We start from the raw sequence: 115343 nt of genomic DNA, 5'->3' as shown, positions 1-115343 counted from the left end.
GACGCAGAAATCAGTGTTTCGGCAGTTTGCTCTGCTAAATTTTCATTTTCCTTTTCTTCCTCCTCTTCAGAATGACTTTCCACTGGTGTATCTTCCAGCACTGTTTCATCATTCAGCACTACTGTCTCAAAGTGCGAGAAAGGCTTATTTATTAAATCTTTCAGAGTCGGTTCCGGAGTAAATGAGACTTTAGTATGCCCCTGTATTTCAAACCGTTCCCCTGTATTTATATTCACACTTTCACGATTCTCTACATTTATCAGTTTAAATGTGCCCAAACCTTTAATCTTCACATACTTGTCAGTTTCCAGCGACTCTTCAACCAACTGGAAAAACTCTTTCACGAAACTCTCGGCATCTTTCTTGTCCATGCCATGCTTTTCGGCAAGCAGTTCTATCAAATTCTGTATGTTCAGTTTTTCATTCATAACTATGGAGATTACTTGGAGTGAGACAGGGTTACTTAAATTTATCCTTCAGAGCACTACTGGGCCTATAATTCAACACCAACTTGGGTGGAATCAACATACGCAATTTCGTTGTAGGATTAATAGTGATACGTTCAGCCTTCTTCTTTACCTCAAAAGTACCGAAACCTTGCACAGAAATAACGTTCCCTTCTTGCAACTGTTGCGTCATGTCCGACAGCAAAGATGCAATCAGCTCGGATGTATCCTTTATGGTATATCCTAATCTTCGTGACAGTTCTGAAGTAAACTCTTTATTATTCAAAATCCAAATATTTTTATAAAGTTCGGTGCTATATTAGCAAAACTTCCGCATATACACAAATTCTTCGGGAAAAATATTTAAATTACCCGCCCAAAAAGGTCGAAATCATCGGAATTTATTATCTCTACCTGGTAAAAGTTACCTATAAGCAACGTTTGCCCATTTTGCTCTATCAAAACTTCCGGGTCTACCTCAGGAGAATCAAATTCTGTACGACCCACGTAATAATCGCCTTCCAAGCGATCTATTATCACTTTCATGCGTTGCCCTACCTTTGCTGCACTCAATTCGGCAGAAATCCCCTGTTGGATGGACATCAATTCATCCAAACGCGCTTGTTTCACTTCCTGGGAAATTTCATCTTCATAATGTGCCGCCGCATAAGTGCCCTCCTCTTCCGAATAGGCAAAAGCTCCCATTCTATCGAAACGAACCTTCCGAACAAACTCTTTCAAGTCCTCAAAATCAGCTTCCGTTTCTCCGGGATGCCCCACCATCAAAGTCGTACGCAGATGAATCCCCGGTACTTCTTTGCGGAATTGCTCCAACAAATGATAGGTCTCTTCCTTAGTCACATGACGACGCATCTTCTCCAGCATCGAATCACTGATATGCTGAAGAGCAATATCCATATACTTACATACATTAGGACGTTCACGCATCACTCTGAACAAATCTGTAGGAAAATGTGCCGGATAAGCATAATGCAACCGTATCCACTCCACGCCGGGAATTTCAGAAATACGCTCTATAAGCTCGGGCAGCATTTGTTTCTTATACAAGTCCACGCCATAATACGTAAGCTCTTGGGCAATAACCTGGAATTCTTTCACCCCTTTAGCCACCAGATAACGCACCTCATCCAGTATCTCTTCTATCGGACGCGACACATGCTTCCCCGTAATAATAGGAATAGCACAATATGAGCATTTTCTATCGCAACCTTCTGAGATTTTCAGGTATGCATAATGATTAGGGGTAGTAAGCGTACGCTCAATATGAAGTTCTTCGTGATAAGCCTTACCAAGATCCTGCAACAACTCCGCCCAGTTGAATTTACCGTAGAATTTATCTACCTGCGGAATTTCAATAGCCAGTTCTTTCAAATAACGTTCAGAAAGACAACCCATTACATAAAGTTTTTCCAGCTCTCCTTCTTCTCTCGCCTGTGCAAATTCCAGAATCACATTAATGGATTCCTCCTTCGCATCACCAATGAAACCGCAAGTATTAATAACAGCAATCTCCCCCTCTGGCTTTTCCGTATCATGAGTCACATGATATCCAGCTTCTTCCAACTGGCGCATCAAATGTTCCGAGTCCACTAAGTTTTTAGAGCACCCTAAGGTGATAATATCAATAGTTTTCCGTTTCATGCATTCTCTCCAAACAATGAGTCAACAAATTCATTCTTACGGAATACCTGTAAGTCTTCCATTCCTTCGCCAAGTCCGATATATTTCACAGGGATTTTAAACTGATCGGAGATGCCGATAACGACACCCCCCTTGGCGGTACCATCTAATTTCGTAATAGCCATCGCGGTTACTTCCGTTGCCAAAGTGAACTGTTTAGCTTGTTCAAACGCATTTTGTCCGGTGGAACCGTCCAGAACCAACAATACCTCATCAGGAGCATCGGGAACCACTTTCTTCATTACATTCTTAATCTTAGTCAGCTCATTCATCAAGCCAACCTTATTATGAAGACGTCCGGCAGTATCAATAATGACTACATCGGCATTATTGGCAACAGCAGAGTTCAAGGTATCATAAGCCACAGAAGCCGGGTCAGCACCCATCTTTTGCTTAATAACAGGCACTCCTACCCGTCCACCCCAAATATCCAACTGTTCAACGGCCGCTGCGCGGAAAGTATCCGCCGCCCCCAAATAAACGCTTTTACCCGCCTTCTTGAATTGATAAGCCAACTTGCCGATAGTCGTTGTTTTACCAACACCGTTCACTCCCACCACCATTATGACGTAAGGTTTCTTTTCAACCGGCGCTTCAAAATCGGCCACATCATCCGAATTGTTCTCTGTCAATAAAGCAGCGATTTCATCGCGCAAAATGGTATTCAGCTCTTGCGCATTCATATATTTTTCAGCCGCAGCACGCTTCTCTATACGTTCAATTATGTTTAACGTAGTTTCCACGCCCACATCCGAGGTTATCAATACTTCTTCCAGATTATCAAGCACTTCGTCATCCACTTTCGACTTTCCTGCCACAGCGCGGGCAATCTTTCCGAATACACTTTCCTTCGTCTTAGACAATCCTTTATCTAATGTTTCTTTCTTTTCCTTCGAGAAAAAACTAAAAAATCCCATATCCTATTTGTTTATACAGTACATTATTCCACAAAGATATAACAAAGTAACGAAAGTATGGGAATAAAGTATAAAAAAAATCCCCTTATCGAAATGCGATAAGGGGATTTTATAATCAAACGTCTTTCGACGGACTATCTTATTTCTTGAAAAAGTCTTGTACTTTTTCGTTCAATACCATTTGTTCATCAAAAGTATAAGCACCAGTCTTTGGTGACTTAACCATTTTGATAACCTTTGTATAAGCACGACCTTCTTTAGAACCTTCGTGCAAACTTGCTACAGTTTTCTTTGCCATGGGTTATACTTATTATTTAATTTCTTTATGTACTGTTACTCTCTTCAAAATCGGATTATATTTCTTCAATTCCAATCTTTCAGTTGTATTCTTTCTATTCTTTGTAGTGATATAACGAGAAGTTCCCGGCATACCGCTATCTTTGTGTTCTGTGCATTCCAGAATCACCTGTACTCTGTTACCTTTTGCTTTCTTTGCCATAATCAGTATTCTCCTCTACTTTTTAGCCAATTACTTTAATGCTTTTCCAATCACAATAACCTTTAGCTACTGCGTCGTTCAAAGCAGCGTCCAGTCCTTTCTTATTAATAATACGCAGACCGTTAGCGCAAATGCTAAGGCTGATCCAGCAGTCCTGCTCTACATAGTAGAACTTTTTGTTAAACAAGTTCAAATCAAAGGTTCTCTTTGTTCTTCTCTTTGAGTGTGAAACATTGTTGCCAATCATGGCTTTCTTTCCGGTAATTTGACAAATCTTCGACATTTCTATCTTATTTTTATAGTTTTTATCTATACTTATTTCAAACAGAGCGCAAAGTAAGTACTTTTATCGATACCAAACAAGTTTTTCATAAAATAATTCACTGTATGATAGCAATTTTTCTTCATTTTAAGCACTCACAAAGCATCATTAGAGCATTTTGAACAGCTTTTTGCACATTTCCGTCTCTTCCATCATCTCCATCCTGCCTGAAAGTTACAATTTCATTTTTATAGGCAGCGGCAATCCATACAGTACCTACAGGCTTTTCCGGCGTACCTCCTCCCGGTCCGGCAATTCCCGATGTGGCAACAGCACAATCTGTTTTCAGCGCTTTCATCGCACCTCTTGCCATTTCAGTCACCGTTTCACGACTGACGGCTCCATACTTTTCCAGTGTTTCGGCCGAAACATGGAGCAGAGACATCTTCACTTCATTAGAATATGCCACAACTCCTCCGTTAAAGTATTCTGAACTTCCCGGAACAGAGGTTACCAAAGCTGCAATACTTCCTCCGGTGCAACTTTCTGCGGTGGAAAGGGACAAATTCTTCTCTTTCAGCAATTCACCTATTTTTTCTTCCAGTTTCATATACCTTATTAAATATAGTCCAGTATTTTGTTCTATTTTTCCTATTCATATTACCCGAACCGTATCAAGTCCGTGTTTGCTCCGTATCTATACGCTTAGACTTGATACGGCCTTGATACGGCTTTGACACGGACCGGGTACGGTGCAAACAAAATACTGTTCTAAAATTCCTTTTATTGTAACGTGACGCGCGAGTAAGCCGGTGCATCTATCGAACAAAAATCCTGATCCTGATATTTGAAGTATCCGGTAATGGCAATCATCGCGGCATTATCCGTAGTATAACTGAATTTAGGGATAAATATCTTCCATCCATACTTCTCAGCATGCTCACGGAAAGCATTACGAAGGCCGTTATTAGCAGAAACCCCACCGGCTACGGCTACTTCTTTTATCTTATATTCTTTAGCCGCTTTACGCAGTTTATCCATCAAGATATCAACAACAGTAGCTTCGAGCGAAGCCGCCAAATCCACCTTATGATGTTCGATGAAATCGGGGTCGTCCTTCATCCAGTCACGCAGGGAATAAAGGAAAGAAGTCTTCAATCCACTGAAGCTGTAATCCAGCCCGGGGATATGAGGTTTACTGAAAGTAAAGGCTTTTGAATTGCCTTGGCGAGCCAGTTTATCAATAATCGGACCACCAGGATACCCCAGCCCCATAACTTTGGAACATTTGTCAATGGCTTCACCTGCGGCATCATCAATAGTCTGCCCTAAAATTTCCATATCATTGTATGCCTTCACCAAAATTATCTGCGAATTTCCTCCTGAAACGAGCAAACAAAGGAAGGGGAATTCCGGCTGAATATTCTCTTCACCTTCTGCTTTAATAAAATGAGCTAACACATGTCCTGTCAAGTGGTTAACATCTATCATAGGAATACCCAAAGAACGAGCGAAACCTTTAGCAAACGATACGCCTACCAGTAAAGAACCCATCAACCCCGGACCTCTTGTAAAAGCAACTGCACTCAGTTCCTCTTTTGCCACTCCGGCACGTTTCAGCGCCTCGTGAACTACCGGAACAATGTTTTGCTGATGCGCACGTGAAGCTAATTCAGGAACCACACCACCATAGGCTTCATGTACTGCCTGACTGGAAACCACATTCGATAGTAAATACCCATCTTTGATAACGGCGGCTGAAGTGTCGTCGCAAGAACTTTCTATTCCTAAAATTATTGTACTCATATCGTTATTTACGTTTAAACGCTGCAAAAGTAATGATAAAAGTACGATTGATAACGTATTATTTCATATTTTTGTTGGCTAATTCAAACAAACCGCCTATCAGAAAGTTAAAAAAGACAGTTCGCTGGGTGCTCGGTATTATACTAAGTTTGTATATCGGGACTATATTGTTGTTGAACATTCCTTACGTTCAACGGCAGATGTCTGTGCTCGTTGCGAACGAATTATCGGATGTACTGGGTACACAATTGACTATTGGGCGGATAAATATGGGATTACTGAACCGCATCATTGTTGACGATTTACTGTTGAACGACCAATCCGGCAAAGAGATGTTGAAAGTATCTCGTCTCTCTGCCAAATTTGATATATTGCCCCTATTCAAGGGAAAAATATCAATCAGTAATGTACAGTTGTTTGGTTTCAATATCAATCTGGAGAAAAAAACACCGGAAGACATCCCTAATTTCCAGTTCGTGCTTGACGCATTCGCCTCAAAAGATACCATTAAGAAAGAAAGTAATCTGGACTTACGCATCAATTCATTATTGATACGACGCGGCAGAATGTCTTATAATGTACTGTCTGCCGAGGAGACACCGGGAAAGTTCAATGCACAACATATTCAGTTGCGCAATATCATTGCTAATATCTCGTTGAAAGCGCTACAAAGCGACTCCATCAATGCAGCTATCAAGCGTTTGAGCATTGAAGAGGGAAATTCCGGCTTCGAACTTAGGAAGTTGAGTCTTAAGATTGTAGCGAACAATCAAAAAATGAATATTGAGAACTTTGCTATTGATTTGCCGAATACTTCGCTTGCGATGGACACCATACGTATGGAATATGACAGTCTGGGAGCTTTCAATAATTTTGCCAATGATGTACACTTCTCATTCCGCATGCTACCTTCGGATGTTGCTCTTTGCGACCTGGCAGCATTTGTGCCTGCATTTTCCCCTTTCAGGGAGAAATTGCGGATAGCAGTAGAGACTAACGGCACCATCAACCAGTTAAACTGTCCGCACCTGTCCATTACAGGAAATCAACATTTCCATTTGAGAGGAGATGTTTCTTTGCAGGATTTATCCCGTCCTCAGGATGCTTTCGTGTTTGGTAACCTTTCCAACCTCTATGCCGACCCGGAAGGGGTTGCTTTTTTTGTCCGCAATCTGAGCAGGAACTACGAAGGTGTTCCACCGATATTGCAACGATTGGGGACTATTTCGTTCCGCGGAGAAGTATCGGGGTATTTCACAGACATCGTTACTTATGGTTTGGTGCATACCGATATTGGCTCCATCAAGACCGACTTAAAGTTAAGTTCCAACAAGGAAAAAGGCTACTTTGCTTATTCGGGAGCTGTGAAAACCGAAGAATTTGAATTAGGCAACATGTTGGCTAACGAAAAGCTTGGGAAAGTGACCTTCAACCTGAATGTAGAAGGCAGTCATTACGAAAAACAATATCCTTCCATTGTGATGAAAGGATTGATCGCATCCATCGACTACAGCGATTATACCTATGAAAACATTACCCTTGATGGAGAATACAAACAAGGTGGCTTCAACGGGAAAGTGGCATTGGATGATGAAAATGGTTCTGTACTGCTGAATGGCAACATCAATACTGCCAGCCACGTACCGACTTTTAATTTCCACGCGAATATCCGTAAAGTGCGCCCTCACGAGCTGCACCTGACGCCCAACTATGAAGATACAGAACTCTCCGTTCAACTGACAGCCGATTTCACCGGTGGCTCCATTGATGAAATGAATGGAGAAATCAATATCGACAGCCTGCAATTCACAGCACCAGACAAGAACTATTTTCTGGATAACCTGAAAATAGCCGCCACACGGAGAGATGAGTCACACAAGCAACTGAAAATAACATCTAATTTCCTGAATGCAAGCATTGAAGGGGATTATTCTTATCGTACACTTCCTGCCAGTGTGCTGAATATTATGCGAAGATATATCCCTGCTCTGATATTGCCGGATAAGCAACAGATAGAAAGCGAGAATAACTTCCATTTTGATGTGAATATCTCTAATACGGATCTATTCTCTACCCTATTCAACATTCCAGTTAAGGTCTACACACTTTCCACCCTTAAAGGATACTTCAATGATAAAGCACAGCGCCTGCGAGTGGAAGGATACTTCCCACGCCTGCGCTACGGAGATAAATTCATTGAATCCGGCATGATATTGTGTGAGAATCCCGGTGATAAATTCCATGCACGTGTACGGTTCAGCAACCGCAAGCCGACAGGTGCGATAAACGTAGCGTTAGAAGCCCAAGCCAAAGATGATATTATCCAAACCTCTTTGAACTGGGGCAACAGTAGCATCGTCACATATAGCGGTAAATTGGCTGCTGCCGCACACTTCATCCGGACACAAGCCGGAGAGCAGGATAATAAGCATATCCGTTCAGGCAAAGGAGTTCCGCCATTAAGAACCGTTGTCGATGTTCAAAAGACGGATATCATCCTGAACGATACGTTGTGGGAAATACATCCGTCGCAAGTGGTTATCGACTCCGGCAAGGTCCATATCAATGACTTCTATTTCAGCCATAAAGACCGGCATCTCCGCATTAACGGTGTCATCTCGGAACAGCCTGGAGATACGGTTCGCCTGGATTTGAAAGACATCAATATAGGTTATGTGTTCGACATTGCCGACCTCGGGGTCAACTTCCAAGGCGAAGCCACTGGCCCTGCATACGCCAGCGGAGTCTTAAAGAAGCCTGTCATGTACACTGACCTCTTCATCCGAAGACTCGGACTGAATGATGGTTTGCTGGGCGATGCCAATATCCATGGAGAATGGCATCATGAAGTGGAAGGTATCTACCTTGATGCCCATATCCGAGAGAAAGACATTGCCAAAACTCATGTATCCGGCTACATATACCCCATAAAACCCAAAAGTGCGCTCGATTTGCAGATTGAAGCCGACAGCACCAATCTGAAATTCATAGAATACTTTATGAGTAGCATCACTCCGGAATTTAATGGACGTGCCAGCGGTAATGTACATTTCTATGGCAAATTCAAAGGTCTCACCATGCAAGGTAGCGTATTTGGCGATGCCTCCATGAAGGTGGATGTTCTGAATACGACTTTCTTCATAAAAGATAGTATCCGCATAGAGCCCAACGGACTGACTTTCCACGATAATCGCATTTTTGACCCACATGGCAATCAGGGACGCGTGAACGGCTATTTGCATTACGAACATTTCAAAAACCTGGAATACCGTTTCCAGTTTGAGATGAATGACATGCTGGTGATGAATACGAAGGAATCGCTGGATTTTCCTTTCTACGGAACTGTCTACGGTACAGGCAGCACTCTGATAGCAGGCAATGCCCGGGATGGCGTCAACATTGACGTAGCCATGACCACCAATCGTAACACTAACTTCGTCTATATAAAAGATAATGTATCCTCAGCTGCCAGTAATCAGTTCATCAAGTTTGTGGATAAAACGCCACGCCGTGCCGTACTGGATTCTATAAGCTTGACTTCCGACTATGAGCAGGCACAACAAGAAATACGTAAAGAAGAAGAGAACCAAACGGATATTCGTCTCAATCTGCTTGTTGAAGCCACTCCTAATGCAACAATGCGTATTGTCATGGATCCTATCGGCGGTGATTACATCAGCGGACGAGGTTCGGGAAATATCCGCACGGAATTCTATAATAAAGGTGACGATGTAAAGATGTTCGGCAATTATCGCATTAGCCAGGGAGTCTATAAATTCAGTTTGCAGGAAGTTATACGCAAAGACTTTACCATCAAAGATGGAAGTACCATCAACTTCAATGGTCGCCCACTGGATGCCACTATGGACATTCAGGCAAGCTACACAGTGAACTCCGCTTCACTAAACGATCTGGTACCGAATGCAGACACCTACGGGGTTCAGACAAATATCAAAGTAAACTGTATAATGAACCTGACAGGGCAACTGACTTCTCCGGACATCAAACTGAGTCTGGAGGTGCCCAATGAACGGGACGAAGTGCAGGCACTTATCCGTAACTATATCCCTACGGACGAGCAGATGAATATGCAGATACTCTACTTACTGGGCATCGGCAAGTTCTATCCGCCGGAAAATGTGGGTGGTACTCAGAACTCGAATATGATGACTTCTGTGCTTTCGTCTACCCTTTCGGGACAATTGAACAATGCACTTTCGAGCATCATTAACAGCAACAACTGGAATATCGGTACGAGCCTCAGTACCGGAGAAAAAGGTTGGACCGATATGGAGTTTGAAGGCATGCTGTCCGGTCAGTTGCTGAACAACCGCTTACTCATCAACGGTAACTTCGGCTACCGCGACAATCCACTGGCAAATACCAACTTCGTGGGTGATTTCGAAGCTGAATGGCTCGTAAACCGTAGCGGAGACATACGGCTGAAAGCATATAATGAAACCAATGACCGCTACTACACTCGAACCAACCTGACAACGCAAGGTATAGGTATCGTCTTCAAGAAAGACTTCAATCGTTGGAAAGAACTGATGTTTTGGAATAAGTGGAAACTGAAACGGTTGCAACAGGAACAAGACAAGCGAAATTCAGAAACAGAACAGCCCGGCATTGAGACAGAAAACAAACGTGATTCGCTGAACATGCAAGAGACCATCAAACCCTCAGAAGAAGCACAAGCCAAGCAAAAAAGAGGCGAAATGAAAAGATAACTGATTTTCACTCTCAGTTTCCGACACTTCACCTTCCAATAAGGACACTTCACCCCGTTACGGGTACAACCTACGTTCACCTCTCCTACCTTTGCCTTTGTGGAAACAATATATTCCACAGTGAACGCAAAACATTAACCCGTAACAACAAACGACATGTTTAAAGCCATTGTAAGATTTTCCATCCGCAAGAAGCTATTTGTAGGACTCACCACATTGTTTTTACTTATCGGTGGCATTTATGCCATGATGACGCTGCCCATAGATGCCGTACCGGATATCACAAACAATCAGGTGCAAATCGTCACAGTTTCACCGACTCTAGCTCCCCAGGAAGTAGAACAGCTCATAACTATGCCCATTGAAATAGCTATGAGCAATATCATGAATGTAGAAGAAATCCGTTCCGTATCACGGTTTGGGCTCTCCGTCGTCACAGTAGTCTTTAAAGAGAGTGTCCCGACGCTGGATGCCCGTCAACTGATTAATGAACAAATCAGTGCCGTCTCCGGTGAAATTCCTCCCGAACTCGGCACTCCCGAAATGATGCCTATCACCACCGGACTCGGCGAAATTTACCAGTATATATTAAAGGTGGATTCCGCCCACAGAGACCGGTATGATGCCATGGAACTGCGCACCATTCAGGATTGGATGGTGAAACGCCAGCTTTCGGGCATTCCCGGTATTGTAGAAATCAACAGTTTTGGTGGTTATCTAAAACAATATGAAGTGGCCGTCGACCCTGATGCTCTGTTTTCACTCAACATAACTATCGGCGAAGTATTTGAAGCATTAAGTAAAAATAATCAAAACACCGGTGGCAGTTATATTGAAAAAGTGAGAAATGCCTACTATATCCGTTCGGAAGGCATGATTACCCGTACAAAAGACATTGAGCAAATTGTGGTAGCCAACCGGGGTGGCATCCCTGTATATATATCCGATGTCGGTCAGGTTCGTTTTGGTTCACCAAAACGTTTTGGTGCCATGACAATGGATGGTACAGGCGAGTGTGTAGGCGGCATTGCCATGATGCTGAAAGGTGCCAACGCCAATGTCGTCACTCAAGAACTGGAACGCCGAGTAGAGAAAATACAAAAGTTACTACCCGAGGGTGTCAGCATAGAGCCCTATCTGAACCGTTCTGAATTAGTGAACCGTAACATCTCTACCGTAGTCCGTAACCTGATAGAAGGAGCCATTATCGTCTTTATCATCCTCATCATCTTCTTAGGCAATGTACGCGCCGGGCTTATCGTAGCTTCAGTCATTCCCCTCGCCATGCTATTCGGATTTATCATGATGCGTATCTTCGGAGTTACAGCCAATCTGATGAGCCTCGGTGCCATCGACTTTGGTATTGTGGTGGATGGTTCCATCGTGATATTGGAAGGTATCCTTGCACACCTTTACAGCGGAAAACTACGGAATAATACTGCAAACGGTCAAGGAAACATTACCCTGACCCGCCAAGATATGGACGAAGAAGTAGAAGCCGGAGCCTCAAATGTAGTACGTTCTGCCACTTTTGCCGTTTTTATCATCCTTATCGTATTTTTTCCGATACTAACCCTGACAGGCATTGAGGGCAAATACTTTACACCTATGGCAAAAACACTGGTCTTCTGTATCATCGGAGCCTTGATTTTGTCACTGACGTATGTGCCCATGATGGCTTCCCTTTTCCTGAAACATACCATTGTAGTGAAACCTACATTAGCCGATCACTTTTTCAGCCGCCTCAATGCACTCTATCAGCGTGTATTGAGCTTCTGTCTCCGTTTTCGTTGGCAAACGGTTGGTAGTGCATTTGCAGCTCTCATAGTTTCTATCTTTCTTTTCACCCGCTTGGGTGCCGAATTTATTCCGACACTGGATGAAGGTGATTTCGCTATGCAAATGACACTGCCTGCCGGTTCATCCCTATCCGAGAGTATTGAAGTATCCAAACTGGCACAGAAAGCGTTGATGGACCAATTTCCCGAAATCAAGCATGTTGTAGCGAAAATTGGTACTGCAGAAGTACCCACCGACCCGATGGCGGTAGAAGATGCTGATGTAATGATCGTGATGAAGCCTTTCAAGGAATGGACCTCCGCCACCAGCCGTGCCGAAATGGTAGACAAGATGAAAGTAGCTCTCGAACCACTGAGTAATCGTGCCGAATTCAACTTCTCCCAGCCTATCCAACTCCGTTTTAACGAACTTATGACGGGCGCTAAAGCAGACATAGCCGTTAAACTTTACGGAGAAGATACCCATGAATTGTACGCCCGTGCCAAAGAAGCCGCTCGATATGTGGAACAAGTACCCGGAGCATCCGACGTCATTGTAGAGCAAACTATGGGACTTCCCCAGTTGGTAGTGAAATACAATCGTGGTAAGATAGCCCGTTACGGTGCCAATATCGGCGAACTGAATACCATCATCCGCACCGCCTATGCCGGCGAAGTCAGCGGCGTAATCTTTGAAAACGAACGGCGCTTCGACCTCGTAGTCCGACTGGATCAAGAGAAGGTGGCCGACCTCAATCTCGACAAACTATTTGTCCGCACTTCCGAAGGAATACAAATACCAGTCAGCGAATTTGCCACTATTGACTTGGTAGAAGGTCCTCTGCAAATCAATCGTGATGCCACCAAACGGCGAATCGTCATTGGTGTCAATGTACGCGACGCCGACATCCAGCAAGTAGTAGCCAATATCCAGAAAACACTGGATAAGAACATCCAACTAAAACCGGGCTATTACTTTGAATACGGCGGACAGTTCGAGAATCTGCAAAATGCAATTAATACCCTTATGATTGTCATACCTATAGCACTGATGCTGATACTACTCATTCTGTTTTTCGCCTTCAAGAATATCACCTACACATTGATGGTATTCACCACTGTTCCTCTTTCGCTTATAGGTGGCATCCTGGCCCTGTGGCTGCGCGGATTACCATTCAGCATCTCGGCAGGTGTAGGTTTCATCGCTCTGTTCGGTGTGGCAGTACTCAATGGTATCCTGATGATAAACCATTTCAATGACTTAAAAAAGAAAAAGAAATATGCTATGACTACCAATCGCATTATTCGTCTTGGAACACCACATTTGCTGCGTCCGGTATTCCTTACAGGACTGGTTGCATCCATGGGATTTGTTCCGATGGCTATTGCCACATCAGCAGGTGCCGAAGTACAACGCCCACTGGCAACAGTTGTTATTGGCGGATTAATACTCTCAACGATTCTGACATTAATCATCTTACCAGTATTTTATAAAATTATAAATATCAGTACCGTAGTTTGGAAACGCCCTAAGAAAGGTTTTCTCCATTTATTTCTGCTGACCGGTATATTTCTGCTGACCACTACCGGAATACAGGCACAACAAGTCAGTCTGGACGAAGCAATCGCCATTGCACAGCAAAACCACCCGCGCCTGAAAACAGCCACCGCTGCTATCCGGCAGGCACAAGCTTCGAGAAGTGAAATAGTAGAAGCTCCGCCAACTACTTTCAGTTATTCATGGGGGCAACTGAACGGCGAAGATAAGAAAGATAAGGAAATAGTCGTAGAACAAAACCTCGGCTCCCTACTTACTCCTTTTTACAAGAATGCCCTCATCAACCGCCGCGTACAAACCGGAACATATTACCGGCAAATGGTAGAGAAAGAAATCACAGCCGAGGTAAAACGTGCATGGGCATACTATCAATACACCTATCAGATATGTAATCTCTACCGCGACCAAGAAGATTTGGCTACAGAATTGGAACGTATCACTGCTTTGCGTTACCAGCAAGGAGAAATCACCTTACTCGAAAAAAACATGATGAGTACACTTGCATCCGATCTTCATAACAAACTGTATCAGGCGCAAGAAGAGCAAAAGTTAGCCCTCTCACGATTCCAATGGACCTGCTATAGCGATGTTGCTATCATCCCGGCAGATACAACCCAGAACTTATTTCCAACCGATATAATACAAGAAATACCTTCTGAAGCACATATCAAGTATTTCAATAGTCAGGCAGCCGAAGCCAAAGCGGCACTGAATGTAGAACGCAGCCGCTTCTTTCCCGAACTAAGCATAGGCTATACTCGACAGGACATTCTGCCCATAAAGAACCTGAATGCCTGGATGGTAGGTATATCTTTCCCTATCTACTTTCTGCCACAAAGCGGCAAAGTCAAGCAAGCCCGCATCTCCGCTTCCACCGCCCGCATACAGGCGGAGGCAAATATACGCGAACTGAACAATAAAATAGTAGAATTGTCAGCATCGCTGCGCCGATACGGAGAAAGTCTGCGCTTCTATACCACTTCAGCCCTGAAAGAAGCCAGCGAACTGACCAAAAGCGCTACCCTACAGTTGCAGCACAGCGAAACGGGCATCACCGAGTTTATCCAGTCTGTCAACACTGCACGGGATATACGTCGGGGATATATCGAAACTATCTATCAATACAATGTAGCCGCTTTAGAATACGAATTATATAAATAATGAAAGGAATATAACATGAAAAGAATACTCTTACCCCTCACTCTGTTGGTCTTTGTAGCCTGCAATAGTAACCAAGACTCCGCAACAGCGGAAGCAACCGTCATCACCACTGCAGTTTCCGAATCTACTCCCAGCGACAGCGTACAAGTGGATGGCATCACCTCGGCAACTTCAAAACCAAACCAAGTCTCTTTCAACGGAACGATAGTACTCCCTCCCCAACGGCAGGCAACTGTGGCTATCACAATGGGCGGCATCGTCCGCAACACCTCCCTGCTGCCAGGACAATATGTACAGAAAGGTACACTGCTTGCCACACTGGATAATCCGGATTTCATAAACCTGCAACAGAGTTATCTGGACAGTCATGCTCAGACAGAATACCTGAAAACCGAATATGAACGCCAGAAAGCACTTTCATCCGAGCAAGCGGCTTCGCAAAAGAAGTTCCAGCAAAGCAAAGCTGACTATCTTTCCATGCAAAGCCGACTTGAAGCCGCAGCCGCACAACTGTCATTACTGGGCGTATCGCCAGCCAACCTGCTAAAAGACGGCATACAACCCCTGTTACAGGTAAAAGCTCCCATCAGTGGCTATGTAGGAAGCGTCAACATGAACATCGGCAAATATATCCAGCCCGGTGATGCACTCTGCGACATCATTGACAAAACTTCCCCCATGCTTTGCCTGACTACTTACGAGAAAGACGTAGCAGACATGGCAGCAGGCAATGAAGTGCAATTCCGCGTCAACGGTATGGGTAAGACTGTCTTCCATGCTGTCATTGTATCCATTGGCCAGCAAGTAGACCCAGTGAACCGTTCGCTCGAAGTTTATGCCCGTATTAAGGACGCAAACCAACAATTCCGACCCGGCATGTATGTGACGGCAAGAATACAGAAATAGTCCTAAAGAATCAGCATGATACATTATTTAATTAACTTTGCAGCATGGTTTGGAAAAGTAAACAGATTATCGACAAGTATGTATTGTCTACCGTTATCATTTCGTTAGCGGTAGCCGTACTCATACATTTCCCGGAATCCGTATCCCTCTTCGACCGGTTCGAGAGTCATACGCTGTTTCCTGGAATGCGGTTTGCTGATGTTGCCAACGAAATTGTTTTCACCTTTCTCTCCCTCCTGCTTTTATTCATGGTTAACACCTGGCTGTTCCATTTCAACCGAACTTCCATCCGGATATCCTGGCAGAAAATCGTATCGTCTTTCATACTGACATGGATATTGAGCAGCCTTCTTGGAAAAGGCTTCGTCTTTCTGCATAAAACGTTTGACATACCGGCCATTGATGCCATGGTGCACCACTACCTACATCCTTTGCGTGATTTCATTGTGGCCTGCCTTGTCACGACCTGTTGCTATATCATTTATTTGGTCCGCCGCCAGCAGCAAGTCATCGTAGAAAATGAGCAGCTCCATGCCGAAAGTATCCGCAACCAGTACGAAGCATTGAAGAACCAGCTTAATCCACACATGTTGTTCAACTCCCTCAACACCCTGCGTTCACTGGTTCGCGAAGACCAGGAACGGGCCCAGGAATATATACAGGAGCTATCCCGCGTGTTGCGCTATACCCTGCAAGGCAATGAATCGCAGTGTGTCACTTTACGGGAAGAAATGGACTTTGTATCCGCCTATATATTCCTGCTAAAAATGCGTTATGAAGACAATTTAATGTTCGACATTGACATAGACCATAGTTATGAAAACTACTATCTTCCGCCAATGGCTATTCAGGTGCTTATAGAGAATGCCGTGAAGCATAATGAAATAAGTAGCCGCCATCCTCTTACCATCCTTATTTCCTGTGGAAATAAGGATGAAATAATAATTTCCAATCCCATACAACCTAAAATGACAGCAAGTTCCGGCACCGGTATCGGGTTGGCCAATCTGGCTAAACGCTATCAGCTACTTTTCAGACAGGAAATATCTATATCTGATAATAAAAAATTTACAGTCCGTATCCCATTGACTAATGAACGTCCTTAAAAGATAGAAACATGAAGACTATTATTATTGAAGATGAAAAAGCGGCTGTCCGCAACCTGACTTCCCTACTTGAAGAAGTTTGTCCCGAAGCGGAAATTATAACGGTGATAGACAGCATCAGCGGCACAATAGAATGGTTCGACAGTCAACCTATGCCCGAACTTATTTTTATGGATATTCACCTGGCAGACGGTTCGGCTTTCGAGATATTCGAACACATCCGCATCAGTTGCCCCATCATCTTTACCACTGCCTATGATGAATATGCTTTGCGGGCTTTCAAGGTGAACAGCATTGATTATCTGTTGAAACCTATTGGGCGCAACGACATAGAAAGGGCATTAGAAAAAATGAAAAGCCTACACCATTCCGGTACGGAACATCCGGAACAGATTTCGACTTCCATGACATCACATGACGCCCTGTTACAACTGATGCGTAGCCTCAAACGTCAGGAAAATTACAAAACACATTTTCTAATCCCGGTCAAAGGAGACAAGCTACTGCCTATCCCCATCGAAATGATACAGTTGTTCTATATCAAAGACTGTCAGGTAAAAGCTGTGCTTACCGATGGAACGGAACATTTCTTTCCACAAACACTGGACGAATTATCTGAAAACCTCAATCCATCACTGTTTTTCCGTGCCAACCGCCAGTTTCTGCTTTCGCGGGAAGCAATCCGGGATATAGATTTATGGTTCAACAACCGTCTGTCTATCAATCTGCGCCATCCGATTACCAAAGAAAAGATATTAGTAAGCAAAGCAAGAGTTGCCGATTTTAAGGAATGGTTTGGAAAGAAATTGTAGTCATTCATAAATCTTGTTCCTTCCAAAGTTTCCAATCTGTTCAGCATTCGCCACTCACAACTACGCACCCAACTGCGAAAATCGTCTTCAGGTTGATATTCATTCTTGGCAAAATCCAGCAGACGATCCACCTCAAAACCATCGGATATGATGCCTGCTCCGCCACGTGCCGCATCGTATGCATTACAATCCTGTTCGATATGCGCAGGCACCATCAACAAGGGTTTTCCCAGATACATAGCCTCACACACTGACTCAAAGCCTGCTGTTGTGGCATACGCCCGGCAACCCGACATATAGCGAAGGAATTTTTCATCGTCCAACTGGTGGAATGATAATGTCTCATCCATCTGGCACACTTCCGGTTCGTCCGGCTTATCCCAGAAAAAGTGTAATGACACTTCGGGATGCTGTTCGTGCCATTGGGAGATGCTTTCACCGAATCCGGCATTCACCATATAGCCATGTACATAATCTCCGTCAGTGGCTTCGCAACAAAGCACATCACGCCGCAACAAGGGCGGTACCACGCGGATGTGAGCTTCTTCATCCTCGTTCATAGGACGGAATGAAAGCGCCAGTTTCTCTTTAGCTCCAATACACGTGAGTCGTGTGAAGAAACGAAGCATCAATAGACTGGCAGGGTTCTTTCGGGGAAATTCAAAATCACGGTGAAGAAAAAGATATTGATGACCGATACTGACTTGTGGCACTGAGGGGCGGAAGAAGAGATAAGTCAGCCCCGTCAGCAACTCATAGAAGTTGACGACCAAATCGGCTTCAGTTTCATGGATACGCCGGTGAATATAGCATATACTATGCAGGTAAGCGGGAATTTGCAGTAGGTTGTATGCCACACTGCGGGTTATGTTTACCCGTTTATTCGCAGGTGTAGGCAGAAAGTTCGGACTGAGGAAACGCTTCACGGGTGCTTGTATGCTACGGTTAAAGAAGCCCGGCAGGCGGCGGGTATTACTTTTGCCCACCAACACCTCCACTACCTCGTGCCCATTACGCCGCAGAATTTCTTCCAGCGTGATAGCCTGTGTCAAATGACCACGACCTTCTCCTTGAACAATAAATAGAACTTTCATCTGTATCTTCTTTTAATTTAATAAGAAACAATAATCTTCAATTTTAGTTGCAGACAAAGGTCGATTATACATATTACGCCAATATGTAGGAAATACGACAAATATCTTTCAATTTGTTCCGAGGTTTAAATGATAATTTAGCGAAGCGGAGCTTCGTTTAGTGATTAGTGTTTAGTGATAAGTGATAAGCGCCATGCGGAATAATAGCGCAGCCCACTAATCACTTATCACCAAACGCTAATCACTAATAAATTATCATTTGTAGTATAAAACTAATTATGATGAAGGACTTAATCAGTATTTTGCATTATCCTTGAAGAAGATAAGCTGCATCTCAACATAACTTTTCAGGTAAGCATGAAAGCTATGTATTCGATTTACATTATCTTTGCTTCTAAAACAGAAACTACCGTATGAAAAAAACCGGAAATATCCTCATTGTAGATGATAATCGCGGCGTGCTCACCGCCGTGCAACTATTATTGAAGCCTCATTTCGAGAAAATTATCACGCTCACCTCTCCCGTTACACTCACTTCCGCACTGCGTGAAGAAACCCCGTCAGTGGTATTGCTTGATATGAACTTCACATCCGGAATCAACAGCGGAAACGAAGGCTTATTCTGGTTGCAGGAAATCAAACGGCTCCATCCATCTCTGCCTGTGGTTCTCTTCACCGCATACGGTGACATCGACCTCGCCGTACGTGGCATCAAAGAAGGTGCCACAGATTTTATCGTGAAGCCATGGGATAACCAGAAGTTAGTGGAAACCTTACTGAACGCTGCCCAAACCACCAATAACAGGAAAAACAAACAAAGCACTCCACTCACGTCATCCTCCATGTATTGGGGTGAAAGCCCCGTCATGCAGCAACTTCGTTCGCTGGTAGAAAAGGTATCCGTCACCGATGCGAATATCCTTATCACCGGAGAGAACGGCACGGGTAAAGAGATGCTGGCACGTGAAATCCACACTCTTTCCTCCCGTCGTAGCAAAGAAATGATTGCCGTAGATATGGGCGCCATCACCGAAAGCCTTTTCGAGAGTGAACTCTTCGGCCACATGAAAGGTTCTTTCACCGATGCTTATGCCGACCGTCCCGGTAAATTCGAAACCGCCGACCACAGCACGCTGTTCCTTGATGAAATCGGTAATTTGCCTTATCATCTGCAAGCCAAACTCCTGACAGTATTGCAACGCCGCAGCATCATTCGCGTGGGCAGTAACCAATCCATTCCCGTTAATATCCGCCTGATTTGCGCCACCAACCGGAATTTGAATGAAATGGTACAAGCCAATGAATTCCGTGAAGACTTGCTTTACCGCATCAATACCATTCATCTTGAAATCCCCCCCCTGCGGAAACGCCCGGAAGACATTCTTCCGCTTGCCGAACGGTTCATCGCACGTTTCTGCAAGCAATATGACAAAGTCCTGTTACGCCTGTCCGATGCTGCCTACACAAGGTTGAAAGCCCATCCCTGGTATGGAAATATCCGTGAACTGGAACATGCTATCGAAAAAGCCGTTATCATCTGTGATGGTAGCGAACTGCCCGCAGAGTTATTTCAACTGCCCAAGCGCACTGATACGCCCCGTTCTGAAAGTAGTATCAGTGCAGAAGCCGCCACTCTTGAAGAAATGGAACGAAAAATGATACAGAAAGCCCTGGACACCTGCAACGGCAATCTTTCTGCTGTAGCTGCACAACTGGGCATTACGCGACAGACCCTTTATAATAAAATGAAAAAGTTCGGACTATGAAGTATCTCTACCGCTATATCACTGACCGTTACCTTTTCCGGCTCCTCGTTTCCCTCTTGCTGGCGGGGATTGTAACCTTGTCCTCCATTCATGGAGATTTTCTGTGGATTGCTCTCTCTTCTCTCATGCTGTTAGTGAGCATACGGTGGCAATGGAACCTTTATCGCCGGCATACACAGAAGGTACTATTTCTGCTCGATGCCATCGAAAACGATGACGCCTCCATCCACTTCTCCGAACACGAAGATATTTCGGATAATCGCATCGTGAATCAGGCATTGAACCGCGTCGCTTCTATATTATATAATGTGAAAAGTGAAACGGCACAACAAGAAAAATACTACGAGCTTATTCTGGACTGCATCAATACAGGAGTTCTGGTACTGAACAATGCCGGAGCTGTTTATCAAAAGAATAATGAGGCGCTCCGCCTGCTGGGTCTGGAGGTTTTCACCCATGTCAGCCAGCTTGTCCGTGTCGATGCCCACCTTATGGAACTTCTTACCCACTGTCGCCCCGGAGACAAAATGCAAACCCGCCTGTCCAACGAACGCGGAACGGTGAATCTGTCCATCCGCGTGTCCGACATAACCATCCGCCAGGAACATCTGCGCATCCTTGCCCTGAATGACATCAATAACGAACTCGACGAGAAAGAAATCGACTCCTGGATACGCCTTATCCGGGTATTGACACATGAAATCATGAATTCCGTCACTCCTATCACTTCATTGAGCGACACCCTGTTGACGCTGATACAAGGAAGTGAAGAATTGAGAATGAAAAGCGAACATATCTCTTCTGGTAAAGAAACTTCCGAAGAAATTCGCAATGGTCTGCACACCATTAGCACCACGGGCAAAGGGCTTATCTCTTTTGTGGAGAATTACCGCCGTTTCACCCGCATACCGAAACCGGAACCTTCTCTGTTCTATGTGAAAGCTTTTATCAACCGCATGGTGGAGCTGTCACGACATCAATATCCCGACTCACACATTAATTTCCAAATCAATATTACTCCGGACGACCTGATTCTTTATGCAGATGAAAACCTTATATCCCAAGTACTCATCAATTTATTGAAAAATGCCATCCAAGCCATTGAAACAGCAGGAGTTTCCGAAGGTATCATCACCCTGCGTGCCTATTGCAACAAAAGTGAAGCTATACTTATCGAAGTATCCAACAATGGTCCCGCCATCCCACCCGAAATAGCAGAACATATATTTATTCCCTTCTTCACCACGAAAGAAGGCGGCAGCGGCATTGGGCTAAGTATTTCCCGGCAAATCATGCGCTTGTCCGGCGGAAGTCTTTCTTTGTATCCGGGAAAGGGAACCATGTTTGTACTGAAGTTCAACTAAAAAAGTCACTAAAGCTAAAGAGTGAGATAACGGAAGCTTATTCGCAAATAGAAATACTATTTTCTTCATATGAGTGACATACCTCTTTCAAAGGTCGGACTAATGATTCTTCACTCCTATAAGTAAACATAACATTGAAAATGTAAAATCAAGTCTGAACATTTCTACCCTTAAAATTGTTTTAAAAAACACATAATCTTCGCTTCTGAAGAACTAAATCCTTGGATAAACAATCTTAAATAACACATAACTTATGATTTTTACAGCAGAAAATATTCTTTTAGTCGGTTCTATTTTACTTTTCATTAGTATCATTGTCGGTAAGACCGGTTATCGTTTTGGGGTCCCTGCCTTACTACTATTCCTTGTTGTCGGCATGATTTTCGGCAGTGACGGATTCGGACTACAATTTCATAACGCTAAGGAAGCACAATTTATTGGTATGGTTGCTCTTAGCGTTATTTTGTTTTCCGGCGGTATGGATACCAAATTCAGTGAAATAAAACCAATCCTCGTTCCCGGTATCGTTCTTTCCACATTCGGAGTACTACTCACGGCTGTCTTTACAGGATTATTTATCTGGTGGATTGCGGGCATGAGTTGGTCAAACATTTACCTGCCAATCACTACTTCACTGCTGCTTGCTTCCACTATGTCATCTACCGACTCCGCCTCAGTTTTCGCAATCCTACGTTCGCAAAAAATGAACCTGAAGCATAATCTTCGTCCCATGCTGGAGCTCGAAAGTGGAAGTAATGATCCCATGGCATACATGCTTACCATTGTACTGATACAGTTCATACAATCCAGCGGAATGGGAGTTGCAGGTATCTTCGGCTCATTTGTCATACAGTTCATCGTAGGCGCGGCTGCAGGTTATCTTCTTGGTAAACTTGCCATCCTCATGCTGAATAAGCTCAATATTGATAATCAGGCGCTCTATCCTATCCTTTTGCTTTCATTCGTATTCTTCACTTTCGCTATTACCGATCTTCTGAAAGGAAATGGTTATCTCGCAGTTTACATTGCCGGTATCATGGTTGGTAACAATAAAATCATGCATCGCAAAGAGATATACACTTTCATGGACGGGTTAACCTGGCTGTTCCAAATCATCATGTTCCTCTGCCTTGGTTTGTTGGTAAATCCTCACGAATTGCTTGACATTGCTTTGGTAGCAACTCTCATCGGCGTGTTTATGATTGTCATAGGCCGTCCGCTCAGTGTTTTCCTTTGTCTGCTGCCCTTTGGCAAAAGGATAACAAACCGCTCCCGCTTGTTTGTCTCCTGGGTAGGTTTGCGTGGTGCAGTGCCTATTATTTTTGCCACTTATCCGGTGGTAGCGCAGGTGCCGGGCGCTGACGTTATTTTCAATATTGTGTTCTTTATTACGATTGTATCTCTTGTAGTACAAGGTACCACTGTTTCTTTGGCCGCCCGCTTGTTGAAGCTCTCCACTCCGTTGGAGAAAACCGGAAATGATTTCGGTGTGGAACTGCCCGAAGAGATTGATTCCGATTTGAGTGATATGACCGTAACCACAGAAATGCTGGAAGAGGGTGATACACTGAAAGATATAACATTGCCTAACGGAGCATTGGTAATGATTGTGAAACGAGGCACGGAATTCCTGATACCAAACGGATCGTTGAAACTACATCTCGGAGATAAGCTATTGTTGATTTCGGATAAAAAGAACAATGAAATTTAGCGCAATGTGCTAAATTGAGTGACAAGCTACTAGCTATGAGTTACAAATGTAGCACAGCAACTTACAGCTAGTAGCTTGTAGTTCGTCACTTCCCCCAATTGGTTTGTTTTTCTTTTTCTTTCGTCTCCCACTAAAGAATAAATATAGAAACTTGCACGACATTACATTTAGCTCTATATTTGCGCAATTTTAATTAAAGTGTGCAATATTAACAGATGGAACAGGAACAACACTTCATTGATTACATTGAACAAAGCATCATTCAAAACTGGAATTTAAACGCCTTGACAGACTATAAAGGCGCTACCCTCCAATACAAAGATGTAGCCCGCAAAATAGCAAAATTCCATATTGTACTGGAAAGCGCTGGTATTCAACCGGGAGATAAAATTGCTGTCTGCGGCCGTAACAGTGCCCATTGGGCGGTTACTTTTCTGGCAACCATCACTTACGGAGCTGTCATTGTCCCTATCCTGCACGAGTTCAAGGCAGACAATATACATAATATCGTCAACCATTCCGAAGCCAAACTCTTGTTCGTTGGCGACCAAGTTTGGGAAAACCTCAATGAAGAAGCCATGCCACAACTGCTGGGTGTTATTCTAATGACCGAATTTACCGCTGTAGTTTGTCGTGACAAAAGGCTGATGGAAGCTTTCGAGCACCGCAACACCCTATACGGCCAGCGCTATCCTAAAAACTTCCGCCCCGAACATATCTGTTACCGGAAAGACGAACCAGAAGAACTTGCCATCATCAACTATACATCCGGCACTACCGGATACTCCAAAGGTGTCATGCTGCCCTACCGAAGTCTTTGGTCCAATGTCAACTATTGTCATGAGATGCTTCCGGTGAAACCCGGCGACAATATGGTGGCCATGCTTCCTATGGGACATGTCTTCGGCATGACATATGATTTCCTTTACGGTTTTTCTGCCGGTGCGCATCTCTATTTCCTGACACGCATGCCGAGTCCTAAGATTATTGCACAATCTTTTGCAGAAATCAAACCGCGCGTTATTTCATGCGTGCCTTTGATTGTAGAAAAGATAATCAAAAAGAATATCTTGCCACGGGTAGATAATAAGATAGGTAAATTGCTGTTGCACGTTCCTATCATCAACGACAAAATCAAAGCGCTTGCCCGCAAAGAAGCGATGGAAATATTCGGGGGCAACTTTGACGAAATTATTATTGGTGGTGCCCCGTTCAATGCTGAAGTAGAAAGTTTCCTCAAACAAATCGGTTTCCCTTACACCATTGCCTACGGCATGACGGAATGCGGCCCTATCATTTGCTCCTCTCGCTGGGAAACACTAAAACTGGCATCGTGCGGTAAAGCGACTACACGCATGGAAGTGAATATCGACTCATCCGACCCGCAGAGAGTTGCCGGAGAAATTATTTGTCGTGGCACTAATCTGATGTTAGGCTACTATAAAAACCAGGAAGCAACCTCACAAATCATTGATGTAAATGGCTGGCTGCATACAGGAGATCTTGGTACGATGGATGCAGACGGTTATGTAACCGTGCGTGGCCGTAGCAAAAATATGTTGCTCACTTCCAGTGGACAAAATATCTATCCGGAAGAGATTGAAAGCAAGCTGAATAATATGCCTTACGTTTCTGAATCACTCATAGTGTTGCAGAAAGAGAAGCTTGTGGCTCTTATCTATCCAGATTTTGATGACGCTTTCGCCAATGGACTGCAACAAACAGACGTGGAACGTGTGATGGAAGCGAACCGTAATGAGCTGAACCAGCAATTACCCGCCTTCTGCCAAATATCAAAAGTAAAAATTCACTTCGAAGAGTTTGAGAAAACTGCCAAGAAGTCGATTAAGCGTTTCATGTATCAGGAAGCAAAAGGTTGATCCGTTAACAAAGATATAAGATCATATTGAAATTTCTAATTAATGTTATAAAACATGCTTTTTTATTTGGATAATTTGCAGATATCTGGAATGTCCGTATCTTTGCACTGTGTTTTTCATAGTATTAGATTTAAGGTTAACAAAGGTTGGAGTACAGCGGTACTCCTTTTTTTATGCCCATAAGTCATCTATTCTCCCTCACATAGGCTTTTTTCTCCGGTCCTATTCCTTTAACAATCACTTTTTTCCAGTGCTCAGGAAGCGATGAAGGCAACTGTACAATACCACTGTCTGTTATCTGTAATCCACAAAAGCCATTGATTACAGCTTGCAGTAATCCGCCGGCTCCCGTCATGAAATAAGGATTATCGCTGGTAGCAGTCTCTGCCAATACCCCGAAAGGCGCACGCAAATTCGGCTGGTAACAACGGCAAAACATCTCATAAGCCCGTTTTACATCACCCATCCGGGCGTATTGTACACAAAATATAGAATAAGACATTGCTGGACCATTCTGAGGATCTATCCTGTCGGCATAATATTCCATATCTTTTTTCTGTGCCTTGGCATCCGTGATAAAGTAAAGTGGATAACCCAACAGGTTTACATCGGCTTGCTTAATCATCTCACCATCATAAGTGGCATGTTCGCGGGTCACACCGTCTTTGAAACGCAGGATACAAATATTCCGGCTGATTTCTTTCCAGATTTCCGGTACAGGTTCGTTGCAAATCGTAGCGGCTTCACAGGCATATTCCAAAGCACGGATAACGGCAGCATTAGTAAAAGCATTATCATCTATACCATTGGCATATTCATCAGCCCCTACTACATTGCGAATGGAATAGGAACCGTCATCATTACGTTCTACACGACTTGCCCAAAAATCGGCAACCTCTTTCATCAAAGGGAATGCCTTTGTACGAAGCCATTGTTCATCACGAGTAAGGCAATAATAATTCCAGCAAGCGATACTGATATCTGCCGTCACATGATGTTCTAAAGGTCCGGTCAATGCAAAGGTGGGAGTTGATTCTTCGCCATAATCATCACTTTCCCACGGAAACATGGCTCCTTTATATCCATAAGCCATTGCTTTCTTACGGGCGGGCACCAAGCGGTCAATGCGATAGTCGATCATTGATTTAGCTATTCCTTTATTCAGCATCAGCATCGGCGGAAACATCCAGAGTTCCGAATCCCAGAATATATGCCCGTTATATCCCTGAGAAGAAAGCCCCATAGGGGAAATGCTTAATCTACTACCTTCACGGCAAGATGAATAAAGATTGAAAAGTGCGAAACGAACCACCCGTTGCGCTTCATCATCTCCCTCAATCAAGATATCACTCTCCCAAAGCTCATTCCATAGCCTACAGTGAGCCACCATCAGAGCATCTGTACCTTCATGGATAGCGTAGATGACCTGCCGTTCGGCCTCATTATACGGGTCGCTGAAATCGCGGGTAGAACATACGGAACCAATCAAAGCAAAAGAAAGGCTATCCCCTTTACGCAACTTCATCGTAAAGAATATTTCTTTATCCATCTCATCATAAAGTACTTCCGTAGCTTTATCTTCATCAAAGATAAAAGCGGAAGAAGCGGAAACTTCCTGCTGACGATGGGTGGAAGTTGCATAAGACTGAAGCATATACATTTGAGTAGCGTCAGCTCTCATCTTACGGAAACGCTGTGTGGATTGAGAATATTCCTGGGGAACATCCATTCGGGCAGCTACCTTCAGAGACATATCGGATAAAACTTTCACATTCACACGGATAAGACCGGCATAAGGCATATTCCTCAGGGCACAGATACTATAATTTATATCTGCTTTCCCAATTATCTGGAAACTACTGTTATGGGTCGCCTCTTTCATATCAACATATTGAGACCAGTTTGCAACACATTCCGAATCCACCTTCTTCCCGTCAACATCCATTGACAACAGAAAAGGATTGATTCCTTTCAACACACGGCTCACTCCCTGCGGGCCATCTGTATCGAACACATGATTCAAGATTACTTGCCGGACAGAAAAAGGTTCTTTCCAGGGAAGAATACCGATACCTCCATTCGCCATAGGGGCACCTACATAGGGGGCACTTATATCAGAGGCGTGAAGTTGCCACAAATCAGCATCTTCACCTTTCACCATCTGCACAAAGAAAAAAACGAGAAGAAAGAAACAGGAGACACGTGTTTTCATAATCAATACGGATTTATAGATTTCTATGCAAAAATAGTCAAAATCCTATATAAATTGGCAATCAATCATTATCTTTACTACCTAACTAATTTCATTTACCATGGATATACATACATTCATCGCCAATTATCGGGAAGCTTTCGGTAAACGTGCCGAACTTCCTATCGCTTTCTGGTACTCGGACAAGTTGGAGAACGAGACGGAAAAAATCAATGGTTGCTTCTTCAAGGGAATGCAACAGGCAAGAGAAGGTAAAACCATCAGTCTGAATGCTGAAATCATAGGATGCGGTGGCGGAAAGTTCTACACCGGCTTTACGGAAATGCCCGTACATGTTCCGAACTTCGTATCCCTGAAAGAGAAATACAAGAAAACGCCCGAAATGGTAGTGGATTTTATCAGGCAAATCCAGGTACCGCGTGCGGAAAAGACTTATCTGCATTTTGCGCGTCTTGATACACTTGCTTCTTTCGATAATGTAGAAGGACTACTGTTTCTTGCTACACCCGATATTCTATCGGGACTCACCACATGGGCTTTTTTCGATACGAATGCATTTGATACGGTAGCCACACCTTTTGGTTCCGGTTGCAGTTCCGTGGTTACTTTTACCATTCTTGAAAACCGGAAAGGAGGCAAACGCACTTTCCTCGGTTTCTTCGATCCTTCCGTACGACCGTATTTTGAACCGGACATATTGAGTTTTACTATTCCTATGTCCCGTTTTAAGGAGATGTATCACACCATGCGCGAAAGTTGCCTGTTTGATACACATGCCTGGGGGAAGATTAAGGAGAGAATAAACGGGTGAAACCTTGAAAAAAAGTAAAGAAGGAAAGCACTTCTTTTAATAAGTGTTATAAAAACACTTATATAGGTCTAATAATTTGGAGATATGCAGAATGTCCGTATCTTTGCACTGTGTTTTTCATAGTATTAGATTTAAGGTTAACAAAGGTTGGAGTACAGCGGTACTCCTTTTTTTATGCCCATATGTTTGGAATGTCCCTACAAAATCCTTTCCTTTGTAAAAGCGACGGTCTTTCAAAATCAACTCCATAAACATAATACCATGAAAAAAGCATTATTACCAATCCTTCTCTTCCTGTTCCCGATATGTCTATTCTCACAAGAAAACATAGACGTGGATTACTCTAACATAAAAGAGTACATACAAAAGCAACCGGGCGGATATGCACAGCTAACCGAACGTTTCGAAATCAATGATAGTCTATTAACTTTAAATGATTATGCACTTATCTACTATGGATACTCTTTCACTTCTAAATATAAAGGAAGTATGGATATTTGGCAAGATGTAGATTCTCTTATGGAAGAAAAAAGAATGGAAGAAGCATATGAACAGGTGAAAGAATATCGGAAAGCCAATCCTGTATCACTAAAATTACTTATATATGCGGTTAATCTTGCATCCGAACTGCAAAAAGAAGAGGAAGTCCAGTCATATGTAAACAAGTACGTCAAGCTTTCTTCCGCTATACTTTCCAGTGGAGATGGCACCAGCGAGGAAACAGCATTCAAAGTTATCTGCGTTAATGATGAATATCAGATTCTGTATAATGTCTTTGATGTACAAAACCTGAAGCAACAATCATTAGTGAATAATTGCGACCTGATGGAGTTTGAGAGTAGTCCATATTATCAAGGGACTCAGATATATTTCGATATCAGCCGCTCATTGGATTTCATGGAGGAATTATTCAATAGAAAAAAATAGTAATTACACTTGAAAGTATATCTTGAAATAACAAAAAAAGGGAAAGTCACAACTTTCCCTTTTTAAATACATATTCTTAGCTGACCAAATCCTTTTATTGAGAAACTCTTAGTGTTTTCAATCCCTTTACTGCTGCCTTATCCTTGACTTCCATAATACTGATAGCATAACCACCACCGGGAGCTGCTTTCAGTTTCAGCACCGTTTTAGGAGAAACAATTCCTTTGCTGATTACATAGGCCTGCGGATTTGTCTTGTAATCGGCATCCTTTGCGTCTGCATAAACGGTAGCTATGTACTGTTTATCAGCATCCAGAAAGTCCAGTTTCAAGACGGAAGTATGCCCCTGTTCATTGCTAGTACAACCGATGAACCAGTCATTGGTTCCTTTGGCTTTACGAGCTGCGGTGATATAACGTCCCGGCTCTGCTTCCAGATAGCGGCTGTCGTCCCAATCCAAAGCTACATCTTTGATAAACTGGAAAGCATCCATGAATCGTTCATAGTTCTCGGGAAGGTCGGCTGCCATTTGCAAGGGGCTGTACATCGTTACATAGAGTGCCAACTGGCGTGCCAGTGTAGAATTGACATGCGAATGGCTATTGGGATTCAGTTTATTGATATCCATCTCAAAAATACCCGGCGTATAATCCATCGGGCCACCTTGCAGACGGGTGAAAGGAAGTACTGTGGTGTGGAAAGGCTTGCTTCCGACAAATGCTTCATATTCTGTACCACGGGCTGACTCATTGCCTATCAGATTCGGATAAGTACGACACAGACCTGTAGGACGTACGGCTTCATGAGCATTGACCATAATTTTATGTTTGGCGGCTTCGGTCACAGCATAAAGATAATGGTTGTTCATCCATTGTCCGTAATGATATTCACCGCGCGGAATGATATTGCCTACATAACCACTCTTCACTGAATTATAACCATATTGATTCATCAATTCATAGGCTGCCTTCATGTGACGCTCATAATTGCGCACAGAAGCCGATGTCTCATGATGCATCATCAGACGGACACCTTTGGAATGGGCATATTCATTCAGATACTTGATATCGAAATCAGGATAAGGCGTCATGAAATCAAAGACGTAATCTTTTGAATGCCCGAACCAGTCTTCCCAGCCGGTATTCCAACCTTCTACCAATACCTGGTCGAAACCATGTTCAGCAGCAAAATCGATATACTTCTTCACGTTTTCTGTATTGGCGGGATGAATACCATTCGGTTTTACTTTCGTATAATCCGTCTCATCCAACTTTACAGAAGGGAGATCAAAAGTATAAGCCCACGGTTTGCTGCCTGCAATCATTTCCCACCATACACCGACGTATTTCACCGGTTTAATCCAGAAGGTATCCTCGTATTTACAAGGATCGTTCAGATTCAGAATCAGATTGGAAGCTAATAACTCACGAGCGTCATCGCTTACCATCACTGTACGCCATGGCGTGTGACATGGAGATTGCATATAGCCTTTATCACCTTGTGCATCCGGAGTCAACCATGACTCAAAGGTCAGGTTCTTATCGTCCAGATTCAGGTGCATACAAGAATAGTCCACTAAGGCGGCTTCATGCAGGTTGATATATACTCCATCGGCTGTCTTCATTTGCAGGGAAGTCTGTATGCCGGTTGGTGAAAATTGTGTCTGCGAAGCATTATCAGAAATAGCTCCTTGCATCAGGCCGCGAATTTCCGAAAGCTTCGACTCTGTATAGTCATATTCCTGTGTATCATAATCTCCAGGAATCCACCAGGCTGTATGATCGCCTGTCATGGCAAACTTGGTACGCTCTTCCTTTATCACGAAATAAACCAGGTTTTTCTGTTGTGGAAATTCGTAGCGAAATCCGACGCCATCGTCATATACGCGGAAACGAAGATTCATGTACCGCTCCGTGGAAGGTTGTTTCAACTCTACCAGCAGTTCGTTGTAATGGTTACGGATATCTTTTGTTTCACCCCATACAGGCTGCCAGATTTCATCGAATGCAGAGGTTGAAGTTTTCACTACTTCAAAACCGTCCAACAGGTTATTGGCATTCTTTAGTTCCAATCCTAAGGTACTGGGGTTGATAATAGGTTGCCCTTTGTATGCTATCTGATAGGTGGGCGTTCCATTCTTCGATAGTTCAAAATCCAGTTTCACCTTGCCCGATGGAGACGAAACTCCTTCTGCTTTCCCCGCTAAAACGAAAAGAAGGCAAACTGCACTAAGCATTAACTTTTTCATAATCTTATTTTTATTATTAGCATTAATAAATCATTTTGTAATCGGGAGTTTTAATAAAGAAACTCAATGATGTGTTCCCGCCCATCATCCGGCAGCCTCAACAAATAAAAATTCTGCTTCTTATCCGGGCTCCAGGCTATCGTTTTGAATTCTTCTTCCAACGTTTCATCCAGTTTCTCCGCTTTCATTTTCCTGACTTTTGTTCCGTCAATCAGTACTTCCTTCGGCATTTTCCCTGCATAAATGCGGAACATGAAATTACGTTCTCCACGCAAAGCGTACTTCTCTCCCGCCCTCTTTCCGATTGCGAGCGTATACCCCTTTTCCGTTGTCTGGCAAGTTATAGGCGTACGCAAAAATTCTCCACGTAAATAACCCAAGTCTGTTCCTGCATCCTCATAGAGGCAGAAAGAAGTTTCACCACCCGATACGGCAGGGAAAATCTCGAATGTAACTGGGTAAATAGCTTTCTCATCCGTATAATTCATGACCGGCATCTGAGGAATAATACTGCCCTTCCGCACAAACATGGGAATCGTGTTCAACGGAGCAGCAGCCGTGATCCATTGCTCACCACTATATTCCGTATACTTATCGTTATAATCTATCCAGACACCTTCGGGCAAATACACATTTTTATTAGTCGCCCCCTTTTTGACCACCGGAGCTACCAGCAACTCGCTGCCGAACATAAATTGTGCATCCGTGGAAAAAGTCTCCATATCCGCCGGATATTCCAAGAACATAGGGCGCATAATCGGTAGACCGGTTTCGTGTGCCTCACGGGCATACGTATAGATATAGGGTAATAAACGATATTTCAGTTCGATAGCCGCCTTTACATTCTTCTCTGCTTCCTCTCCGAAAAGCCACGGCTCCACGGCAACATCTCCTTCATGGTGAATACGACTCAAGGGATTGAATGCGCCCAACTGTACCCAACGGGTATAAAGTTCCGCCATAGCGGGATAGTCTTCAATATCCCCGCAATAACCGGAAATGTCGCACGCCACAAACGGAATAACCCCTAATCCGGCAGACAGAAGCACAGGTATCTGATTCGCCATCTGTCCCCAGCCTTGCAACACATCATCTCCGTTGCCGCAATCCCCGGTCCAGCCAAAGGTATAGCGTTGCAATCCGGCAAAGGCGGCACGCGTCATCTGGAAGACACGCAGGTCGGGATTCCGTTTCTCGAATTGCTCCTTGACTACTTTATCCCAGGTCAGACCGTACACATTATGAATCTCATCGTGCATACCAAGATGGTGTTTCATCACGAGACGCTCCGTCTGTTCCTCGTTGCTCCAGGCAGGTTCGCCCATATCAGTCCAGAAGCCGGCAATGCCGTCATCTATGGGTTTCTGTTGATAAGCACCCCACCAGTCGGCCACTTCGGGAATGGTAAAGTCCACTACACCACAGTTACCGCCCCAAGGCCAGGGCATATCATAGCTTCCTCCTGTGGTGGAGTCTTTCACAAGATAACCGAAGCGGTCGGCTTCTTCCCATTGCTTCCTGTTGGCCTGGGAGATGACAGGGTCTTGCGAAACGATGACTTTAAAGCCCATCTCTTTGAGGTCGGCAAGCATTTTCTTCGGGTTCTGATAGTTCTCTTTCCGCCAGTTGAAGTCTTGCAGGTGTTGGGTCCAGCCAATGTCCTGATAGATAATGTCGCAAGGAATGCCCCGTTTGCGGTATCCTTCGGCTATTTCATAAGAAAGTTTCTCGGTAGTCAGCAAACCACGGCACTGTGCAAAACCTAACGCCCATTTGGGAGGCATAATAGGCTGTCCGGTCAGTGCGACATATTGCTTCATGATTTCTTTATAATCCTTACCGAAAATAAAATAGTAAATCATTTCTCCGCCGGGGGCTTCGAAGCTGTAATAATCGCGGCTCTCGGTGCCGAATTTGAATTCTGTCTTATACGTATTATCCAGAAAGATGCCATAGCGATAGCTGCTCATAAAAAAAGGAATACTCTTGTACAAAGGGTCTTCCACAATGCTGTAGCAGGGTTTGTCGCTGTTCCACATCTTATAAGATTCTCCGCGTCGGTCCAGTTTGCCAGTCTTCTCGCCCAGGCCGAAGAAGTGTTCGTCCCGGCGGAGGGTCTTGTATTCCACTTTGCGGGTTCCTTCGCAGACGTGGCCCTTATCGGCATAGTCACTGAACAGGAGTTTCTGATACTTGTCGAATATCTGGAGGCTGAACGGGGCTTTGTTGACCCGGATACGGAGTTTAGGCGTGAATATCTCATAACAGGCATTCTGTTCGTCCACCTGAACCGTGCCCACATCTTCCAGTTCTTCATTGATGACGGCAAAGGAAGGGTTTCCCCGTTGCAGTTTTCCGTCCGGCGAAAACCAGACACGCACCACCGAAGGGCTGCACAGTTGTAGCTGCACTGCTGAGGTGTCATTCAGGTGGAAGGTAACGTTTCTCCCTTCCTTGGAATAAGAGATGCAGTTTCCGGTTATATTTCCGCTATATGAATACGGAGACAGGAAACACAATACTACTAATAAATATATATATATTTTCATGGTTTATATCCTTTATAATCTGTTCTTTTCTGAGCGGTTATGAACTAATTCCACCAACGGGCGATTTATCTTCCTTTACCTTAATAAGTAGATGGTTGTTTCCTCCCGTGGTGATTCTATTTACCCCAAATGGTAACTTCATTTACATGCCGAGGTAAAGGCCGTTACATACCGAGGTAAAGAGCGTTACAATAGGTGGTAAAGGTCGTTACATACGGCGGTAAATGCTTTTACATCGTGAGGTAAATAGAATGTAAATGCTATCTATTGATAATCAACAAACTAAGTAGGCGTATTGGTGAAGCTGATTCATTCTTGGGCAATCTTAAATCAACTCCAATAACAGCTTTATTCTATCACAATCATTGTCCAGTATTTCAGTGAAGGAAGCGTAAAGGTTATCGCTCCGTCTTTCTGCTCAAAAGCCAGTTCCTGCGAAGCTCCGGCATGAGCGTCGGGAGTAGCGACCCACACTTTGCTTACTTTCCCGACGACTTCCAGCTTCAAAGGCACTTTAGTCACCAGGCGCGGTTCGGGCATGCTGCCGTCGAGGTCTCTCCAACTCAGACTGTTTGCGCTGAGGAAATTGAGCAGATGGACTACCTGCCGGCCATTTACTCTTTTGGCAAAAGCCGTTATGGACGATTTCTTGGGTGGCCAGACATTCAAACTTAGATTCTTGCTGGCATCAGTACAGTTCAGAGTGACCTTTTCTTCCTCTCCACCATCACGAAGGAGGTTCTGATAGGCAGTCATAAAGTCATAATAACGCACGATGGCAGTCTGCAACGCATCACTCATCCGTAGGCGGGTGTTCGGGAAGTATTCGCTGCATAGCATGTGGTCGCCTCCCAGTTCCAGATGAGAACCGCCAAGGGCAAACATCACCGCATCCGTCAGCAAGACTCCCGGCATATTGAAGTCTCCAGAACTCTTTTCATAGTTCATGTAGGCGGCAAATACTGTTTTCAACGTTTGGTTGCCGTATTGATGATTGGCTTTCAGAATGGTGTATAAATCCGTAAAGTCCGCCTCATCTCCCCAAACTTCATTATAAAGGAAATCGACTTTGCCCGTCCCGGCAATCTGGGAGGCGCCGTAGCTGCTGACGGCATTCATCACCAGGCGCTTTTCGGGATGCCGTTGCTTCATGGCGTCGATGAACGAGGTGTAGGACTTGGGAAGATTCACCTTGTTTCCTTTGTAGTCGTAGCGGTCGCCCCGGTTTCCTAACTGGTCTATCTGATAGCCGTCGAAATCAAGATTGGCATAGACATCATCATTGCGCTGGGCTATGTAAGCTTGCCATTCTGTGTTGGAAGGATCAAGAAGATAGATATTACTTTTCCAACTGTCGGGCAAGGTGTGCGCATCCTTATCCGTATGTCCCGCGCCCTTAAAGATGTACCATTCTTCTTTCACACCATCATTGGCAGCATCGTCGAGTGCACCGAAACAAAGATTATAGAACATAGACTTCATTCCGTATGTATGCTGAATGCGAATATAGTCTTTTACCGATTGCGTGTAAATGTCCCGGTTGGCAATGTCTTTATATACCGCATCCAACTGTTCGCGCATGCCACCTAATGGCCAGTGGTGTTTGTTGTGCCAATCCTGAAACTGCACACCATTGATATGGCAACGATTCAGGAAAGCCATTTCTTCCTGAATTTTACTTTCTGTTTTAGAAGCATCGAAGGTGGCGACAAAGCCGTAACGGGGAAAACGGATCCAGTCGCTGGATACATCTACGGCAATAGTGCCGAGAATAACTTCTGTACCGTCATCTTTCGTGCGGTATACATCTGCCAGATAACCGATAAAATCTGTTGCCGGTGCAGTCCACGTCCAGGAAGTACCTACAGCGGCTTGTTCGGAGACGACTTTGTTCTGGGTACGATAGCGTATCTTTGCTCCCGCAGGCAGGGCATCGGCTGTAAAAGATACAGTTTCACCCGGTTTGTAACAGGCCTTATCGGTAACGAGGCTTACGGTTAAATCGGAGGTTACCGGAGTGACATCAGTCACTCCGCCAATTTCACCTCCTCCACCGGAACCACCGCCGGTTTCATCATTGTCTTTGCTGCACGAGGCCAGAAAGAACAGTGTGGTAATTGCATAAATTATATATTTCATCCTATTGAATTTTAAGAACTATCATTGCTTCACTATCGAAATAGTCTCTTCCAATTGGTTTAGCGTTATCTTATAAGAACCTGCTGTCGTAATCTTCCATTTCTGATCGATACCGCCAACCATTACATCCGGATACTGGGCTTTAAACGCATCGCTGGACTTATCCAAGAACAACATTGGCTCTGTTTCCCCCGTAGGCTGCTTGTCGGCCACGGTCGGCATAAACCAGGCACCGTTCCAATCTTCTTTTTTGTCGCAAGTCAATTTCAACTCGCCCGCATTCAGCACACCTTGCCAGGTGAATACATACGGATTATCCGTAGCCTGCATCGGAGTAGCATCACCGATAGTCCATCCCGCAGGTGCAGCATCGCCTACCATATAGATCATCTCGTATGGCACAAACTCACTCATCATCATGCGTTCCTTACCTGCACGAATGTCTACGCAAATCTTATACGCCTTGCCGCATTCAGCATTCTTCAGTACCCACTTGTTATCGGGATCGAAACCTTTCACAAATACCATTTCCATATCCGTGTAAGCTGCATCGGCATTCTTTGCCTTATACATATTTTCCCAACTTCCTTCCGAAGTACCAAACTTGAACTCTCCGCCTTTACCCGTTTCAAAGAATTTGCCATAACGGAATAGAAATGCATCAAGCACATCCCGCTTCATCGACACAAAGTTCCAATCTGTGGCATTACCTATAAAATAAAGCTGGTCATAAGCTGGTTTCAGATTCTCCGTCTGAGTCAGGGTGACAACGCCGGTAAATAGGTTCGCCTCGACTATATAGTTGAAATCCTCTTCGACTGTAAAAGTTTCATCCGGCTGGCTATCGCTGGTACGAAGCACCAATTTTCCATCTGTTCCTTTATTATAAGATGGCAGGAACGCCCCCAGCGTAGTGATAAACTTGAATGAACCGGGTGTCATCTTTCCCGTCCATGTAAATATACCGTTATCTTTCCGTGTCATCTCCGTTGCATCATCCGCACTCCAACCACCGGGAGTGGCGTCGCCTACCAGATAAAGAGTAAAAGTCAGCGGTTCATAAGCGGCGACACTGAATGAGGTGGTCGCCACCTGCACTTCTTCCCTGTCCGCAACTTTAGCTGTCAGACGTGCTTCCAGCGAAATGTTTCCGGCAGTTTCCATCCCGAAGTGCCCACGAAGAATATCGTTCAGTTCCTCTACACTTTTCTTCCAAGTATATTCCTGCACGGCATTCTCCAAGGCAACGTAAGGAGTAGCAAAATTGCTTCCCGCACGGGCAAGCTCCAGCGTATAGGAGATTTTATTCCCTGTCCCATAATTAGTTCCCGTTGTCCAGGAAAGTTCCAGCGCATCCTCGGCATGAGCCTGCTCGTTCAAAATTACTTCGGTATTGCTGGTGGAAAGCGCCAACTCATTGTGTCCCTTGTCCAGTTCCATATAGTCATTATCCACACATGCAGACAATGCCATGCAACCCAGCAACGCAAATACTAAATGTGAAATATATCTTTTCATATTCTTCTTCTGATTTATGTAATTAATAGCCTGTATTCTGTGTCATCAATACGTTTGCATCCATTTCTGTCTGCGGAATGGGGAACAGCAAACGATTTTTATTCACACTGCTCTTACCGATGGATTGCAGGAACCGGATGGCATACTCGCCATTGTTGACGCGGATCATATCGAACCAGCGATGCCCTTCGAAAGCAAGTTCCATGCGGCGTTCGTGAATAATCTTTTCACGCATGGCATCTTGTGACAGGCCTGAAACTTCAGGCAGTCCGGCACGTTTACGAACGATATTCAAGGGTGCAGCAGCCTGATTAGGTTGTCCCATTTCGTTCAATGCTTCCGCCTTTTTCAGAAGAACATCCGCATAGCGGTAAACAACAAAATTATTCGGGTTTGTATTATACTCCGGAGAGATGGTTTTGGAAACCAGAAACTTACGAACATTATATCCGGTATTGGAATAAGAACTCTTATAAGTCTTTCCATCGAAGTCCGGACAACCGTCGTAAAGAACCGTTAGGTCTTTCCGTTTATCACCTTCTTCATATTGTCCCACAAACTCCTCCGTAGGTTGATTCCAACCGTAACTGCCTGCTACAAAGTCCGAGTTGCGCGGCCCCATAAAAGTGGAGAGCCAGGAAGACTGACCGTCCGTACCCCAGAAATCATATTCCGTACTACCAGAATATTGTACCTCGAACAAAGACTCAGGACCATTATTGATAGTGGCATCGAAGTTGTCTTCATACTTGCAGGTGGAAAGGTCATAGCCCAGATTCGTGATTTCGTTGCACAAATCCACCACATCTTCATAATAACTTGTGTGATTGGGGGCCAAGGTCAGATAGATATCCGCCAGCATAGCCAGAGCGGCATCCTTGCATGCACGTCCTTTCTGTTCTTCGCTATATTCAGCTTTTGCAGGAAGCAAATCGACGGCATTCTTACAATCGGAAATAATCTGTTCGTAAGTCTGATCTATGGTAGTACGGGCTATTGCCGTGGACTCACCCGGATTATAGGGCTCCAAGCGCAAAGGTACACCGCCGTACAAACGCGCCAAAATATAATAGTAGTGGGCGCGAAGGAAATAAGCCTCACCCATGCAACGGTTCTTGATACTCTCCGACACGGCTTCAGCCTGCGGAAGACTGGTCAGCACAATGTTACACTGCCCGATGCCTACCCACGGGGAACGCCACATATACAATGCCATACCATTATCGCTCTGCGTGATAAAATTGGATGCCTGTATGGTTTCCAGACCGTCAGTGCCACCGCCGGCACCCACCAGACTATTTCCTGCAACAATATCAAGCGACCACATGCGCTGATTATACAGATTAGAGGATTGAAGTGCCTTGTAGCAAGCATTCGTCAGTGCCACGGCAACGTCGTCGGTCACCGTCGTTTCGGGGTCAACCGCATATTTGGGAGACTTATCAAGGAAGTCATTACATGAAACCAGCATTAACATGACCAGCGCATATACTAAGTTTGTTATCTTTTTCATATCCGAATCAATTTAAAAGTTAAAGTTTAAACCTACACTGAATGTACGGGAGATGGGATAGCGAGCTGAATCGATTCCGTTGATGTCCACCTCCGGGTCGAAACCGGAATATCCGGTGATGGTAGCCACATTCTCGCAAGAGACGGAAAGGCGCGCATTCTCTATCTGTATCTTCTGCAACCACTGCTTGGGGAAAGTATAGGAAAGCGTGATATTCTTCAGACGGAGATAAGAACCGTCCTCCACAAAGCGGTCGGATACACGGCAGTTCTGGTTCGGGTCACCGAAGACGGCACGCGGCATGGAATAGCTTGTTCCCTCTCCTCTCCAACGTTTCAGTACATCGCTGGTCTGATTGTATGCGGCAGCCATACCGACGTTATCGATATTGTTGGCATTATAAATCTTGTTGCCGGCCACTCCCTGAAGGAAGACGGACAACTCAAAACCTTTATAGGACAAACTGTTGTTCATTGAGTAGAACCAACTCGGATTAGGATTGCCTATCACCGTACGGTCACTGTCATTGATGACACCGTCGTTATTCAAATCTCTGAAACGAATGTCGCCCGGCTCCGCTCCCGGCTGCACGGCATGCGCATCCACTTCCGCCTGATTTTGAAACAGTCCATCCGTCACGTAACCATAGAATACGTTAATCGGATAATCCTTTGCCAACATCGTCACGTAAGAGTTGTTAATCTGGTTGATATAGTAAGGAACCGCACTGTTCAGATCTTTAATCTTATTCTTATTATAAGTGGCGGTCAGGTTTGTCTCCCAGCCCAGTTCGCCTGTCAGGTTGATGGTGTGCAAGCTCATTTCCAAACCCTGATTGCGGACTTTACCGGCATTGGTGTAAGTAGTGGTAGTGTCTTCAAAACCCGACGTGATAGGAATAGACGCTTTCACCAACATATCTCTGGTCTCTTTCAGATAAGCATCCAGCGAGACAGTGATACGCGAATTGAACAGGGAGGCATCAAAACCGATATTCGTCTGCGCCACCTCTTCCCAATGAATATAAGGATTGGCAAGCGTGGAAGAAACCAACGCCGTCTGATTGCCGCTTGTTGTCCCAAACGGATATACACTGGTATTATAAGATGCCAGATAACTGTAATTGCCCACACTTGCCTGGCTACCCGTCACACCATATCCAACGCGCAGTTTCAGGTCGTTTACATACTTATTCTGCGGGAACCACTTTTCCTGTGAAACACGCCATGCCACAGAGATTGACGGAAAAGTACCCCAACGATTTTTCTTACCGAAACGGCTGGAACCGTCACGGCGAACAGTTGCCGTCAACAGATAACGGTCTTCGTATGAGTAATTGACGCGTGCCATGTATGAAAGCAATGCCCATTCATTGGAACTGCCGCCAATGGCGTACATCTCCTGACCGTTATCCATTTCATGCACATTATCAAACATGAAGACATTCTTCTGCGCATTCAGATAATCGTTCTCATTCCACTGTGCGGAAGAACCTGCCATCAAGCCTACACGATGCTTTTCGGCAAACGTATAGTCAAACAGGAAATAGTTATCCCACAAATAGGTGAATGATTTATTATCGCTCTTATAGCGGGAGGTTTCTTCCGTCGGAATAGGCTTCCAGTTATACTTCGGAGTGAAATTGTCGATAAACCAGAACTTGGCGTCATAACCGAATGTGCTCTTGAATTTCAGCCATTTGGTAAAGGTCAGTTCCGCTGTCAGGTTGGCAAGGAAATTATAACCTTTCGTCTGGCTCTTGTTGAGTTGCGTAGGCCCTATCGGGTTACGGATGCTGCCGTACCATTCCGAATTACCCTCCGGTCCGCTCCAGGAACCGTCTTCATTCTTCACCGGAAGAACGGGAAGAGCTTTCAGCGCATCACCTATATTATAGCCGCCCGAGTCTTTCGTATCGGTGCTGAAAGTAATATTATTAGAGAATTTCAACCACTTCAGCACCTGCGCATCGCTGTTCGACTGGAATGTGAAACGACGATAATTCACACTGCTTACGATACCCGACTGGTCGAGGAAACCACCGGACACATAATAATGGGATTTCTCATTACCTCCGGAATAACTTACCGTGTAGTTCTGCATGATACCCGTGCGAAGCAATTCATCCATCCAGTCGGTGCCTGCACCCAGTTCGGAAGGGTTCGCCCAATTCGGATTGGGGTTGCGTCCGCTATTCGTCATCATGTCGTTGCTCAATTCCGCATACTGGGCGGCATTCAGCAAAGAAGGAACATTCGTGGCATTCTGGAAAGCACAATTGGCGGATACTGATAGCTTGCCTTTTCCTTCCGTTCCACGCTTGGTAGTAATCATCACCACTCCATTGGCTCCCCGCGAACCGTAAATAGCTGTAGCTGATGCGTCTTTCAGTACGTCCAGACGTTCCACATCCGCCATGTTCAGAGAAGATAATCCCAGGTCGGTAGGCACTCCGTCTATCACCACCAGCGGATCGCAGTTATTGATTGAACCCAAACCACGAATCTTGATAGAAACATTGTCACCCGGCTTTCCGGCATCCACTACCTGTACGCCGGAGATGCGACCTTGAATGGCCTGTCCTAAATTAGATACAGGAGTATCTTTAATATCCTTGCTACCCAAAGAAGATACAGCGCCTGTCAAATCGCTTTTCTTCATGGTTCCATAGCCTATCACCACCACTTCATCCAGTATCTCACTGTCTTCGGACAGCATTACCTGAACTTGTTTCTGTCCTTTGACGGGGATTTCCGAAGTCTTGTAACCCACAAACGAGACTACCAGAACGGCATCTGAAGGCACATTCAATAAGAAATCGCCATCGATACCTGTTATCGTTCCATTCGTCGTGCCCTTCTGCACCACACTGGCACCGATAACGGTTTCACCCGTCTGGTCCTTCACTACACCTTGTACTGTGATTTGCTGTGCGAACATGCACATCGGAAGTAACATTCCTATCAGACAAACCATGATTCGAAGCCTGATCGGCATTTTGTACTTTTGCATAATATACGAATTTAAAGTTAATAATAAAACATAAGTCACATGCGGTTGTCCCTCCGTGAGAGGAACAATGCAAATGTATCGGATAAGAAGAGCCGATGAAGAAGGAAAGAGTGAAAAAGTAGTAATATCAGCCGTTTCAAAAGCCATAAACGACTAATATTCAATGAAGTAGAATAGTAGTATTATCTCAAAAAAGTAGTAAGAATATAATAGTAAAAAGGACACTAATAGGATCTGAAATCGGTATTTCAGCCTTTAGATTTACCTATCTTCATCACTTCCTGTTCCAGTAAGTCACGCTCGCCGACGGCTTTGTTGCGAACCTTTGTACGGTAATTATATATGGTGGTCACAGAATAGCGCAAGAACTGAGCTATCTTCACACTGTCGGTAATACCCAAACGAATCAAGGCGAAAATGCGTAACTCCGTACTCATCCGTTCGTTGGCTTTCGGATAAATCTGTTCGCCATCGGCAAGCAAAGCATTGAAGTCTTCTACAAAAGTGGGGAACAGTTGCAAGAAGGTGTTGTCGAAGTTCGCATAAAAGTCTTTCAGCTCTTCGTCTATAAATTTGGAAGATTTGATGTGTTTATATAGTTCGTCCACCTTACCACTTGCCGCTATCTTGCCCAATGAACGGCGGTAGTTATCCATCTTCTCCAGATATACGGAACACTGGTCCATATATCGTCCGATGTATTCCTCTTTCAAATAAGAGTTTTCGGCAATGATGTGATTGGCTTCTTTCAGTTGCAGATTGTAGCGGTGGAGTTCTTCATTCAATTCTTTCAGTCGCTTATTGGCATCCACCACTTCATGGCGTGCAGCAGCCACGCGTTTCATTTGCTTATATACATAGAAGATAGCTATCAGAAGAAAGATGGACAACAGGCTGATAGAGACTAATGCCCACTCCATTTGTTCCTGTTGCTTATCGGTCTTCTGTTGGTAAGCGTCGTTGATAAAGGGGAAGATTTGCAAGATTTCCAGAATACGCAACCGGGCATTACAGAACACGGCATCGTCCATACAGAGCTTCAAATAAGAATAGGCACGGTCTATATCTCCTTCCTGATAGAGCAACACAGCCAGCTTTCGCAGAGAAATATATTCGCGCACCGCAGACTTCATATCTGCGATGGAGGAAAGAATCAGATACTCTTTCTCTTTTTCGGTGTCTTCTTTCAGGCGGTATGATTCCGATAATGTGTAGGCACAGATTGCCACATCGTGTACATTATCTATCTGTCCTGCCAGATAATCTGTCAATAACTGAATGGCATCATCAAACTCACCCCGCACATTGTACTGGTCGGACTGAATCAGTGTGTACACCAGAAGGTTGTCCTTATTGACCAACAGCAAGGAATCACGATATTTGTCTGTTATTTCAGCATAGAGTTTTTTCTCCCGTTCGGTAACGGCATAATCGGCCATCAGACCGTAGACTGTACGGTAGATATGATAATAGTATGGGTGGAGTTCATCAGGCAACTGATTGATTTGTACGTTGTGCATCAGGTCAATGGCTTCTTTGTACATGCCTGCCGTACCCATAATCTCGGCGGTATTCATAAGAGCGTTGTCTTGATGTTCTTTGTTCTTCATCCGCAGTGCCACCTGGTATCTCTCGCGTGAGATGTAGAGAGAAGAGTCTGTGTTATAAGAACGGTATTCATCCAGATACTCACCTAACAAGGTAAATCGGTTCTCGTCGGAAATACGTTGTCTGAGGGCTTTTCTCAGGTCATTCAGTTTCTTTTCTTTTTGTTCTATGTATACGGGACGGTTTTGGATTACTTGGTCCAGTTGTGATAAAAGGGAGTCTACAACATTATTGGTAGCAGCATGAAGCTGGCACATACATACACCACATATATATAGGAATATGATTATTTTCTTCATTCGATTTTCGATTAGTTAAAGGTTGCTTCTACAAGAAGTTCTATGCAAAAATAAGTAAATTCTGATAGATTCCTATTCAGATAGCATTTAAATCACAATATCTTTAAAGGTAAAGTAGAATTCTTTAAAGAATAGAATAGCTAACACCCAGACCTTAGTAAGAGGATTATTTAAAGAAACTGAGAGAAAATTAGTAGATTTCATTTAGCCGAATAGCTATACCTGTTTACATCAACGTTAATAAAGAGTAATTTTACTCTTTATGCGATTTGTACAAATATTTAAATCTTTATATTTGTGCAGTGTTGACTTCTATAGAAAAGAAGAGACACTTTCTTTTTTTGAGGACGTTTTTATTATTACTCATATTTCGGAATCTGGTAAATTTCAAACCTACGAGTTAATAATAAGTAAACGGGTCTCACGCACATCGTATATATATATATTTGTTATATATCCGTATGGAGCGTGGGACTGTTACTTGTTATATCGTAGGTGGGCTTTACCAGAGCCTCGAAATATGGATATCATAGTAACAGTTCCCACGTTCTTCTATTTTAGAACCCGCTTGCTTTGGGGAATTGACGGGCATATAACACTTATATCTGTAATGAAATCAATCAGCAGAACTACAAACGTATGGACAAGGAATCATTCCTTTCCAAGTTACACTCTTTTCTCCGTTTCCACAGAGATTCATACTAAATCCCCACCCTCAGATGAAATCTTCTCTAACAACTACATCTAACAGTAGCAAAAAATTAATGGAACAGAAATCTAGAAAACTAAAAACAAGTAATATGAAACGGATAACTATATTATTATTCCTTTGTTTCATGGGTATTACCATGACATCTGCACAACAAAATACTTTTAAGGGTACTTGGCTATATGAACAAGAAGAGAAGAATGGAACCATTCAGCTCGACTTGTATCAGAAAAGTATTGAAAATGGATTCGATATGGATGGGGCTTTGTGCTACGGAACATTTGCCTTTTCCGATGGCAGTTACTATTCAATAGAAGAGGTTGAAGTGAAAGGAAATAATGCCTCACTACAAAAAGTTCTTGATACTGAAATGGGAGAATTTAAGATGCAAATGACTTATAATCCTGATAATAAATCTATTGAACTCAACACAAATGGAGCCAACAGTTTACCTGATAAGCTTCTGCTCAGGAAGTCAGATATACAGAATCTGGAAACAAGTGCTGAAAGCCCTACTATCAATGAATTTGATAATGAAGCGTCCTCTCCCATCAGTTGGACTGGTATCGTAGGCGCAGTAATTCTGATTATGGCTATGGCAGGTTATAGTCTTTTCATTATCAACAAGAAAAATGAGTTTGACCAGGTATACACCACAGAGTACTTCTCAACAGTCAGACGTTCTAATGGGAAAAATCCTCAAAGTACTCCGGCAGAAAATGCGCAAGCAACAGGATTACTTGAGAAATTACGACAAGAACTCACTATATTTCAGAATCATCCGAGTGGTGCGTCATACCTGATTTTATTAAAGAAAAGGCAATATAAAAAGTGTGCCGATTATTTGCGTCAAGCAATAGAGGTAGCTCCTACTAATCCTGAGGCAGTGCATAATTTACAGCAATACGCACATATTCTTACCAATAGTCAGAGACGTTTGTTCGACGGTTCTTATTCTGTCATGATAGCCGCAGGTATTGCAACATTATTGGTTGGCTATTTGATGAGTGATCTTTTGATTGCCATTCTTTTTGCAGGAGCAATAGCCGTTTATTATTTAGCTTCCTTTGCTCCTCAATATCTTATACTAAATAAAATCGCAAATAGTTCTCATGTTTCAACCGGATTTTTAGGTACGTTGGCTAAAATCGTGGGAAATGCGAAAGTTATCACTTATATATTTGATACTCAAGATCCCATTGATACTATTACCGGAGATAATAAATACCGCTATGATGATTACTCGCAGGTGCAAGCATCTGTCTTTATTGTAATTTGGGCTTATCTGGTTGCAGGTATTGGTATCATGTACATTGCTTGCTGGCGATTCTTCCGAAATTTCATTATGCATTAAACATTCATCGTTATAATTGAAAAATCCTGCACACTCCATCATACATGTGCAGGATTTTGTTATCTTTGATGCTGTATGATACATGATTCGACAATATGGAGCAAAACCTTCAACTCAACAATCACAACAGGCAGGAATACCCACCTATTGATATAATGAAACTTGATGCAACTCTCAATGAGTTATTACAGAAAGTCCCGTCAACTGCAGAAGTATTGCTTTATAAGCAACAAAATCTCAGTATCAATGCTCAATGGAAGGATTGGGCTTTCGAGATGCTGATGACCGGATATGAAACAGAAAATCTTCTTATATTAGCCGGAGAGGATATCCATTGCAATCCTTTTGAATTTGCAGAATTAACGGATAAAATTTTCAAAGAACTGCATCTTAATGAAATTGAAGCAAATACTGTTATTATACTATATAGTCTATTCTTAGTAAAATCAGTGGTACAATCACCTGATAAGAATAAAGTATCTGCAACCTTAAGAAAACTTGAACAACAATGTATAGATAATGAATACAATGATTTCTTATACGATTTCTATTTGTTATCTAATGCCATAGACGAAGTAAAAGAATTAGGGAATCAATGGTATTGGAATGATTCATCTTTAACAAAGGAGAATTGGTATGAATATACTCTAACCTTTTTCAAACAATGGATAGAAAATCCTGATTCACAATATAAGACCCAACTAGGCAAAAATTGTACCGATACATCTCCTTCTAAGAAAAATAATATATTTAAGAGACTAATTTCGTATCTTTGGCGAAAATAAATATTATAGAATATAAGAAAAACTCTATTATCCGAATTTTAATTATGGCGAATTCGCCACAAATTAGCTATTGAAATAACTTATGGAACAACAAATTCAACTCAACGACCACAACAAGCAGGAATACCCGCCTATGCATATAGTCGAAATGAACACATCCTTAATTAATCAACTATAATACAGAGCATTAAATCATATACTAAAAAATCATAATTGCGCACTTATCTTACGCAAATCAATTTACGCACTCTTTTACGCACTTGTTTTACGCAACTCGCTTAGAAAATATAAGCCAATAAAGGAAATAAGGTCAGTATTATCAACACCTATTAGGAAGTTAATATTCACAAATATACAATATACTATAAAAGTGAATGCCTGCAAATTACGTTTTCACACAGAGCCCCTATAAACAACTAATAATCAGCAATCTGCATACATTCTTAATATTCATTTCTATTCTTTGTGAATATTGATATACAAATCACATTCATTACTTTGATGGCTAATAACCTAAAAAAATAGTTTTCTATTTTTGAATAGGCTTTTCCGCGTAAGTGCTTTTTAAATCATCAATAGATAAATGATTCGCATCTAATAACTTTTGAATTTCCACATGAGATAAACCGTTAATGTCTAATTCTCGTATCCCTTTAAAAAACAGTCTTGTATTATCTATCAGACTATGCAATTGCTTCTTTTTCATAATAGCTAATTGGGCTTTATGAAATCCGCCTGCCGAAGTCACTTTATTTGTGGGGGCAATTAATATAGGAATATATTCTGCATGATATACTCTTTCAAACCATAAGCAAGAATTATTTATTTGCCCCATCTCAGTTTTATTAATTTCCCCCCTTTGTTCTTTAACTTCATTTTTACATTCAAAAAGTATATAATCATTATCCCTCACACACCATAAGTTATCAGGTCCCTCACCACGTTGTTTATCAGGTCTCTCTACTATAAAACCAAGAATGTGCCCTAATTCATTCAAAGACCTTTCAAAAGTGTCCGCTTTAATTCCAAATTGGAGATTTCCGAGAGTCTCCTCTAATTGTATCATCAATAAATCATGATTATCAAACTGCCTTACCCAAGAAATAATATTATTTATTCGATTCTGATTCACAAAGCTAATGTTAACTAAATCCATCCCCTCACGCGGCTTCAACAAATAATTATTCAACTTGTGAGCAATAATCTGCTTCTTGTTTGAATCTACTTTGTTTTTTGAATATAAATAGCGTGCCATTTCTTGCATATACCATCCTTTTTCGCTATTATCGTTAATATATGTGTCTATAAGTCTTTGAATTATATCAACAGCCTTTTGACACTCTCCATACTTATACTGTAACTCAGCTTCCTTCTCTAATTGTAGTATATTCAAAACTCTTTCTTCTTTAGATACAACTGGTGCATCATTCATTCTACTTATATAAAAATATTTCCAACCTTCATCTCTATTTATACATTGCATTATTAAGCTGTTCAACAGTTTCATTTTATCATCTAATGAAGCATCTTCTTTAGAGTACTTTGTTATATCCAATCCTATTTGAATCTGAGTTTGGGTTTGGGATGAAAAGAAACTCCTAGTTCGCTTGTTTTGAATAATGTTAATTAGCTCTGCACCAGTAAGGATAATGACACAATAATCCCTTTCTCCTCTTACTCCTCTTCCCAATCCTTGTTCTATTTTTTGTGCAATTTTAATAAGAATAGCTTCACTATCAACACGTGTCATCTCTTGATATCTGTCAGAAAGACTTTCTGCATATGGCTTTGAATCAATAATCAAAATACGACAATTATTATCAGCTAAATCAATCCCATCATATCTATTAACTAATACATTTGTAAAGTCATAATTTCCACTTTTCAAAACACTTATATCTTCATCTATAGTCAGCGCTGTAGATATTCTCGCATTATGAGCTTTCCAAGATTCTGAATGTGCAAAACTTGGAACTAAAGATATGACACCATACTTTCTATTTTTCAAAGGTCGTGCAAACTCTTCTATTATTCTAGAACGAGTTAAGGATTCATCAAACATCGAAGGAATTAATATCATTTTTTCACCAGACCATGCTTCCTTATGGTATTGCAGTGGAGCTTTTATCGCATCTTTATCAAGTCCTAATCCTTTAATAAAAAAGGAATCATCATTAGTAGTAGCAGACATTAATACCCGATGAGCAGCTCTTGAAAATGTTCCAAATTGTTCTATTGGATTACAATAAGGAGATATTTCGATATGGCTTCCTGAAATGTAACATTGGCAATCTTTTATTATATCTTTGATAAGATTCCAAGCAAATTTCACATTCAAATTCTCTTGTAAACCAGCTAAAAGCCTAACCATCTCACCTACTTTCTCTTGCCAAGCCCAATAGGGAACCAACAAAAAAGAATCATGATTTCCTAACCTAATATCTTCCAAAGTCCCTAATCCTTGTTTCTCTAGCTCGTTTTCAAAAATAGAAAGAACTTTTTCATAACCATCTTCATCTTTTTTTATAATAATCGTAAAAGCCTTTTGAATAGCATCAATACATGCATGAGAATCATCTAGAACAATACTACCTACCGATTCAGAGCGATTACGTAAGCCAAATTTTGTTAATCCATTAAATAATTTGTGCACTGAAGTTATTAAAATAGATTTTGAATCATAAAAATCCATTGGAATATTTTTATCTGCTCCAATAGTACAATATTTGATACCAAATTGTGTAGCTTGTTCACATGTTTGTGTTACCAAATTATACGTTGGACATAAGTAAAGAACTGGTCCTTGGTTTAAGTTTAACTTAGACTGCAAAATAAGCAACCCAAGCAATGTTTTTCCTTGTCCTGTATGTAATTTTAATATAACATCTTTTTTATCTTTATAATTATTCCACCAGTCTTCTAATACAGCTAATTGCGCTGGCCGCAATGCATTCTTATCACTTGCACGGTCAAGAGTATCATATATTTCAATAGGGTTAGTTTTGACAATTGCAGTACCGACTGCTATTTTCTTTCTAAAATCAATCATATGCATATTTTTTTATAATCAAAAACAATATGCAAAACTAATCATTCCCAATCAATAATTTTCTTTTCTGAAGAGATTTTTTGCTTCTCAAAGAAATATACCCTAAATCATATCAGATATCAAATGTAATCCAACAAAATTCACTATCAAGATTTGTGAATATAAACATAAGATTGTACTAGCATTTATTACTCGTCATTCAATGGAGCATTGGGTAAAAAGTCTTTCGGAGAACAACTAAACACTTTAGCCAATACATTCAAATGATTGAGATTGTATTTTGCCCTTCGTTTGGGGTTTTCAATATCTGCAATAAAACTAGGGGAAAGATTCATGTAATCTGCCAATTCTACTTGTGACCACTTTCTTTCCATCCTCATTGCCTTTACCTTTTGTATTACAAATTCTTCTATATTAGTCATATATGCTAATTATTTAAATTTGTAAAGGAAAGATTATTGCAGAAATATTTTGAGCGTACATGTACGTGTATTATCTTTGCAGTCTCAATTATACAAGAAGTGTTTAACTAAAAAAAAGAAAAATGAAAAAGAAAACCATTTTTTTATTGACCATTTTATTAATGGCAATTTTCGTAACAAGCTGTTCAAGCGATGATGATAATGAAAAAACAGAATTCACATCAACACTAACAGTAAATGGAAGTGCTGTCAAGATTACAAATCTCGAAGGTAAAGCAATAGCGAATAGTATGTTTGAATTTTGGGTAAATGATGCAACATCCGATTTTTATATTCAAGGTAACATCGACTATCGTGAAGAGCTAACAACGGGGAAAGATGTAACCAAGGGTTGCAAAATGTCAATTGCTTTAGTAAAACTTGAAGAATGGTATTCCTCTGAAAAAGAGTATGTTTCTGGTACTGTTACAATTGAAAAATGGGATTTGGAAAATTTCAGAGTTACACTTGTATTTAAGGATTATAAATGCAAATCGGGTTCAAAGAGTATTGTTTTGAACGGTAGTGTTACCTTTCCAACATCCATAAATATTTAATCAATAGAATAAACAACTTTAAATTGAGTAGTTACACACAAGTATAACTATTAAATGCGGCTTCATTATTCCTATGAATAAAATTGCACTTGCACTTATTTTATTAATATTACCATTCTCTTTAGTCTACACATCACCACGAAAAAAGGTAGGTATCGTTTTAAGTGGTGGTGGTGCTAAAGGGGTTGCGCATATTGGAGTAATAAAGGCTCTTGAAGAATTAAATATACCTATTGATTATATTGCAGGAACAAGCATCGGAGCTATTATTGGCGGATTATATTCTATAGGTTATACATCCGAACAATTAGAAACAATAGTGAAACAAACAGACTGGATAGACCTACTTACCGATAAAGTTTCACGCAAAGAAATTCCTTTTCCGTTTAAATCCGATGACAGTAAATACCTTATATCATTTCCTATCAACAATAGTGGAAAGAATGGAGGTATAATAAAAGGGAAGAACATATCACAGTTATTACATCAACTTACAGAAGGCTATCAAAATGTAACTAATTTCGATAGCCTTCCAATTCCTTTTGCATGTATTGCCACAGATATGGTAAGAAATCAAAAAGAGGTCATCCGCTTTGGCAAACTTTCAGAGGCAATGCGTGCAAGTATGGCTGTTCCCGTTGTTTTTTCACCGATATATTCAGGACAAAAAGTTTTAATTGACGGAGGATTTAAAGACAATCTACCAATTGATGTTGTCAAAGCTATGGGAGCGGATATTATTATTGGCATTGATGTACAATCTGAATTATCAGATGCGGATAACTTGCATTCCATTGCAGGGATAGCCAATCAGCTTATGTTAATGATTTGTCAATCATCGCTTGATGAAAGTACTAAGGATATAGATGCTTATATAAAAGTTGATGTAGAAAACTATAATGCTGCAAGTTTTACAAAAGCCGCAATAGACACTCTCATTATAAGAGGAGAAAATGCCGCAAAAGCCAATTACAACACATTATTATCAATCAAGAATAGGGTAGGCATAGTAAATAATAAAAAAAACAATAAAACCAAATTCCCCTTGTTTTATCCGCAATATGCTCCAAGCAATGATAATCAACTAAGAATTGGACTAAGATTCGATAGCGAGGATATTGCAGCAGTGATTCTTAATATCAATTTGAATAAACAGAAAATCGGGAAAGCCGAAATAGTGGCAAGAGGAGGAAAACAATCTTTTCTCAGAACCCAATATCATCTTCCTATATCAAAACCACAATGGATAACACTTTCAAATCAAATTGGTTACAATGATATATTTTTATACAGTCATGGACACAAAATATCTAATCCAACCTTTATACGGAATACTAGCAGTCTGATTTACTCTATTATACCTTCAAGAAATCTTCAAATGGAAGTTGGAGCTTCATTAGATTACCATCGGTATTATAGAACATTGGTAAGTGAAGATGCAACACTAATGAAACGAAAGAATTTATTTCTTAATTATCATACAAAATTGAAATATGAAACTTTAGACAAAAGATATTTTCCTACTAAAGGTTTGAAAACTAATATTTCTTATACAATATATACCAATTTGCATACTAACACTGCATACTCATCACTTGCTGCCCAAGTCACCAAGATATTTCCAATCACACTAAATACATTTATTATACCGACAATATACGGAAGATTTATTTTCAATGATGGTATTCCGTTTATGTACAGCAATGTTATCGGTGGAGAAGGATATAATCCACATTACGAGCAACAAATACCTTTTTCAGGGCTGACTCATACAGAATCCACCCTGAAATTATTGGGAAATGCACAAATCCAAGTAAGACATAAATTTCACGAAAAGCAATACCTTACCTTATCAGGAAATTATGCCATCCATCAAAATCAGTTTTCCAATTTCCTTCAAGGCAAAAAAATATATGGGACAAGTATTGGATATGGCTACGATAGTCCATTGGGACCTATAGAGGGATTTATATGTTACTCCAATAAGACTAACAAACTGGGATTTTATCTTAATATCGGATTTGGATTTTAAAAAATACAGATTTAAAAACTGAGCATATCATACGTTTCTAACAACTCTTCTGTTCTTAATCCTAAATAACGCCTTGTCGTTTGAATATCGGCATGATTAAATAATTCCGATAGTTTGATAAGAGCAAATTCCGAGTTTTCCCCAGCGGTCTCTACAACCTTCCTACCAAATGTTTTTCTCATCGAGTGGGTGGAAAAATGTTCTATCTTCAATCCATATTTAATTTTTATTGATTTAAATAACACATTAATTCGTTGCGTACTATACACTGTTTTTTTTCGACTAACAAAACATTTTTCATCTTTATCTACTATATCCAAAGCCTTGAAACAGTCTGCAATATGCTTTTGGAAATTGGAATTGACTTTTATTTCCCGTCTCTTACCTGTCTTCTTTTCAATGATAACAAACTTTTCATCATCTAATAACATAGACCATGTAAGAGCGAGAATGTCTGATATACGTAACCCAAAGAAGCTACCACAGCCTATTAACAATGACAAACGATATTCCTTATCCCTATATAGTTTGTGAACTAGCGATAACATTGAATCCCATTCCATATAGTCAGAAGTAACATAACTATTTTTTAAGCTCATAATATTCTTTTTTAATTGAAATCTATTGTTTTTGAATCTAACACGAACCCATTTATTATTAAAGCATTGACAATCAACTTATATTCAAAAGTTATATTAGTGAATATTAAAAAACTCTTTTAATTAGTCACCACAATAGAAATTGTTACCTCTTCCATATCCCATTGCATAAGAAAGAGTTTCTGAATCAATTCCTTTATACCAATTCTCATTTGTCTTGGCTTCTTTCCTTTCGTTGTGCGCTTTCCAACTTGCGGCTATCATTGCATCAAGCCTTGCTGCTTTTTCTTCGAAAACTTTGACTGCATCCCGTTCCCAACTCCAAGCTGCTCTAAGACACTCCGACCAAGAACGTCCCCTGCGTTGAAAATCGTTATTGTAAAGTCTATGAGCATCTTTCATCACTTGTCTTTTATTATACCGTTTCATATCGTCTTCGTTTTAATCACAACGCAAAGATATGACATATATTTAATACATGCAATTTATTTGCACTAAAAATAGTTAAAAATATGACATTTATTCATTTTATGTCACACAATTACTATTTTTGCAAAAAAACTATTGCATTATGGAAGAAAAAGAGAAGAAAGAACGGACAGTAATTCATCTTTATATAAAAGAGAACGACACCCACCACTATTTCGGAAGCATAGCCAATGTTTTTGAATATTTTTCGCCTGATATACTTGGGATTTCCTACGGTTCTTTACGAAATTACGGATTATCCAACGAAAAAACTTTTCAAAACTCAAAGTGCATCATTCGAAAAGGAACCCTTTTGTCAAAATCGGGGAATAGGGGCAAAAAATAAATAGCAAACAGTGTGCTACCTAACATTCGGATATATATCCAGTCACTTATATTTCATATAATACATTGTATTACAATAAATTGATAGTACCTCGCAAAAATCAGATAATAATAAGACACTTTATACCATACTTGTACTTTTTGAGGGCTTTTCAGGCAAAATTTCTTATTAAAAGGTGGTAATAGATATTAGAAAGTCGTATATTTGCATAAACAAAATATACTTATATTATATAGTTGAAAGTAGGCATACTTGGAAGTAATGGTTTGTTAAGGTTACATTGCTTCCTTTGTTCAACTATCAAACCTTAACATCCTAAATAAGTGACACGTACAAGTCACACAATAATATCAACCTTAACATGTACAAAAATGAAAAATTCTCTTTTAAACTGATGATTTCCGTCAATGGTTACACAGAAAAACCTACCAGTAAAGACTACAACAAAATATCCTTTGAAGAAAAGGAAATTACTATTTCTGAATTGGAGCAATTTATAAAACAAGGATATATATTCTCTTGCACATATATCGACAAGGAAATAAAATCCCTCTTTGGTTATAAGAAGAAAGAAAGGGCTTTACATACTAACATAATAGTATTTGATATTGATAATACATTATTATCATTCAATGAATTATTAGTAACATTGAAATATCAGCCAAGCATTGCGTATACCACATTTTCACATATTACTAAAGGAAACAGATATAGACTTCTATACATTTTCAATACACCACTAAATCAAAATCAATATCAGATACTATATGATAATATTATAACAAATATAGAATTAGATAATCATAATAGAGCAATCTACCAATTTTATTTAGGGAGCTACGCAAATTGTAAACTTATAAACAATCTTATCATTTATAGTTATGATGACATTTCCATTTCTAACAGTATAAAAGAAAAGCCAACACCATACAATATACAGTTACAAATGGAAAAGAGAGATAAAGTTGTTGTTGAAATAAAGGACCATGAATATATTACCAATTTTTGGAACCTTTCCCATAAAGACTTAATAGAAAAATACAGAGAAAAATATCCATTCTTTGAAAATAATTTGGAAGAAGCCAATGAAGATATTCCATATATTACAATACCTGAAAACTATTGCTGTATCAAAAGATATTGGTTCAAGGAAAAAACAAAACTTGATAATGGTAATTGTGTTTACTCCAACAGAGTATGTAAAATTAAAGACGGGAACGGGCGTAGAAAAAAACTCTTTTTAAATGCTATAGTACGCAAATATATGTACCCACAAATTGAATTTGAACATTTACTGCACTGTTTAGCCAACGAACTATACTACTACATCAACAACAGCAAGGACCCAATAAGCAAACAAGAATTATATGATATCGCAGAAAATGTATACAATGAAAACATTGACAAATACTCAGCAATGATTAAACAACAGCAGACAGAAAAAAGAAAATGGATAATAAACCCTCAATATTGCATTAAATACAATCTTTCAGCTAAGACTGTACGAAATATGGTAAAAGGGAAAATCAATAATGAATTAATTGGCTTATATTATGATTGTTCCAAATCCCTAAAAGAAAATCTATCAACTTTTAAAGAACTGAATTTAAAAGTAGGAAAAAGTAAATTATATGAATGGTGTAAAGGAAACAACATTCCAACCAATATAAAAAATAATCAATCAACTAAAAATACTGTTGGCTTATATCTGTATAACCCTATTTCGGCAATAGCAGGATAGGATTCCACTATAGAAATCCACCCGTTACAAACTATAAGGGGGGGGACTACAAAATCCTCCCCCTGAGTGAGGGGTTACGGTGGTAGGAATATTATTATTTATGACTTGGATAATAAACGTTCCAAGACCTTGTCATTGTGTACTTTCCAATCAGTTCTGTTTTCTTGTAAAGATTTTCCAAAATCTTCATTAGAAGGTACGCTTAAATCTTTACCACTATCTTCATAAGCATAAAAAGGGAAACATCCCATCCATCCTGTTGCTTGTATCATTTGATTAAATGTATCATAATCATACTCACCTGATTTAAACTCCACATATATTTTACTTCCACCATGATAAGTAATAATACGTGTACTTTTATCATACGAAAAACAATGTTCCGTATTATTAAGTAACCACCCCTGAAATTCAACACCATAATGACAATGCAATTCATCATAAAACATCTCCTCCTTTTTATAACGAGCGCATTTAATTGTTCCCCACATCTCCTCACCTCCTTTATAAGATACTACGACCAATAACCAAAGTTCATGTAAACGAAATATAGTAATTTTATCAATATATTCATCAACCATAGTCTTTACCAAATCCCTATTTTTCCTAATCTCATCCATTTTATTAATCAACAAAGGATTGGCATTCAAACGCTTCAAATTATCAATAGTAATTCTCTTTGTTGTGATTTCTCGTGACAATTTATCCATAGTTTTGTTCAACACGTTTTTAGTTTCATCATATTTATGTTTTGCATCTGAAATCAAATTCTTTGCAACCTCATCGTCTTCAATCGCAATAAGACGTTTAAGTGTCTTTTTATAAAGATTCTCCGCTTCAACCAATTCTGTATTCTTTGATGATTTTATTTGAACCAACTCTTCGATTTCTTTCCCTAAATTTTCTATCTTTAAAATATTGGTCTGCTGAATATTAATCTCAGCAAACATTTGAATTGACAACTGTAAAACAAGTCCATCCAATTTCCATTGTCGAAGTTCTGCCCCATTCGTGCATGTTCGTGGTTTATCTTTACGATTCACTCTACCATAACATTTGTAAGTACGTCCACCACTGATATAATTTTTAGATGTTTCATTTGATTTCCCTACAGAAAAATTAGCACCGCATTCGCCACATACCATTAAATGTTTCAATAAATTCTCATGCCTGACTGCATTATTCTTATTATAATGCGCTTTGGAAAGTTTATCTTGGGCTTGCTGAAACAACTCGTCTGATACAATTCGCAGACTTTCCACATGTTCCGAATATTCATAAACAATCTCTCTATCTTGCCTTTCGGATAACGGAAGTGGATTGGTAGGGTCTGGTTTATAAAATGTTATTCTACGATTTCCTTTATATAACTCATTGTGCATAAGTCTGTTTATTGTAGAAATACGCCATTTTAAATTATCTGTATCAAATTTGTACTCTTTCACCTCCAATCCTTTTGCTTCTCTATTCTTCTTGTACTCATTCAATTTCCTTACGTATGGAGCAGGTACTTTCTCAGCATTCAATATCTCTGATATTTGAATTGAAGAATATCCACCAACATACATTTCAAAAATACGGGCAACAATTTTACTTTCGATAGGATTTATAACAATCTGTTTATTTTCATTGTGCATATAACCATACGCACGTTCATCCCCACCTCCATGACCTGCTTGAACTTTTGTTATCTTGCCACTTAATGAACGTTCAACAAACAATTCTATCTCATAGCTTGACATAACAGCAAGCACATGCAATAAAATAATACTACCTACATCTTTATTACTATCTCTTACCCACAATTTTTGTTTATCAAAATACAAGTTAATACCTTTATCTATAAACAATTTGATTTGTTCTAATAACTCCGTAGCATTTCTTGCAAGACGAGAAAATTCAGAGAATAAAATTATATCAATATCCCCATATTCGACTCTTTCAAGCATCTTCACATATTCAGGACGGAACTCTCCCTTTTTAAAACCACTAATAACATCTATGAAAATATCCTCTTCTTCAACGTTCCAATGGTTTTCTGCTGCAAACTTCAACAATTCCTCTTTTTGTCTATCAGTTGTCTGTTGTTGCGTACTAACACGACAATAGATTAGTACCTTCTTATCCATATTATTCATTATCTTTGCGCTGTTAATTACATCAATATCAATTAATATGGAAACAAATATAGAAATAAATAAACCAAGTCCCAAGTTTCAGGATGTGTCAATCGCACCTATGCACACCTGCGAGCATATTATCAACCGGACCATGATAAACCTCTTTGGTTGCGGACGATCAGTATCGGCACATATAGAAAAAAAGAAAAGCAAGTTGGATTATGCATTGGAGTCCGCTCCTACGGAAGAGGATGTAAAACGACTGGAAGAAACTGTAAATGCGGTGATAGCACAAGGCTTGGATGTAAGCACAGAGTTCATCACTCAGGAAGAAGCCCAGGGACGTTTCGACCTGAAACGACTGCCAGATGACGCCTCAGAAACGGTGCGTGTAGTGAAAGTAGGCAATTATGATGAATGCCTTTGCCTGGGAACACACGTAAAGAATACCTCCGAGATAGGAACCTTCAAAGTCATCAGTCACGACTGGAACGAAGAAGCCAAGCGATGGAGAATGCGTTTCAAATTAGTAGCCCCATAAAGCAATTTTATATAAAAAACGTACAAAACGGCATAAACCAAGTAATTTTGTCAGAACTTTAGTGACATTTTGTTAATCAACGAAACCAAAAGCAATTGGCACGCGTTTTGCGATAACGTTTATGAATAACGGTTCAGAAACCGCACGGAAGCAGCTGAAAACAGCAACCGAAAGGTAAACACGAACCGGAAGTTCAGAACTAACTGAATGTTTAACTTAAAGGATAGGAGACTAAAATTATGATGCCTGTTAGAAGAACTCAAAATTGGTTACCAAGTATCTTTAATGATTTCTTTGATAACGAATGGATGGAAAAAGCCAATGCAACCGCTCCGGCTATCAATGTGATGGAAACGGAAAAGGAATACAAAGTAGAGTTGGCTGCTCCGGGAATGACCAAAGATGATTTCAACGTTCATATTGACGAAGACAACAATTTGGTTATCAGCATGGAAAAGAAAACTGAAAACAAGGAGGAAAAGAAAGACGGTCGCTATCTACGCCGCGAATTCTCATACTCTAAGTTCCAACAGACCATGATATTGCCGGACAACGTGGACAAGGAAAAGATTGCAGCACAAGTAGAAAACGGTGTGCTGAACATCAATCTGCCGAAGTTCTCAGCCGAAGAAAAACAAAAGAACAAGAAATCTATTGAAGTGAAATAAGCTTTTCCATTAAAACCAACAGATGAATTATTTAAAATGAGAACGGGCAACTTCCATAAAAAGAAGTTGCCCGTTTCTTTATATTGTCAGGAGAATAATTTTATTTCACTTTGCGACTACCTTTCAAAAAACGATTCGTCAGCCACTTACGTACAGGCTCATCGTAGAGTTTCAAACAAGCATAAGCAAGAACAAAGGCACCAACAAAGGTCAGTATCATATAAGGAAGACCTTCGGCTATAGTAGCATTGTTGTTGCACGCCCATGCCGTATAAGTATATATCAATGGATAATGAGTGATATATACAGGATATGAAATATCACCCAGAAACTTACAAATTCCTACGGAACGTTTACCCGTCACCTTTCCGCCCGCTCCCATAGATACAATAACCGGAAAGATGAAAATAATGCAGAGAGCTTCATAAAGTCCGTTCATCCAGAAATGGTCTTCACCACCGATGCGGGGAACAGAAAGCACCACCACAATCATCAGGCTGCACCACCAGAATGCACGCTTCTTCACCCGTATCAACCAGCCCAAGCGAGACAACAGCAACCCGGCAAAGAACGGATAGAGCAAACGGACAAAGCCCACATACTGCTGTTCCCAATTCAATGCCCAACCGCCAACAATGTCACCTTTCGGAGCCGTAAGACAAAGATGCAACGTAGCGCAAGCCGCCAAGAAAACAAGGACAGACAGTGCAACCTTATTGAACTTACGTACAAACAAAGCATACAGTATATTACCAATATATTCGTAATAAAGTGACCATGCCGGACCATTCAGCGGATGCATTTCCGTCCATCCGCGGATATCCCACTTCAAAGGAAGCGGAAGCAGCGTACAACCATAAAGCATTATTATCAGCACAGTTCCCACTGAAACATTATCCATCCCAGGGAAACAAGGGGACTTCTGAAAGAAAAAGAAAGCAGCACCGATAATGCTACCCATAATCACCATAGGATGCAGACGGATGACACGGCGTTTAAAGAAAGTACCGATGCTCATCCGATTCCAGCGATCATCATAAGCATAGCCGATTACGAAGCCCGAAAGCATAAAGAAAAAGTCTACAGCAAGATAACCGTGATTAATAATTTGCGTGAGATGGCTACCACCCGAATGTGCTTCGAGAAGGTGGAAGGCTACGACCATAACAGCTGCTACACCACGCAATCCATCAAGAATTTCATAATGTGGTTTAGAGGCAAGATAAGTTGTTTGTGTGTTCATTGGGGTATCAGATATTTTTAATTTGCCTGCAAAAGTAGGATAAAAAACGGGAAAACAAAAAACCTCGCTACATATATTGCCAGCAAATAGAATAAATCATCCACTTACCCCGGTTAATTTAATCATTTTACTTGTTTATATGGTTTATTTTGTGTTCGTTTGTATTCATTTAAATACAAAGTTATTACATATGAGAAAACTATCTTTTTATACAGTTATCGTTTGCCTGAATTTCCTGTGCAGTTCAATTATACTCGTTTCATGCTCTGATGATAATTCCGGAGAAACACCCGATCCTCCCAAAGAAGGTCTGGCAATAAATCATTGGATAGAAGAGACTATGCGAGAGAATTATCTATGGTATAGTGAAATTCCCCAAGAAAATAAATTAGATTTCAATGCTGAACCAGAAACTTTCTTTCATTCTCTGCTTAGTTTGAAAGATGGAAAAACACGCAATGGAACGCATCACTACTATTCTTATATTGAAAAGAACAAAGATTATGTGCCAGGCACACGTACCAGTATTGATTCAGATGATACATATGGTATGGAGTTTGTGACTTTCAATATGGTGGATAAGAACGGGCAACCTTTGGGATATTACCGTTCATGGGTGTTATACGTTTTACCGGGTAGTCCGGCAGAAGAAGCCGGACTTAAACGGGGAGATTGGCTAAGCCACATTAATGGTGTCAAGTTGAATCAGGACAATTTCACGCAACTACTCAAAGGTCCGGCAATTGAGTTAACAATCCTGTTAGATTTTTCGGATGAGAGCAAAACAAAAAATGTGGCATTATCTGCTTCCCGAAAAGTAGAAGATAATCCGTTATATTGCCACACAACGCTGAATGTAGGAGGCAAAAAAGTAGGTTATTTGCTTTACAATCATTTTACAACAGGTCCGGATGGCTTTAACGACAAAGCTTATGATAATGAAATGAAAGAGATTCTCGGTGAGTTTGCTTCACAAAATATAGATGAATTCATACTCGATTTGCGTTATAATGGTGGCGGATATGTAAGCTCGGCAACCATACTTGCAAGTTTACTAGTGAATGAGAGTCATAAGAGTGATATATTCGGAATAGAGACAGACAATAAAGGTAAATCCTTTAATATCAGGTTCAACAATGAGGGTGAAACTACACATTTAAAGTTGAATCGGCTGTTCATATTGACAAGTTCATCAACGGCTTCCGCATCTGAAGCAGTAATAAACGGATTGATACCTTATTATGGAAAAGATAATATCATTCTTATCGGTGAAACCACGGAAGGTAAAAACGTAGGTTCTCTTCATTATTCTGATAAGAAATATGAATGGGCCATTCAACCGATTGTGATGCGTATCACGAATAAAGAAGGAGCAAGTAACGATTATAGCGCAGGACTCGATCCAAATTATCCGCTTGACGAATTCAAAAGTGATCAGTTACTTCCCTTGGGTGATCCTAACGAATATATGCTAAGTTATGCATTAAAAGTGATTAAGGGTACAGCGCCCTCCTCGCGTGCTGTTGGTTCTCCAAAAGAAGGAATGCGCATACCTGTTTACCGGTCTATTGAAAGACACAGTACAAACGGAGTATTACTACCCTCGGACTATCTGAAAAACAAAGTTACTGAATAATACTAAAGAGGTCGGAAAATTAAATTTTCCGACCTCTTTGTTATTTACTCTAACTACTTTTCCGATAACTCTTCACAGCCCACAAATTAAAGAAAGCAGCAAAGACAAGCAAAGTCCCCAACTGTGGCAAGAGATCTGTAAAGCCACCGCCACGCAGATATATAGTACGCATCACTTCTACAAAATATTTCAGTGGATTGAGCGCGGCAATAAGTTGTGCCCACTGCGGCATACTATGTATAGGCGTAAACAAGCCGCTCATCAAAATAAGAATCAGCATAAAGAACCACATGACGAACATGGCTTGCTGCAAAGTAGCCGAATGATTGGAAATCACCAGTCCGAAGCCGGAAACGACCAATAAGAAGACCATTGAGAAAAGATAGATAGTCAAGAAATGCCCGGCAGGCAAAATACCATAGAGTAACCAGGCAAGGAAAAAGCAGATAGTAAGTACCATATATCCAATCAGCCAGTAAGGTATCAGTTTTGCAAGAATAAATGTGAATTTTCCGACAGGGGTTACATTGATTTGCTCAATAGTCCCAGCCTCTTTTTCACCAACCACATTAAGAGCCGGAAGAAAACCACAAATCATCGTCAGCAACATAACCATCAATGCCGGCACCATGAATAGTTTATAATTCAGATTGGGATTGAACAAATTCTGAGTCGTTATACCCATTTTAGGAAGTGCCCTGCCGGAATGCATTCCATGTGTAGGAGATTCCACCTGCAATTCACGGGTATAATCACTGATGATAGAGGAAAGATAAGAACTTCCCAAACCGCCTTTAGTCCCATTCACAGCATTGGCGGCAATCAGTAAACGGGGACTTTTGCCATGCACCCAGTCTTTTTCGAAATCGCGGGGAATTTCCAGGATGATGTCGGCAGTACCAACTTCAACACCTTCTAAACCATCATTGTAAGTATCGGGAAGGGCCGTCGTACGGAAATAAGTGGATGCACCTATCTTGTCTACAAGGCGGCGGGAAAGGACACTATGGTCATTGTCCACAATATTCAGGTTAATATTCTTTATTTCCAGATTCGCAGCCCACGGCATCAGTATCATAATCATGCACGGAAAGATGAAAATCATCTTTGGCAGGAATGAGTTGCGCAGTAATTGCTTGAATTCTTTTTCTATCAGAAACTTTATCATAACAGCCACCCTCCTATTCTAATCGGTTCTTAAACTTCTTGAAGCTGATAGTAATCAGTATTGTTGCCATTGCAGCAAGAATGCCGACTTCTGTCAGAACAAGCGAAATATCCACTCCTTCAATCATCAGTTTACGCACTGCCTGAATGTACCAACGAGCAGGTAATATGGCCGAAATGGTTTGCAGTATCACAGGCATACTCTCTATCGGAAATATCATGCCGGAAAGTAGCATGGTAGGCATCATCAACATCAATCCGGATGCAAGCATGGCAGCAACCTGCGTCCGCATCACCGAAGAAATCAGCAGTCCCAAAGCCAGAGAAACAAAAATGAAAAGCAACGACACAGTAATAAGCCAGAACAGACTACCGGCCACAGGTACACCCAGCACATAGACCGAAAGCAACAAGATAGTCGTAAGATTGACAAACGACAATACAAAATAAGGTACTGCTTTTGCTAGAATGATGAATAACGGTTTCACAGGAGATACCAACAGAATTTCCATCGTGCCCGTTTCTTTCTCACGGACAATAGAAATGGAAGTCATCATAGCACAAATCAGCATCAGAATGAGTCCCATCACACCTGGTACAAAGTTATATGCACTCTTCATCTGCGGATTATAGAGCAACTTGACTTCGGGAATAATGGAAGTTGCCTGCACACCCGGAGGAAGCATTTCCCGTCCGGCAGCAGTTATGATATTAGCAGCATATCCAGCCTGCGTAGTCGCCGTGTTAGGGTCGGTAGCATCGGACACCAACTGCACACGGGCTTCACCTGTATAAACCCGACTGGCAAACTGCTCATTGAAGATAAGTGCCAGGTCTACGTCTCCCCGCTTGAAAGCAGCCTCCACTTCTGCGGGAGAATGCAGGTAGGTGGTGACGGAAAAGTATTCGCTGGCATCCAGACGGTCGATGATACGGCGGGTAACCATATCGTTGGACGGGTCGAGGACGGCTACACGCACGTTCTTCACTTCCGTAGTGATGGCAAAGCCGAAAAGGATAATCTGCACAATAGGCATGCCCAGCAATATGAGCATCGTACGCCTGTCGCGGAAGATATGGAAGAATTCCTTTCGGACAAAAGCTATGAATTGTTTCATTGTTCTACAAACTCTATTCTGTTTTTCTATATGATTTTTCTGCGAACATCTCGCATACCCTATGCGAGCGTCTCGCGTAAAAAGCCCGTCTTAATCGGCCGTCCGCACAGCCTCCCGTGCAAGTTTTTGGAATACATCATCCATAGTGGCAGCATTGAATTGCCGTTTTAATTTATCGGGCGTATCAAGAGCACGAATTACACCGTCCACCATGATGGAGATGCGGTCGCAATATTCAGCCTCATCCATGAAATGGGTGGTGACAAAGACAGTGATGCCACGGTCGGCTGCCTGGTAAATAAGTTCCCAGAATTGGCGTCGGGTAGCAGGGTCCACACCACCTGTAGGCTCATCCAGAAAGACGATTTTCGGCTCGTGGAAGATGGAAACGGAGAAAGCTAGTTTCTGTTTCCAGCCCAAAGGAAGACTTTTTACCAATGTATCGCGCTCCGCACTCAGGCCGATACGTGTAAGAAGTTCATCGGTCTTCCGGGCTATATCATCTTCTGCCATGCCGTAAATTCCCGCAAAGAGGCGGATGTTCTCCCATACTTTGAGGTCCTCGTAAAGAGAAAACTTCTGGCTCATATAGCCTATATTTTTTTTCACTTCCTCCGTATGGATAGCTACGTCGAAACCTGCCACGTGTGCCATGCCTTCCGTCGGACGGCTCAGTCCGGTGAGCATACGCATGGCAGTGGTCTTTCCGGCACCGTTGGCTCCCAGAAAACCAAAGATTTCACCCTTGTGAACGCAGAAAGAGATATGGTCGACGGCGGTGAAACTTCCGAAACGCTTGGTAAGTCCGTCCACTTCGATGACGTATTCCTCTTTCTGTTCCGCCTTGCCGTGCTGCAAGCCCGCCGGACAAAGGATATCTGAGAATTGCTCCAAAATACGTTCCGGAGTATCTATTCCATGTATCTGTCCTTCATTGATGAAGGCAATGCGGTCACACTGGCGCGCTTCGTCGATGATGGGTGTAGAGGCAATGATGGTAATGCCCTGTGCTTTCAGACGACGAAGCATTTCCCAGAATTCCCTACGGGAGACAGGATCAACACCCGTAGTAGGCTCATCGAGAAAGAGAACGTCCGGCTTATGAATAAGCGCACAACTAAGGGCGAGTTTCTGCTTCATACCTCCAGATAATGCTCCAGCACGACGTTTCCTGAAAGGCTCTATTTGCTGATAGATATCTTTCACCAGGTCGTAGTTTTCTTCAATGGTGGTGTGGAAAACGGTAGCGAAGAAGTTCAGGTTCTCTTCTACCGTCAAGTCCTGATAGAGGGAGAAACGTCCGGGCATGTAACCCACACGACGACGAATCTCCTTATAGTCCCGCACCACATCCAAGCCACAGACAGAAGCAGTCCCGCTATCAGAAAGCAGCAAAGTGGTGAGAATGCGGAAAAGAGAAGTCTTCCCCGCTCCGTCAGGCCCTATGATTCCGAACAATTCACCTTGCGGAATGGTAAAGGAAACGCCGCGCAGGGCTTCCACTTTGCCATAACTTTTGGTGACGCCGTTTACAATAACTGCATGTTCCATAACATTTATCACTATATCACTTGTCACTAAACTCCACTCCACCATACATGCCTATCTTCAAATAGCCTTCATTCTTCACAGCTATCTTGACGGCATATACCAGATTAGCACGTTCATTTTTAGTCAGAATGGTCTTCGGAGTAAATTCGGAAGTATCCGAAATCCAGGTCACAACGCCCGGATATTGCTTGTGCTCATCGGTGCCATAGTCAGAGAAAACAGTGACCTTCTGTCCCAACTTCACTTGCGATAGTTGCTCGGAAGTGAGGTATGCGCGAAGATACATCTGCTGCGTATCGGCAATCTTGAAAAGTGGCGTACCCACAGCAGTCAATTCTCCTGCTTCGGCATACTTAGCCAATACAGTTCCAGTTATTGGAGAGGTGATATAACACTTCTTCAATTGGTCTTCCACCTGAGCCACCTGAATGCCGACAGAAGAACTCTGCCACGTCAGACTCTGGTGACTGTTGGATAATGTAGAGTTTTGCGCCACAAGTTGTTTCCGAAGCACTTCAAGTTGGTCGTCCGCATCATCCAGTTGCTTCTGATTGGCAGCACCCACTTTTAGTAAGTTTGACACACGGTTCCGTTCCCGTTCAGCAGCCGTTATCTGTTCTTTGGTGGCAGCCACTTGCTTCAAAATATCGGGACGCTGTTCTTCAACAGACTTGATGTTCGCTTCCAGTTGTAGTTTTTTCAGATAGAGTTGCACAGTATCTACCACACCGACTTCCTGACCTGCTTTCAGCACGGTGCCTTCTTCTATATTGAAGTAAAGTAGCTTGCCCGATGCTTCGGCGGATACCAGTACTTCGGTTGTTTCGAATGTTCCGGTAGCATCATATTTCGGAGTACCATTTCCACAAGCGGAGAAAAGGGCCAATAGGGAACAAAATCCCAGTAAATTACTTGATTTCATAATAATGTTTTTTTAGTAGTTAGTAGTCAGTAGATAGTAGTTGGTAGAAGATAGTTTACTTCATGTTCGCTTTTCATAAACAGGACATTCCTACTTACTACTAACTACTATCTACTGACTACTTATTCAAAATATATTTCAAATTCCAAATATTCATCAGCAATTGCACCTCGTGTACAGCTTTCGTCTGGCGTGCCAGGTTCTCAGATGTAATTTCACGCAGCATATCAGTAACGGTGAGTGTTCCGTTCGCTACTTTTGCCTCGGCAGCCTTTCTGATGTTGACACGCAAACGGATTATCTCATCATCATCCGCCATCTGTCGGCGCATGGAAAGTATGGCGGAGTTCTGTTGGGTGGATTGCAGATGAGTGTTAAACAGGAAAACATCCCGATTTGTCTCCAGCAGTCTGCGATTATTATCTATCAGTTTGCGGTCGTTGCGCAAAGTATACAGACTGCCAAAGTTCCATGACATACGGACCCCTGCTACATAATATGCAGAAAAATCATCTTTCAGCATATTCAGCCCCGGATTGCCGTAAGCTCCCTGCACAAACAGCCCGAAACGAGGGCGCAAACGAGTTTTCAAGGCAGACTCCTGCACATTTAGTTGACTTCCCTGTGCATCGAACCAACGAAGTTCTGGACGATTGTTCACAAGTGACGCTGATTCAAGAATATCCGCAGGCTTTTGCAAGGTAGTCCCGATGCCGATTTCTTTTCCTATGAATATAGAAAGCATGCTCAGATACGCTTGTCGTGAGGACTCCAATTCAATGCGTTTCTGGCGAGTGTTCAGTATCTCCACACTCACGGCATCCAAGTCACTCTGATTGGCAATGCCATTCGCCATGTAGTCAGAAACCTGTTTGTGCGTACGCTCCAAGTCTTCTTGCAGAAGCTGGTTCTGTCGTACCTGTTCGTCCAATAGCAAGATACCGAAGTAAACCTGGTTCACACGGTCGTTCAATGCATACATATCCACATCCTGTTTCTCGCGGTCTATATCTGATGTTGTCCGCATCAGTTGCTTCTTTGAGTGTATATCACCACCATCCCAGATGTTCTGTGATACTTCAAGCATCACCTGATACTGATCTTTAGGCATACTTTTTATATCCACTCCCGGTATTTCCACCGGAAGCTTTGTGACATCACTCTGATACGTTACTTTTCCCGAAACGGAAAACTGCGGCAAATATCCCTTTCCGGCATTGGCAAGATTATATTCACGTGCCTTCTCTATCAAACCGTATTGGCGTACTAACGGATAATTCGTTTGTGCCAGGTGCTGGCACGTTTCCAATGTAAGTTGTGCGTGTGTCAGCATCGCCACAAGAGCAAAAGAACAAGAGAGAATAGTTCGTTTCATTTCCATATATATTTCTTGTTTGTTTTATAACGCAAAGATAAAGCATAAAAGTATATGGATACATTCTATTTGTGCGTAATGATGTTCTATTTGTTCGACCATCAGTATAAAAAGACAAGAAAGCCATTACTTTTCTTATCTTTGCCACAGATATACATAAATTATCAGGAGAAAAAAAGATTATGGAGAAGAGTAAACCTATGGATCTTGGGCTCGGCGAATTGCTGAGTAATACAAACATCGTCAACAATAACGATTTCCGTTTCATCAACCGTGATATCGGGGTTGTCATCAGTTTTGCCCAAATGGATAGCATCCTGTTTCGCACCGGACAACCTTACCGCACTAAGGAAAGCCGGATTATCCGGATACTAAGAGGTACAGCAAAGATTTCCATCAATCTGATAGAATATACAGTGAAAGAGCAAATGATAATCATCAGCCCTTCCAACTCACTGATAGAGTTGCTGGAAATTAGTCAGGACTATGACTTTCAGATTATTGTTCCCGACAATAACTTTCTGCCTATCACCCAAGGGGGAGCACTGACAGATTCATACATGAAACACGGCATCCTCCTTTCGTTAACTGATGAAGAATGGGAACAGTCGGGTGCTTTCTTCTCTATTTTATGGGACACTGTACATAAAGTGCCATTTCGCCGGGAAGTAGTACAACATCTGATTGCGGCACTACTCTATAATATAAGATACATTTACGCAAAGAATCAAGAGTCTGCCCCACTCCAACCTTCACGTCAGGAAGAGGTATTCCGCCGCTTCATAACACTGGTGAATGAACATAGCAAACGTGAGCGTGCCATCAGTTTCTATGCGAATAAACTATGCCTGACTCCACACTACCTGAGTACGGTTATCCGGCAGAGCAGTGGACAAACGGTCATGCAATGGATCAATCAAGCCATTATTCTTGAAGCAAAAGTATTGCTGAAACACAGCGATATGCTGGTATTCCAGATTTCTGATGAACTGGGGTTTCCCAATCCGTCGTTTTTTTCGAAGTTCTTTAAGCGGATGACAGGAATGACTCCAGCGGAATATCAGAAAAATACATAAGTAGAAAATACAAAGATGCCCCGCTATATCCATATATAATATGCGGGGCATCGCTCTTCTCGAAGTTTATATAGAAAGGATTATAATCATCTCACAACAGGACAATACGTTTCTGCATGATATCCATCAACTGTGCTTTCAATTGCTTAGCATTGATTGGCTTAGGCATATACCCATCGAAACCACTTTCCATAACCTTTTGTTCATCTGAGGCATAAGCAAAGGCCGTGACAGCAATGATAGGAGTCTTTGCCGAGTACTTACGGATTTCCTGCGTAGCTTCGTAACCGTCCATAACAGGCATATTGATATCCATCAATACAATCTGCGGATTATGTTCCCTGAACATCTCTACCGCCTCCCTGCCATCCCAGGCATGAATCAAATGGTAGTCAAATTTCAGGATAGACTCAAACAGTTTGTAATTACTTGCATTATCTTCTGCAATCAGGATGGTTAGCTTACCCTTTTCCACTACGATGGGTTGAACAGTATCCTGTTTCCTTGTTTTATTTATATCCATAGCGGGTTTGTAGGGCAACGTAAACCAGAAATTCGAACCCTGTCCTTCTTCCGACTCCACACCGATCTTTCCACCCATGTGGTCCATCAACGTCTTGCAGATGGAAAGCCCCAACCCAGTTCCCTGCGCAAAAGAGTTCAGCTTGACAAAGCGTCCGAAAATATTCTCTTGCTTATCTTTGGGAATACCACATCCGGTATCTGTGACATAAAAATACAGCTCTTTCCCCCTCAGTTCGTAACCGAAACGGATACTCCCCTTTTGAGTGAATTTAATAGCATTAGTCACAAGATTTATTATTAACTGGGATAACCGGCTCTTCTCCGTATATGCGATACAAGGCAGGGGTGGTTCTACGAACTCCAGCTTCACCGCATCCGATTTTACCCTCAGCAACAGGCCGCATTCCAGTTCTCTCATCAGTGCATTAAGGTTGACATTGGAGTATTTCAGATCCAGCGTACCGGCTTCTATCTTCGACAGGTCGAGAATGTCACTTATCAGTTGCAGCAACAGCGTATTATTGTTTTCGATGATACTAACGTACTCCTGCTTCTCCTGCTCTTCTTCAGTAGACGCCAATATGCCTGAGAAGCCTACAATCGCATTCAGTGGAGTACGTATTTCATGGCTCATATTAGCAAGAAAAGCTGATTTTAAGCGATTGGATTCTTCGGCACGGTCTCTTGCCGTGGTGAGTTCCTGTTCCATCTTTTTGCGGTTGGTGATGACGAGAGAGGAACCAACCAGCGTAAGCGGTTTTCCATTTTCATCGCGCGTCTCAACAGCAGCCTGAGCTTCCACCCATTCTATCTTGCGCAAATTGTTTTTCTGTACGTTGACTACCCGATACTCCTCTTTCACTTTCTCTGATCGCCCTTCAAGTAAGTCCTGGTATGCCTTTTCCACCCGTTGGCGGTCTTCCTTGAATATCTTGGCGAAATATTGGGAATCAGGCACAGCCAATTGTTCTTCTTCCACATCCTTTCCATTGGTACTCAACTCTATCGGCCTATTGATGTCACACAAAATGGTTTTGCTTAATAAGTCCCATTTCCAGGGAACGATATTTGCTACATCAAGGGCCATGGCAAGCTTATTATTTGTTGCACTCAGCTTCTGCTGTGCTTTATGCAACTCTGTACTGTCCATACAAAAGACATCAATCATATTACCCTGATTCGTACCTTTCAGTATCACATCATAGAAAGTATTGATAGCCTTGAAATAATACGGGAATGTAATCGCCCTGTTCTCTGTCAATGCAATCTTGGTGAAGTGCAGAAACTCAGCCATGGATTCAGGAAATATATCACTGGCTTTTCTGCCAACAACATCTTCCTTACGATAAAAATGTTTCTCAAATTCAGAATTTACATTCCGGTAAATCAACTCGACAGGAACACCGTTTTCATCAGTAACCAATTCTTCCTGCATATAGAGTAAAGGCATATTATTCACCAAATTCTTATAAATAGCCATCATATCTATTTCTTTTTGCTGGGCTTTTTTCAATTCATTCAAATTACGAATGCGATAGAGGAAGAGCAGCGTCAGCAACAAAATACTAAGAAGCGTTCCCAGAATGAAATAGCGGTAATGCTCCCAAAATGTGGGGGGCTTATTCAGAAGATGAGTATTTGCAGGACACCGTGAAGGGGACAGCCCTTTGCGCAATAGTATTTCGTAATTGATGACAGGCGCTCCGTCTGATGGAATATAGAAAGGAATATCGCGTGCTTGTTTTCCTCCCAATACTTCTGTCATTATTTGAGTCAACCTCTGAATATAAAGCTTCTGATCATAGGTATATCCACCCACCATGCCTTCCTTTCCGCTTGCAATGTCTATAAAGTTCAGAGAAAACAAGGGAACGGAAGCAGTAGCGATGAGTTTATGAGAATTTGTTGTCAGCGAAGTGTTGCCTGCGAATGTAGATTTATAAAACCAAGAGGAGAATAGGACTCCTGTTGTTTTGGAATCTACGTAGTATAAAGAATCCAGCAGCTGGTTCGTAGTCATCCTTTCAGAAGACCAAAACTGAAATCTGATGTTCGGATAGTTGGCATTCAGTTCTTCTTCTATAGCCACGGCGTTATTTTTATTAATCTGCCGCCCATCAGCTATATATATCAGTTTCTCCATATTGGGAATCATCTGTTCCATCAGATGAATGTTTTCGCGGACATAGAGGTTGGCGTACAGAAAAGTAAGATTATAAGAATCAGACAAGTCTGAGAGAGGAATGCGGTCAGTCTTCTGAATAGATAGTTTTTGGAGATATGTTTCTTGTGGTCCTACATAGTCCTCCTGTGCACAAAGTATGATAGAGATATCTCCCCACATCTTTCTCAATTCGTCGCGCAATATCAAGGCAGGATTTCCCAACAAAACCACCATACGGGGACGTTTCTGATATTTATTTAGAATATCATGCTTGAACTCTTCCAGAATGGTATCATTATTAATCATCAGCATATTCATATGCTCTGCATAAAGAGTGATGTTAGGGTCTTTCAGTACAAATTCTGTCATATCAGAAATCATCCGACTACTCCAGGGGGAAGCATCCGTATATGAATTAATACATAAGATGTAACATTTCTCATCTATCTCGTCTCCTTGTGCACAAGCTATATTTATAGTCAAAAGGCACAGAAGAAAAAAGGAATATAGTACTTTCATCCGTGTTACTAAGTATATTTATGTTCTGCAATAATTTATTTGATTTATCTTGCGTTGCAAAAGTAGTGAAAAAGAAGGAATAAGGAACAGACTTCACCCTTTTATTCCAAATGCCATACTTAAATGGCGGAAATGCCACATCTAAATACATGAAATGCCACACTTCAGACATTTCCAAGTGTGGCATTTCAGACGTTAAAGTGTGGCATTTCCGCCATCCAAGTGTGACTACAACTTCCTTTTCTCCCTACAATACGACCGATGCCCGTAAATGACAATCACCACGAAGCAGATGAACGGAAGGATGAATGACAGGTTCACGGCAGGCATGCCTAGCAATGTTTGGCAATCGATGATACTTGCCTGAAGCGGCGGCAACACCGAACCACCCAAGATAGCCATAATCAGTCCCGCAGCACCAAATTTGGCATCATCACCCAATCCCTGCAAAGCGATGCCGTAAATCGTCGGAAACATCAAAGACATACAGGCAGATACACCCACCAAACAATACATTCCCCAGATGTTTTGGAAACCAATCACTCCGACAGTAAAGAAACAGGCAGCAATAGCCAGCACCTTCAATAACAATCCCGGACTGAGGTATCGCAGAATGAATGTACAGATGAAGCGGCTGGCACAGAAGATAATCATAGCGATAATATTGTACTGTTGTGAAAGTACTTCTGCCGCCTTCTCCTCCATGCCTTGTGACATAAACAAGCGTGTGCCATACTGAATAACAAATGTCCAGCACATGATTTGCGCTCCTACATAGAAGAATTGAGCAATCACTCCTTCACGATAATGGCGTATCGTAAATATCCGCTTCAATGTAGGCAAGAAGTTAATGCCATGAGACTGGTCACCATTCTTCGGCATCTTCACCATGCGGATTAGAATCAGCATGGCCAGAATAACAAGTCCGATGATGAGATAAGGGGCAATCAGCACCGTCAAATCCGAATCACGCACGGCGGCAAACTCCGTATCCGAAAGTTGGCTGCGCTCCATAGTATCCATCGGATTGAGGCGGTTTTGGATGAAGTTCATCGCCACATACATACCCAGCAACGACCCCATCGGGTTAAAAGATTGCGCCAGATTCAGTCGGCGGGTAGAAGTGGCCTCATCACCCATGGAGAGGATGTAAGGGTTACAACTCGTCTCCAGGAATGACAGACCACACGTCAAGATGAAATAAGCAATGAGAAAAGGGTAATAATTCCCCGTCAACATAGCGGGATAGAACAGGAATGCACCTATAGCATACAATCCCAATCCCAACAACACGCCCGCCTTATAGGAATACCTGCGGATGAAAATAGCCGCCGGAAATGCCATAGCGAAGTATCCGCCATAGAAAGCCACCTGCACCAATGCCCCGTCAGTGACGCTCATACGAAAGATTTTGGAGAAGGCCTTCACCATCGGGTTGGTAATGTCGTTGGCAAAGCCCCACAAGGCGAAGCAACTGGTGATAAGTATGAACGGAATGAGATAACTTACTCCGTCTTTGCTGATAATACTGGTTTTCTTGGTGTTATTCATGGTATTTCTGTCTTTTGTCAGTTAGTCATATAAGTGGAAAATTCGTTCCATCGGCTGCCATTTCTCGGTGGCAGTGGAACCAGGTTTCACAAGCTGGAAGATGCCCATATAGTCTTCCCATTCCTGTTGCCGGGGCAGGGAGGCAAGGCGTTCCATGGCGGCATCCCAGTCGAACCCCACAGGTACCTCGACAATCATAAACAAGCGGGTGCCTAACAGATAGATTTCCATTTCCAAAATGCCGGCTTCACGAATGCCGGCGGGTATTTCGGGCCAGATGGCTGCCTGGCTGTGACGGCGACGGTATTCGGCTATCAGTTCCGGGTCATCACGAAGTTCCAGTGTCCGGCAGATGCGTTCCACAGGTTGGTGGTGTTCTTTGGCAGGATAACGTTTGATTGGTGTGTCCATAGTTATTTTATTAAAATACAAATAAACGTAGATTTTCGCAAAATACAATTTGAATGAAGAACTAAAAATGAAAAATGAAGAATTTGGCTGCGCCGTAAAAGCACGCCGCCAGGAAATTTTTTAATTTTTAATTTTTAATTTTCAATTTATACAAGGTTTCCCCCTTCGCCATGGCTTGCACCAGAATATTCCCGATAGCAGTTGCCTCCACAGGACCGACGATGACAGGAATGCCCAGTGCATCGGCAGTCAGACGATTCAGCAATGCATTGCGGCAACCACCGCCGATGATGTTCAGTTGCTCTACCGGAGACGGAAGCAAGCGATTCAATTGCTCAATGGCCCGTTTATAACGTTGGGCAAGCGATTGCAGTACACAACGCACATACTCGCTCGAAGTGGCAGGAACAGGTAACTGATGTTCACGACAATACCCGGCTATGGCAGCTTCCATATCTGCTGGATTCTGGAATACTTTGTCGTCCACATCAATGACGGAAGAAATATCCGCACTTTCAGCAGCGGAGAGCAGTACATCATAGCCACACTCCTCGCCCCGCTCTTTCCATTGTGCCATGAGGCGTTGAAGTATCCACAGTCCAGTGATATTCTGGAGAAAACGGATCTTTCCTCCTACCCCGCCCTCATTAGTGAAACCGCATATCCGGGCTTCTTCTGTAAGGATGGGTTCGTCTAATTCCACACCCAGCAAAGACCAGGTTCCCGAACTGAGAAATGCACAACGCGATTTATCCACTTGCGTCTCAGGAATAGCAAAAACTGCACTTGCCGTATCATGAGAACCGACAGCAATAACATCCACTTCTTCCGTAAGACCTACTTCTTCGGCAATCTCCGGTTTCAGTCTACCACGCACAGTACCCGGCATCACAATGTCACCAAAAAGATGTTCAGGTACTCCTAAACGACAAATTAACTCCCGGTTCCAAGTACGACTACGGGCATCGAGCAATTCGGAGGTAGAAGCAATGCAATATTCATTGTTCGCCACCCCGGTCAGGAAAAAACTGAAAAGATCGGGCATGAACAAAAGGCGGTCTGCCACTTCCAACTGCACATCACCGCTTTTCTTCATGCTGTAGAGTTGAAAAAGCGTATTGATAGACATCACCTGTATCCCCGCTTCGGAATAATGCTGGGAAAGACTGCCCCCGGGATGGTTATTGGAAACCTTAGCATCCATGCACGAGGCATTCGTCTCCAAAGTATCAAAGAACTCCTCCGGCAAACCATCCGTCCGCGAATCGCGATAGCAAACAGGATTTCCCAACAGATTTCCGTTCTTATCTATTAAAGCAAAATCCACACCCCAAGTATCAATGCCGATACTTCTGATATGATAACCTTTGCGCACAGCCTGCCGGAGTCCATTCTTCATTTCATCGAACAAGGCAAGGAAATCCCAATACACATGATTGCCAATCCGCACCTGGCGGTTCGGAAAACGGTACACCTCTTCCAGTTTCAGCGTACCCTGGCAGATGGAACCGGCCATCACGCGACCGCTTCCACCTCCAAAATCTACTGCCAGATAGGTATTCATCATTTGGTTTTCTTCCCTAAGATATACGTTTCAAGGTCATCTATCTCTTCTGGAGTAAGTACCGTGTAGTCGCCTCCGGACTGGATGATGATGCGACACGCCATTTCAAAGAACATGGCACGCTCAAAAGCCTGGTCAAAATCCTTCCCGCACACTACCTGTCCGTGCTTTAACAACAGGACGGAATTATGGTCTTTCAAGGCATCAATCACCCCTTGTGCCAACTCCTTCGAGCCGGGACGGAAATAAGGCACCACCGGAATTTCACTACCTACGTGGCAAGGCACTTCTGCCGTTACATTGAAGTTCGTGGGACGATTTTTCATACAAGCTACAGCCGTGGCATAGTGGGATTGGAAATGCAGGACCACATTCACATCGGAACGTTCACGCAATACACCGAGGTGGAAACCGCTCTCCATAGAAGGTTTCACCCCATTCAGCACTTCTCCGGTAGAAAGGCGGCAGACGGCCACCTTCTCTTTCGGGAGAGAAGGTACCCATGAGCCTGTGCCCGAAAGCAAAACCTCGTCGCCAATGCGCCAGGATATGTTGCCACTACTGCAAATTGTCAATCCGGCATCTCCTACCCGATGCGCCTGGGCAATGAATTGTTCTATCTGTTCGTTAGTTATCATGTTTCTATTACTTTAGTGTTTATTTATAAATTGGACCGTACGTTGTGCAGGCGCGATAATCCGCTCCTTCCTTATCCATACCGAACGCATTCCATGCAGCCGGACGGAAAATTTTCTTCTCGTCTACATTGTGCATGCAAACCGGGATACGAAGCATAGAAGCCAGCGTAATCAAATCCTGACCGATGTGCCCGTAGCTGATGGCACCGTGGTTGGCTCCCCAGTTGTTCATCACCGAATATACATCTTCGAATGCCGGTTTATCGCACAAACGGGGTACAAACCAAGTGGTAGGCCAAGTGCGGTCCGTGCGTTCATCGAGCAACTTGTGAACTTCCGGATCAATTTCCACCGTCCATCCTTCTGCAATCTGGAGCACGGGGCCAAGGCCTTTCACAAGATTCAGACGGCTCATCGTCACAGGCATGCCACCTTTAGACAGGAAATTGGAAGAGAAACCACCGCCACGGAAATAATCACGATTGGCAGGATACCAAGTGGTTGCTTCCAGACATTTCTCCATCTCAGCTTCTGAGATTTCCCAATGAGGTTTCATAACAGGCTCACCTTGTGCATTTGTTTGCTGACCTGTGCCGTCCAAAGTAGTGGCACCGGAGTTAATCAAATGAATGATACCATTGGCAGCCATACCGGTGAGCTCTTTACCTGTAACACGCTTCACAGCTTCGGGGCTCCAATACGTACGCACATCCGAGAAGATTTGAGCACGGTTCGTCAGCAAATGGCCGAAGAGCATAGCTACGCCATTGCAGGCATCATTTTCAGTAGCCACTACATAAGCTTCACGAATACCATTCCAATCGAATGAAGTGTTGAGCAGAGCTTCGGAGTAGTCACCATTCGGATAGAAATCCGTCCACTGGCGCTGTCCCTGGAAACCGGCTGCAATGGCATTGTGTCCGAGTGCTTCTTCCTTGAAACCCATCTCACGCAGCTTCGGATTGCCTTGTATCAGGTCGCGCATGATGATGGTCATCTTCACAATGAATTCCCAGTCTTCATCCTTCTGTTCGCGAGTCTTGGTCTTAGCGGGAAGATTGAAATCCTTGCCTTCATTCTTCTTGCAATACTTCTCTGTCCATGCCATCGCTTTAGCAAACTCTTCCTTATCATAAATACCTTCAGTCATGCGACGGATGATTTCAGTCAGGTCAACAGATTCGCAACGAATGCCTAGATATTCCTGGAAGAAATCGGGATTGACGATAGAACCTGCGATACCCATGGAAACGCTGCCCATTGACAGGTAAGATTTTCCCCTCATGGTTGCCACCGCCTGTGCAGCACGGGCAAAACGCAAAAGTTTCTCAGCCACATCAGCAGGGATAGAATTATCATCCAAATCCTGCACATCGCGACCATAGATACCGAATGCAGGCAAACCTTTCTGTGCATGTCCCGCCAGCACGGCAGCCAGGTACACCGCTCCCGGACGTTCCGTACCGTTAAAGCCCCAAACAGCTTTCGGATACTGCGGATTCATGTCCATCGTCTCAGCACCATAGCACCAGCAGGAAGTCACCGTAATGGTAGAACCTACCCCTTCGCGCTCAAACTTCTCGGCACAGGCTGCACTTTCTGCTACGCGTCCGATGGTACTATCTGCAATCACACATTCCACGGGACTTCCGTCACCGTTCTTCAGATTAGCGGTAATCAACTCGGCTACTGCCTTTGCCAGATTCATGGTCTTCTCTTCAAGACTCTCGCGCACGCCACCCTGGCGGCCATCGATGGTGGGACGAATCCCGATTTTCGGATACTTTTTCATACTCTTATTTTATTGGGTTAATAACATTTCATCTATGCTGAACTGTGCTGAAATCATTTCATAAAAAAGACTATAAGGAGCCTCTAAAATGAATTTTTGTTGGCAAATATACTTGCACGGGCTTACCTGTCAGAATAAAGTCCGCCGTCATGGTACCCATCTCTTTCCAGTCTACGCTCATGGCTGTAATTCCTTTATCAATCACTTCGTAAGCAGGGGTATCGTTGTAGGCTATCAGACCAAAGTCTTCCCCGCACGTCAGCCCTGCGGCACGGCTTCTCTTCACGATCTCCACAACATCCACCTGCCGGATGGCAATATAAACTTCTCCGGCATGTACCTCTTGTTCATCCATTGTCTCTATAACGGTATAATCCAGACGATTATCAATACAGAATTTCTTGAAGTATTCGCATGTCTCTTTAGGATGCTTACTCTCTTTCGGCAGAAAAAGAATAAGCCGGCGATAGCGCTGCAACCTGTCGGACAATTGAGACATTGCCCCGTAGAACGCCTCGCCAAAGTCCTGACAGATGTAGGAATACTCCCGTTTGTCGAACCGTCCGAAATCGAGCAGTAACAATCGGGAAGCATCTATCTTATAGAGATATGGAGAGAATTTTTCATTGTCGAAGTTCATCACAACATACTTATTATACCGCCCGATGGAATCGCGAAGCAGGGCGTTGAATAATGATTCATTATATTGATGGAACCAAAGATCTACCTTATATTGAGCAGAAAGGCGGCGGACAAAGCTGTTATAGAGTGTGTCCTTAAAAGGGGAATATTCATCAAGCAGGAGTAGGATATTCTTTTGCCGATTGACTACATAATAGCCCTTACCTGGTGTAGAATCTATAATTCCCCGCTCTTTCAGGTCGATAAATGCCTTGAACACCGTGTCGCGGGAAACTTTATAATCATGGCTCAACTGATTGATGGAAGGCAGAGCGGTATCCGTCTTATAGCGCCCCATAGAGATATCCTGGCTGATGAGGTCGGCCAGTTGTTTTACCTTCGTTGTCTGTTGGCTGAAAATTGTTTTCATACTGATACAGGTTTAATCAAGGATTAGAGTAGCAAAGTCAACTGTGCTGAACTGTGCTGGCGCAAAGTAAGGTTATTTATTTGAAATCAGGAAGAAAGAGGCGTATGTTTTGCAACATATAAAATAAATAGCCCCCGTTGCATCTTTCACAATGCAACGGAGGCTATTCTACAATTTATCAAAAAGGATATTTATTCCTTATTGACTTTAATTTCTGATGACTTGCCATACATCTTGCGCAATAGCCTCCGTGCCGGCACAGCTTTAATCTGCCCATCTGATGTTCCCTGTATCACATCCTCATTCCGCAGGGCTTTCTCTTCAAGCATTCTCCGCTCAGCCAATGCCAGGCCATAATGCAGTTTACGACTTAGTTCTTTTCTTTCATCGTCCGACATAGTCTTGTATAGTCTATTTGTACTCTTCCCACGACTTAATCGCAATATCATCCACACTCATCGTACAGAAAGCATTGATGAAAGCGCTTGCCAGACGGGCATTCGTAATCAGCGGCACATTAAGGTCAATGGCAGCACGGCGTATTTTATAACCGTTGTCCAACTCGCCTGCGGTGAGGTTCTTCGGAATATTCACTACCATATCAATCTCCTTATTGTGCAGCATATCCAGTGCCTGCGGATGATTTTCCGGCTCGCTGGGCCAGTAAACGCGGGTATTTTCCACCCCATTCTCTGTAAGGAAGTTGCTGGAACCGCCTGTGGCGAAAATCTTATATCCCTTCTTCTGCAACATACGGGCGGCAGAAAGCATATCCACTTTCTGTTTCGGCGTACCCGTAGAAAGAAGAATGTTCTTCTTCGGAATACGGTAACCAACTGAGAGCATGGCTTTCAGCACAGCGCAGGACGTATCGCTTCCGATACAACCCACTTCTCCCGTAGATGCCATATCCACACCCAACACCGGGTCTGCTTTTTGCAAGCGATTGAAAGAGAACTGGCTTGCCTTGATGCCTACATAATCCAGTTCAAAGAGATTCTTGTTTGGCTTTTCTACCGGAAGTCCCAGCATCACCTTCGTTGCCAGTTCAATAAGATTAATCTTCAGCACCTTGCTGACGAACGGGAAACTACGCGAAGCACGCAAGTTACACTCAATCACCTTGATATCATTCTCACGAGCCAGATACTGGATATTGAACGGGCCGGAGATATTCAGTTCCCGTGCAATCTCGCGGCTGATGCGCTTGATGCGGCGCACTGTCTCCACATAGAGCTTCTGTGGCGGGAACTGTATGGTTGCATCACCAGAGTGCACACCGGCAAACTCAATATGTTCGGAGATGGCATAGGCAACAATTTCACCGTTCTGTGCCACAGCGTCCATTTCCACTTCCTTGGCATGCTCAATGAACTGGCTGACAACAACCGGATGCTTCTTCGATACATTGGCAGCAAGCTGAAGGAAACGTTCCAGTTCTTCCTGATTGGAGCAGACGTTCATTGCCGCACCGGAGAGCACATAAGACGGACGCACCAATACCGGAAAACCCACTTCTTCCACAAATTCGTTAATATCGTCCATACTCGTAAGTTCGCGCCAGCGTGGCTGGTCTACGCCGATACGATCCAGCATAGCGGAGAACTTCTCACGGTCTTCGGCATTGTCGATGCTTTTAGCGGAAGTTCCGAGGATAGGCACATTCTGTGCATCCAGACGCAGGGCGAGGTTGTTTGGTATCTGACCTCCCGTAGAAACAATGACCCCATGTGGATTTTCCAATTCGAGGATATCCATCACACGTTCAAAGGTGAGCTCGTCGAAGTAGAGACGGTCGCACATATCGTAATCCGTAGATACGGTTTCGGGGTTATAGTTAATCATGACGCTGCGATAGCCCTCTTTACGGATGGTATTCAATGCCTGCACGCCACACCAGTCAAATTCCACGGAAGAACCGATACGATATGCACCGGAGCCGAGAACAACAATGGATTTGCGGTCGCCCAGATAACGGACATCGTTAGCAACGCCGCTATACGTCAGATACAGATAATTGGTCTGTGCAGGGTACTCTGCTGCAAGGGTATCGATTTGCTTCACCACAGGGAGGATACCAACACTCTTGCGATGGTTGCGTACATAGAGAATGCCGTCTTCCATATCTCCCTCGTAGCCAATGGCACGGGCAATCTGGAAATCGGAGAAGCCTTGTACTTTTGCTTTTTTCAGCAATTCCAGAGGCAGTTCTGAAATCTGTTTGTGGTTCTTGCTCCATTGTTCCAGTTCCTTGCTGGTATTCATGATGTTCATCAGCTTCTCCAGAAACCATTTGTCAATCTTCGTCAGTTCGTGCACCTGGTCTACGGTGTATCCGGCGCGGAAAGCCTTTGAAATAACAAAGATGCGCTTGTCCGTCGGTTCGCGCAGCGCCTTATCTATATCGGCAATGACGAGTTCCTTGTTCTCTACGAAACCGTGCATGCCCTGCCCTATCATTCTTAATCCTTTCTGAATAGCTTCTTCAAAAGTACGTCCGATAGCCATCACCTCTCCTACGGACTTCATCGAAGAACCGAGTTCCTTGTCCACTCCATGGAACTTGCCCAAATCCCAACGGGGGATTTTGCAGACTACATAGTCCAGCGCAGGTTCAAAGAAAGCACTTGTGGTTTTTGTCACAGAGTTCTTCAGGTCGAACAGACCATAACCGAGTCCGAGCTTGGCGGCAACAAAGGCAAGCGGATACCCCGTAGCCTTAGAGGCCAAAGCCGAAGAACGGCTCAAGCGGGCGTTCACCTCAATCACCCGGTAATCTTCACTTTCGGGGTCATAGGCATACTGCACATTGCACTCTCCTACAATACCTATGTGACGGATGATGCGGATAGCCAGTTCGCGCAGCTTATGATAATCGGTATTTGAAAGCGTCTGTGAGGGGGCAATAACGATGGATTCTCCCGTATGAATACCCAGCGGGTCGAAGTTCTCCATGTTGCAGACGGTGATGCAGTTGTCGAAGCGGTCGCGCACCACCTCATACTCCACTTCCTTCCAGCCACGCAGTGATTTCTCAACGAGCACCTGCGGAGAGAAGGAGAAGGCCTTTTCAACCAGCACGTTCAGTTCTTCCTCATTGTCGCAGAAGCCGGAACCCAGTCCGCCAAGTGCGTAGGCAGCGCGGACAATGACCGGATAGCCCAACGTGGCAGCAGCACGGCGGGCATCAGCAGCATTTTCCACAGCTTCGCTTTGGATGGTCTTTACATGTATCTGATTGAGTTTCTGAACAAAAATTTCACGGTCTTCTGTGTCGATAATGGCTTGTACGGGGGTGCCAAGCACTTTCACGTCGTATTTTTCGAAGATGCCTTCTTTGTAGAGGGCAACCCCGCAATTCAGTGCTGTTTGGCCGCCGAATGCAAGCATGATGCCATCCGGTTTCTCTTTCGCAATGACTTTTTCCACGAAATACGGGGTGACGGGCAGGAAGTAAATCTGGTCGGCAACTCCTTCCGAAGTCTGCACAGTGGCAATATTGGGGTTGATAAGGACGGTATGAATACCTTCCTCTTTCAACGCTTTGAGCGCCTGGCTGCCGGAGTAATCGAACTCACCTGCTTCACCGATTTTCAGTGCACCGGAACCGAGCAACAGGACTTTCTTTATATTGTTTTCTTTCATTGTCTTTATCTTATAATAGTTTCACAAACTCATCAAACAAGAACTCCGTGTCCGTCGGTCCGCTGGCAGCTTCCGGGTGGAACTGTGCAGAAAACCAGGGGTTCTTTTTATGCCTGATACCCTCGTTGGAGCCATCGTTCATATTGATGAACAGCGGTTCCCAGTCCTCAGTCAGCGTGTTGTTGTCCACTGCATAACCGTGGTTCTGCGAAGTAATGAAACAACGCTCCGTGCCCACCATACGCACCGGCTGGTTGTGGCTGCGATGACCATACTTCAGTTTATAAATCTTTGCTCCGCCTGCCTTGCTCAGCAACTGGTTTCCCATACAAATCCCGAAGATGGGCAACTTTTCATTTTCCATCGCCTTACGGATATTCTGCACAGCAGCATCGCATGTATCCGGATCGCCCGGACCGTTGCTGATGAAAAGTCCGTCGAATTCCAATCCGTTGTAATCATAATCCCAGGGCACACGGATGACTTCCACATCCCTTTTCAGCAGGCAGCGGATGATGTTGGTTTTCACACCGCAATCCACCAGTACCACTTTTTTCTTGCCCGCCCCTTCATTGTAGCGGATCACCTCTTTGCAACTCACTTTATCCACATAGTTCACCCCAGCATAAATGGCTTCAGGTGCATTCTCCGGTTCATCGTCAAAAACAATCTTGCCCATCATTACACCATGTTCACGCAGCACCTTCGTCAGTTCGCGCGTATCGATGCCCGTGATGCCCGGCACCTGTTCGCGTTTCAACCAGTCGCTAAGGCTCTCCACAGCGTTCCAGTGACTAAAGTCTTCCGAATAATCGCTTACAATGATGGCTTCCGCATGAATGCGTTCACTCTCCATGAAAGTAGCCAGCCCGTTCGATTCGATAGTGAAAGGCGGTACACCATAATTGCCCACCAACGGATAAGTGAGCGTCATCAACTGTCCGGCATACGAGGGGTCTGTCAGGCTTTCGGGATACCCCGACATAGCTGTGTTGAAAACCACCTCTCCCGCTACCGGCTTTTCGTAGCCAAACGACTTGCCGTGGAAGCGGCTCCCGTCGTCGAGGATAAGAGTTACATTTCTCATGTTAGTTAGTGATTAGTGTTTAGTGATAAGTGATTAACGTTAATCACTTATCACTAAACACTATTTCGTTAAAATTGATAGACTTGTTCTATATAATCAATAAATGCATTGTTCAGCAGCTTCACCCCGCCCGGCGTGGGATAATCACCACTGAAGTACCAGTCGCCCCGATGCTTGGGGCATGCTTCATGCAGTCCCTGCAAAGGCTGGTACACGATTTCCACTTTGGCCTTCGTTCCCGCAGGCGTCAGCAGTTCCACCATCTTGGCAGAGATTTCCTCATCGGTGAAGGGCGCATAGATTTCCTTCACGTAGTTCACCATCTGTTCCTTCGGCACTCCCACCTGGTCTTTCGACTTGCGATAAGCGGCGGCAATCACATCTTTCATATCCCGGTCTTTCAGCAACTCGATGGCAGCCTTGAAAGCGATAAATTCGCTCATTTTCGCCATGTCTATGCCGTAGTAGTCGGGGTAACGCACCTGCGGAGAAGAAGAAACAATCACAATCTTCTTCGGATTCAAGCGGTCGAGGATGCCGATAATGCTTTGTTTAAGCGTTGTTCCACGCACAATGCTGTCGTCGATGATGACAAGATTATCCACACCCGGCACAAGACTGCCGTAAGTAATATCATACACGTGCGCAGCCAAGTCGTTCCGGCTGTTCCCCTCTGCGATGAATGTGCGAAGCTTGATATCCTTGATGGCAACCTTCTCACTGCGGATGCGGCGGGAAAGTATCTGTTCCAGTTCTTCCAGGTTGGGGCTATGTCCCAATGAGGCTATCCGCCGCACCTTCTCTTCATTCAGGTAATCATCCAGTCCCTGAAGCATGCCGTAAAAGGCAACCTCCGCTGTGTTCGGGATGAATGAAAAAACGGTATGATCTACATCGTTATTGATGGCTTTCAGGATGTTAGGTACCAGTTTCTCACCTAATAGTTTACGTTCCTTGTAGATGTCCACATCGCTGCCCCGGGAGAAGTAGATGCGCTCGAAAGAGCAGGGTTTCAGTTCGCGCACCTTGTTGATTTGTGTGGTACGCAACTTGCCCGCCTTGTTTATCAGCAAAGCCTGTCCCGGCATCAGTTCTTTAACGCTGCCTGCCGGCACATTGAGGGCGGTCTGTATCACAGGACGCTCACTGGCAAGCACCGCTATTTCTTCGTCCTGATACCAGAATGCCGGACGGATACCCCACGGGTCACGTACGGCGAAAGTCTCGCCGCTTCCGGTCAGTCCGCATATCACGTAGCCCCCGTCCCACTCTTTGCTTGAAGTGCGAAGCACGTTTGCCAGGTCGATGTGGTCTTCAATATAATGGGTCACACCCATGCCCGTCAGTCCTTCGGCTTCGGCAAGGTTGAAGAGGCGCTCTACCTCACGGTCGAGGCGATGGCCCACCTGTTCAAGCATGATGTAAGTATCGGCATACTTGCGCGGATGCTGGCCTATGGCAGTGATACGGGCAAAAATCTCGTCCACGTTCGTCATATTGAAATTGCCGCAAAGGGCAAGATTCTTCGCACGCCAGTTGTTCCGCCTCAGAAAAGGATGCACATAAGAAATGCCGCTCTTCCCGGTAGTGGAATAACGCAGGTGTCCCATGTAAACCTCACCTGCAAAGGGAAGTACGCTCTTTGCATATTCTGCATCGTGCAATTGTTCTTTTGTCAAATCTTTAAAGTTGCTCTGCACCGTATCGAATATTTCGGTAATGGCGCTCGAACCGAGTGCACGCTCGCGAAACATGTATTCTTCACCGGGATTGGCTTCCAGCTTTACGCAAGCCAGTCCTGCACCTTCCTGTCCGCGGTTATGCTGTTTCTCCATCAAGAGATAGAGTTTGTTCAAACCGTACATCCATGTGCCATACTTCTGTTCGTAGTATTCCAGAGGTTTCAACAGGCGTATCATGGCGACGCCACATTCATGCTTCAGTTCTTCCATCTTATACGTTATTGTTTATAAGTTTTGCAAATGCGAATTTAGCAATTAAAATACAGAGTTTATAGAGTTTAGCATCTATTCTGCATGAATCTATTATTCAACAGTTACGCTTTTCGCCAGATTACGGGGCTGATCCACATCCATGCCTTTACACACGGCAATGTGATAAGCCAGTAATTGCAAGGGTACCGTAGTAATCAACGGGTCGAGACACTCAATTGTTTCCGGCAGCTCAATACAAGTATCGGCAATCTTACTGATGACCGTATCCCCTTTCGTTACCAGAGCAATCACTTTGCCCTTGCGCGCCTTTATCTCCTGAATATTACTCAGTACTTTCTCATAAAGCCCGTTCTGCGTAGCAATCACCACCACCGGCATCTCCGCATCCACCAGTGCGATAGGTCCGTGCTTCATCTCAGCAGCCGGATACCCTTCGGCATGAATATAAGAGATTTCCTTCAGTTTCAATGCACCTTCCAGGGCTACGGGATAGGAATAACCACGCCCCAGATAAATGAAGTTATGGGCATAAGTGAATATCTTGGAAAGCTCAGCAATATCCTTGTTCAGTTCCAGCACCTCTTTCATTTTGTCGGGGATGCGGTTCAATTCCTCTACGATGGCAAGATACTGCTCCTCACCTATGGTGTTTTTCTCTTTGGCAAGCGTCAATGCCAGCATGGTAAGCACAGTCACCTGTCCCGTAAATGCCTTGGTAGATGCTACGCCGATTTCCGGCCCCACGTGGATGTAAGAGCCTGTGTGTGTAGCCCTCGGAATAGATGAACCGATAGCATTGCAAATGCCGTAAATAAACGCTCCACGACTCCGTGCCAACTCCACAGCAGCCAATGTATCCGCCGTCTCCCCACTTTGTGAGATTGCAATCACTACATCGTTGCTATCAATCACCGGGTCGCGGTAGCGGAACTCCGAAGCATACTCCACCTCCACCGGTATGCGGCAAAGGCTTTCTATCAGATGTTTCCCGATGAGGGCAGCGTGCCAGGAAGTGCCGCACGCCACGATAACGAAGCGTTTAGCCGCCAGCAAGCGTTCTTTATAATCTATCACGGCGGAAAGCACCACATTCGTATGCTCCACATTGATGCGTCCGCGCATACAGTCGTGAATGCAATCGGGTTGCTCAAAAATCTCCTTCAGCATAAAGTGCGGATATCCGCCCTTCTCCAACTGCCCTAGGTTCAGTGCCACCGTCTTCACTTCGTGAGGACACTCCACATTTTTCAGGTTCACCACTTTCAGTTGCTCCCCGCGACGTATCACGGCAATCTCTTCATCTTCCAGATACACCACTTTGTCCGTATATTCCACGATGGGCGTAGCATCCGAAGCCAGGAAGAATTCATCTTCACCGATACCCACCACCAGCGGACTGCTCTTGCGGGCGGCAATAATCTCATCCGGGTTGTCTTTATCCAGTACGGCAATAGCATAAGCGCCTATCACCTCGCGCAAGGCCAGTTGCACGGCAGTCAGCAAATCAATGTTTCTGGATTTCTGGATGAATTCTATCAGTTGCACCAGTACCTCAGTGTCTGTACTGCTTTTGAATGAATAGCCTTTGGCTTGAAGTTTTTCTTTGAGAACGGCGTAGTTTTCGATGATGCCGTTGTGGATGAGAGCGAAACGTTCGGAGGAAGAATAATGAGGATGGGCGTTAGCGGAACAAGGTTCCCCGTGCGTAGCCCAACGGGTATGGGCAATTCCGATGTTACCGGAAATATCTTTTTGAGTAACGAAAGTTTCCAGTTCCGAAACCTTACCTTTCGTTTTGTACACGTTTAATTGTCGGTTATCACTGATTAATGCTACCCCTGCACTATCATATCCACGATACTCCAATCGCTTCAATCCCTTGATAAGAATGGGGTAGGCTTTTCTTTGACCAATATAGCCTACTATTCCACACATAATATATTCAGTATTTAATTCTGCGCTGCAAAGATAAGCATTCTCCGGAACATAAAGTTTATATTTTCTCAATTTATTCATCAAAAGAATAGAAAAAAGTTATTTTCATGTCAAAATGTTAACAAAAACAAACTTATTAAAGCAAAAGGCTTTTGCTTGCAAATTCATATCAAGCAAAGGAAATTTAGTTTTATATTGAAAGGAGATAGCGGAAAATTCTTCCAATCCGACAAGAGGAACACTTTTCCATATTGCCAAATTGCCACGTTGCCATATTGTCATTTGCATAGGCGGTGGCAATTTCACCGCTAAAAATCAAATATAATTCGTACATTTGAGGCACATAACAAACGACACTATAATTTTACTATAATATGAAAAGTACTTTTTCTAAAGGATGGCTTTCTATTCTTGTTGTATTGGGAGTTTTAATGATTGACCAAATCGTAAAGATAGAGGTTAAAACAAATATGAGCTATGGCGAGAGCATACGCATCACCGACTGGTTTTATATTCATTTTGTAGAAAACAACGGCATGGCTTTCGGAATGCAGATAATGCCTAAGGTTATCCAGACTGTTTTGCGTATCTTATTTTCCGGTATCATTATATGGTACATTTCCATACTTGCAAAAGCTAACTATAAGCGCGGCTATATTGTTTGTGTTTCATTAATACTGGCAGGAGCCATTGGGAATATCATTGATAGTATCTTTTATGGTGTTATTTTCAGCAAGAGTACATTCACCGAGATTGCAACGTTCGTACCTCTGGGACATGGATATGCCGACTGGCTATATGGAAAAGTGGTAGATATGCTCCACTTTCCTCTTTTTGAATTTAACTGGCCTGATTGGATACCATTCATAGGAGGAAATCATTTCCTATTCTTTAGTCCGGTGTTCAACATTGCAGATGCGGCTATCAGTTGCGGAATATTCATCCTGCTCTTATTCTACTCAAAAAGTTTTAGTAATAGTTACCATCTGGCTAAAACTGAATTTAAGAGACTCTTAAAGAAATAACCATCTCCGTATCCGGTCCGTACCAACTCCGTACCTGCTCCATATCTATAGGAAGAGGGCTGGTACGGACTTGATACGGACCGGATACGGAGATGATATGGAGATTACACGGAGATGGTACGGAGATACTACGGAGCATATACTTTATAAAATTGCCACGGACTAACGTTTTGGCAATTTGGCAACGTGGCAATTTGGCAATATGAACTACCATTGACCTACTCTTTCTTTGGGATAAAGACACGATTCACTCCCTTTTATGAAAATGTTATGAAAGGTTTGTAGATACTTATACCTACCCGGTCGATGTGCTCTTTTAGTGCTTTGTTCGTGATGTGTTCATAGATTACCACATCAAAGAAATAAGGCAATATAGAATCTTCAAAAGCTGTGAGCAAAGCAGACAATACATCTTTAGAAATCGGACCTTTTACCGCAAGATCGACGTCAGAGCCGGGTTTATAATTTCCCTTAGCCCGTGAACCGAAAAGAATTGCTTCCCGAACTTCTGCAAACTGGGAAAGAATATCGGTGATTCGTTTTCCGTTTGCCACACTCAACCCATATTTATCCCACAGGATACTATTCATTAATTCTGGTTTTGAAGTTATTGTAAAATTCTTGAAGGATGAAGAAATAGCGTTCGTATATATCTTTAAGGACACGAGCTATAATTTCGTCATCATAAATATGGACGGCTAGGTTACGGTCTGCCAGTGCTTGCAACCAGTCTTCTGCATTTGTGATATAGCCACTTTGAAATCCTTGCCGAATGGTTTCACGAGGAGACCGCAAAAGGAATCCTTCCATTTCTAAATAGTCTTTCAACGTTTTCCAAGCAAGTTCAAATGTATATTCATAAGTCTGTACAAGTCCGGACTGTAACAAATCATCATCAGGAGTAATTCTTACTATTTCTATTGCACGCGATAAACGATTGAACGCTTTTTCATAATTCTGAAAGCGTTGTTTCCAGCGGATATCTTGATTATCGGTTCCTAAAATCTCCAACTTTCTATATTGTTATTATTGAATGCTGTCAATTGTGATACAAATATAGCGCTTTTCTTTTACTTCACAATGATTTATTAATTGTTCGCAAGTTGTAAAGCCCGAAGTGTATGCAAAAGGTTGTAACCTAATATCTGGTATTTTCACTTCAGCAGTAGGGAGTTTTGCACTTCTCCATGTCTTTATAGATAAATACTTAATTTATTAACTTAAAAAAAGACTATATGAAAAAAGAAGAAAGCCTCCGTCATTATCTGCCCGCCATCGGCTATGCAATGATTATACTCATTATGTTCCAACTAAGCATGCCTGCTTATGCGCACCCACAAGATAAAAAGGGCGATAAATCAGCACAAAGTACCACCGTCTCAGGACATAGCATTCTTTTAAACGGCATTGGCTTGGCTTATAGTTATGAATATGCTTTTGCTCCCCGGGCAACCCTTGTGTTCAGTGCAGGAAGTTCTTACTCATATGGGAAATTATTGGGCCTGGAGATGGACTCAGACAATGGATTTTATTTCTCGACGAAAGACTATCATCTGGTAACCGGAGATATTGCCATAGAGCCACGTTTTTATTATAACTTGCAAAAACGGCACCGGAAAGATAAACGCACTTTTGGCAATTCAGGAGGTTATCTGTCGGTAAACTTCGGCTATTCCTTCCCGATAGCCATTACAAATGGGTGGAAAGCAGCATCCATTTACACCATCACCCCCTACTGGGGATTCCGCAGGGTATGGAAACATTTTCTGCTTGATCTGGCGGGAGGTGTAGGATATAATGGCTCGACCAACGGCACTTCGAGTATACGCCCCACTTTGAAGATAGGATTGGGATATAGATTCTGATAATACAGATCAGCACAACTTACAACATATTACAAAATAAACAGTTTTAATTATAATACAAAATAAAATACGATATTTTTCTTTCAATCCATAACACAACCCCTATTAGTAGGAATTTTATAAGTTAGAATTTTATCCATTATTACATCATTTTGAAACCAAAACAATATCTTTGCCAAACAATTTGATAACAATAATAGGTATTACTACAGAATAAAGTAAACTCAAAAGGATGAAAGAAGAACTTTTTAACAACAAAACAAAGGAAAAGACTGGTCGACCAAGAACCGGACAAGGACAACAGTCCGTTTGCCAGCGACAGCCCAATCAGTTGGGTTTGTATGACGCAGAAAACGAGCATGATGCTTGTGGTGTGGGGATGCTGGTGAATATTCACGGAGGTAAATCGCACGAGTTGGTGGAATCGGCATTAAAAGTATTAGAAAATATGCGCCATCGCGGTGCGGAAGGTGCGGATAACAAAACCGGAGATGGTGCCGGAATCATGCTGCAAATACCGCATGAATTTATTCTCCTGCAAGGTATCCCCGTTCCCGAAAAGGGAAAGTACGGCACGGGACTTCTGTTCCTGCCGAAGGACGAAAAAGACCAGTCCGCCATTCTGAGCATCATCATCGAAGAGATTGAAAAAGAAGGATTAACACTGATGCACCTGCGCAACGTGCCCACCTGCCCCGAAATACTGGGTGAAGCGGCACTTGCCAACGAACCGGACATCAAGCAGATTTTCATCACCGGATTTACGGAAAGCGAAACGGCAGATCGTAAGCTCTACATAATAAGGAAGAGAATAGAGAACAAAGTGCACAAGGGGGACATCCCGACACGGGAAGATTTCTACATCGTCTCACTGTCCACGAAGAACATCATTTATAAAGGCATGCTCTCTTCGCTGCAACTGCGCAACTACTTCCCTGACCTGACCAACAGTTATTTCACCAGTGGACTGGCACTGGTACACTCCCGCTTCAGCACCAACACCTTCCCCACCTGGGGACTGGCACAGCCCTTCCGCCTCCTGGCGCACAACGGTGAAATCAACACCATCCGCGGCAACCGTGGCTGGATGGAGGCTCGCGAAAGTGTGCTCTCCTCCCCTTCGCTGGGCGACATCAAAGAGATACGCCCTATCATCCAGCCGGGCATGAGCGACAGTGCCTCACTGGACAATGTGCTGGAATTCCTCGTAATATCCGGCATGAGTCTGCCCCACGCCATGGCTATGCTGGTGCCGGAATCCTTCAATGAGAAGAATCCCATCAGTGAAGACCTGAAAGCCTTCTACGAATACCATTCCATCCTGATGGAACCGTGGGACGGCCCTGCCGCACTGCTGTTCAGCGACGGACGTTTCGCAGGTGGCATGCTCGACCGTAACGGATTGCGTCCGGCGCGTTACCTCATCACACACAACGACATGATGGTGGTGGCAAGCGAAGTAGGCGTCATGGACTTCGAACCGGGAGACATCAAGGAAAAAGGTCGCCTGCAACCGGGCAAGATATTGCTGGTGGACACCGAGAAGGGAGAAATTTACTACGACGGCGAACTGAAAAAGCAACTTGCCGAAGCCAAACCTTATCGCAGTTGGCTGGCAACGAACCGCATCGAACTGGATGAGCTGAAAAGCGGTCGCAAAGTGGAACATTCAGTGCCCGATTATTACCGCATGCTGCGCACCTTCGGCTATTCCAAGGAAGACGTCGAACGCCTCATCGTCCCCATGTGTACCACGGGTGCCGAACCCATCAACTCTATGGGTAACGACACGCCGCTTGCCGTGCTCTCTGATAAGCCACAACTTCTATATAATTATTTCCGCCAGCAATTCGCACAGGTCACCAATCCGCCCATCGACCCGATACGCGAGGAACTGGTGATGTCACTGACGGAATACATTGGTGCCGTAGGCATGAATATCCTCACGCCCAGCGAAAGCCACTGTAAAATGGTGCGCCTCAATCACCCCATCCTGAACAATGCACAACTGGACATCCTTTGTAATATCCGCTACAAAGGGTTCAAGACGGTGAAACTACCCATGTTGTTCGAGGTAGACAAAGGACGTGCCGGACTGCAAGAAGCACTCACCACACTTTGCAAACAGGCGGAAGAATCTGTCAGCGAAGGCGTAAACTACATTGTACTGACCGACCGTGATGTGGACGCCACCCATGCAGCCATCCCTTCATTGCTGGCTGTCAGTGCCGTACACCATCACCTCATCTCGGTAGGAAAACGCGTGCAGACGGCACTGGTAGTGGAAAGCGGTGAGATACGCGAAGTGATGCACGCCGCCTTGTTGCTGGGTTTCGGCGCCAGCGCCCTGAATCCGTACATGGCGTTTGCAGTGATAGACAGGCTGGTAGCGAAGAAAGAAATCCAACTGGACTATGCTACAGCAGAAAAGAAGTATATCAAATCCATCTGCAAGGGATTATTCAAAATCATGAGTAAGATGGGTATATCCACCATCCGCTCCTACCGGGGTGCGAAAATATTCGAGGCGGTGGGATTGAGCGAAGAACTGAGCAACGCTTACTTCGGCGGATTGAAGTCCACTATCGGCGGTATCCGTCTGGATGAGGTGGCACGGGATGCAATTGCTTTCCACAATAATGGCTTTGCCGGACAAATGGAGGATTTGCTTCCGAACAATGGCTTGTACGCTTTCCGCAAAGACGGCGAGAAGCATGCCTGGAACCCGGAAACCATCTCAACCCTGCAATTGGCTACGAGATTGGGCAGCTATAAGAAGTTCAAGGAATTTACCCGGTTGGTGGACGAAAAGGAAGCACCTATCTTTCTGAGAGATTTTCTTGATTTCCGTCATAGCCCGATACCCATTGATAAAGTGGAATCGGCGGAAAGCATCATGCACCGTTTCGTGACGGGTGCCATGAGCTACGGTTCTATCAGCAAGGAAGCACACGAAGCGATGGCTATTGCCATGAACAAGATTCATGGCCGCAGCAACACCGGTGAGGGTGGTGAAGACAGTGCCCGCTTCGCTCCGCATGAAGACGGAACTTCCCTGCGCAGCGCCATCAAGCAGGTAGCTTCCGGGCGTTTCGGCGTGACAACGGAATATCTGGTGAATGCCGATGAAATACAAATCAAAGTGGCACAGGGTGCCAAGCCGGGCGAAGGCGGTCAGCTTCCGGGCTTCAAAGTGGATCAGGTGATTGCAAAGACGCGCCACTCCATACCGGGAATCTCTCTGATTTCCCCACCGCCCCATCACGACATTTATTCCATTGAAGACCTTGCACAGCTTATTTTCGACTTGAAGAATGTGAATCCACGTGCCAAAATCAGCGTGAAACTGGTGGCGGAAAGTGGTGTGGGAACCATTGCCGCAGGTGTGGCAAAGGCCAAAGCCGACCTCATCGTTATTTCCGGTGCAGAAGGGGGAACGGGGGCTTCTCCTGCTTCCAGCATCCGCTATGCCGGTATTTCGCCTGAACTTGGTCTGAGCGAGACGCAACAGACACTTGTACTGAACGGCCTGCGCGGGCAGGTGATGCTGCAAGTGGACGGACAACTGAAGACAGGCCGCGACATCGTGCTGATGGCAATGCTGGGAGCCGAGGAATTCGGTTTCGCCACCAGCGCATTGATTGTGCTGGGTTGCGTCATGATGCGTAAATGCCATCAGAATACCTGTCCCGTAGGTGTGGCAACGCAGAATGAAGAACTGCGCAAGCGTTTCCACGGACGGAGCGAATATCTGGTGAACTTCTTCACCTTTCTGGCACAGGAAGTACGCGAGTATCTTGCTGAAATCGGCGTGGAACGTCTGGATGACATCATCGGACGCACCGACCTTATCGTAAGAAAGGGACAAGGAGAAAAGGCAATAGAGGAGAACCCGAAATTTGAGCTTCTCGACTTTTCCAAGCTTTTGGCACGCATCCCGAACGATGCCGCCATTCGCCACACCATCGACCAGCAACATGGCATCGACCACGTGAAAGACGTGGAAATGCTACATGCCGCCGCCGAAGCCTTGGAGAGCCAGAAAGAAATCTCACTGGAATACACCATTGCCAACACTGACCGTGCCTGCGGAGCGATGCTCTCCGGTGCCATTGCCGCAAAGTATGGTGAGGTAGGTCTGCCAGCACACACGCTGAACGTGAAATTCAAAGGTTCGGCAGGGCAGAGTTTCGGCGCATTCCTTGTAGCGGGTGTTAACTTCAAGCTGGAAGGTGAAGCAAACGATTACCTCGGCAAAGGACTGTCGGGCGGACGCATCGCCGTTCTGCCTCCGGTGCGTAGTAACTTCCAGGCCGAAAAGAATACCATTGCCGGAAACACCTTGCTTTATGGTGCCACAAGTGGTGAAGTATATATCAACGGCCGCGTAGGCGAACGTTTTGCCGTCCGCAACTCCGGCGCCACTGCCGTAGTGGAGGGCGTGGGAGACCACTGTTGCGAGTATATGACGGGCGGACGTGTCGTAGTCCTCGGCTCTACGGGACGCAACTTCGCAGCCGGTATGTCGGGCGGTGTGGCTTACGTCTGGAACAAGGACGGTAACTTCGATTATTTCTGCAATATGGAAATGGTGGAACTCTCACTCATCGAAGAAGCTTCATACCGCAAGGAATTGCACGAGCTTGTCCGCCAGCACTACCTCTACACAGGCTCCAATCTGGCACGCACGATGCTTGACGACTGGAACCGCTACGTGGATGAGTTTATTCAGGTAGTCCCCATCGAGTACAAGAAAGTACTGCAAGAGGAACAGATGCGGAAGCTGCAACAGAAGATTGCGGAGATGCAACGCGATTATTAATTAATAATTAAAACCTAACAATTTGTCCAATCATGGGAAATCCAAAAGCATTCTTAACCATACCACGGCAGGAAGCGGGTTACCGCCCTGTCCACGAACGCATCACCGACTTCAGTCAGGTGGAACAGACTTTGAACAGCCACGACCGCAAACTTCAGGCATCCCGTTGCATGGACTGCGGTGTCCCCTTTTGCCACTGGGCATGTCCGCTGGGCAACAAGCAACCCGAATTTCAAGACGCACTCTATAAAGGCCGGTGGCGTGAGGCTTACGAAGTTCTCGCCACCACCAACGACTTTCCCGAGTTCACGGGACGCATCTGCCCCGCCCTCTGCGAGAAATCATGTGTACTGAAACTCTCTTGCGACGAGCCCGTCACTATCCGTGAGAATGAAGCCGCCATTGCCGAAGCGGCCTTCCGCGAGGGCTATATCACTCCTATCCGCCCCGAACGCAATGGAAAGCGGGTGGCCATCATCGGCGCCGGTCCTGCCGGATTGTCTGCCGCATGCCGACTGAATGCCCGGGGGTATGAAATAACTATTTTCGACAGCAAACCCATGCCCGGCGGATTATTGCGCTATGGTATTCCTAATTTTAAACTCGATAAAGCAGTAATCGACCGCCGCATGCGGGTGCTCGAAGCCGAAGGTATTCAATTTGAGATGGGCGTAACGGTAGATGTGCAGAAACTTCCCGCAGGCTTCGACGCCTACTGCATCTGCACCGGAACCCCGCAGGCACGCGACCTCGCCATCCCCGGACGCGAGCTGAAAGGTATCCACTTCGCCCTTGAAATGCTGGCACAGCAGAACCACATCCTTGACGGAGAAACCTTTCCGAAGGATAAACTGGTGAATGCCAAAGGGAAGAAAGTCCTCGTCATCGGTGGTGGAGATACTGGGTCGGATTGCATCGGCACAAGCATCCGCCAAGGAGCCGCGAGCGTGACGCAGATAGAAATCATGCCGCAACCTCCCGTAGGACACAATGCCTCTACTCCCTGGCCGCAATGGCCCGTTGTACTGAAAACGACTTCAAGCCACGAAGAAGGATGTACCCGTCGCTGGAGCCTTGCTTCCAACCAATTCATTGGGAAGAACGGCAAAGTCTGCGGCGTAGAAGTGGAAGAAGTGGAATGGGCAACGGCACAGGATGGCGGACGCCCCACTATGAAGCCCACTGGAAAGAAAGAAGTCATCGACGCCGACATGGTGCTGCTGGCTATGGGCTTCCTGAAACCGGAACAACCGGAGTTCCCGGAGAACGTGTTTGTGGCAGGAGATGCTGCCAGAGGTGCGAGTCTCGTGGTGCATGCGCTGGCTGACGGACGCAAGGCAGCGCAGAAAGTAGATGAATACTTAAATAAGTGATGAGTGTTTAGTGATGAGTGATTAGTAGGCTGCGCTATTGGTGCTTATCACTTATCACTAAACACTTATCACTAAATACTTATCACTAAACACTAACCCCTAATCACTAAACATCATGTGTGGAATAGCAGGTATCTTCAACATCCAATCTCAATCCCAGGAATTGAGACGCAAAGCGCTGAAAATGGCGCAGAAAATCCGTCACCGCGGACCCGACTGGAGTGGTATCTACGTAGGTGGCAGTGCCATTCTGGCACACGAACGTCTTTCCATCGTCGACCCCGAAAGCGGTGGACAGCCTTTGTATTCATCGAACAACAGGCAAATCCTCGCCGTGAACGGTGAAATCTATAACCATCGCGAAATCCGTGCCCGTTATGCCGGAAAATACGCTTTCCGGACAGGTTCGGACTGCGAAGTTATCCTCGCCCTCTACAAAGACAAAGGCATTGACTTTCTCGAAGAGTTGAACGGCATCTTCGCCTTCGCCCTCTATGATGAAGAAACTGATGATTTCCTCATTGCCCGCGACCCTATTGGAGTTATTCCCCTCTATATAGGTCGTGACGACGAAGGCCACATCTACGTGGGCAGCGAACTGAAAGCCCTCGAAGGCTTCTGCGACGAATACGAGCCCTTCCTTCCCGGTCATTACTACCGGGGCAGCGAAGGCAAAATGCAACGCTGGTACAAGCGCGACTGGACCGAATATGACACCGTAAAGTCAGACGACACCGCCGCCCGCCATGCCACACGTCAGGAAATAGACAATGTAAAGCTCTCTCTTGAAGCTGCCGTACAGCGCCAGCTCATGTCCGATGTTCCTTACGGGGTACTCCTTTCCGGTGGGCTCGACTCCTCCGTCATCTCCGCCATTGCCAAAAAGTACGCCCGCAAACGCATCGAAACCAACAACCAAAGCGAAGCCTGGTGGCCGCAACTCCATTCCTTCGCCGTCGGCCTGCGTGGTGCACCGGACTTGATAAAAGCTCGTGAAGTGGCCCAGTATATCGGCACCGTTCACCACGAAATCAACTACACCGTGCAGGAAGGCCTCGACGCCCTGCGCGATGTGATTTATTTCATCGAAACCTACGATGTCACCACTGTCCGCGCTTCCACACCGATGTACTTGCTGGCGCGTGTCATCAAGAGTATGGGCATCAAAATGGTGCTCAGTGGCGAAGGGGCCGACGAAGTTTTCGGCGGATACCTCTACTTTCACAAAGCACCCACCCCGCAGGCTTTCCACGAAGAGACGGTGCGCAAGCTCTCCAAACTGCACATGTACGATTGCCTGCGTGCCAACAAGAGCCTTGCTGCATGGGGTGTGGAAGGGCGTGTACCTTTCCTTGACAAAGAATTCCTGGATGTGGCCATGAGCCTGAGTCCCGCCGTCAAGATGTGTCCGGGCAAAGAAGTAGAGAAACGTATCGTCCGCGAAGCTTTTGAGGATATGCTGCCCGCAAGCGTGGCCTGGCGACAGAAAGAACAATTCTCGGACGGCGTGGGCTACAACTGGATTGATACGCTGAAAGCCATCACCTCTGCCGCCGTCACCGACCACCAGATGGAGCATGTGGCCGAACGCTTCCCCATCAATCCGCCACAGAACAAAGAGGAATATTATTACCGCAGCATCTTTGAGGAGCACTTCCCCAGCCGGTCGGCAGCTCTCAGTGTTCCCAGCGTCCCCAGTGTGGCATGTTCCACAGCCGAGGCCCTTGCCTGGGATGCTACACTACAAGGAAAAAATGACCCGAGCGGACGCGCTGTAGCCGGCGTGCATGAAGCGGCATACATATTATAAAATAAGAATGCCACACTTCAATAAGTAGAATGCCACATCTAAACAGACGTAATGCCACACTTCAACGGTTACGAAGTGTGGCATTACATGTATTTAAGTATGGCATTGGAAACGATGAAGTGCGGCATTCTGTCATTCAACAATCCACTTCTCTATATTCCTTGTTTTATTGCTGAAATTCACACCTATTTTGAATAATTTCCTCGGATCTGCCTCAAAAGGAAGAGCATACTGCTTTTCTTTTATCTGTTGTAAAGCTTCCTCGGCAGTACCTTCCAGTTTGAATTCCATGACGTAAATGTAATCGGTAGTCTTCACCACCAAGTCCACCCGCCCTTCCGAAGTGTGATACTCCGCCTGTGTGTAGAAACCTACCAGTTTGAAGACGATAAACAACACATTTTGATAATGCAACTCCAAGTCTTTCACCAATTCATAAGGTGTGTCGGCAAAGAAGCTTTGCAACCTCTTAAAGAAAGCGTTAGGTTGCCCGGCACGTATCTCACGAACAAATCTTTGTATCTCAAACGGCGCTTCCAACTGGTTGAAACGGGTATAGAATGGCATCAGAAATCTGATAAAGCCCTCTTCCACTTCCCGGTTCGGGAAACCGAGACGATAAAGACCGAATTCCTTATCATACCCCTTTATCGTAAGATATCCGCTCTGGAAAATGACCGGTATGGGTTCATCGTCGCCATAAATACAATTCAGCACGTCAGCATTTGTTTCTTCATGCGCCATACGCTCCAAGTCGTAGTGATTGCGTTTCAGCAACTCCACAAGATAGGTAGGCGTTCCGGTTTCAAACCAGTAGTTGCCGAATTTCATCTTAAAGAATGTATTCAGTAGACTGAAAGGATTGTAAATACCGTCAGTGTTTTCCGTAAAGTGATAACCGTCATAGCATTCTTTCAGCTCATTGCATACTTCCTGATACGTCATTTTCTGCGCGGCTGCCAATTCGTGCAGGTCTTCTTCAAAATTAAGATGGATCTCTTTCTCGGTGATTCCACAGATGGAAATAAACGGCTCGTCCATGGAGATGTCATTCAGATTGTTCAGGTCACTGAACACACTGACTTTGCCGAACTTGGTCACTCCCGTCAGCAGGGCAAACTTGATGCAGCCGTCCATGGTTTTCAGTACGCCATAGAAAGGTTTCAGAGTGTTGCGGAATTCTCGTTGCAGTTCCTCATTGCCGATAGCTTGGAGCAAGGGTTTGTCATATTCGTCGATGAGAATGGCTACACGCTCGCCGCTTTGCTCATAGGCTCGTCCCACAACTCCTGCAAAGCGCAGGGCAAGGGTACTCTCAGCAACACCGGTTCCATAAAGCTCTTCCCACTTTGACAAGTTGCTGTCCAGTATCTTGTCCAGACTATCCGGTGTATCATATTTCCCGATATTCAAGTCCAGATGCAACACAGGGCGTTTCACCCAGTCTTTTTCCAGAGTTTCCACCGCCAGACCTTCAAATAAGTCCCGTTTTGCTTCAAAATAGGCTTCGAACGTGGAAATAAGCAAGCTCTTCCCAAAACGGCGGGGGCGGGAAAGGAAGTAGTAACTGCCGCTCTTCACCAACTTATACATCAATGCGGTTTTATCCACATAAACGTACCCTTCTTTGCGAATTTTCTCAAAGTTCTGTATCCCGATGGGATAAATCCTGTTGCCCATGTTCTTGTCTCCTTATACTATAATAGTACTCATTAATGCTACAAAGATAATGCAAATCGAACACAGAACTTTCATGCTTGCATGAAAAATTTATGCTGAGATGCAGCTTATCTTCTTCAAAGATAACAATGTTTTCCGAAACAAAATATTCCGTTGCATTATTTACGATGTATCTCCTCTTTCATATTCCCGATTTATTCCCTACCTTTGCCCCGCTTTTTTCGAAAAAGCAGAATTCGTTCAATTCGTTTTTGGGTTAAACTTAATAACGCTTATGCAAAAGTCTGACTGCATCATCGGTGTGGAGCATGTATCGAAATTCTTCGGAGACAAGGCTGTACTGAATGATGTAAACCTCTCTGTCCGTAAGGGCGAATTTGTAACTATCCTGGGCCCCTCCGGTTGTGGCAAGACTACCTTGCTTCGCCTGATAGCCGGTTTCCAGACAGCCTCGGAAGGCATCATCACCATCGGTGGACGTGACATCACCCAAACACCGCCACATCAGCGTCCGGTGAACACCGTCTTCCAGAAGTATGCTCTCTTCCCCCATCTGAATGTGTACAACAATATCGCTTTCGGACTGAAACTCAAGAAGATGCCCGAAGCCACCATCGGCAAGAAGGTAAAACAGGCACTCCGCATGGTAGGCATGACGGATTACGAAGACCGTGACGTCGACTCCCTTTCCGGCGGACAACAGCAGCGCGTAGCCATCGCCCGCGCCATCGTCAATGAGCCGGAAGTGTTGCTACTGGACGAACCCCTCGCCGCCCTCGACCTGAAAATGCGCCGGGACATGCAAATGGAACTGAAAGAGATGCACCAGAAGCTCGGTATTACCTTCATCTACGTCACCCACGATCAGGAAGAAGCCCTCACCCTGAGCGACACCATCGTCGTGATGAGCGAAGGCCGCATCCAACAAATAGGCACCCCGACCGACATTTACAACGAACCCATCAACTCTTTCGTTGCCGACTTCATCGGCGAAAGTAACATCCTGAACGGACTCATGCTCCAGGATAAGTCAGTCTCCTTTGCCGGACACGAATTTGAATGTGTGGACAAGGGCTTCGGCGTCAACACTCCTGTTGATGTCGTCCTCCGCCCCGAAGACATCTATATCTTCGAGCCCTCTGCCGCCGCCCAACTGACAGGTACCGTCACCTCCTGCATCTTCAAAGGCGTGCACTATGAAATGATGGTGCAAACCAACGAAGGTTACGAATTCATGGTGCAGGATTACCACAGTTTTGAAGCCGGACGCGAAGTGGGCCTGCTTGTGAAGCCCTTCGACATCCACGTCATGAAGAAGGAACGCACTTGCAACACTTTCTCCGGACGACTGATTGACGAGCAGCACGTCGAATTCCTTGGTTACACCTTTGAGTGCACTGAAGTGCAAGGCATCGAGCCGGGCAGCGACGTACAGGTAGAGATTGATTTCCAGAATGTCATCCTCGAAGACAACGAAGAAGACGGGCACCTGACAGGTGAAGTAAAATTCATCCTCTACAAAGGCAACCATTACCATCTCACCGTGTTTACGGACTGGGACGAAGATATCTTTGTCGATACTAACGACGTCTGGGACGACGGCGACCGCGTCGGCATCACCATCGCTCCGCAGAACATCCGGGTGACGAAACCCTCTGCTATTGTTGAACCCACTAATAAGAAAGGAAGTGCTCAGTAATATATCCCGCTTCTTCATGCGCCGCCGGAACTGGACTGTTCCCTACGCCCTGTTTCTCGTCATCTTCGTGGTGATGCCCTTATTGCTCATCGTGCTCTATGCTTTCACGGACGCCGAAGGCGCATTTACATTCGCCAACTTCCGCAAGTTCATGATGCACCCCGAAGCCATCAACACATTTGTTTACTCCATCGGGATAGCCGTCATCACCACGCTGGCATGTTTCATACTGGGTTATCCCGCAGCATATATCCTGAGCCAGAAACGCTTCAACACTTCCCAAACCATGGTCGTACTGTTCATCTTGCCTATGTGGGTGAACATCCTGATACGCACACTTGCCACCGTGGCGCTGTTCGACTTCCTCAACTTGCCGTTGGGCGAAGGTGCGCTGGTGTTCGGTATGGTCTACAACTTTCTGCCGTTTATGATATACCCCATCTACAACACGTTGCAGAAGATGGACAGCAGTCTGATAGAAGCTGCCCAGGATCTGGGGGCTACGCCTCTGCAAGTGTTCCGGAAAGTGATTCTGCCTCTTTCCATGCCGGGCATCATGAGCGGTGTGGTGATGGTTTTTATGCCCACTGTCTCCACTTTTGCCATTGCCGAGTTGTTGACGATGAATAATATCAAGCTGTTCGGTACCACCGTGCAGGAGAGCATTTATAATGGAATGTGGAACTACGGCGCTGCCCTGTCGCTCATCATGCTGTTGCTGATTGGTGTCACTGCCTTATTTACGAACGAGGACGACAGTGCTCAAAATGAAAGCGGAGGTGTGATATGATGACACGTATACTTGCCAAGGGATATTTGTGGTTGCTGTTAGCTTTGCTTTATTCACCTATCCTTATCATAATGATTTTCTCCTTCACCGAAGCCAAGGTGTTGGGCAACTGGACCGGATTCTCCACTAAACTATACAGCTCCCTCTTTACAGGCGGCATGCACCACTCGCTGATGAGTGCCATCTGGAACACGTTCGCCATTGCGCTGATTGCGGCCACGGCATCTACTTTTCTGGGTAGTCTGGCAGCCATTGGCATCTTTAACCTGCGCTCCCGTGCCCGCCAGGTGATGAACTTTACCAATGCCATACCGATGATGAATGCAGACATCATCACAGGTGTGTCGCTGTTCCTGTTGTTTGTCAGCTTCGGCATCTCGCAGGGATTCACAACGGTGGTACTGGCACATATCACTTTCTGTACCCCGTATGTAGTGCTCAGCGTCATGCCACGCCTGAAAAAGATGAATCAGAACGTTTATGAAGCTGCCCTCGATCTGGGGGCTACGCCTTTCCAGGCATTGCGCAAGGTCATCTTTCCTGAGATTCTGCCGGGAATGATAAGCGGTTTTATCCTCGCCTTCACTCTTTCCATCGATGATTTCGCTGTGACTATTTTCACCATCGGAAACGAAGGTCTGGAAACGCTTTCCACCTATATTTATGCCGATGCACGCAAGGGAGGATTGACTCCGGAATTACGTCCGCTGTCAACCATCATCTTCATAACGGTATTAGTATTGCTGATTGTGATTAACAAGAGAGCAGAACGTTCAAAGAAAGAATAAAAATAATGAAGAAATATATATCCCTCCTCCTCTGCCTCCTTCTCCTCGCCTCCTGCACCAGCTCCGATGAGAAGCGCAGCCGTGTCCTTAAAGTCTACAACTGGGCCGACTACATCGACGAAAACGTCCTTGCCGAGTTCCCCGCCTGGTACAAAGAGCAGACAGGCGAAGACATCCGCATCATCTACCAAGTATTCGATATCAACGAAATCATGCTCACCAAAATCGAGCGTGGTCAGGAAGACTTCGACCTCATATGTCCCTCGGAATATATCATTGAGCGTATGCTGAAAAAGGATCTCCTCCTCCCCATCAATCGCAACTTTGGTAAAACCACGGATTACATCCCCAATATCTCCCCTTACATCCGTAAAGAATTGGAGAAAATCAGCCAACCCGAGCGCCATACCAACGATTACGTTGTTCCCTACATGTGGGGCACTGCCGGCATTCTCTATAACAAGAAATTCAAAACTCTCGAAGAAGTCAGTACCTGGGGTTGCCTTTGGGATGCTGTCAACCGTGGTAAAATTCTGATGAAGGACAGCTATCGCGACGCTTATGGCACTGCCATCATTTACGCCCACGCCCGCCAGCTTGCCGACAGCACCATCACCGTGGAGCAACTGATGAACGACAATTCCCCCGAAGCCATCGCCCTGGCAGAGCAATACCTGAAATCAATGAAACCCAATATTGCCGGTTGGGAAGCCGACTTCGGCAAAGAGATGATGACCAAGAACAAGGCATGGCTCAACCTCACATGGAGCGGCGATGCCGTCTGGGCCATCGAAGAAGCCGAAGCCGTGGGTGTCAGCCTCGACTATACGGTTCCCCGTGAAGGCAGCAACATCTGGTACGATGGCTGGGCCATCCCCAAGTATGCCCGTAACGTGAAAGCCGCCAGCTACTTCATCAACTACCTTTGCCAGCCGGACATCGCCCTGCGCAACATGGACGCCATCGGTTACGTCAGCGCCGTAGCAACCGCTGAAATCATGGAGGCAAAGATTGATACCACCCTCGAACTGTTCTCCGACCTCAGTTATTTTTTCGGCCCCGGAGCAGACAGCATTCAAATCAATCCTATCCAGTACCCCGACCGTAAAGTAGTAGAGAGATGTGCCATGATTCGCGACTTCGGCGACCGCACGGAACTCGTTCTCGAAATGTGGAGTCGCGTTAAAGGCGACAACCTGAACACCGGCATTGTACTCCTTATTTTTGCAGTCTTCGGTGCACTCTTTGTCTGGATTGTATGGAAACGGATCAGTATCTATAAACAAAAGAAACGCCACCACCGTCGCAGGCGGCGTATACGGCGTTAATTATCATATAAATGAAACATCATATATAGGATTATTTCGTAACTTGCGGCGAATTTAAAATCAAGCACCTATGAATCTGAAAAAACTTTTATTCGCCTCTGCCCTATCCATTGCCGCATACGGCACTGTGCAGGCACAAAATACCCAAGTTATTGCCCACCGTGGCTTCTGGAAGACCGACGGCTCCGCCCAAAACAGTGTTGCCGCCCTAGTGAAAGCCGATTCTATTAACTGTTACGGCTCTGAGTTCGACGTATGGCTCACTGCTGACAATAAACTCATCGTAGACCACGATGGCGTCTTTAAAGGTGTCCGCATGGAAACATCCACCAAGAAAGAGTGTACTTCCATCATCCTCGACAATGGCGAAAACCTCCCTACCCTGAAGCAATACCTCGATAAGGCCAAGCAACTGAAAACCCGCCTTATCCTGGAGCTTAAAGCGCACAAGACTCCCGAACAGGAAACCCGCGCCGTAGAACAAATCGTGAAAATGATAAAGAAAATGGGGTTGACAGATCGTACTGAGTACATCACTTTCTCCCGCCACGCTTGCAAAGAGTTCATCCGTCTCGCCCCGAAAGGTACTCCCGTCTACTATCTGGAAGGCGATCTTAGTCCAAAAGAATTGAAAGAATGGGGATGTGCCGGACCTGACTATCACTTCAACGTATTTAAGAAACATCCCGAATGGATTAAAGAATGTCACGACCTCGGCATGAAAGTGAATGCCTGGACAGTGAACGACGCCAAAGATATGGAGTGGCTTATTGGCGAAGGTGTGGACTTTATCACAACCAATGAACCTGTATTGTTGCAGGAGATACTGAAAAAGAAATAACTTTTTTAAAGACAGTAGCAAGGCATTTCCCGAAATACATTTAGTTACCAAAAACAATAAAACCGTTTCATAATGTCATTTATGAAACGGTTTTTTCATTCCATAAACTTCACTTTTCTGCAAAAAGCAAGCATTCACCTCCTTTTTCACACAGAATGAATATGCGGAAATAATTCCATAAATAACAAATTAGCCAAATATCCCCCTGCAAACTTTTAAATTGAAACTTGAATAGTGTATATTTGCAGCGACTGAAAGATTAGACATCTAAAATAGAAATAAGGTATTATTTCCATTAAATAATAATCAAAATGTCGTATCTTTGCATCGTGATTAAAACAAAAGGAAACATTAATTCACCAACAGAGTACAAAATGACAAAAATGATTAAATTCACCAAGATGCACGGAGCGGGTAATGACTACATCTATGTAGACACCACGAAATACCCCATCGAAAGTCCTGAAAAACTTTCGGTTGCATGGAGCGCCCCGCACACAGGAATTGGAAGTGACGGTCTGGTACTTATCGGCAGTTCGGACAAAGCTGATTTCAACATGCGCATCTTCAATGCAGATGGCTCCGAAGCCAAAATGTGTGGCAACGCCAGCCGTTGCATCGGCAAATACCTATATGAATATGGACTAACCTCAAAGACAGCAGTCACCCTCGATACTCTTTCGGGCATCAAAGTACTGAAACTTCACGTAGAAGACGGAAGAGTGGATACCGTCACCGTGGACATGGGCATCCCTGCCGACATGCAGGAACAAACCGTAGAAGCCTGCGGACGGCCATTCACCGGAACCACCGTATCAATGGGAAATCCCCATCTGGTAATCTTTGTAGATGATATAAAGGAGATAGACCTCGAAAACATCGGCCCGAAACTAGAAAACCACCCGTTATTCCCCGGACGAATCAACGTAGAATTCGCCCAAGTACTTGAAAACGGCAAAATCCGGATGCGGGTATGGGAAAGAGGCTCGGGTATCACCCAAGCCTGCGGAACAGGAGCGTGTGCCACCGCCGTAGCAGCCGCCCTCACAGGAAGAGCCGGAAGAACATCAGACATCATCATGGATGGAGGCACTCTCACCATTGAATGGGACGAAAAAAACGGGCACGTAATGATGACCGGAGGAGCAGTCCGGGTGTTCGATGGAGAAATAGAAATCCGATAATTAGATAGCGAAAAGTAGTAAACTTAAAACAACAAGAAAGTATGGCATTAGTAAACGAACATTTTTTGAAATTACCGGGAAGTTATTTATTTTCAGACATAGCTAAAAAGGTGAATACTTTCAGGATAACACACCCCAAGCAAGATGTCATCCGTTTGGGTATCGGAGACGTTACCCGGCCACTGCCACCGGCTTGCATCGAGGCGATGCACAAGGCAGTGGATGAGATGACAAACGCAAATACTTTCCGCGGATACGGCCCCGAACAGGGATATGATTTTCTGATTGAAGCTATCATCAAGCACGATTACACCCCACGAGGTATTCATCTCAGCCCTACAGAAGTATTCGTCAATGATGGAGCCAAAAGTGATACGGGTAATATCGGAGACATCCTCCGCCACGACAACAGTGTGGGAGTGACCGACCCCATCTACCCGGTATACATAGACAGCAATGTAATGTGCGGCCGCGCCGGAGTGCTGGAAGAGGACGGCAAATGGAGCAACGTGACCTACATGCCTTGCACCGCCGAAAACAACTTCGTCCCCGAAATACCAGACAAACGCATCGACATCGTTTATCTCTGCTACCCGAACAACCCGACGGGAACCACGCTGACCAAGGCCCAGTTAAAGAAATGGGTGGACTATGCACTTGCCAACGATACCCTCATCCTGTTTGATGCAGCATACGAGGCATTTATACAAGAAGAGGACGTGCCCCACTCCATCTACGAAATAAAAGGAGCCAAGAAATGTGCCATTGAGTTCCGCAGTTTCTCAAAAACAGCCGGATTCACCGGAGTACGTTGCGGATATACCGTGGTTCCGAAAGAGCTGACGGCCGCCACATTGACCGGTGAACGCATCGCACTGAACCGCCTGTGGAACCGCCGCCAATGCACCAAGTTCAACGGCACCAGCTACATCACCCAACGGGCTGCCGAAGCCATATACACCCCGGAAGGTAAACGACAGATAAAAGAAAACATTGATTACTATATGAACAACGCCCGGACGATGAAAGATGGTCTGGAAGCAGCCGGCCTGAAAGTATACGGCGGCGTAAATGCCCCTTACATCTGGCTGAAAACACCGAACGGAGTCGGCTCCTGGCGATTCTTTGAACAAATGTTGTATGAAGCCAACGTAGTGGGAACACCCGGCGTAGGTTTCGGTCCCAGCGGAGAGGGTTACATCCGGCTGACGGCTTTTGGCAATCACGAAGATTGCACGGAGGCGATGAAGAGAATCAGGAAATGGTTGATGTAGAGAGAAGAGATGCTTCGACAAGCTCAGCATAACAGATAGTATCGACCAACCAAAAATATTATACTTAAATAACAGCTGTTTCACCGGACTGATCATCCGCAATTTTTCTAAACTTAAAAAGGTAAAAGGATATGAAAACAAAAAGCGTAAAATTAAAGGTAATAGCAATCGCATTATTATCAGCAACCCTGCCCTTCACGGCAAAGGCACAGGACAAAGTGGAAGCATCAGTAGGTGCCGACCTGGTAAGTGGCTACATCTGGCGTGGCACGGACTGCGGCGGAGTGAGCATTCAACCCAGCATGTCGGTAGGATACAAAGGCTTGTCACTGACAGCATGGGGTTCGGTAGGAATCGACAAAGACGATGCCAGGGAAATTGATCTTACACTGGACTACAGCATAGGCGGTTTCAGTGTGGCAATCACCGATTATTGGTTCTCCTATCACAAAGAAGACGGTGGATATACGGGAGATTACTTCAAGTATGGTGCACACAGCACGGCACATATCTTTGAAGCAACCCTGGGATACGACTTCGGGCCTCTGGCACTAAGCTGGAACACTTATTTTGCCGGAGACGACTACATGAAAGAGAACGGTGACAGAGCCTATTCCACTTATGTAGGCATCAGCGCCCCTTTCAAACTGGCCGGTCTGGATTGGTCGGCAGAAGTAGGTATAACCCCATGGGAAGGTGCATACGCCGATAAGTTCAATGTCACCAACCTCACACTGAAAGCCGAAAAGGAGATCAAATTCAGCGATTCCTTCTCGCTGCCCACCTTCGCACAACTAACCTTCAATCCCCATACACAGGGAGCCTACTTCGCATTCGGAGTTAGTTTTTAAGAGACAGACAGGTATAGATTTACACACGAAAAATGTATAAGGTATGAAAAAGATTGAAGCAATTATCCGTAAGACCAAATTCGAGGATGTGAAGGACGCATTGCTCGAAGCGGACATCGAATGGTTCTCCTACTACGACGTAAGAGGCATAGGAAAATCCCGCCAGGCGCGCATCTACCGCGGTGTACACTACGACACAAGTTCTATTGAACGTATCCTGATCTCCATCGTGGTGCGTGACAAAAATGCGGAGAAGACCGTGCAAGCCATCATCAAAGCTGCACAAACCGGAGAAATCGGAGACGGACGTATCTTCGTCATCCCCGTGCAGGACGCCATCCGCATCCGCACTGCTGAACGGGGTGATATCGCACTCTATAATGCCGAACAGGAAAGATAAGCAGGCAGCATCAAACCACACTTAAAGACAAAGAATACAAGTACAACAAAAAAGCAAAGAAACTTATGGATAAATATAGTAAACGCAGCATTGCCAAGCTGTGGATAGTCGGTGCTGTCCTTATGGCAACCTGCATAGCCACAGAAACTTTCGCACAGGAAGCCGCAACGGCGGATAGCATATCAACTACAATAATAGCCGCAACAGATCAGATAACTGTAGAAGAAGCCATTCCAGACACATTAGGAGAACTGGTAAACGGACTCAACACCGTATGGATGCTTCTTGCCGCCATGCTAGTATTTTTCATGCAACCGGGCTTCGCACTTGTAGAAGCCGGATTCACCCGGGTGAAGAACACTGCCAACATTCTGATGAAGAATTTCGTAGACTTCATGTTTGGCTCCCTTCTCTACTGGTTCATCGGTTTCGGACTGATGTTTGGCGTAGGTGGTTTCGTGGGAATGCCCCATTTTTTCGACCTCTCGTTCTATGATGGAGGAGGATTGCCAACAGAAGGTTTCCTGGTGTTCCAAACCGTATTCTGCGCCACAGCAGCTACTATCGTATCAGGAGCCATGGCCGAACGTACCAAGTTTTCCATGTATCTGGTTTACACCATCTTCATCAGCGTACTGATTTACCCCGTATCCGGTCATTGGACCTGGGGCGGCGGATGGCTGATGAACGGTGAAGCAGGTTCGTTCATGATGAACCTGTTCGGCACCACGTTCCACGATTTCGCAGGATCTACGGTGGTTCACTCTGTCGGTGGCTGGATTGCACTGGTAGGTGCGGCTATCCTCGGCCCACGTATCGGTAAGTATGGCAAAGATGGCAAGTCCAGAGCCATTCCGGGACACAATCTTACGATGGCAGCTCTCGGCGTATTCATTCTGTGGTTCGGCTGGTTCGGTTTCAATCCCGGTTCACAGTTGGCAGCAGCCTCTACAGCCGATCAGGAAGCTATCTCACATGTATTCCTCACCACAAACCTTGCAGCCTGTGCAGGCGGTTTCTTCGCACTGGTAGTCAGTTGGTTGAAGTTCAGCAAACCGTCCTTGTCACTCACGCTGAACGGTATCCTGGCAGGTCTGGTAGGTATCACGGCAGGTTGCGATGCGGTTTCTCCGCTGGGAGCAGTCATCATCGGTAGCATCTGCGGCATTGTAATGATCTTTTCGGTAGAATTCATCGACCAAGTTCTTAAGGTTGACGACCCTGTGGGTGCCTCTTCCGTACACGGTGTTTGCGGTTTCCTCGGAACAATACTCACAGGGCTTTTCTCCACCAGCGAAGGGCTCTTCTACGGTGCAGGTGCAGGCTTCCTAGGCGCACAGGTATTCGGTGCCCTCGTGGTAGGTGCATGGGCGGCAGGTATGGGTTATCTCATCTTCAAAGGACTCGACATCGTGCACGGTCTCCGCGTTCCGAAACGGGTGGAAGAAGAAGGACTCGATATTTACGAACATGGCGAATCAGCCTATAATTAACTAACGGTTAGCGGTTAGTGATTAGTGGCAAGCATGACGCCCTATCACAGCGCAGCCCGCTTATCACTAATCACTAATCACTAACCCCTAATCACTAATTACTTATGTCTAAATTGAGATTCAGAGTAGTAGAAACGGCGTTTAAAAAGAAACCCGTTTCAGTGGCAGCCCCTGCGGAACGTCCGTCGGAATATTATGCCAAGTATGTGTTCAACAAGGAAAAGATGTTCAGGTATTTGCCGAGCAAGGTATATGCCAAACTGATTGATGTGATCGACAATGGTGCTCCGCTGGATCGCAGCATTGCTGATGAAGTGGCAGCCGGTATGAAGAAATGGGCACTCGAAATGGGCGTTACCCACTACACTCACTGGTTCCACCCGCTCACCGAAGGTACAGCCGAAAAGCATGACGCTTTCATCGAACACGACGGTAAAGGCGGTGTGATGGAAGAATTCACAGGCAAGCTCCTCGTTCAGCAGGAACCCGATGCATCCAGCTTCCCTAACGGTGGCATCCGCAATACATTCGAAGCACGCGGTTACAGCGCATGGGACCCCTCCTCTCCGGCTTTCATCGTTGATGATACGCTCTGCATCCCGACCATTTTCATTGCCTACACCGGCGAGTCACTGGACTACAAGGCACCGTTGCTGAAAGCCCTGCGTGCCGTAGACAAAGCTGCCGTAGACGTATGCCGTTACTTCAATCCGGAAGTGAAAAAGGTGGTTGCCTACCTAGGCTGGGAACAGGAATATTTCCTGATCGATGAAGGTCTGTATGCCGCCCGTCCCGACCTGCTGATGACCGGACGCACGCTCATGGGTCACGACAGCGCCAAGAACCAGCAGCTCGAAGACCACTATTTCGGAGCCATCCCCACCCGCGTAGCCGCTTTCATGAAGGAATTGGAGATTGAAGCATTGAAGCTCGGCATCCCCGTTAAAACCCGTCACAATGAGGTAGCCCCCAACCAGTTTGAGTTGGCTCCTATCTTCGAAGAATGTAATCTGGCGGTAGACCACAACATGCTCATCATGGCACTGATGCGCAAGGTAGCCCGCAACCACGGCTTCCGCGTATTGCTGCACGAAAAACCTTTCAAGGGTGTCAACGGTAGCGGTAAACACAACAACTGGTCATTGGGTACGGATACGGGTATCGGGCTGATGGGTCCGGGTAAACTGCCCGAAGAGAACCTGCGTTTCATCACCTTCGTAGTGAATACCCTGATGGCAGTCTACAAGCACAATGGATTGTTAAAGGCAGCTATCTCCAGTGCCACCAACGCACACCGTCTGGGCGCCAACGAAGCACCTCCCGCAATCATTTCCAGCTTCCTCGGCAAACAGTTATCACAAGTATTGGAGCACATTGAAGAGAGTACAAAAGATGATCTCGTAAGCCTTAGCGGCAAGCAAGGTATGAAACTGGATATTCCGCAGATTCCGGAATTACTGATTGACAATACCGACCGTAACCGCACCAGCCCGTTCGCCTTCACCGGCAACCGTTTTGAGTTCCGCGCCGTAGGTTCGGAAGCAAACTGTGCCTGCGCCATGATTGCCCTGAACGCTGCCGTAGCCGAGCAACTGGTAGAATTCAAAAAAGATGTGGACGAACTCATCGAGAAGGGCGAACCGAAGATTTCGGCTATCCTTGAGGTCATCCGCAAATACATCAAGATCTGCAAACCCATTCACTTCGATGGCAATGGCTATAGTGACGAATGGAAAGAAGAGGCCAAGAAACGCGGCCTGGATTGCGAAACCAGCGTACCTCTCATCTTCGACAGCTATCTGAAACCGGAAAGTATCCGTATGTTCGAAGGTACCGGTGTCCTGACTCAGAAAGAACTGGAAGCCCGCAACGAGGTGAAATGGGAAACATACACTAAAAAAATCCAAATTGAGGCCCGTGTATTGGGTGATTTGGCGATGAACCACATCATCCCTGTGGCAACGCAATATCAGACGGATCTCATCGACAACGTTTACAAGATGAAAGACCTGTTCCCCGGCGATAAAGCTGCAAAACTGTCTGCCAAGAACCTGGAACTCATCGAAGAGATTGCCGACCGCACCGCTTTCATCAAAGAGCATGTAGATGCCATGATCGAAGCCCGTAAGGTTGCCAACAAGATTGAAAGTGAACGTGAAAAAGCCATCGCCTACCATGACACCATCGTGCCGGCAATGGAAGAGATCCGTTACCACATCGACAAGCTGGAACTGATTGTTGACAATCAGATGTGGACGTTGCCTAAATACAGAGAACTCTTGTTCATAAGATAAGATTATAGTGATTAGCGGTTAGTGATTAGTGATAAGCGGGCTGCGCTATCATGCCGCAGGATACTAATCACTTATCACTAAACCCCACTCACTAAATCTATTTCTTTTGTTGGTTGTTTTAAGTTTGCAGGGGGAGAGGTGCCGCGAGGCAGTTCTCTCTCTTTTTTTAGTCTGTTGATTATACTTTTTCTTTCGTTTGCCCGAAAGAAAAAGTATCAAAAAGAAAAATCAAGGCAAAAGAAAAGTACATCTTCCTAATATTCAGAAAATATAGTATCTTTACCCCCAATTTAAAACCCGATTATGATGAAGAACATACACATTCGCTACGCGACGCTTTTGCTCTTTATGTTGCTGGCAATTCCGGCATCCTTATCCGCACAAACGGCCCTGAAGCAAAAATTAAGTAAGATTTCCGCCATCAAGGAAGTCCGTCCGTTGGAAACCTCTGAATTCGCAGAGAAGTACGTCACCTATTTTGTCCAGCCATTAGATCACCACCATCCGGAAAGAGGCAGTTTCCGCCAGCGCATCATCGTTTCCCATGTCGGTTTCGACCGTCCTACAGTCATCGTCACCGAAGGTTATGGCGCCGCCTATGCCCTCCGCCCCAAATATCGCGAAGAACTTTCCAAGCTTCTCAATGCCAACATGATATTCGTGGAATACCGTTATTTCCTGGAATCCACTCCCGAACCAAAAGACTGGCAATACCTGACAGCCGAAAACTCCGCAGACGACCTGCATGCCGTCACCACTGCATTCAAGAACATCTATCCGGGCAAATGGATTGCCACAGGCATCAGTAAGGGTGGACAAACCACCCTCCTCTACCGCACCTTCTATCCGGACGATGTAGACATTTCCGTCCCCTACGTAGCTCCGCTTTGCTATGGAGTAGAAGATGGTCGTCACGAACCCTTCCTCCACAACGTATCCACTGCCGAAAACCGCAAGAAAATTGAAAATTTCCAACTGGAAGTATTAAAACGGAAAGCTACCTTGCTCCCCCGCTTCGAGAAATACTGCGCTGAAAAGAAATATTCATTCAACGCTCCTATCGAAGAAATTTATGATTACTCGGTATTGGAATATTCATTCGCCTTGTGGCAATGGGGCACTCCTATCAGCTCCATTC

The 115343-nt window shown here is 44.2% G+C and carries 81 protein-coding genes and 2 pseudogenes (2 of these 83 cut by a window edge); 38 read left to right on the top strand and 45 right to left on the bottom strand.

The window, feature by feature from the left end:
* The 9 genes from HMPREF9447_RS00885 to tsaD all read right to left on the bottom strand — a co-directional run.
* Positions 1–428 carry the beginning of an HU family DNA-binding protein gene (locus tag HMPREF9447_RS00885; RefSeq protein WP_009127317.1) on the bottom strand. 886 nt of this gene lie to the left of the window's left edge, so the window shows 428 of its 1314 coding nt (coding positions 1–428); its start codon is at positions 426–428; its stop codon lies beyond the left edge, outside the window.
* Between the two features lie 31 nt (positions 429–459).
* Positions 460–732: an HU family DNA-binding protein gene (locus tag HMPREF9447_RS00880; RefSeq protein ID WP_009127316.1), complete on the bottom strand. Its 273-nt coding sequence runs from the start codon at positions 730–732 to the stop codon at positions 460–462.
* Between the two features lie 77 nt (positions 733–809).
* The gene (gene rimO, locus HMPREF9447_RS00875) at positions 810–2108 is read right to left on the bottom strand and encodes a 30S ribosomal protein S12 methylthiotransferase RimO (protein ID WP_009127315.1); all 1299 of its coding nucleotides are present in this window, start codon (positions 2106–2108) and stop codon (positions 810–812) included.
* Positions 2105–3064 (bottom strand): signal recognition particle-docking protein FtsY, encoded by a 960-nt coding sequence (gene ftsY / locus HMPREF9447_RS00870; RefSeq protein ID WP_009127314.1) that lies wholly within the window; start codon positions 3062–3064, stop codon positions 2105–2107. Before ftsY ends, rimO begins: the two co-directional genes overlap by 4 nt.
* A 139-nt stretch (positions 3065–3203) precedes the next feature.
* The gene (locus HMPREF9447_RS27570) at positions 3204–3362 is read right to left on the bottom strand and encodes a DUF4295 domain-containing protein (protein WP_007214255.1); all 159 of its coding nucleotides are present in this window, start codon (positions 3360–3362) and stop codon (positions 3204–3206) included.
* A gap of 12 nt (positions 3363–3374) precedes the next feature.
* Complete coding sequence (gene rpmG, locus HMPREF9447_RS00865) at positions 3375–3563, bottom strand: 50S ribosomal protein L33 (RefSeq protein ID WP_002560155.1); 189 nt, start codon at positions 3561–3563, stop codon at positions 3375–3377.
* A 22-nt stretch (positions 3564–3585) separates the two neighbouring features.
* Positions 3586–3846 carry a 50S ribosomal protein L28 gene (gene rpmB, locus HMPREF9447_RS00860; RefSeq protein WP_007214256.1) on the bottom strand — a complete coding sequence of 87 codons (261 nt, stop codon included), beginning with the start codon at positions 3844–3846 and terminating at the stop codon, positions 3586–3588.
* A 121-nt stretch (positions 3847–3967) separates the two neighbouring features.
* The gene (locus HMPREF9447_RS00855) at positions 3968–4435 is read right to left on the bottom strand and encodes a CinA family protein (protein ID WP_009127313.1); all 468 of its coding nucleotides are present in this window, start codon (positions 4433–4435) and stop codon (positions 3968–3970) included.
* A gap of 173 nt (positions 4436–4608) precedes the next feature.
* The gene (tsaD, locus tag HMPREF9447_RS00850; protein WP_009127312.1) at positions 4609–5631 is read right to left on the bottom strand and encodes a tRNA (adenosine(37)-N6)-threonylcarbamoyltransferase complex transferase subunit TsaD; all 1023 of its coding nucleotides are present in this window, start codon (positions 5629–5631) and stop codon (positions 4609–4611) included.
* Between the two features lie 32 nt (positions 5632–5663).
* On the opposite strand from tsaD, the gene HMPREF9447_RS00845 reads away from it, so the two are divergent.
* The 5 genes from HMPREF9447_RS00845 to HMPREF9447_RS27565 all read left to right on the top strand — a co-directional run bounded on the left by HMPREF9447_RS00845 (position 5664) and on the right by HMPREF9447_RS27565 (position 17682).
* The gene (locus HMPREF9447_RS00845; RefSeq protein WP_009127311.1) at positions 5664–10361 is read left to right on the top strand and encodes a translocation/assembly module TamB domain-containing protein; all 4698 of its coding nucleotides are present in this window, start codon (positions 5664–5666) and stop codon (positions 10359–10361) included.
* Between the two features lie 156 nt (positions 10362–10517).
* Positions 10518–14858: a CusA/CzcA family heavy metal efflux RND transporter gene (locus tag HMPREF9447_RS00840; RefSeq protein ID WP_009127310.1), complete on the top strand. Its 4341-nt coding sequence runs from the start codon at positions 10518–10520 to the stop codon at positions 14856–14858.
* Positions 14859–14873: 15 nt separating this feature from the next.
* Positions 14874–15764 carry an efflux RND transporter periplasmic adaptor subunit gene (locus HMPREF9447_RS00835; protein ID WP_009127309.1) on the top strand — a complete coding sequence of 297 codons (891 nt, stop codon included), beginning with the start codon at positions 14874–14876 and terminating at the stop codon, positions 15762–15764.
* A 44-nt stretch (positions 15765–15808) separates the two neighbouring features.
* A complete protein-coding gene (locus tag HMPREF9447_RS00830) occupies positions 15809–16870 on the top strand; it encodes a sensor histidine kinase (RefSeq protein ID WP_009127308.1) in 1062 nt (353 codons plus the stop codon).
* 11 nt (positions 16871–16881) lie between these two features.
* Entirely contained in the window at positions 16882–17682 is an 801-nt protein-coding gene (locus HMPREF9447_RS27565; RefSeq protein WP_081589736.1) for a LytR/AlgR family response regulator transcription factor, read from the top strand.
* Positions 17683–17708: 26 nt separating this feature from the next.
* Here HMPREF9447_RS27565 and HMPREF9447_RS00825 read toward each other — a convergent pair.
* A pseudogene (locus tag HMPREF9447_RS00825) lies at positions 17709–18776 on the bottom strand (glycosyltransferase family protein); the annotation flags it as partial.
* Between the two features lie 413 nt (positions 18777–19189).
* On the opposite strand from HMPREF9447_RS00825, the gene HMPREF9447_RS00820 reads away from it, so the two are divergent.
* From HMPREF9447_RS00820 to HMPREF9447_RS00805, 4 genes are all read left to right on the top strand, one after another.
* Positions 19190–20542: a sigma-54-dependent transcriptional regulator gene (locus tag HMPREF9447_RS00820; RefSeq protein WP_009127306.1), complete on the top strand. Its 1353-nt coding sequence runs from the start codon at positions 19190–19192 to the stop codon at positions 20540–20542.
* On the top strand, positions 20539–21906 hold the full coding sequence (locus tag HMPREF9447_RS00815; protein WP_009127305.1) for a sensor histidine kinase: 1368 nt from the start codon (positions 20539–20541) through the stop codon (positions 21904–21906). The genes HMPREF9447_RS00820 and HMPREF9447_RS00815 overlap by 4 nt, the downstream gene beginning before the upstream one ends.
* 253 nt (positions 21907–22159) lie before the next feature.
* Positions 22160–23617: a potassium/proton antiporter gene (locus tag HMPREF9447_RS00810; protein WP_009127304.1), complete on the top strand. Its 1458-nt coding sequence runs from the start codon at positions 22160–22162 to the stop codon at positions 23615–23617.
* 215 nt (positions 23618–23832) lie between these two features.
* Positions 23833–25497: a long-chain fatty acid--CoA ligase gene (locus HMPREF9447_RS00805; protein ID WP_009127303.1), complete on the top strand. Its 1665-nt coding sequence runs from the start codon at positions 23833–23835 to the stop codon at positions 25495–25497.
* A gap of 184 nt (positions 25498–25681) precedes the next feature.
* Here the strand turns inward: HMPREF9447_RS00805 and HMPREF9447_RS00800 are convergent, their stop codons facing one another.
* Entirely contained in the window at positions 25682–27709 is a 2028-nt protein-coding gene (locus tag HMPREF9447_RS00800) for a glycosyl hydrolase family 95 catalytic domain-containing protein (RefSeq protein ID WP_009127302.1), read from the bottom strand.
* A gap of 100 nt (positions 27710–27809) precedes the next feature.
* Between HMPREF9447_RS00800 and HMPREF9447_RS00795 the strand changes: the two are divergent.
* Positions 27810–28511: pseudogene (locus HMPREF9447_RS00795) on the top strand (DUF169 domain-containing protein); the annotation flags it as partial.
* Positions 28512–28781: 270 nt separating this feature from the next.
* Complete coding sequence (locus tag HMPREF9447_RS00790; RefSeq protein WP_044137276.1) at positions 28782–29447, top strand: DUF4919 domain-containing protein; 666 nt, start codon at positions 28782–28784, stop codon at positions 29445–29447.
* A gap of 94 nt (positions 29448–29541) precedes the next feature.
* Here the strand turns inward: HMPREF9447_RS00790 and HMPREF9447_RS00785 are convergent, their stop codons facing one another.
* The 7 genes from HMPREF9447_RS00785 to HMPREF9447_RS00755 form a co-directional block, all read right to left on the bottom strand.
* Positions 29542–31695: a glycoside hydrolase family 97 protein gene (locus tag HMPREF9447_RS00785; RefSeq protein ID WP_009127299.1), complete on the bottom strand. Its 2154-nt coding sequence runs from the start codon at positions 31693–31695 to the stop codon at positions 29542–29544.
* Between the two features lie 50 nt (positions 31696–31745).
* Entirely contained in the window at positions 31746–34244 is a 2499-nt protein-coding gene (locus HMPREF9447_RS00780; protein ID WP_009127298.1) for a glycoside hydrolase family 31 protein, read from the bottom strand.
* Positions 34245–34592: 348 nt separating this feature from the next.
* Positions 34593–36383, bottom strand: a complete 1791-nt coding sequence (locus tag HMPREF9447_RS00775; RefSeq protein WP_009127297.1) for an endo-dextranase — start codon at positions 36381–36383, stop codon at positions 34593–34595.
* A gap of 21 nt (positions 36384–36404) precedes the next feature.
* Positions 36405–37901 (bottom strand): SusF/SusE family outer membrane protein, encoded by a 1497-nt coding sequence (locus HMPREF9447_RS00770; RefSeq protein ID WP_009127296.1) that lies wholly within the window; start codon positions 37899–37901, stop codon positions 36405–36407.
* Between the two features lie 22 nt (positions 37902–37923).
* Positions 37924–39414: a RagB/SusD family nutrient uptake outer membrane protein gene (locus HMPREF9447_RS00765; RefSeq protein WP_009127295.1), complete on the bottom strand. Its 1491-nt coding sequence runs from the start codon at positions 39412–39414 to the stop codon at positions 37924–37926.
* 12 nt (positions 39415–39426) lie between these two features.
* A complete protein-coding gene (locus HMPREF9447_RS00760) occupies positions 39427–42426 on the bottom strand; it encodes a SusC/RagA family TonB-linked outer membrane protein (protein ID WP_009127294.1) in 3000 nt (999 codons plus the stop codon).
* A gap of 248 nt (positions 42427–42674) precedes the next feature.
* Complete coding sequence (locus tag HMPREF9447_RS00755; protein WP_009127293.1) at positions 42675–44333, bottom strand: DUF6377 domain-containing protein; 1659 nt, start codon at positions 44331–44333, stop codon at positions 42675–42677.
* Between the two features lie 800 nt (positions 44334–45133).
* Between HMPREF9447_RS00755 and HMPREF9447_RS00750 the strand changes: the two genes are divergently transcribed.
* Positions 45134–46396: a tetratricopeptide repeat protein gene (locus tag HMPREF9447_RS00750; protein ID WP_009127291.1), complete on the top strand. Its 1263-nt coding sequence runs from the start codon at positions 45134–45136 to the stop codon at positions 46394–46396.
* 95 nt (positions 46397–46491) lie between these two features.
* Positions 46492–47181, top strand: a complete 690-nt coding sequence (locus HMPREF9447_RS00745; RefSeq protein ID WP_009127290.1) for a hypothetical protein — start codon at positions 46492–46494, stop codon at positions 47179–47181.
* 529 nt (positions 47182–47710) lie between these two features.
* Here the strand turns inward: HMPREF9447_RS00745 and HMPREF9447_RS00740 are convergent.
* The gene (locus HMPREF9447_RS00740; protein ID WP_009127289.1) at positions 47711–50230 is read right to left on the bottom strand and encodes a DEAD/DEAH box helicase; all 2520 of its coding nucleotides are present in this window, start codon (positions 50228–50230) and stop codon (positions 47711–47713) included.
* Positions 50231–50418: 188 nt separating this feature from the next.
* Positions 50419–50652, bottom strand: coding sequence for a helix-turn-helix domain-containing protein (locus tag HMPREF9447_RS00735; RefSeq protein ID WP_009127288.1), 234 nt, complete (start codon positions 50650–50652; stop codon positions 50419–50421).
* 122 nt (positions 50653–50774) lie between these two features.
* On the opposite strand from HMPREF9447_RS00735, the gene HMPREF9447_RS00730 reads away from it, so the two are divergent.
* Together HMPREF9447_RS00730 and HMPREF9447_RS00725 are read left to right on the top strand one after the other, a co-directional pair.
* Positions 50775–51248: a hypothetical protein gene (locus HMPREF9447_RS00730; protein ID WP_009127287.1), complete on the top strand. Its 474-nt coding sequence runs from the start codon at positions 50775–50777 to the stop codon at positions 51246–51248.
* 73 nt (positions 51249–51321) lie between these two features.
* Positions 51322–53280: a patatin-like phospholipase family protein gene (locus HMPREF9447_RS00725; RefSeq protein ID WP_009127286.1), complete on the top strand. Its 1959-nt coding sequence runs from the start codon at positions 51322–51324 to the stop codon at positions 53278–53280.
* 11 nt (positions 53281–53291) lie between these two features.
* Here HMPREF9447_RS00725 and HMPREF9447_RS00720 read toward each other — a convergent pair whose 3' ends face one another.
* Together HMPREF9447_RS00720 and HMPREF9447_RS00715 are read right to left on the bottom strand one after the other, a co-directional pair.
* The gene (locus tag HMPREF9447_RS00720; protein ID WP_004312697.1) at positions 53292–53879 is read right to left on the bottom strand and encodes a tyrosine-type recombinase/integrase; all 588 of its coding nucleotides are present in this window, start codon (positions 53877–53879) and stop codon (positions 53292–53294) included.
* Positions 53880–54002: 123 nt separating this feature from the next.
* Positions 54003–54308 (bottom strand): hypothetical protein, encoded by a 306-nt coding sequence (locus HMPREF9447_RS00715; protein WP_009127285.1) that lies wholly within the window; start codon positions 54306–54308, stop codon positions 54003–54005.
* A gap of 142 nt (positions 54309–54450) precedes the next feature.
* Between HMPREF9447_RS00715 and HMPREF9447_RS00710 the strand changes: the two genes are divergently transcribed.
* Entirely contained in the window at positions 54451–54693 is a 243-nt protein-coding gene (locus tag HMPREF9447_RS00710; RefSeq protein ID WP_009127284.1) for a hypothetical protein, read from the top strand.
* Between the two features lie 361 nt (positions 54694–55054).
* Entirely contained in the window at positions 55055–56434 is a 1380-nt protein-coding gene (locus HMPREF9447_RS00705) for a hypothetical protein (protein ID WP_009127283.1), read from the top strand.
* Between the two features lie 98 nt (positions 56435–56532).
* On the opposite strand, the gene HMPREF9447_RS00700 is transcribed toward HMPREF9447_RS00705, so the two are convergent.
* Positions 56533–58563 (bottom strand): recombinase family protein, encoded by a 2031-nt coding sequence (locus HMPREF9447_RS00700; RefSeq protein WP_234131511.1) that lies wholly within the window; start codon positions 58561–58563, stop codon positions 56533–56535.
* Positions 58564–58609: 46 nt separating this feature from the next.
* Here HMPREF9447_RS00700 and HMPREF9447_RS00695 point away from each other — a divergent pair, with 46 nt between their 5' ends.
* The gene (locus HMPREF9447_RS00695) at positions 58610–59095 is read left to right on the top strand and encodes an alanyl-tRNA editing protein (RefSeq protein ID WP_009127281.1); all 486 of its coding nucleotides are present in this window, start codon (positions 58610–58612) and stop codon (positions 59093–59095) included.
* 239 nt (positions 59096–59334) lie between these two features.
* Positions 59335–59763 carry an Hsp20/alpha crystallin family protein gene (locus HMPREF9447_RS00690; protein ID WP_181983227.1) on the top strand — a complete coding sequence of 143 codons (429 nt, stop codon included), beginning with the start codon at positions 59335–59337 and terminating at the stop codon, positions 59761–59763.
* A 100-nt stretch (positions 59764–59863) separates the two neighbouring features.
* On the opposite strand, the gene HMPREF9447_RS00685 is transcribed toward HMPREF9447_RS00690, so the two are convergent.
* Positions 59864–61006, bottom strand: a complete 1143-nt coding sequence (locus HMPREF9447_RS00685) for an acyltransferase family protein (protein ID WP_009127279.1) — start codon at positions 61004–61006, stop codon at positions 59864–59866.
* A 190-nt stretch (positions 61007–61196) separates the two neighbouring features.
* On the opposite strand from HMPREF9447_RS00685, the gene HMPREF9447_RS00680 reads away from it, so the two are divergent.
* On the top strand, positions 61197–62642 hold the full coding sequence (locus HMPREF9447_RS00680; protein ID WP_009127278.1) for a S41 family peptidase: 1446 nt from the start codon (positions 61197–61199) through the stop codon (positions 62640–62642).
* 49 nt (positions 62643–62691) lie between these two features.
* Here HMPREF9447_RS00680 and HMPREF9447_RS00675 read toward each other — a convergent pair whose 3' ends face one another.
* The 5 genes from HMPREF9447_RS00675 to HMPREF9447_RS00655 all read right to left on the bottom strand — a co-directional run bounded on the left by HMPREF9447_RS00675 (position 62692) and on the right by HMPREF9447_RS00655 (position 68781).
* On the bottom strand, positions 62692–63810 hold the full coding sequence (locus HMPREF9447_RS00675; protein ID WP_009127277.1) for an ABC transporter permease: 1119 nt from the start codon (positions 63808–63810) through the stop codon (positions 62692–62694).
* Between the two features lie 13 nt (positions 63811–63823).
* A complete protein-coding gene (locus tag HMPREF9447_RS00670) occupies positions 63824–64927 on the bottom strand; it encodes an ABC transporter permease (protein WP_009127276.1) in 1104 nt (367 codons plus the stop codon).
* 90 nt (positions 64928–65017) lie between these two features.
* A complete protein-coding gene (locus HMPREF9447_RS00665; protein WP_009127275.1) occupies positions 65018–66478 on the bottom strand; it encodes an ATP-binding cassette domain-containing protein in 1461 nt (486 codons plus the stop codon).
* A gap of 16 nt (positions 66479–66494) precedes the next feature.
* Positions 66495–67400, bottom strand: a complete 906-nt coding sequence (locus HMPREF9447_RS00660; protein ID WP_009127274.1) for an HlyD family secretion protein — start codon at positions 67398–67400, stop codon at positions 66495–66497.
* A gap of 118 nt (positions 67401–67518) precedes the next feature.
* Complete coding sequence (locus HMPREF9447_RS00655; protein WP_009127273.1) at positions 67519–68781, bottom strand: TolC family protein; 1263 nt, start codon at positions 68779–68781, stop codon at positions 67519–67521.
* A 176-nt stretch (positions 68782–68957) separates the two neighbouring features.
* On the opposite strand from HMPREF9447_RS00655, the gene HMPREF9447_RS00650 reads away from it, so the two are divergent.
* A complete protein-coding gene (locus tag HMPREF9447_RS00650; RefSeq protein ID WP_009127271.1) occupies positions 68958–69851 on the top strand; it encodes a helix-turn-helix domain-containing protein in 894 nt (297 codons plus the stop codon).
* Positions 69852–69942: 91 nt separating this feature from the next.
* On the opposite strand, the gene HMPREF9447_RS00645 is transcribed toward HMPREF9447_RS00650, so the two are convergent.
* The 12 genes from HMPREF9447_RS00645 to glmS form a co-directional block, all read right to left on the bottom strand.
* Entirely contained in the window at positions 69943–73059 is a 3117-nt protein-coding gene (locus HMPREF9447_RS00645; protein WP_009127270.1) for an ATP-binding protein, read from the bottom strand.
* Between the two features lie 228 nt (positions 73060–73287).
* Positions 73288–74610 (bottom strand): L-fucose:H+ symporter permease, encoded by a 1323-nt coding sequence (gene fucP, locus HMPREF9447_RS00640; RefSeq protein ID WP_009127269.1) that lies wholly within the window; start codon positions 74608–74610, stop codon positions 73288–73290.
* Positions 74611–74631: 21 nt separating this feature from the next.
* Positions 74632–75021: an L-rhamnose mutarotase gene (locus tag HMPREF9447_RS00635; RefSeq protein WP_009127268.1), complete on the bottom strand. Its 390-nt coding sequence runs from the start codon at positions 75019–75021 to the stop codon at positions 74632–74634.
* 127 nt (positions 75022–75148) lie between these two features.
* A complete protein-coding gene (locus HMPREF9447_RS00630; RefSeq protein WP_009127267.1) occupies positions 75149–76585 on the bottom strand; it encodes a rhamnulokinase in 1437 nt (478 codons plus the stop codon).
* On the bottom strand, positions 76585–77223 hold the full coding sequence (locus HMPREF9447_RS00625; protein ID WP_009127266.1) for a class II aldolase/adducin family protein: 639 nt from the start codon (positions 77221–77223) through the stop codon (positions 76585–76587). The genes HMPREF9447_RS00630 and HMPREF9447_RS00625 overlap by 1 nt, the downstream gene beginning before the upstream one ends.
* A gap of 19 nt (positions 77224–77242) precedes the next feature.
* Positions 77243–79015: an L-fucose isomerase gene (gene fucI / locus HMPREF9447_RS00620; protein WP_009127265.1), complete on the bottom strand. Its 1773-nt coding sequence runs from the start codon at positions 79013–79015 to the stop codon at positions 77243–77245.
* 70 nt (positions 79016–79085) lie between these two features.
* The gene (locus HMPREF9447_RS00615) at positions 79086–80066 is read right to left on the bottom strand and encodes a GntR family transcriptional regulator (protein WP_009127264.1); all 981 of its coding nucleotides are present in this window, start codon (positions 80064–80066) and stop codon (positions 79086–79088) included.
* A 191-nt stretch (positions 80067–80257) separates the two neighbouring features.
* Positions 80258–80464, bottom strand: a complete 207-nt coding sequence (locus HMPREF9447_RS00610; RefSeq protein ID WP_009127263.1) for a hypothetical protein — start codon at positions 80462–80464, stop codon at positions 80258–80260.
* Positions 80465–80477: 13 nt separating this feature from the next.
* Entirely contained in the window at positions 80478–83711 is a 3234-nt protein-coding gene (carB, locus tag HMPREF9447_RS00605; protein WP_009127262.1) for a carbamoyl-phosphate synthase (glutamine-hydrolyzing) large subunit, read from the bottom strand.
* A gap of 10 nt (positions 83712–83721) precedes the next feature.
* Positions 83722–84798, bottom strand: a complete 1077-nt coding sequence (carA, locus tag HMPREF9447_RS00600) for a glutamine-hydrolyzing carbamoyl-phosphate synthase small subunit (protein ID WP_009127261.1) — start codon at positions 84796–84798, stop codon at positions 83722–83724.
* A 68-nt stretch (positions 84799–84866) separates the two neighbouring features.
* Positions 84867–86750: an amidophosphoribosyltransferase gene (locus HMPREF9447_RS00595; RefSeq protein ID WP_009127260.1), complete on the bottom strand. Its 1884-nt coding sequence runs from the start codon at positions 86748–86750 to the stop codon at positions 84867–84869.
* Positions 86751–86843: 93 nt separating this feature from the next.
* The gene (gene glmS / locus HMPREF9447_RS00590) at positions 86844–88688 is read right to left on the bottom strand and encodes a glutamine--fructose-6-phosphate transaminase (isomerizing) (protein WP_044137613.1); all 1845 of its coding nucleotides are present in this window, start codon (positions 88686–88688) and stop codon (positions 86844–86846) included.
* 374 nt (positions 88689–89062) lie between these two features.
* Here glmS and HMPREF9447_RS00580 point away from each other — a divergent pair, with 374 nt between their 5' ends.
* Positions 89063–89713, top strand: a complete 651-nt coding sequence (locus tag HMPREF9447_RS00580; RefSeq protein ID WP_009127257.1) for a lipoprotein signal peptidase — start codon at positions 89063–89065, stop codon at positions 89711–89713.
* Here the strand turns inward: HMPREF9447_RS00580 and HMPREF9447_RS28885 are convergent.
* From HMPREF9447_RS28885 to HMPREF9447_RS00570, 3 genes are read right to left on the bottom strand one after another with little or no spacing between them, the layout of a single operon-like run.
* The gene (locus HMPREF9447_RS28885) at positions 89691–89927 is read right to left on the bottom strand and encodes a hypothetical protein (RefSeq protein WP_009127256.1); all 237 of its coding nucleotides are present in this window, start codon (positions 89925–89927) and stop codon (positions 89691–89693) included. The genes HMPREF9447_RS00580 and HMPREF9447_RS28885 overlap by 23 nt on opposite strands.
* A gap of 43 nt (positions 89928–89970) precedes the next feature.
* Positions 89971–90303 carry a nucleotidyltransferase family protein gene (locus HMPREF9447_RS00575; protein ID WP_009127255.1) on the bottom strand — a complete coding sequence of 111 codons (333 nt, stop codon included), beginning with the start codon at positions 90301–90303 and terminating at the stop codon, positions 89971–89973.
* The gene (locus HMPREF9447_RS00570) at positions 90296–90724 is read right to left on the bottom strand and encodes a nucleotidyltransferase substrate binding protein (protein WP_009127254.1); all 429 of its coding nucleotides are present in this window, start codon (positions 90722–90724) and stop codon (positions 90296–90298) included. The genes HMPREF9447_RS00575 and HMPREF9447_RS00570 overlap by 8 nt, the downstream gene beginning before the upstream one ends.
* A gap of 224 nt (positions 90725–90948) precedes the next feature.
* Between HMPREF9447_RS00570 and HMPREF9447_RS00565 the strand changes: the two genes are divergently transcribed.
* The 4 genes from HMPREF9447_RS00565 to asnB all read left to right on the top strand — a co-directional run bounded on the left by HMPREF9447_RS00565 (position 90949) and on the right by asnB (position 99583).
* Positions 90949–91578, top strand: a complete 630-nt coding sequence (locus HMPREF9447_RS00565; RefSeq protein ID WP_009127253.1) for a hypothetical protein — start codon at positions 90949–90951, stop codon at positions 91576–91578.
* A 232-nt stretch (positions 91579–91810) separates the two neighbouring features.
* Positions 91811–96400: a glutamate synthase large subunit gene (gene gltB, locus HMPREF9447_RS00560; protein ID WP_009127252.1), complete on the top strand. Its 4590-nt coding sequence runs from the start codon at positions 91811–91813 to the stop codon at positions 96398–96400.
* Between the two features lie 32 nt (positions 96401–96432).
* Positions 96433–97773: a glutamate synthase subunit beta gene (locus HMPREF9447_RS00555; RefSeq protein WP_009127251.1), complete on the top strand. Its 1341-nt coding sequence runs from the start codon at positions 96433–96435 to the stop codon at positions 97771–97773.
* Between the two features lie 115 nt (positions 97774–97888).
* Positions 97889–99583, top strand: a complete 1695-nt coding sequence (gene asnB / locus HMPREF9447_RS00550) for an asparagine synthase B (RefSeq protein WP_009127250.1) — start codon at positions 97889–97891, stop codon at positions 99581–99583.
* Between the two features lie 132 nt (positions 99584–99715).
* Here asnB and HMPREF9447_RS00545 read toward each other — a convergent pair whose 3' ends face one another.
* Positions 99716–101263, bottom strand: a complete 1548-nt coding sequence (locus HMPREF9447_RS00545; RefSeq protein WP_009127248.1) for an ATP-binding protein — start codon at positions 101261–101263, stop codon at positions 99716–99718.
* 274 nt (positions 101264–101537) lie between these two features.
* Between HMPREF9447_RS00545 and potA the strand changes: the two genes are divergently transcribed.
* The 12 genes from potA to HMPREF9447_RS00485 form a co-directional block, all read left to right on the top strand.
* Positions 101538–102962: a polyamine ABC transporter ATP-binding protein gene (gene potA / locus HMPREF9447_RS00540; protein WP_044137609.1), complete on the top strand. Its 1425-nt coding sequence runs from the start codon at positions 101538–101540 to the stop codon at positions 102960–102962.
* A 16-nt stretch (positions 102963–102978) separates the two neighbouring features.
* A complete protein-coding gene (locus HMPREF9447_RS00535; protein ID WP_044137269.1) occupies positions 102979–103752 on the top strand; it encodes an ABC transporter permease in 774 nt (257 codons plus the stop codon).
* Positions 103749–104540 (top strand): ABC transporter permease, encoded by a 792-nt coding sequence (locus tag HMPREF9447_RS00530; protein WP_009127245.1) that lies wholly within the window; start codon positions 103749–103751, stop codon positions 104538–104540. The genes HMPREF9447_RS00535 and HMPREF9447_RS00530 overlap by 4 nt, the downstream gene beginning before the upstream one ends.
* Before the next feature lie 5 nt (positions 104541–104545).
* The gene (locus tag HMPREF9447_RS00525; protein ID WP_009127244.1) at positions 104546–105868 is read left to right on the top strand and encodes an ABC transporter substrate-binding protein; all 1323 of its coding nucleotides are present in this window, start codon (positions 104546–104548) and stop codon (positions 105866–105868) included.
* A gap of 70 nt (positions 105869–105938) precedes the next feature.
* Complete coding sequence (locus HMPREF9447_RS00520; RefSeq protein WP_009127243.1) at positions 105939–106709, top strand: glycerophosphodiester phosphodiesterase family protein; 771 nt, start codon at positions 105939–105941, stop codon at positions 106707–106709.
* 374 nt (positions 106710–107083) lie between these two features.
* On the top strand, positions 107084–107893 hold the full coding sequence (gene dapF / locus HMPREF9447_RS00515; protein ID WP_044137267.1) for a diaminopimelate epimerase: 810 nt from the start codon (positions 107084–107086) through the stop codon (positions 107891–107893).
* 41 nt (positions 107894–107934) lie between these two features.
* On the top strand, positions 107935–109167 hold the full coding sequence (locus HMPREF9447_RS00510) for an LL-diaminopimelate aminotransferase (RefSeq protein ID WP_009127241.1): 1233 nt from the start codon (positions 107935–107937) through the stop codon (positions 109165–109167).
* 131 nt (positions 109168–109298) lie between these two features.
* Positions 109299–110018 carry a hypothetical protein gene (locus HMPREF9447_RS00505; RefSeq protein ID WP_009127240.1) on the top strand — a complete coding sequence of 240 codons (720 nt, stop codon included), beginning with the start codon at positions 109299–109301 and terminating at the stop codon, positions 110016–110018.
* 43 nt (positions 110019–110061) lie between these two features.
* Complete coding sequence (locus HMPREF9447_RS00500; RefSeq protein WP_009127239.1) at positions 110062–110418, top strand: P-II family nitrogen regulator; 357 nt, start codon at positions 110062–110064, stop codon at positions 110416–110418.
* Between the two features lie 65 nt (positions 110419–110483).
* Positions 110484–111911 carry an ammonium transporter gene (locus HMPREF9447_RS00495; RefSeq protein WP_009127238.1) on the top strand — a complete coding sequence of 476 codons (1428 nt, stop codon included), beginning with the start codon at positions 110484–110486 and terminating at the stop codon, positions 111909–111911.
* A gap of 104 nt (positions 111912–112015) precedes the next feature.
* The gene (locus HMPREF9447_RS00490; RefSeq protein WP_009127237.1) at positions 112016–114205 is read left to right on the top strand and encodes a glutamine synthetase III family protein; all 2190 of its coding nucleotides are present in this window, start codon (positions 112016–112018) and stop codon (positions 114203–114205) included.
* A 306-nt stretch (positions 114206–114511) separates the two neighbouring features.
* Positions 114512–115343: the 5' portion of a S28 family serine protease gene (locus tag HMPREF9447_RS00485; protein ID WP_009127236.1), read on the top strand. Its footprint extends 464 nt past the window's final position; the window shows 832 of its 1296 coding nt (coding positions 1–832); the start codon lies at positions 114512–114514; its stop codon lies beyond the right edge, outside the window.

Source organism: Bacteroides oleiciplenus YIT 12058, assembly GCF_000315485.1.
Lineage (GTDB): Bacteria > Bacteroidota > Bacteroidia > Bacteroidales > Bacteroidaceae > Bacteroides > Bacteroides oleiciplenus.
This window is presented reverse-complemented; position numbering and strand designations above follow the sequence as displayed.

Bases quoted from the DNA above. Each gene is read 5' to 3' on its own strand.
- rimO (WP_009127315.1), bottom strand. From the start codon at position 2,108: ATGAAACGGAAAACTATTGATATTATCACCTTAGGGTGCTCTAAAAAC.
- ftsY (WP_009127314.1), bottom strand. From the start codon at position 3,064: ATGGGATTTTTTAGTTTTTTCTCGAAGGAAAAGAAAGAAACATTAGAT.
- HMPREF9447_RS27570 (WP_007214255.1), bottom strand. From the start codon at position 3,362: ATGGCAAAGAAAACTGTAGCAAGTTTGCACGAAGGTTCTAAAGAAGGT.
- rpmG (WP_002560155.1), bottom strand. From the start codon at position 3,563: ATGGCAAAGAAAGCAAAAGGTAACAGAGTACAGGTGATTCTGGAATGC.
- rpmB (WP_007214256.1), bottom strand. From the start codon at position 3,846: ATGTCGAAGATTTGTCAAATTACCGGAAAGAAAGCCATGATTGGCAAC.
- HMPREF9447_RS00855 (WP_009127313.1), bottom strand. From the start codon at position 4,435: ATGAAACTGGAAGAAAAAATAGGTGAATTGCTGAAAGAGAAGAATTTG.
- tsaD (WP_009127312.1), bottom strand. From the start codon at position 5,631: ATGAGTACAATAATTTTAGGAATAGAAAGTTCTTGCGACGACACTTCA.
- HMPREF9447_RS00845 (WP_009127311.1), top strand. From the start codon at position 5,664: ATGATAAAAGTACGATTGATAACGTATTATTTCATATTTTTGTTGGCT.
- HMPREF9447_RS00840 (WP_009127310.1), top strand. From the start codon at position 10,518: ATGTTTAAAGCCATTGTAAGATTTTCCATCCGCAAGAAGCTATTTGTA.
- HMPREF9447_RS00835 (WP_009127309.1), top strand. From the start codon at position 14,874: ATGAAAAGAATACTCTTACCCCTCACTCTGTTGGTCTTTGTAGCCTGC.
- HMPREF9447_RS00830 (WP_009127308.1), top strand. From the start codon at position 15,809: ATGGTTTGGAAAAGTAAACAGATTATCGACAAGTATGTATTGTCTACC.
- HMPREF9447_RS27565 (WP_081589736.1), top strand. From the start codon at position 16,882: ATGAAGACTATTATTATTGAAGATGAAAAAGCGGCTGTCCGCAACCTG.
- HMPREF9447_RS00820 (WP_009127306.1), top strand. From the start codon at position 19,190: ATGAAAAAAACCGGAAATATCCTCATTGTAGATGATAATCGCGGCGTG.
- HMPREF9447_RS00815 (WP_009127305.1), top strand. From the start codon at position 20,539: ATGAAGTATCTCTACCGCTATATCACTGACCGTTACCTTTTCCGGCTC.
- HMPREF9447_RS00810 (WP_009127304.1), top strand. From the start codon at position 22,160: ATGATTTTTACAGCAGAAAATATTCTTTTAGTCGGTTCTATTTTACTT.
- HMPREF9447_RS00805 (WP_009127303.1), top strand. From the start codon at position 23,833: ATGGAACAGGAACAACACTTCATTGATTACATTGAACAAAGCATCATT.
- HMPREF9447_RS00800 (WP_009127302.1), bottom strand. From the start codon at position 27,709: ATGAAAACACGTGTCTCCTGTTTCTTTCTTCTCGTTTTTTTCTTTGTG.
- HMPREF9447_RS00790 (WP_044137276.1), top strand. From the start codon at position 28,782: ATGAAAAAAGCATTATTACCAATCCTTCTCTTCCTGTTCCCGATATGT.
- HMPREF9447_RS00785 (WP_009127299.1), bottom strand. From the start codon at position 31,695: ATGAAAAAGTTAATGCTTAGTGCAGTTTGCCTTCTTTTCGTTTTAGCG.
- HMPREF9447_RS00780 (WP_009127298.1), bottom strand. From the start codon at position 34,244: ATGAAAATATATATATATTTATTAGTAGTATTGTGTTTCCTGTCTCCG.
- HMPREF9447_RS00775 (WP_009127297.1), bottom strand. From the start codon at position 36,383: ATGAAATATATAATTTATGCAATTACCACACTGTTCTTTCTGGCCTCG.
- HMPREF9447_RS00770 (WP_009127296.1), bottom strand. From the start codon at position 37,901: ATGAAAAGATATATTTCACATTTAGTATTTGCGTTGCTGGGTTGCATG.
- HMPREF9447_RS00765 (WP_009127295.1), bottom strand. From the start codon at position 39,414: ATGAAAAAGATAACAAACTTAGTATATGCGCTGGTCATGTTAATGCTG.
- HMPREF9447_RS00760 (WP_009127294.1), bottom strand. From the start codon at position 42,426: ATGCAAAAGTACAAAATGCCGATCAGGCTTCGAATCATGGTTTGTCTG.
- HMPREF9447_RS00755 (WP_009127293.1), bottom strand. From the start codon at position 44,333: ATGAAGAAAATAATCATATTCCTATATATATGTGGTGTATGTATGTGC.
- HMPREF9447_RS00750 (WP_009127291.1), top strand. From the start codon at position 45,134: ATGAAACGGATAACTATATTATTATTCCTTTGTTTCATGGGTATTACC.
- HMPREF9447_RS00745 (WP_009127290.1), top strand. From the start codon at position 46,492: ATGGAGCAAAACCTTCAACTCAACAATCACAACAGGCAGGAATACCCA.
- HMPREF9447_RS00740 (WP_009127289.1), bottom strand. From the start codon at position 50,230: ATGATTGATTTTAGAAAGAAAATAGCAGTCGGTACTGCAATTGTCAAA.
- HMPREF9447_RS00735 (WP_009127288.1), bottom strand. From the start codon at position 50,652: ATGACTAATATAGAAGAATTTGTAATACAAAAGGTAAAGGCAATGAGG.
- HMPREF9447_RS00730 (WP_009127287.1), top strand. From the start codon at position 50,775: ATGAAAAAGAAAACCATTTTTTTATTGACCATTTTATTAATGGCAATT.
- HMPREF9447_RS00725 (WP_009127286.1), top strand. From the start codon at position 51,322: ATGAATAAAATTGCACTTGCACTTATTTTATTAATATTACCATTCTCT.
- HMPREF9447_RS00720 (WP_004312697.1), bottom strand. From the start codon at position 53,879: ATGAGCTTAAAAAATAGTTATGTTACTTCTGACTATATGGAATGGGAT.
- HMPREF9447_RS00715 (WP_009127285.1), bottom strand. From the start codon at position 54,308: ATGAAACGGTATAATAAAAGACAAGTGATGAAAGATGCTCATAGACTT.
- HMPREF9447_RS00710 (WP_009127284.1), top strand. From the start codon at position 54,451: ATGGAAGAAAAAGAGAAGAAAGAACGGACAGTAATTCATCTTTATATA.
- HMPREF9447_RS00705 (WP_009127283.1), top strand. From the start codon at position 55,055: ATGTACAAAAATGAAAAATTCTCTTTTAAACTGATGATTTCCGTCAAT.
- HMPREF9447_RS00700 (WP_234131511.1), bottom strand. From the start codon at position 58,563: ATGGATAAGAAGGTACTAATCTATTGTCGTGTTAGTACGCAACAACAG.
- HMPREF9447_RS00695 (WP_009127281.1), top strand. From the start codon at position 58,610: ATGGAAACAAATATAGAAATAAATAAACCAAGTCCCAAGTTTCAGGAT.
- HMPREF9447_RS00690 (WP_181983227.1), top strand. From the start codon at position 59,335: ATGATGCCTGTTAGAAGAACTCAAAATTGGTTACCAAGTATCTTTAAT.
- HMPREF9447_RS00685 (WP_009127279.1), bottom strand. From the start codon at position 61,006: ATGAACACACAAACAACTTATCTTGCCTCTAAACCACATTATGAAATT.
- HMPREF9447_RS00680 (WP_009127278.1), top strand. From the start codon at position 61,197: ATGAGAAAACTATCTTTTTATACAGTTATCGTTTGCCTGAATTTCCTG.
- HMPREF9447_RS00675 (WP_009127277.1), bottom strand. From the start codon at position 63,810: ATGATAAAGTTTCTGATAGAAAAAGAATTCAAGCAATTACTGCGCAAC.
- HMPREF9447_RS00670 (WP_009127276.1), bottom strand. From the start codon at position 64,927: ATGAAACAATTCATAGCTTTTGTCCGAAAGGAATTCTTCCATATCTTC.
- HMPREF9447_RS00665 (WP_009127275.1), bottom strand. From the start codon at position 66,478: ATGGAACATGCAGTTATTGTAAACGGCGTCACCAAAAGTTATGGCAAA.
- HMPREF9447_RS00660 (WP_009127274.1), bottom strand. From the start codon at position 67,400: ATGAAATCAAGTAATTTACTGGGATTTTGTTCCCTATTGGCCCTTTTC.
- HMPREF9447_RS00655 (WP_009127273.1), bottom strand. From the start codon at position 68,781: ATGGAAATGAAACGAACTATTCTCTCTTGTTCTTTTGCTCTTGTGGCG.
- HMPREF9447_RS00650 (WP_009127271.1), top strand. From the start codon at position 68,958: ATGGAGAAGAGTAAACCTATGGATCTTGGGCTCGGCGAATTGCTGAGT.
- HMPREF9447_RS00645 (WP_009127270.1), bottom strand. From the start codon at position 73,059: ATGAAAGTACTATATTCCTTTTTTCTTCTGTGCCTTTTGACTATAAAT.
- fucP (WP_009127269.1), bottom strand. From the start codon at position 74,610: ATGAATAACACCAAGAAAACCAGTATTATCAGCAAAGACGGAGTAAGT.
- HMPREF9447_RS00635 (WP_009127268.1), bottom strand. From the start codon at position 75,021: ATGGACACACCAATCAAACGTTATCCTGCCAAAGAACACCACCAACCT.
- HMPREF9447_RS00630 (WP_009127267.1), bottom strand. From the start codon at position 76,585: ATGAATACCTATCTGGCAGTAGATTTTGGAGGTGGAAGCGGTCGCGTG.
- HMPREF9447_RS00625 (WP_009127266.1), bottom strand. From the start codon at position 77,223: ATGATAACTAACGAACAGATAGAACAATTCATTGCCCAGGCGCATCGG.
- fucI (WP_009127265.1), bottom strand. From the start codon at position 79,015: ATGAAAAAGTATCCGAAAATCGGGATTCGTCCCACCATCGATGGCCGC.
- HMPREF9447_RS00615 (WP_009127264.1), bottom strand. From the start codon at position 80,066: ATGAAAACAATTTTCAGCCAACAGACAACGAAGGTAAAACAACTGGCC.
- HMPREF9447_RS00610 (WP_009127263.1), bottom strand. From the start codon at position 80,464: ATGTCGGACGATGAAAGAAAAGAACTAAGTCGTAAACTGCATTATGGC.
- carB (WP_009127262.1), bottom strand. From the start codon at position 83,711: ATGAAAGAAAACAATATAAAGAAAGTCCTGTTGCTCGGTTCCGGTGCA.
- carA (WP_009127261.1), bottom strand. From the start codon at position 84,798: ATGAGAAATGTAACTCTTATCCTCGACGACGGGAGCCGCTTCCACGGC.
- HMPREF9447_RS00595 (WP_009127260.1), bottom strand. From the start codon at position 86,750: ATGGAAGAACTGAAGCATGAATGTGGCGTCGCCATGATACGCCTGTTG.
- glmS (WP_044137613.1), bottom strand. From the start codon at position 88,688: ATGTGTGGAATAGTAGGCTATATTGGTCAAAGAAAAGCCTACCCCATT.
- HMPREF9447_RS00580 (WP_009127257.1), top strand. From the start codon at position 89,063: ATGAAAAGTACTTTTTCTAAAGGATGGCTTTCTATTCTTGTTGTATTG.
- HMPREF9447_RS28885 (WP_009127256.1), bottom strand. From the start codon at position 89,927: ATGGTAGTTCATATTGCCAAATTGCCACGTTGCCAAATTGCCAAAACG.
- HMPREF9447_RS00575 (WP_009127255.1), bottom strand. From the start codon at position 90,303: ATGAATAGTATCCTGTGGGATAAATATGGGTTGAGTGTGGCAAACGGA.
- HMPREF9447_RS00565 (WP_009127253.1), top strand. From the start codon at position 90,949: ATGAAAAAAGAAGAAAGCCTCCGTCATTATCTGCCCGCCATCGGCTAT.
- gltB (WP_009127252.1), top strand. From the start codon at position 91,811: ATGAAAGAAGAACTTTTTAACAACAAAACAAAGGAAAAGACTGGTCGA.
- HMPREF9447_RS00555 (WP_009127251.1), top strand. From the start codon at position 96,433: ATGGGAAATCCAAAAGCATTCTTAACCATACCACGGCAGGAAGCGGGT.
- asnB (WP_009127250.1), top strand. From the start codon at position 97,889: ATGTGTGGAATAGCAGGTATCTTCAACATCCAATCTCAATCCCAGGAA.
- HMPREF9447_RS00545 (WP_009127248.1), bottom strand. From the start codon at position 101,263: ATGGGCAACAGGATTTATCCCATCGGGATACAGAACTTTGAGAAAATT.
- potA (WP_044137609.1), top strand. From the start codon at position 101,538: ATGCAAAAGTCTGACTGCATCATCGGTGTGGAGCATGTATCGAAATTC.
- HMPREF9447_RS00535 (WP_044137269.1), top strand. From the start codon at position 102,979: ATGCGCCGCCGGAACTGGACTGTTCCCTACGCCCTGTTTCTCGTCATC.
- HMPREF9447_RS00530 (WP_009127245.1), top strand. From the start codon at position 103,749: ATGATGACACGTATACTTGCCAAGGGATATTTGTGGTTGCTGTTAGCT.
- HMPREF9447_RS00525 (WP_009127244.1), top strand. From the start codon at position 104,546: ATGAAGAAATATATATCCCTCCTCCTCTGCCTCCTTCTCCTCGCCTCC.
- HMPREF9447_RS00520 (WP_009127243.1), top strand. From the start codon at position 105,939: ATGAATCTGAAAAAACTTTTATTCGCCTCTGCCCTATCCATTGCCGCA.
- dapF (WP_044137267.1), top strand. From the start codon at position 107,084: ATGACAAAAATGATTAAATTCACCAAGATGCACGGAGCGGGTAATGAC.
- HMPREF9447_RS00510 (WP_009127241.1), top strand. From the start codon at position 107,935: ATGGCATTAGTAAACGAACATTTTTTGAAATTACCGGGAAGTTATTTA.
- HMPREF9447_RS00505 (WP_009127240.1), top strand. From the start codon at position 109,299: ATGAAAACAAAAAGCGTAAAATTAAAGGTAATAGCAATCGCATTATTA.
- HMPREF9447_RS00500 (WP_009127239.1), top strand. From the start codon at position 110,062: ATGAAAAAGATTGAAGCAATTATCCGTAAGACCAAATTCGAGGATGTG.
- HMPREF9447_RS00495 (WP_009127238.1), top strand. From the start codon at position 110,484: ATGGATAAATATAGTAAACGCAGCATTGCCAAGCTGTGGATAGTCGGT.
- HMPREF9447_RS00490 (WP_009127237.1), top strand. From the start codon at position 112,016: ATGTCTAAATTGAGATTCAGAGTAGTAGAAACGGCGTTTAAAAAGAAA.